Source organism: Pseudovibrio sp. Tun.PSC04-5.I4, from assembly GCF_900104145.1.
Classification (GTDB): domain Bacteria; phylum Pseudomonadota; class Alphaproteobacteria; order Rhizobiales; family Stappiaceae; genus Pseudovibrio.
In genome coordinates this window covers 173014-288356 of sequence record NZ_FNLB01000008.1, presented here as the reverse complement: position 1 = coordinate 288356, position 115343 = coordinate 173014, and the positions used below count along the sequence as shown (strand labels likewise).

Genomic DNA, 115343 nt, shown 5'->3' with positions numbered 1-115343 from the left:
CCGGTAAAAAACTGTGTGCTGGCATTCGCCCCAATGAAGTTTGTGAAGGTGAAGCAGGAAAATCTACGTTGCGCGGAACAGTGAGCGTGGTGGAGCAACTAGGTCGCGAAACACTTTCCCATATGGTGCTTCCCAACAAACAGTACATCTCCGTTTTGGAGAACGGCCAACACTTTCATGATGTAGGGAAGACATGGACCGTCTCGTTAAAACCTGAAGCTATCTATCTGTTTGATGAGAGTGAGCAAACCATATCGCTCACGAAGGAATTCGCATAATGACCAGAAGAAACGTGAATGATCCCCTGTTGCTACGTCAGGTCCACCTGGATTTTCATACAGGGCCACAAGTGCCTGATATCGGGCTTCATTTTGATGAAAATGAATTTGGGGATACGTTGGTTAAAGCCGGTGTTCAGTCCATCACTCTGTTCGCCAAGTGTCATCATGGGTACTCATATCATCCCACCGAAGTTGGTAAACCTCACCCTAATCTGAAGACCAACCTTCTTCGTCGTCAGATCGATGCATGTAAAGCGCGGGGCATTGCCACGCCGATTTACCTCAGCTGTGCATGGGATGAGCTGGCCTGTCATGATCATCCCGAATGGCGGGTGGTGGATGAGAACGGTAAATGGATTACTACTGGTGGAATCGATCATTTACAGGGACCCAGCTGGGGCATAATGGACTTCGGTACTGGATATCTGGATTATCTTTGCAACCAGATAGAAGAGGTGGTTCGCATGTTCCCGGAAGGGGATGGCATCTTCCTCGACATATGCCACCAGTACGTAAGCCTCAGCTCACAAAGTATGGATGCGCTGAAAGCCAAAGGCATGGATTGGCAGAACGGTGAACACCTTGTGCAACATGCATCCGATATGCGCGATGTATTCCTGCGCAGAACGACTGACGCTGCCCGTAGCGTTCATTCAGATTTACCGGTGGTTCACAACCACGGCCATGTGACACGTGGGGATCGCCGTATCCTTAACTTTAACAGTCATTTGGAAATTGAAAGCCTGCCAACGGGTGGTTGGGGTTATGAGCATTTCCCGGTTTCCGCTCGGTATGCGGAGACAATTGGTGCCAAGTATCTCGGTATGACTGGCAAGTTCCATACGTTTTGGGGTGAGTTCGGCACTTACAAACCCGGCTATGCTTTGGAGCAGGAAAGCGCCATGATGCTGGCATTTGGTGCAGGCAGTTCCGTTGGAGATCAGCTGCATCCCTCCGGTGTCATCGACCAGACGACATATGACCAGATCGGTCAAGCTTTCAAACTGATTGAGGCACGCGAGCCTTACCACACCGGAAGTGAAGGCGTTGCCGAGATTGGAGTTATGTCAGCTGAAGCGATCAATGATCCCTTCACCATCTGTACATGGCCCAAACATGCCCCGGGAGATGAAGGTGTTGTTCGTCTGCTTCTGGAATGCCAGATGCAGTTTGATGTGCTGGACCGGGATTGTGATCTCAGCCCGTATAAGCTTCTGATCTTGCCGGATGAAGTACAGGTGGATGCTGACCTCAAAGGCAAACTGGATACCTATTTGGAATGCGGCGGCAAACTCCTGCTTTCTGGCAAAAGTGGTGTTGACGAAAACGGATTCCAGTTTGATGTTGGTGCAGAATACTGCGGGACCAGTCCGTTTGACGTGGACTATGCATTGCTAAGCGCGTCTGAGTTTGGCGAAGCCCCCAAAACACCTGTTTGTCTCTATGAAGGATCGCAACGGATCAAAGTCACCAGTGGCACGTCCCTTGGGGATGTGTATGAGCCGTACTTTAAGCGCTCCGTTGAACACTTCTGCGGCCATCAACACACGCCAAACCGGCGTGAGAAATCAGGCTATGCAGTAGGCGTAAGCAATGGGTCAATCACATACTTCGCGCATTCCGTATTTTCTATCTACATGCATAAAGGGCCGGTGGTTCTGCTGGACGCTTTGCGAAATCTCATCAGCTCTCTCTTGGAAACGCCGTTGGTCAAAGTGACCGAAGATCCCATGCCGGGCTTGAGGGTTACTCTTCGCCACCAGCCGGAAAAAAAGCGGTATTTGCTGCACGCCTTGTTCTCAACTCCTCGGCTGCGCGGCCAGAATAAGGGCACCAATATTGAAGTCATTCAGGAGAAGGTTCGATTGCGCGATATCTCTCTGGATTTGAAGCTTCCGCAATCAATCAGAGAAGCAGGTAGTGTGAATGCAGGCGAAGTAATACTCAGCACTCACGATGGAATTCAACGCCTCCTGATTGGTGAACTTAACGGACACGCCGTCGTTCCATTGTCCTACGCTTAACGACTTCTTAGAATCCTCCAATTCAGACAAAGGGTGTTAATTGGAGGATTCTAGCTAACTACGAACCGAATTAATGGGTCACGCCATCAAATGCCAGTTATGCAGATGTCGGGCTCATAATCGGTGCAAGCGCATATAGGAACGATCAGCTCGCTACACAGAACAAGCTCATGGCTCGCTCAAACATTGAATTTGGACGAGGTAAGCTATTCATTGGCGTGCAGCACCTGAAACTGGTTGTGTCGCAAAGTTTACTCGCTTTCCAACTCTGGTCGTTTGTTTACAACCGGCACGCTCTGAGTTCACGGTTTATGGTTTGGTGAGTTGATCAGTTTTAAAGGCCTCGATTACCCTAAAGGCGTGATTTTGTATGCGGTATTTTCTAGTTTCGTTATTCTGTCTCCTACCGTGAACTTGAGGAGATTACCGGTTTATCAAACGACTGACCAAGCCAATGATAGGCTTCAAGGCCTTTCATTCAGCTGCCCCTACACTTGACGGTATTGAAACCGCTCACATGACCAGAAAAAGTCAACTAGGTCAGGAAGGCGTTCCAGCCTTCTGCCAGTTCAAGGTGCTCGCAGGATAATTGCGTCTATGCGGCAGTAGTGTTGCGTGTAAACAAAAAATGCGACACAACTTCATATCTTCACCTCATTTGCAGGGTGAACCCTACTCCAAACTGGAGGAGTTTATGGGGGACAGATCAAACACCATTATTCCAATCTCAGTTACACCTTCAGTTTGAATTTGGGGCTGAGCGATTTCGATTTAAACATAGAAATGCAACTTGAAACCTTTCGACTAAAATTTTGAAATTTCAACACTATGAGTCGATAAAGTGCTTTTTTGAATCTCCACCAGCCGGTTTCGCAAGTGAATTTCATAGTTTTATTAGAAATTTTCATCCTCAAATATTGTAGTTATTTCCCAGAAAACAGCCGTTTGTAATATTTCAGATAATCCTCATTGACTAAAACTACGTAAATTTTTGTAGACAGCCCCTCAAAATTGAATCTAAGTTGACAACGTTTCATATTGGGAGCTTGTTATGAAAATATTGAATACGGCATCTGCACTGGCAATTGCCGCAATGACATTTGCGGGGGGAAGCGCAAGCGCCGCTGATAAAGAGCTTGTTATTTTTAACTGGCTGGGCGGTTCTGAGCGTGATTTGATTGTTGCTCTCGAGGAAGGGTTCTCTGCAAAGTACCCGGACTACGAGATCAAAGACATTAACCCGGCAGCTGGTGGTGATGATGCGCGTTCGGGCATTCGTTCTGCCATGCTTGCTGGTGAAGAGTTCGATCTTCTGCTGAACACATGGCCGTCCTTTGAGAAAGAACTGGTTGATGCGGAACTGATCCGCCCTATCGATGGCGCATGGGAACAGTATGGTTGGTCGTCCGCGCTCAACGACAGCTGGCGCAATCTGGCAACTTATGACGGCAAAACTTACGGGGCATACTTCATTGCCGGCAACCGGTCGGGCGTTTGGTACCGTCCTGATACGCTTGCAAAAGCGGGTATCACCAGTGAGCCAACCAAGTGGGAAGATTTTATCAGCTCGTTTGGTGCGCTTAAAGAAAACGGCAAGCTACCTGTTTTCATTGGTGCAAGAAGCTGGGCGCAAACCGAATGGTTTGAAAACGCTCTTCTGCGTACCAAAGGGTCGGCCTACGCAAAGCAACTTGCTGAGCATGAGGTGCCTTGGACGGATGCAGGCGTGAAGGAAACTTTCGGCAATCTGCGTGATATGCTGGAAGCTGGCTGTTGTGCTGAATCTGGCAAAATGCTCAGCACTCACTGGACTGATGCTGCTGATGCAGTTCTGAAAGATGGCAAAGCAGGCTTTATGTTGATCGGGTCCTGGGCCAACCAGCGTGCGAAAAACGAGTATGCGCTGACGCCGATCAAAGATTATTCCTACATGCAATTCCCGGTCATCAAACCAGAATTCGGCAACACCATGAGTGTTGATGGAAAGAACTTCCTTGTTATGCAGCAAGCGAAGAACCCGGAAGGGGCTGAACTGTTCATTGACTTTGTCTTGAGCAAAGAGGGTGCTGCAATTATCTCAGCGCAGAACCTGGCAACCCCAAGTGCGAATGTGGATCCCTCGTCCTATGATCCTATCGTGCGTAAGTACGCTGAAATGCTTCCACTCGTAGACGTTTTCTTCGTGCTGGATGATCTGCTTCCTGCAGAACTGAGCGGTGAATTCCGTGTTAGTCTGCAAAAGTTCCTTCGCGACCCAAGCGAAACGAGCGTTGATGAGATCACCAAGACGCTCGAAGCGAAAGCGAGTGAGCTTTACAAATGAGTGTACAACATGGGTCTACTTTAACCTCCCAGACCCAGGCGAGGCCTTTTACAGGCCTCGCCAGCCGGTTCCTTGGAGGACATCTCCGCCGTGCTGACTGGATTGCATTTGCGCTGTTGGCACCCACCCTTATTTTCTTTGCCGTTGGTGTTCTCTACCCACTGGTTGAAACCATCCGGGTGAGTTTTCTGGATTGGACGGGTCTGAGCCAACCAAAGCCTGCCGGGTTTTCCAACTACATTAAACTCTTCAACGACCCTAATTTTTGGAATTCCCTGCGTGTCACGCTCACATGGACATTGGCATGTACCGGTATTTCTGTTGCGATTGGCTGGGCGGTCGCGTTAATTTCCGGTCTTGCTCCCAAGCAGACCGCACCGTTCCGCGTGGCTATCTTTGCAGCTTACGGCATCTCCGAAACCGCCAGTGGTTTGATGTGGCTTGGCATTCTACAGCCAGATTTTGGCTTGCTGAATGGCGTACTCCGAATTGTTGGATTGGATGGCTGGGCCACCCCTTGGCTTGGCGAACCTTCTATTGCAATCTGGGGCGTTATTGCAGCTTATGTCTGGACGCAGGCTGGCTTGCCGCTGCTCACCTGTTTTGCAGCTATTCAGGCGATCCCGAAAAGTCAGATGGAAGCAGCGCATGTGGATGGAGCTTCCCACTTCCAAATCCTACGTTACATCATGGTTCCTCTCAGCCTACCGGGTGTGCGGATTGCGCTCTTCATCAACCTCCTGAACAGCCTCAAAGCCTTTGACATGATCCACATATTAACCGCTGGCGGCCCTATTAGATCAACAGAAACAGTTGGTTACTTTATGTACCAGGAGTCCGTCGTTTACTTTAAACAAGGCTATGGTGCGGCAAGTACTGTTGTTCTCTTGCTGGCAGTTATTGTCTGCTCAATTCCACTCATTCTGGATAAGGCATCGGCAACCAAATGATCAATCAAACCCCAAGATGGCCTGTTTTTGTACTTGCTGCGGTTGCGCTGATCTGGATCATTCCACTGATCGGGATTATCGCAATGTCCATTCGACCGGAAGGAGAGATTCTATCGGGCTGGTGGAGCATAAAACCATTCACCTTCACGTTGGAAGCGTGGCGGGAAGTTTGGATCAACTACCCAATCGGCAAAGCTTTTCTGAACTCTCTGGCCGTCGCATCGCTCGCAACAATCATACCGGTTTTGTTTGCACCTGCTGCAGCCTATGCGTTCCACTATCTTAAGTTCCCATTCCGCCGGATCTTGCTGCTCATTCTGGTCAACGCGTTTGTCGTGCCCAACCAAGTGGTCATTATTCCGCTGTTCAAACTGTGGCGTGAGCTGGGTTTGATCGACACGTACTGGGCCGTGGTCATTCCGTTTGTGGGTTTGTCCTTTGCATGGTCCGTATTGTTGGTGAAGAACTTCCTCTCCAACTTCCCGCGCTCATTGATCGATGCGGCTCAGGTGGATGGATGTGGTCATTTGCGGACCTACTTCTACATCGTTCTGCCAAACAGCATCACCGCACTGGCTGCTGTCGGTATTTTACAGTTCATGTGGACATGGAACTCCCTGCTTCTGCCGATGCTGTTCCTACGCGACAAAGCAACACTGCCCGTCATGCTGTCCACCATCAGTGGCGCATATGAGCCCAACTGGGATCAGCGTGCGGTCGCCACCATCATCACCTCCATACTACCTCTGATTATCTTCCTGTTCTTCCAGAAGTATTTTTCCGCTGACGGCAAAAACAACAGCGGTTCTAAGGGCTGAAAATATGTGCCAACAAAAAGAAATAAAAGACTTTCGATACCGGCAAATTCACCTCGACTTTCACACTTCTGAGCATATCAGCGGTGTTGGTGCAAAGTTTGATGCAAACCAGTTTGTAGACACACTGAAGCACGGCGAAGTGGATTCCGTCACTCTGTTCGCACGCTGTCACCACGGTTGGAGCTACTACCCGACCAATGTAGGCACACCACACCCAAACCTGCAAAACGCAGATCTGCTAGGTGATATGGTCAAGGCCTGCGCCGATGCAGATATCGCGACCCCGATTTATCTGACTGTACAATGGGATGAGCTGACCGCTCGCGAACATCCGGAATGGCGGGTGATGCAGGCGCAAAATACAGCGGCCAATTATCCGGGCACCGAGCCGTCTGCCATGAACCAGCTGACCCCAACATGGCACACTCTCTGCCTCAATCATGAAGGGGCAATTCAGCGTCAAATCGATATCGGGCTGGAAGTGTGCGCGCGCTACAACCCACCAGCGCTGTTTATGGATATTCTGGCATCCTGGGAGTGCACTTGTAACGCATGCCTGTCTTCTATGAAGGCCGCTGGCATGGACCCAATGTCTGCAGACGATCGCAAGAGTCACGACAAACGGGTACTGATGACGTTCTTTGAGCGCTTCTCGAAAGCGATCAACGGCCAATACCCTGATGTGCGGATCTTCTTTAACTCTGGTCACATCTATAAGGGGCAGGATGAACGTTATCAATATTACGGCCATCTGGAACTTGAGAGTCTGCCAACCGGCGGCTGGGGTTACGACCACTTCCCGGTTTCTGCTCGATATGCAGATACGTTGAACCTGCCATTTTTGGGAATGACCGGGCGGTTCCACACGCATTGGGGTGAGTTTGGCGGCTTTAAACGCGCCGATGCACTGACCTACGAATGCTGTTTGATGGTGTCGTTAGGTGCGCGTTGTTCCATTGGAGACCAACTGCATCCGAACGGTCACATGGATTTTTCAACATACGACCTGATCCGCCCAGCCTATACTCGTGTAAAGGCGTTGGAGCCGTATGCGTACAACGCGACTTACCAGCGCGAGGTTGCAATCCTTTCCGTAGAAGCGCAGGTCTCTCAGCTTGGTAGCCACCTTGGTCACCGCAGTGAACCAAGTGACGCCGCATCTGCTCGTATGCTTTTGGAAATGCAGATTCCGTTTGATCTGATCGCCTCCAAAAGCAGCTTTGACGATTACAAACTGATTATTCTGCCGGACAGCATTCGCCTGGACGAAGATCTGGCAGCCCGCTTGAAAGCCTTCACCGAAGCAGGCGGAAGCATTTTAGCAACGGGTGAATCCGGCCTTGATGTTGAAGGAAAGCGATACCTCCTCGACATCGGAGCAGAACTTGCCCCAACCCCGATGGAGTTCGACCCGAGCTACCTCTCCTGCCATGAAAAGCTGGATGAGGACATGGTCGATGCTTCTGTTGTTATGTACGAGAAGGGGGCAGCTCTATATGCAACTGACGGGGATGTGCTGGCTGATGTTCGGCCTTCCTACTTCAACCGCACATGGGACAAGTTCTGCTCGCACCTCCACACACCTGAGGACCCGGATGCAGATCCACTCGGGCCTGCAATCTTGCAAAAGGGTCGTGTTGCGTACGTGGCGTATCCGCTGTTCCGCATGTACGGCACTACGGGCCAGCCGCTCTACAAGTACTTGATTCGAGGTCTCATCTCACGCCTGCTGCCGCAACAGATGATTGGTACAGAACTGCCATCTGCTGCACGTCTGTCGTTAATGGAGCAGAAAGCGGAGGAGCGACAAGTGCTTCATGTGCTGTACGCACCAACTCAGCTGCGTGGTAGTGGAATCGCTTACAATGATGGTCAAACCAGAGCCATTGAGATCATCGAGGATGCACCGGAGCTGAAAGATGCAAAGGCGTGGGTCCGTACGGAAACCGCCCCAGCAGATGTTACGTGTGCTTACACAGGTAAAACTCTGCCATGGAGCTATGATGGCCTCGACAAGAAGCTGCATATCGTTTTTCCTAGCCTCCATATTCATGGGGCCGCCGTCATCTCATATGCAGATGTAAAAGCGGTTGCAGCGTAAAGGGCAATGCAGTGAAAAAACCAACCATCCTCGATGTAGCAGATTCCGCAGGCGTCGCTGTAGGCACCGTTTCGCGTTATTTGAATGATCAACGCATCAGGAAGGACAACCGGGCCCGGATTGAGCAAGCCATTGCTGAACTGGGATACCGTGCCAACACACTTGCCCGCGCGATGAAAACCGAGCGAACGCAAACGGTTGGGTATCTTGTGCCGAAGTTTGACGAGTTCAACTCAGGTATATTGACCCAACTTGTGCGTTCGCTTCGGCCCCGCGGTTATTCCGTTGTTACTTTTCACCATTCCGATGAAGCTGATGCGATTAACGAGGCGCTGGAATCAGCATCTTCTCGGCGCATCGATGCCATCATCCTTTCCGGGACTCATGAGGTGACGGAAAAGGTGCAGGAGCTTTTGGCTGGCGATAGACCGGTCATCATTTTTAACAATGATGTTCCGGGTGTTGAAACAGACAAAGTGCTGGTGAATGACCTTGCGGCTGCGCAGGACGCAGTCAAACGCATGATCGATTTTGGTCATACGCGCATTGGCATTGTTACTGGCGATTTGAAGGGAAGTACCGGGCAAAACCGTTATCAGGGGTACAAAAACGCCTTTGAACACGTGGGCCTGAGTGTTGATGAGGAGTTGGTTTACGTTGGAAATTGGGGGCAGTTGGATGGCTACAGCGCCATGGACAGGTTTCTGGCCATGGAAAATCCACCAACTGCTGTCTTCTATTCCAATTACCTGATGACCATTGGAGGTCTGGATTGCCTCTCCAATAGTGGCAAGCAAGTGGGTGAAGACATCGATCTGGTCACGTTTGATGACCCGGACATGTTCCGCCTGATTCCGCCAGGTATCACAGCCATCGAGCAGCCAATCGAGCAGGTGGCCCGCCATCTGAGTGAGATGGCATTGAGCAGGCTCGATGGCACGGCACCGGACCATCCTCGCAATATTCGCGTCAATTGTGCGCTGAAACTGCGTGGCTCCTTGGGAGTTGCGCGAAAAGCCACCGGAAAACCCCATGAAAATAGTTAGCTACAACATCCGTTATGGAATTGGGATCGACGATAAGCTTGATCTGAACCGCATTGCAAAGGAGCTGGAAGGTGCTGATATTATCGGATTGCAGGAAGTTGATCGCTTCTGGAAACGTAATGGAAACGTAGATCAAGCGCAGGAACTGGCAGATCTTTTAGGCGAATACCGCTGGGTCTATGGACCGGGTCTTGATATGGATGCCTCGTTCCATGATGAGAACGGCAAATTTGTCAATCGTCGCCGTCAACATGGCGAGATGATCCTCTCCAAATACCCCATCATTTCAAGCCGGACATACCCCTTGCCGAAAATGGGGTCTATCAACCGCCATGCCGTTCAGGCAGCCTTGTTGGAGGCTGTGATTGATGCACCGACAGGCCCGTTGCGGGTTTACAACGCGCACCTGTTTTACTGGTCGCTAGATTTTGCGTTGGTGCAGGCAAAATTTGTACGTGACCGTATTAAAGCTGCACCATCTGAAGGCGGTGCATGGTGCGGTGGGCCGGGCATTGATGCGCATTGGCTGAATGATGAGCCGCAACCGCCAATGCCAACCGACTGCATTTTTCTCGGTGACATGAACAACGGTGCGGGGACACCGGTTTATGAGGTGTTTACAGGTCCGCCATCAGAGGAAGGTGGCCGCGTGCAGACGCTGGACGGTTTCATAGACCCTTGGGTCTGGCTGGGAAATGAAGAGCAGACAGGGAAGACTGCGCACTTTGATGACCGGCGCATCGATCATGTATTTGTGGGGGCCTCTCTGCGCCACCGCATTTCCAAAATGTGGGTTGATGAAGACGCCAAAGGCTCAGATCATTTACCGGTTTGGCTGGAATTGAAGGACGCTTAGGGGGAAGCATGGCACAAGTTATACTGAAAAATCTCAGGAAATCCTACGAGAATACCAAGGTCATTCATGGTCTGGATCTGGAGATCAAAGACAAGGAATTTGTTGTCTTTGTTGGTCCATCCGGCTGCGGAAAGTCCACCACATTGCGGATGATTGCTGGTCTTGAAACAATTTCAGGTGGCGAACTTTTCATTGGCGACAAGCTGGTGAACGATATGCCTCCCCGGCAACGCAACATCTCCATGGTGTTTCAGGATTATGCACTCTATCCGCATATGACAGTTGCGAAAAACCTCGGCTTCTCGCTCAAAATTGCAGGTATTCCTCAAGCGGAGATCGAACAACGTGTGGCAGACGCGGCAGGTATTCTCGGTCTTGAACCGTACCTGAAACGCAAACCCGGTCAGCTCTCCGGCGGTCAGCGCCAACGTGTTGCTATGGGCCGAGCTATCGTGCGCCATCCAGATGTTTATTTGTTTGATGAACCACTTTCCAATCTGGATGCTAAGTTGCGTACGCAGATGCGTATCGAGATTAAGAAGCTGCATCAACGAGTTGGCAATACCATTGTGTATGTAACGCATGATCAGGTGGAAGCGATGACGCTGGCAGACCGGATCGTCATCATGCGGGACGGCATAATTGAACAGGTCGGCTCTCCGCGTGAGGTCTTTGAAAAACCGAACAATACCTTCGTGGCGACCTTTATCGGTTCCCCGCCAATGAACTTGCTGGACGCGCGCGTGACCAGCAAAAATGGGGATCCACGCTTGATGTTGGCAGATGGGCGAGAAGTGCATGCCCCAGCTCCGATTCGCAACAAACTGGAAGCTGGAAAGGCTGTAAAGCTGGGCATCCGCCCGGAAGATATCTCGCCGGAAGGCAATGCGTTGCCTACGGGCGGACAAACCGAGCGGCTTGAACTGCCGGTCATGCTTTCTGAAGACTTGGGCTCGGAAGCGACTTTGTTTACTGAGCTCGCTGGGACACCAATTCAATCCATCATGTACAATCCACGCACAGTACATGCTGGAGAAACACTAAATTTCAACATGGCCCTGGATAAATGCCATGTGTTTGATGGAGATACCTTGAAAAACCTGGCGGCCTAACCACGCCAGAACGACCAGTAGACAAAGAAAAGCCCTGAACGGCGACGTTCAGGGCTTTTGATCGTTATATCGAAACAGCTTTACGCCTTTTCGTCCACTTCAAAACCGGAGATCAGCTCCAGTGGAATGTCCTGATAACTTACCGGAGGCAGGAAGCGGCAAATTGCCATGATGCCCACAAAGGTTGCGCCAAAGTTGGTAAAAACCGGGTACGGAACGCCATGAACCGCCGCATCACAAACTTCACCACCGGCTGGGAACCCATTGGTAAGCACGCGGCCTGCTTTACACTCCAGAAGCGGCATCAATTTACGAGCATCAGCATAATCGGCAGCATCCACATGAACGGAGCAAGTCAACTGACCATCGATCTGCTTGACGACATCGTGCATCTGATCAAGGTTTTCCTGCTTGACGACAATGCCGAGTGGCCCAAGGCTGTGTCGCAAGTTTCTCGTTTACACACAGCACTACTTCCGCGTGGATGCAATTATCCTGCGAGCACCTTGAACTGGTAAAAGGCTGGACCGCTCTCCTGTTTCAGCTGGCCTTTTCTGATCATGTGAGTGGTCTCAATACCATCGAGTGTGCTGTGGCGGAATGAAAGTTCTCTGAGAGCATGGGATCTACCGTATTGCCTTGTTTATCAAGGGAGCAGCAGAGATAGGCCCATTCGCTCTTGACCTTAATGTAGGTCTCGTCCATCCGCCACGAGGTGCCCACTTTGTACTTTTGTTTTCTGGCCTCTTCAGCAATTAGCGGTGAAAATTTGATGCCCAACGGTTGAGGGTAGCATGATCAACTTTGACACCGCGCTCCTGCATGATCACGGTGGGAGACAGAATAATGAAACTAGAAAATACCGCATACAAAGTCACGTCTTTAGGGTAATGGGTGCCTTAAACTGACCAACTCACCATACTTCAATCCACCAATTTAGGGTGCGCTGGTTGTAAACGAACGATCAGAGATAGAAACCGACTAAGCTTTACGACACAATCTCGCCGCTGCATTTGATTGGCAACCTCTTGTTAATGATATTCATTATCCCAACGCCCTTAAGCGTCGCATAGGCGACTCAGTTGTAATTTTTACCCTGAGACACACAAAGCCGGTTGACGAAGGGGCTGCTATCCCCTGCCCAAGGAATGAGGCTAGCCATCGAACTGTCACGCGTTTGTTTTCAAGCCCTGTTGGTTCTAATAGCCGCTGTTGTATTCCTCCACTGCTTCCTAATAAAAGCGATGAGAGTAATCATGTCTTCGGAAGTAGAAACAACACTGAGCATGTTGTCCGGCTGATCTCCTCAACAAAGGCGAGTTCCCCTGAAAATTTCAGGAGAACTCTATATCCAAGATACTAAAAGGCGCAGGCTATATTGGCTGCGGCTGTGCTTAGTAATATTACGCCACCAGCTATACCAGCTGCGATTTTTGTTGCCCCTGTTGGTTCTGGAGCGAAAAGCAAGGTGGCTCCCACCCCTGTCGCTTGAATAGTTGTCGCCTTTGCGACTAGGCAAATCTTCGAACCATTTCCAGCCCGAACACTTCCCACAATCGCCAGATTCTCAGCTCGTACTTCGAATGTTGCATCCTTGCCAGTCGTGATGGTTCCTAAGCTACCCTTCTCGATATCCGCGCAGACGGTCGCTCCCTTTTTAACTTTCGCCGCGTTGATATTGAGGTTCTCATATTCGTAGAAACCGGATCCAAACTCTCTTTCCTGACGGTATACATCCTGATCGACAACATAGAATCCTACATCAGAGTCTGGCACGACCAATTTCAAAAACTCATTGCGGGTGAGATAATCGTTACATGCATACCTATTGGAGGCGGCTTTTGTTGCAGCGGTATAGGCCGGTCCGGCGTCTAGCGGCGGAATGAGATTAAGCCTGGCGTTGAGGAAGTCTTTGTATTCAACGATCGTCGCACCATCACCGGCATCCGTGCCTAATTTTTTGTCGTCATTTCCCTCAAAATATTTCCGCATGTCGCCGACATCATACGTATCTACCAGATCCCCGGCACCAAAATGCCCATCATGATTTACATCGATGACGAAATTAAATGCCGTCCCATAGGTATCGCTAAATGAGTGCCCCGCATTACAAACTGCCTTGAGGGCCTTATCCTTACCTTTCCACGCAGTGAGGCACGGATCTTCCACTTTATCGTCAGCTTGGTCACGCTGCCATGAAGCTGGCGATGGTTTTGTATCCAGCGCTCGCATGTTGAAGTGAACAGCAGGTTTTTTCCAGATCGGCAGAAATGCATGCCCCAACGCGTCTGAAGTAAGCGAAATTTCCTTGTGTTTCGGTTTCAGTTCATCAAACAGAATAGGGCCATATCCTTGGTTGATAGGAATGGCATATTGCGCAAGGTTAGAAAGGCCAGCTTCTCTTGCGTCAGCCCACCCTTTCCAACCCGGTGTTTGAGCAAGTAATTTCCGAGAGACAATATACCCCTTGTAAGGGGTATCGGGACCTAAGCCCTTTGCAAGCCCATAAATATTCTGCGCTCTATTTTCTGAAAACTGCCCGCGCAACAAATGGTTATCGCCGAGCGTCACGATGTCTGAGTGGAAGTCTTTCGGGTATGACAACAAGTCAATGCCGCTATCTACATTAACAATATCGCCGCCCTTGATGTTTAGAATGCCATCCTTGTTGACATCAAGAACCAGTTTATATCCACCTGCAGGTGCGTTTAGCCATTCTACGTCGGTCCCAAAAGTTCCGTCAGTCGCTATAGTGATAGCTGTGGGACCGTTGCTACCGCGCGCATCTTTGAGCGATACATCCGCGACACCACCATATTCGACAGCTTCATCATATTTAACAATGTAGAAGTTCGCGGTCGCTCCAGCAGGGAGCCACGATGTGAGATTCTGCGCGTTGAAACTGTTCTTTGTTTTATAATTGGGTGCGAAAGCAGTTTCTGCATTGGGAAAAGAAAGACCAGAGGAATGCTTGCGCTTTTTGCCCGTTTTGCCTGAAGGCCCATTTCCGGTCCCGTTCATCCCGGCAAGGGATACCAGTACAGGTGTCTTCATAGGCTGCGCCTTTGGCTTCTTCTTTTTAATGCCTTCCAATAACAAACTAACCTTGTAGTGATCAGAGACTAGTACGCCACTGAGAGTTTGGTTTTTGATCAACCCAACCTCGATATCATATCCCTTTTTTTCCCCGTCATCAGAAACGGCAACATGCTTGGTAACAGCTGCGTTCGTTATAAAGCGATCATAAGCACAAGCGGCATCGGCCAACACATTGGTTCTTACGCCAAAATCTATCCACCAAGTCCAACCAGCCGCTCCTTCAAATTTTCCGGGCTTCTTTTGCTCCGAAAAATATGTGCAGTCAGCGTTTAGGTCTCCCAGGATCAAAGCGCCCTGATTGATGGCTTTGAGGTTCTTCTCCAGTGCGATCAACTCGTTTGCCACCGCGAAGTTGCGGAACTGCGTTGGGTCAACTCCCGGAACGCGCGGCCCCGCCCCATAGCGCGGCTTAAGATGGTTGTCGTAAACTTGGATTTCTAGCGCTTCGCCCTCTGGCATGGGAACACTGATGGTCGTGAGCAGTGGTGGGCGTGCCCAGATATTCGTTTTCAGAACGGAGGTCGATCCATTGACAGCTGTGTAGGGCCCAGCTTCATCCAGGTAATCCACCCTGCTTTTCACGGTAATTGGAGGGCCGTCCTTATAAGTGGATGATGGACTAACGCAATAGGAATACCGCTCGCCGTTTCCCCGCTTTGTAGAGCGCCGTGAGACCCAGTCGCACTTCCATCCTGCTGGCATAAAGTGTTGTAGGCCACGGGCAGGGCCCTTAATAGATCTGCCTGTTCCTTGCACTTCTTGAAAGAAAATTATGTGATCTTGCTGAGCCACGCGGGCTATTCGGCGCATCAGAGCGCTACGGTCCTTGTTGTTTTTAAACCCAGCCTTGCTCTCACCAAAGTTTTTTAGGTTCCAACTTCCTATTCTTGCGGCCCAAGGAATATCCTCAGCAAACGCGGGAAGATTTGCACCAGTTACAAAAAGAAATAGCACCAGCGCCCGAAAAACGGCGCGCCACAACACAAACGAAACTCTACCCTGAACTAGTAGTTTCATGATCAAATCCTTCCTCAACTACAATCTCGATAGTTTTTACAATCACCCAACATGGGATATGCTAGTTTCGAGCGAGGACGGTTTGGCGCAATGCATCAATTTCTTTTTGCTGGCGGATCGTATGAAGCGTCAATTCTTCAATTTTCTCCATCAAAAGAACGTTCATCTCACCCAGGTCCAGACCTTCAGTCACGACAGTTTTCTGTGAGGGAACTCCCGGTAGATAGCCTTGAAGCTTAATATGTTGCTCAACTTTTGAAAGCGGCATTAACGGATAGTCTGCATCAAAAACGTAATCAGGCCATTCTGCAATTGTGACCTCAATAGATTTAGCTGTAATTCTGCCATTAACAGCCAAGGCTGATCGAGGCGACGTGGTTCCAATCCCCAGCCGACCGTTTACGGTCAGTATATTTTTATCGAACTCACCATAGATCAAAGGTGTTTTAGAGCTCGAATTTTCAATATAAAGCTTGTTGGAACCGGCTTCATTATAACCCGCAGCACGACCTAAGAAAACATTTCCTGATCCAGTTAAACTTTTTTGCCCTGCCTGAGCCCCAATGAACGTATTTTCAGAGCCAGACTGATTTGAAAGACCAGCAGCCTGACCAAACATGGCATTAAGGCTTCCACTCGTATTCATAGCACCTGTTAGATCGCCAAAGCCGGAATTGAAGGACCCGCTGACATTATAATCGCCAGATTGGGAACCCACATAGGTGTTTTGCTTCCCGCTTACGTTCTTATATCCAGACTGTATTCCTACAAAAGTATTATTATACCCGGTGGTGTTTTCTGAGCCTGAAACTGAGCCCAAAAAGGTGTTGGCTTTACCACTGGTGTTTTTACCGCCGGCTCCATTACCTGAGAACGTGTTGCCAGAACCACTTTCGGCATAGGCGACCCCACAAAAAGCGAAAAAACTAAGGCATACCGCACCTACGATTAATGGGCTTCTATTTGCTGGTTTCTTACATGCACACGAATTCTGCCCACCAGAAATTGAATTCACTTTTTGACTAATCATCCGAGTCGCCCCCAAGGCTTCTTCATTTATAAAATTGAAATGATCCCCGTGAGTGCCGCCCGGTTGTCACGCAAGCCGCACTGTGTCATTTCACGAGATCAATTAAGTATAAATATACGTAATATTATTTATTAACCTAAAGTAACTCGAAATTTTGAATTATTTTTACAGATACAGATTGCATTTTCGCATGCGTATTTCTGCAAGCACTATGCATATATGAAATATTGCATCGCTATTCGAGGATAATTACTAGTATTTGGAAAGTGATCTGGGCGGAAATAGGAATAATTCCAACAAAAGCCATGGGCAAATATCCAATATTTGTTCATTTACACAAATGCTGGCATCAGGCCGCAGTTAAAACCGCCCTCCGCAGCGAACCGAAGAGACCGATCTGAAGTTGAGCACTCACTCACGCGGGATTACCGAGAATTCGCTCGAATGCCCGGTTTGGTTACGTCGAGACATACTGGGAATGGCCGTGAGAACGAGCCAACTGCGGACATCGGAGCACTACTATCTGTGATGGCTGTGTCGCAAAGTTTAGTCGGTTTCCAACTCTGATCGTTTAGTTTACAGCTGGCACGCTCTGAATTGGCGGTTTGAGGTTGGGTGAGTTGATCAGTTTTAAAGGCACCAACTACCCACAAAAAGACGTAATTTCGTATGCAGTATTTTTCTAGTTTCGTTATTCTGTCTCCTACAGTAATCTTGAGGAGGCCTGCAGGAGCGCGGTGTTGAAGCTGATCACGCGACCCTCAACCGATGGGTGATCAAGTTCTCACCTCTGATTGCTGAAGAGGCAAGAAAATGGAAGCGTAAAGCGAGCACCTCCTGGCGCATGGACGAGACCTACATTAAGGCCAAAGGCGAATGGGCCTATCTCTACCGCGCCCTTGATAAACAAGGCAATACGGTAGATTTCATGCTCTCAAAGACCCGTGATGAGGCCGCAGCTACAGCCTTTTTTGAGAAAGCCATTGGCAACAACATTCTGCCGAAGAAAGGTGTCATGGACAAGAGCGGAGCAAACCGGCGGGGCTGATAAATATCAACTTATATTTGCGCCTGACTGGCGGTTCTTTGTCGACATTCTTCAGGTAGAGCTGGCTCAGGGGTTTTTGACAGGTTGTATAAGTGGATTTTGCTCCTAAAACTGGCATGATGCCTAAAGCAGGAGACCTGTATAAGCAGACGTCCCCATTGGTCCCATAGCCCGGCTTTTAAAGCGAAAGTGGCGCTTGCTGGTATTCGCGGAGAGAAAACCTTGAGTGAATTAGCTCAGGACTTTGATGTGCACGCGAACCAGATCAAGCAATGGAAAGAGCAGGCCTTTGCGGCGATGCCAGATGTGTTTGGTGCTGATAAACAGGCTAAGCAGGAACCTGAAGTCGACATCAAACGGCTGGACGCCAAAATTGGGGAACTGGCTTTGGAAAATAATTTTTCCGGACTTCGAAGGGACTGCGGCCCCAGTGGGGCCGCGTAAGCTCGTAAGAAGGCGCTCACAAAAGCAGGCTTGCTGAGCGCCACAAGATGATCGACCATAAGCACAAACTCTCGATTAGCCGTCAGGCCAAAGCCCTGAGCTTATCCAGAAGCAGTGTTAACTACCGGCCCCGTCCGGCCTCACTGGAAACGCTTGCCCTCATGCACCGGCTGGATGAGTTGCATTTAGAGTATCCGTTCGCGGGTAGCCGCATGCTGCTGCGGCTGTTGAAGGCAGAAGGCTTTGATATAGGCCGGCGCAGGGTGCGATCTTTGATGAAGAGGATGGGTATTGAGGCAATCTATCGCCGACCAAACACTTCCAAACCCGCACCGGGTCACAAGATCTACCCGTTGTCAGTGCTGGATGTATTCTCCCCAAAAGCGCTGGTTGAAAATTCCCCACTTTTTCAGCTTTGACTTTTGTTTGAAGGGGCATGCCCCTTCAAACAAAAGTTGGCCAAACTCTCCTCTACGTTCCTGTTGGAAAGAAGGGGTGTGGAGGAGTGGTCAATCTAGGGAAGATCGTAATGATCCATAATTTGAAGCAGCAGGGACTGTCTGTAAGTGCCATAGCGCGCAAAGCCGGGCTGGATAGAAAGACGGTCAGCAAATACTTACACCAAGGCCTTGAAGCTCCTGTCTACGGCCCCCGCCAGCGTGACGGGCGTGTACTGGAGGAATACAAAGGCTATTTACTTGAGCGACTGGAGCGGTTTCCCGGTCTATCTGCCCGGCGCTTGCTTCGTGAGCTGAAGACACTGGGGTTTAAGGGCGGTTACTCCACTGTAACGGAATATCTTCGCCTGATCCGTCCAGCTCCTCCGCATGCATTTGAACGGCGCTTTGAGACAGCACCAGGCCAGCAGGCACAGGTAGATTTTGCTGAGTTTCAGGTGGAGTTCACCAGTGAACCAGATGTGGTGCGAAAAGTCTTTTTGTTTTCAATGGTGCTGAGTAATTCACGGTTTTTGTGGGGGCGCTATTGTGCCAATCAAAAACTAGAGACAGTCCTGCGTTGTCATATCGCGGCCTTTGAGGTCTTCGGCGGAGCGACACTGGAAGTCCTGTATGATCGCATGAAGACAGCCGTTCTGGGAGAGGAGCCAGATGGCACTGTTCTTTTTAATCCTGCTCTTGTCGCTCTTCTGGACCATTATGGCGCTCAGCCGGATGCCTGCCAGCCCTACCGGGCCAAAACCAAGGGCAAGGTGGAGCGGCCATTTCGTTACATCCGGCAGGATTTCTTCCTTGGTCGTACGTTCCGCGATCTGGACGATCTTAATGCCCAGTTCACACGCTGGTGCAAGGAAATTGCCAATGCCCGTGTTCATGCCACCACCAACCGTGTGGTGGGCGAGGTCTTTGGAGAGGAACAGCCCGCTCTGATCCCTTTGCCAGCGCACCCTTATGATGCTGTTTTACTGGTGGAGCGGCGGGTCACGCGTGATGGCATGGTCTCCGTTGGAGGTAATCTTTATTCAGTGCCGGACACCGTTAAGAAACGGATGGTCGAAGTCCAGCATCACCCGCAAGAGGTGCGCATCTATGAAAACGGTCAGCTCATCGCCACCCATCCGGTCATGGAGGGAAAGAACCAGCGCCGGGTTGATCCATGCCATCGCAAGGCTCCTCCACGGGCAACACAGCGCCGTCGTCTGGCTGCGGAGCCAACCAAACACAGCGGTGTAAACCAACGCCCACTGGAGTTCTATGAAGCGGTAGGCCAACGACTTGCCAGTACTGGAGGTAAGCCATGAGTTCGCTCAGTAAACGCATTCAGTCTTCACTGGTAGGCTTAAAAATGCCGCGGGCTTTAGAGGTGCTCGACCACACGCTGAGCCAATTGGAACAAGGGGAACTCACGGCACTGGAGGCCCTGGATTCTCTGCTCAATGAAGAATATTCAACACGCGAGGGCCGCCGTATCGGCGTCGCCCTGACGACAGCGCGGCTTACTCCGATAAAAACACTGGAAAGCTTCGACTTTACCTTCCAGCCCTCGCTGGACAGGGATCGCATCATGGCTCTAGCCGAACTGGAGTTCATCACTCGCAATGAAGTGGTACACTTTCTCGGTCCACCTGGTACAGGAAAGAGCCATCTGGCAACTGCTCTTGGGGTTGCAGCCGTTAAAGCGGGTAAACGGGTGTATCGCATTGCTTTAGCTCACCTCATCGAAGCCTTGGCAAAAGCTGAAAAAGAAGGGCGGTTGACTGAGAAACTACGCTTCTTTGCACGAACTTCACTGCTAATCGTCGATGAAATCGGTTATCTGCCAATTACCAATGGGGGAGCAAACTTGTTCTTCCAGCTCGTCAATGCCAAATATGAAAAGGGATCCATGATCCTCACCTCAAACCGTGGCTTTGCGGAATGGGGGGAGATCTTTGGTGATCGCGTTATTGCCACAGCCCTTCTCGATCGGCTTTTGCATCATGCCGTCGTCATCCAGATCGAAGGTGCTAGTTATCGGTTGCGCAGCCATGCGGACCTCATGCCAGAGCACGTACGGGCTAACGCTTCAATAGCTCCACCTCCACCACCAAAACGACGCGGCAGGCCACCCAAAAAGGAGAGTTAGACCCACAGAAAAGGCTGGTCACCAAATACTCAAACTGAGGACTTTCCGTCCAGCACATGTGGGGAAATTTGACTCAGCATTGACACCCGTATCTGCTGCGTGATGTGGCGGTCTCGAGACCCAATCAGGCCTGGACGGTCAACATTTCATATATTCCGATGGTGAAGGGATTTACCTATCCAGTTGCCATCATTGACTGGTACTCGCGCAAAGTTCTGAGTTGGCGACTGTCGATTGCCATGGAAGCAGGTTTTTGTATCGAGGCTCTGGAAGGCGCGCTCGCCAAACACGGCAAGCCAGAGATTTTCAACTCTGACCAGGGCTCCCAGTTTACCAGCATAGATTTCACCGATGTGCTCAAGCGCGAGAAGATCAAGATCTCAATGGATGGTAAGGGAGCCTAGCGCGACAATGTATTTATCGAACGCTTCTGGCGTACTGTCAAATACGAGGAAGTTTATCTCAATGCCTACGCCAGTGTACGAGAGGCAAGGCAATCCATCGCTAAGTTCATCGCCTTTTATAACCAGATACGCCCACATTCACCACTTGACTGGCACACGCCGGATCAGACTTTCTGCAACCACCCGCCGCACATAACGCAAGCAGCGGCGAAACCGGAGCGGATCCACTTATTAACGACGTTCACCTGTCCAAACAAACTGAACCACCTCTAACCACGGTGACACCTTGAACCGTTAATATAGCTCGGAAATATAGCTACCTCCTTCGGCCTTGGCGAACCATGTTCCACGGGCCTCGCCAAGGCCGCATTCAAACGAGGGGCCGGAAGTTACCACTTGAAAACGCATCAGATAAACGTTGCCATCTCGCTCGATGGTGGGCGGTTCTGCCAGAAGGCCTTCTAAACCAATTCAGAAAGCCTGGCCTTTTCTCCATGCTGCAGGCTAAGAGAATTGTCGTGATACGAACATTGCTGCAACCGCAAAGTGCCACTTTGTTATTGACCTGGCCCCCAATTTTCCTCCAGTGGTTAAGAGGATCCGTCGATAGTAATTATGCGTTATGCGGCCAGTTTCTCCAACCCATTGTTTGCTAAGAATGCCGCCGTGTTAGGTTTCCCAAGGATGAATGTGGTTTTTGGGAATTGTAGTCTGTTTGCCGGATGCTATGTAATGCCAGTTCAACTTCGTATCCTGACAGAATTCGAGAACCGCAGAACTTGTCATTTCTCTGCCGTTGTATGAAGGGATTGTACTTGGTTGCCCACGATGCTTGATTACTGCTTCTAATTCTCTCACTAATCTAGCTCCAGACAAAGATGTATCTGGGACAAAGACGAGGCATTCACGGCTAAAATCATCAATAATCGCTAGAAGTCTAAATCGTCTGCCGTCGGTAAAGGCATCACTGACAAAATCATGGCTCCAGCGTTCATTTGCAAGGCTGGGAACTGTCATAGGGCGGCTTGTGACGAGTGCCCGTTTTCGCACGCCACGTTTACGAACCTGTAGACCTTCCTTACGATATAACCCGCGCCGTTCAAAAAAGACTTTCTTCATGGCCACACGCAAGGGCCATCATCAGTGCTAACGCGTTTGTAACGCACGCTTGAACGATCAACATTCAAAACAGAACAGGCCCGCCGTTCACTCACGTCATGGGTTTTGCAATGAAAAGCAACTGCTTGACGTGCGCCGCCGGGCCCTACTGTTTTTTGCATCAATGTCGCGCAGTATGGCCTTATCCAGCATTGCTTCTGCCAATAAGCGTTTCAACGCGGAGTTCTCATCTTCAAAATCCCTTAGTTTACGGGCATCCGAAACGTCTAGGCCGCGATACTTAGCTTTATTTTACAAAAATAAGGCCGTACTGATCCCGTGCTTTCAGCAAACTTCTGCCGTGGGAACCCCGCTTTCCTGCTCCTTAATTATCCCAATGATTTGTTCTTCCGTAAAATGCGGATGCTTCATATCATCACCTCATCTGCAGTGTGAAGCCTACTACAAACTGGCGGAGTTTATGGCGGGTAGGGCACCTTTTACCCGTAACTTGTTGCCACGCCTAGGCTTTGTCGATGAGATTGCGTTGAAGCCTAACGTGGCCAAGACCGCTGGCTGATCTCCCAAAGGGGCAGATCTAATTGATTATGCATCCTTCGATCACTGGAAAACACAGTGCTTAATCGCCGCCTTACGTCATGATCGACTGGAGGTTCCCTGATTCATTGAAGGGGCGATGAACGGCAAGTTGTTTGATCTCAGCATTGAGACCCAAGTGGCACCGACGCTGCAAAGCAGGGAAGTGATTATCCTCCACAACTTGGCATCGCACTAGAACCTAACCGGTGCGGTGACAATGAAGGCTTCCGGTGGGTGGTTTTTATTTCTCCCACCTTATAACCTAACTTTGAACTCAATCGAGATGGCCCTTGCAAAACTAAAGGCACTGATCCGTAGAGCCGCCGCACGTACGATGAGCTGTGGCAGGGGTAGGCCATGTCTGTGATCTCTTTACCGCAGAGGAGTGCTACAATTTCTTCAAGGCAGCAGGATGTGAGCCCGATTAACGCGACATGCTCTAGGCTAATGGTTGCCAATAGGATAATAAGCTCAACTTATGCGAGAGAGGTATCCTGTACCTATGCCGAAGCTTGATCAATTTCCATTGTTTTCCGCACGTTTGCCTGAACTTGCGGTGCGGGCTTTGCCGTTGGTGCGCGAGGTTGGCTCTATCACCAAAACAGCACATCGGTTGGGCGTTAGTCAGTCTGCTGTGAGCCAGTCTATTGCTGAGCTGGAGAAGCGACTGGGCATAAAAGTGCTCATCCGCGGGGCGCAGCCCGTGCAACTGACTGAGGAAGGCGTTCTTCTATCTCAATACGCGCAAAGCGTTGTGATTGCGGAAGAAAAAGCGCTCGCTCAGATTGATGACTTGCGTCATAACAGAGGTGGCCGTGTTCGTATCGGTTCTTCAGGCCCATCTGCCTCTACGCGGTTGTTGCCAAGCCTGATGCAGCGATTTTCACAGCTCTACCCCGGCATTGCCCTTGAGTTGCGAGAGGCGCAGGACCACGATATTATAGCCGCGTTGAGACGCGGCGAAGTGGATGTCGCCGTTGTTCCCGGTGCAAAGGAAGAGAGCGAGTTTGAGACCATTCCGCTGGCCTATGACCGGTTGGTGGGCATTGTCTCCAGCGAGAAGGCTGAGCCCGGCAGCTTAAAGGCCGCGGATTTCCAGAACCAGCCTTTCATTATGACGAAGGGAGGCAGTGAGCCTCTGGTGCGTAAATGGTTCAACCAATCAGACATTGAACCAAGAGTGGACCATTCCATTCAGCAGATCACGTCAATTCTGGCATTGGTGAAAGCCGGACTGGCTCATTCCATCATTGCAGAACTTGCGTTGCCGAGAGGAATGGCGGGTGTCAGAGTGCTGCCCCTTGACCCGCCAGCGCCTCGCAGTTTGTATCTGACGCGCCTCCCAACAACTCCAGCCAATACAGCTTCATCGACATTCTGGACGTTTTCTGAATATGAAATTTACCGGGATACGTGAGTTCCGAAGCGTCCTACGCATGAGTTGCAAGGCTCTGTGATTACAGCGAACGCGGGCATTATCCGCGCATAAAAATACCCCGGCAAACTGGGTTCGCCGGGGTCGAATTCGCTGCCGTTCAGATATTCTAGTCGATTTTGCTCAGCAGGTTGTTCATAGAGGCTTTTGCATCACCGTAGTACATGCGTGAGTTCTCTTTGTAGAACAACGGGTTCTCGATACCGGAATACCCAGTGCCCTGACCGCGCTTGGAGATGAACACGTTTTTCGCTTTCCAAACTTCCAGTACTGGCATGCCAGCGATTGGGGAGTTTGGATCTTCCTGCGCAGCTGGGTTCACGATGTCATTCGCACCAATAATGATCACAACATCAGTGCTTGGAAAGTCATCGTTGATCTCGTCCATTTCCAGAACGATATCATAAGGCACCTTTGCCTCTGCAAGCAGCACGTTCATGTGGCCTGGTAAGCGACCTGCAACCGGATGGATTGCAAAGCGGACGTTTTTACCTTTGGCACGCAGACGCTTGGTCAGCTCTGAAACAGCTTGCTGAGCCTGAGCAACGGCCATGCCGTACCCCGGTACAATCACAACGCTATCTGCTTCATTCAGTGTTTCAGCCACGAAGTCGGTGTCTGTCGCCACCATCTCGCCTTCAATTTCCTGAGCAGGGCCAGTGGTGTTACCAAAGCCGCCCAAGATCACCGAGACAAAGTGACGGTTCATCGCCTTACACATGATGTAGGACAAGATTGCACCTGAAGAACCAACCAGTGCACCGGTAACGATCAGCAGATCGTTGCCAAGCAGGAAGCCTGTCGCTGCTGCTGCCCAACCGGAGTAGGAGTTCAGCATGGAAACCACAACCGGCATATCCGCGCCGCCGATGGCCATAACCATGTGCACGCCGATACCGAAGGCCAGCAAGGTCATCACATAAAGCGTCCACGAGCCTGCGTGGTTCATGTACATAATCATGAGCAGGATGGAGAACAGAACGAGTGCTGCGTTGAGAACATGGCGACCTGGCAGGATCAGTGCTTTACCGCCAATCTTACCCGCCAGCTTGCCATAAGCGATGATCGAACCGGTAAAGGTGATCGCCCCGATGAACACGCCGAGGAAGATTTCAGCTTCGTGAATGACCTGTTCAGCGCCCATCAAACCTGCAGGTGGATTGATACCTGAGTTGATGCCGATGAACACAGCGGCCAGACCGACGAAGGAATGCAGAGCCGCCACAAGCTGTGGCATGCCAGTCATTTCAACACGTTGCGCAACAATTACACCGGCAACGGAACCCACAACCATGGTGATCAGCAGCACAACAACAACAGTGCCACTGCCAAGGTCGACGAGAGGGCCAAGAACGGTTGCGACCACGGCGATAGCCATGCCGATGATGCCGAACCAGACAGCGCGCTTGGCGCTTTCTTGATTAGAAAGTCCACCCAGAGCAAGGATGAACAAAACAGCTGCCGCGATGTATGCGGCGGTTTGAAGTCCGATAGACATAATGCTTCCCTCCCCCGCTTAGGACTTGTTGAACATCTGGAGCATACGGCGCGTGACCATAAACCCGCCGACGATGTTGATCGAGGCAATGAGCACCGAGATGCCCGCAAGAATGATGACGATCCAGCTGCTTGACCCAACCTGCAACAGAGCGCCGAGAATGATGATGCCGGAAATTGCGTTGGTGATCGCCATCAGCGGTGTATGCAAGGAGTGTGCAACACCCCAGATCACCTGGAAGCCGATGAAGACGGCAAGCACAAACACAATGAAGTGCTGCATGAAGTTGACAGGCGCATAAGCACCAATCAGCGCCATAACTGCACCACCGAGAATCAACATGCCAATCTGCTTGCGACCTGCTGCTTTTGCTGCGGCTGCAGCGTCAACGGCTTTTTCTTCCGCTGTTTTTTCAGGCGCTTTTGGCTTCTGCGCTGCAATTGCTGCAATCTTTGGCTTTGGCGGCGGGAAGGTGATTTCACCATCCTTGGTCGCCGTTGCACCGCGGATAACATCATCCTCCATGTTGATGTTGGCCTGACCGTCCTTCTCAGGGGTCAAGTCTGTCATCATATGGCGGATGTTGGTGGAGTACAGTGTGGAAGACTGGGTTGCCATGCGAGACGGGAAGTCAGTGTAACCGATGACGATAACGCCATTATCCGTTACAATTTTCTCGTCCATCTTCGTCAGTTTACAGTTGCCGCCTTTTTCAGCTGCAAGGTCAACAATGACTGAACCCGGCTTCATGGAGGCAACCATGTCTTCGGTCCACAGCTCCGGTGCATCGCGGCCCGGGATCAGTGCTGTGGTGATAAGAATGTCGATATCAGGTGCCAGCTCACGGAACTTGGCAAGCTGTGCTTCGCGGAATTCAGGAGAAGAAACAGACGCATAACCGCCAGTTGCGGCGCCGTCCTGCTGTTCTTCCTTGAAATCCAGATAGACAAACTCAGCACCCATGGATTCAACTTGCTCAGCCACTTCCGGGCGAACGTCGAATGCCAGCGTGATAGCGCCGAGCGATGTGGAAGCACCAATGGCTGCAAGGCCAGCAACGCCGCCGCCGATAACCAGAACCTTGGCTGGTGGTACTTTACCAGCAGCGGTGATCTGACCGGTGAAGAAGCGGCCGAAATTGTTGCCTGCTTCCATAACAGCGCGGTAACCGGCGATGTTTGCCATGGATGACAAAGCATCCATCTTCTGCGCGCGTGAGATACGGGGAACCATATCCATCGCGATCACATTGACCTTTTTGTCCGCAAACTTTTGAAGCAGCTCACCATTTTGTGCTGGCCAGAAGAAGCTGATGACTGTTTGTCCCGCATGGGTCAGGTCAAGCTCAGAGACTTCTGGTGGACGTACTTTGATGATGATGTCCGATGTTTCCCAGAGCGTTTTTGCATCTGTGACAACTTTAACACCAGCTTCTGTGTAGTCCGCATCTGAGAAATTCGCAGCTGCGCCAGCACCAGTTTCAATAGCACACTCGTAACCCAGCTTTTGCAGCTGGAGGGCGCTAGCCGGTGTCAACGCGACCCGACGTTCCCCGCCAAGGACTTCCTTAGCAGCCCCTATGATCATGTTATAACCTCTTGTGTGTTAATAGGTTTCCAGCAGAAATCGCTCGTTACCAACTGTTCCAATCGTTTCTTATTCTCTTTCCCAGCGTAGTGGCTGGTACAGTTTTTGCGCAATGCGCCAAAGGCCCTAAAATCAGTTATGGTGACCAAAAGGAATCTTTTGGGCCAATTCTGCTCGATAGGCAGCGTAAGCTCCTTGGCGTAAACTGCAAGTCTCTCCTAAAAACGACGAAAGCCCCTCAACATTAAAAGAGACCCCGTTCAATTCCCAGTAGAGTAAAGCACTATCTGATCAACAGAAACTGACATTTACCCAAGTGTTAGTGATCAAACTAAAGAATGAGGGGCCTAAGTGAAAATGAGTCAATCTCAATAATCATCGTGTCGGACAGGTTTCCACGACAGATGCACTTATCCTCACGAGCATAGAGTAGCTGGTAAAATTTTATTAAAACAAGTATAAATGCTTATTATACTTTGAATGTTGATAAAATTATTCCACACGCTTCTGCGGAAGTTATATTTGAGGTGGTGCTTATGTCTGTTTCTCAGAACCCCTGTCTAGCCTGTAATATCGGGCAGGATTGTTGCAATCGGCTCACAGGATTAAAGGTTTCAGAGGCCGAATTCCAAACTCACTTCCAACACCACGCAGATCGTATCTCCGTCCTGAAGACGGGCAAGATTTACGAGATCAGCGCTCTGGATGAAAAGCCATGTCCAAATTGGGAAGAACAGTGCACGGTCTATGATACACGCCCGGTGGAATGTCGTTTGTTCCCCCATACAATTGGGCAGGTTGTCGAAAAAGAGCATGAGGTTCTTTTAACTGTTCACTCCAGAACCAGTTGCCCGTTGAAGGCCGACCTCAGGATGTCGGAGAGCGATGCGGTGGAGATGACAAGAGAATTCGGGGTGAACTCTTATGGCAGCAACACAGCAATTCGGGTCAAGCGCGAGACGGGAATTGCCTTTTTGCAAGCCCTTGCGCACCGGGCTGTCAAAAAACTGAGCAACTGAACCACGAAACAGTCGCGTTGTGTTGATAGTGGCGTGGTTTGCATTGTTTTGCGTTTTTCGGAGTTTTTTTGCGTTCCTATGCAAAAGGCGCTGCTTTTGCCGCAGCGCCTTCTATGACTCGGGTGAGAAGAAGTTATTCCCCTCTCAAATTGATATGCCAAGGTTGATTAAGCCGAAACTGCCGCTGTGATCAGAATTTCAACCTTCAGACCATCCATTGCCAGCTTACATTCACCGCAAGCACGGGCTGGTGGGTTCTCAGCATCAACCCATGCATCCCAAATGGAGTTCATTTCTGCAAAGTCAGCAACATCGTTCAACCAAATAGTAGCTTGAAGAATACGGGACTTGTTGGAACCAGCCTGCTCCAGAAGAGAGTCAATGTTTGCCAGAATAGCGCGGGTCTGTTCGGCGGCCGTTGTCCCTTTGGTATCGACCTGACCGGAAAGATGAACGATGCCATTGTAAATAACGACTTGGCTCATGCGGGTGCTTTTGTCGAGGCGGATAATATCAGACATGAAAATTCCTAGGACTTATGTAAATCGTTGAGGTGAAGGAACCGGACTGATCTGAACGCCATAAATGCCCTTCTTGCAGATAAGCTACGAAGCAAAACTACCGGGGATTCAATATTTAGGAATCTCCCTTGAGAGAGTGCCGCATTGGCAACACAGTAATCCGCACTGCCAATTGTCTATTTCCTCATGTTGCGAAGGCTCATGCGATAAATCACATCATGGCCATCCCAATAACGGTGCTTCAAAACCGCAGCAACGTGAACTGCAACCAGTCCCAATAAGGACCATGCCAACCATTTGTGTGCCAGAGCTGTTGCCTCTTCCAAATTCACGCCAGCAAACGTCTCCATCGTTGGGAACACTTTTGGCATAGCGATAGTAAACCACTTGACGCCATACCCACCAAAATCAACCTCAGCCCATGCAACAACCATTACTATGAGTGGCAGCAGATAAAGACCTAGGTGTCCGAGATGAGAGCCAACCTTTTCCCAAGAGCTTAGTCCCTCTGGTAAAGCTGGAGGACGGTTGACGAGACGAATAACAACGCGAACCAACAGCAATCCTAAAAGGGTGACGCCGATGGAAATATGGAGATCGAAGAGGCTTTCTTGCAATTCAGTTTCGTCAACTGATGGAAGGGTCATGACATACCCGATCAACCACATAGCCAAAAAGCCGAGGGCCATCAGCCAATGCAGTATTCGAGACGAGCGCACATATTGTTGATTGGTCATAATTTTCGCCACTTATTTTTTTGTTTAGCCGCAATCTGACAACCGCAAATGTCGTTTCAGGTAATCTGAAATCTACGTGTGAATGCTGCTTTTTGCCCAGGAACTGATATTCTCCCATTCTGAAGCCAACCTTAAATCTTCCAGTGTTCTGCTACTCAATTGAAAGCGATATCCGTGCTCCACACACCTCACTCGTGTCGCAAGCCTTGTCGGTTCTCACAGGGAGACTTCCGGTTAGACAGATTTATCTGCGAGTGCGATGAATTGGAGAGAGGGGGCCCATCTCAACAGCGTGATCAGCCGTGCGACGTTCAAACCCTACATTGTGTTAGGACAGGTCCTTCGCAGATGCCTTGCGGATTTCTCAAGGTCCCTTCAGAGGCTAAATTGAGCGCACGAATAACGGCATTGCCATAATTGCGACTGAAAATAGCGGCAGAGCGACCTGTAGAGTGGAAGCCAATGGTCGCCTCCATTTCAAGCAGTATTGTTTTGGCGTTTGGTGCCAGCTGAGATGCTGCGCCAATGCCAGCGATGCCTCCGCCAATGACCAAAAAATCGCACTTCTCTGCCATAGTTGTCCTCATCAGGACGAATTATTTAAACTGATATATCTAGCAGTTTTATGAGTGATTTGCGGTTAAAAAACGGCCTTTCGCGCGTCTATATTGTGCCCGTAACAATTAAGGGATCGGGTAGCTGCGGGCGACTTCAATTTCAGGCTCGTAAATTGGCTGGCCAAATAGGTTGACCAAAATGTCAATTTTGCACTTCGATTCTGAGGTAAAGTTAAGAAGCGGCATATTTTTGAGACAAATTATTTTGGTAGACCGATTTCTTGTTGAACTAAGAATTCCTGTTTTTGATTACTGATAAATCGACGTAAACCATGCCAATATGAAGAATGTATAGCGAATATTTTGAAATGTTACTATGAAATACTTTGATTACACGTCTTTGCAAAATTACTTTAAAGTATACTATCAACTCAGAATTAGAATACTTTATTGATGTACTCAACATATATCGATTATAATCTATAAAATTACTTAAGTGCTAAACTGAATATCGGATAGAATAACGACACTCTCTAAGTATTTACTGAATTTCGGGCAAGCGTCTTTCCCAGCAAAAACTGTTTATCTGCGGCAGATCATTAGTACCAACACCTAACCTTAATATTTTGGTTGACCTTTTAAGAAAATTGGTCAGAAATGGCTACAGAGAGATATCGCTGAAGGGAAGTCAGTCGGTATTTCGGGAACGACACACTATTTCGGGAAATTTGTACCAGATGGTTTTTGTCTGTGTACTTCAAGGGAGAACTTAGAAGAATGTTCCGTAAATCTCATTTTATCGGTGCTGTACTCACCTCCGCTTTGTTGGTTGGCGCAACTGTTGCAGACGCTAAAACCCTTAAGGTTAGCCACAACTTGCCGACAGACAACCCAGCGAACATCTCTCTGGAGTTCATGGCGAAACGCGTTGACGAGCTTTCTGGCGGCGATCTTAAAATGCGCATTTTCGCTAACGCGCAGCTCGGCACACAACGTGAATCTGTTGAACTGATGCAGAATGGCCTTTTGGACATGGCACGTTCTAATGCAGCTGAAATGGAAGCATTTGAAGAGTCATACTCCGCTCTGACCCTGCCTTACATTTTTGAAAGCGAAGATCACTTCTACAAAACTCTGACTTCTGATGTTGCTGAAGACATTTTCATGTCATCAAAAGACAAGGGCTTTATTGGTCTTGCATTCATGGTTGATGGGTCGCGTTCATTCTACGCGAACAAAGAAATCAACAGCCCGGCAGACCTGAAAGGCATGAAGATCCGCGTACAGCCTTCCCCATCCGCAATTCAGATGGTTGAGCTTCTCGGCGGCGCGCCTACTCCAATCTCCTTCGGTGAGCTGTACTCCGCTCTGCAGCAGGGTGTTGTTGACGGTGCAGAAAATAACCCACAGGCACTGGTGGACGTACGCCACGGTGAAGTTGCAAAAATATACTCCCGCGACGAACACACCATGATCCCAGGTGTTCTGATGATCTCCACCAAAGTGTGGGATGGTCTGGAAGCTGACGATCAGAAAACTCTGAAAACAGCTGCTCGCGAAATGATGGACTTCCACCGCGATCTTTACAACACGCAGACTCTTGAAGCGATTGAAGCTGCAAAGACCAAGCTTGAAGTGAAATTCGTTGAAGTTGAAAAAGCTCCATTCATCAAGGCAGTTCTGCCAATGCATGACGCGCTTTCCGAAAAATCCCCTAAAATGGCTGATCTGGTTGCACGCATCAAAGGTCTTGCTAAATAATATAAGAAGTTTCTAGCTAACAAACTTTATGCCCCGCCTCAATTGAGGCGGGGTTTTTTATGGTTTGGCCCTCCTGGGAAAATCATCATCCACGCAATGAACAGTGTTAGACGCCACTTAATCCGGATCAACTTTAATGCCTAAACCGTTCAGCAGCAGATGCTGTTGGCTGGCAGATATAATGAGACCCCGGTAGTCTTTTAGGGATCTCAATTGGAGCGCACCAACTTGCCCGCCTCTAAGGTCTGCATAGGAGAGATCCAGACGATCCGTTTCAGTGTCGCTAAGGCTCGAATTTTTGAGGTTTGCGCTGCGCAAGATAGTGTTTTCCAAATTGGCACCTGAAAGGTTGCAGTCAGTCAGGGTGCATTCCTCCAAATCCAGATCTGACAGGTTCGCATAGGTGAGCTGGCAGTCCAAAAACGAAGCGCGCGGTTTGAGCGCGCGCTTGCTCAACACCTTACCGAAGTCACATTTCTCAAAACCGGTCCCGCTCATCTTGCAACTCTGAAAGGAAACGCAAAACAGCTCGGCATTTGGAAAGTGCGTAAGTCGCAAATCGCAATTGGAAAATTCACAATTGGATAGGTCGCTGAAGCGGAAGTTAGCGCCAGCACGAGTTTCTGGATGGTAGAAATCGCAGTTCTCAAAGGTTGCCTGCCGCAGGTCGCAGTTTTTAAACGAACAGTCGAGAAACTGGCAGGCCTTCCAGTGGGTATCTCTCAGATCCACAGAGTCCAGCGTGCTTCCTTCTTCAATTTTACAATTGATGAAGTGTTGATCCGTGAGATCCTCTGTCTCAAGAGATTGAACAAGCAGGATTGCATTTTCAATTGGTTTACCAGAGGCAATGAGATTTGCGAATTTCGCTTGGGTGAGGACGCTATAAGTGTCTGAGGTAAGCATGTGAGCACCATAAAAAGAGGAAGGGCCACTTTGCCATGCGCAAAGCAGCCCTTCAACCGGTGTGGTACTTTTAAGAAAAAAAAGCCGGCGCCGCCTTTTGAAATACGGAAGGCTTAGCCGGTTAGGCAATGACTTATAAATATATCGGAAAACCCTACTCCCCAAGCAAGAGGGCCTTCCATTTGCAAACGGCAAGGACAAAATTCTGGAAAGAAGCGCGTCTTCTGTGCCAAGACTGCTTCCGTAAACATGTGCCCCAAATACCTCACGTTTGCAGATATGAATTTAGCGGGATTTTGTCGTGACGACTTGATGCAATTGCACTAGTTTACCGTAGAAATACATAAATTTTGAAAATACTACCTAATTAATTGAAACATATACATAAATACCATTTTTCACTCAGCATCGGCATATATGATGCATAAGATGAGGCATACACTATAGCGTAACCAAGGCAACTCCCCTAAACGGAGGGCTTATTTCCTCCAAGGATAGCGAGAGAGTGTGGTCATTACCAATCGCACAATCTCCGTCTGTGATCCTACATCCAACCGGCGGGATATATTGGCGATATGATTGCGGGCCGTATTGTAAGTTATGCCCAATTGATCCGCTGCTTCACGGGTTGAAGAACCACTGGTCAACGCTTTCACTACCTCAGTCTCTTTAGGTGTGAGGTTGAGCAAATGGCCAATTATCTTATCGGGCACCTCAACAAAGTCCGTTGGATCAAACACCATCAACAGACAGTAATTTGGTCTGGCCAAAAAGCGAGCGAGGTAGTCCGGGGCATCGTGTTTCTTATCAACGGGATTGATGAAAATCAGAGTATTGGGACCAAACTCATTCCTGATTACCACCGGACTTGGTGGCAGACCTGTGGAGATGGTTTGTTTGATAGCGCTGTCCAGTGCTACGGCTTCATCATTGCCTTTGGCGGAAAATCGTTTGTAGCGCCCGACCTGCAGGTTTGTGTGCGAAGACAATAGATCCTCCGCGCGCTTATTGAGCACCTGAACGCGACATTGCTCATCCACCACCAACGCTGAGAACGGCATTTGCTCCAACCAGAATTTACCTAAACCTTTCGCTGGAGCGACCGCTTCTCGCATCCGCCGTTGCAAGGATAAATGGAATGCATTGTGGAAAAAGGGCTGTAGATACCGGACCTCCTCATAGAGCTGGTCCTCGTCTTCATCCGAGACCGTTGAAGGTAGGCTAATATTAACGTAGGAACACAGCCCTTGCTGCCTGTCGATCAAAAGTGTTATTGCGCGATCGATGTTGCTGTTGGGTTCAATGAACAGGCCCATATAATCGCGATGAACCTCATCCTGATGAACATGGCGATGCGGACGACAGGGTTCATCCAGAGACGCATTTTTTAAGAGGCCGGGCAGAGGGTTTAACTCTGCGACTGGTGCAAACGTTTCATGAAACGACTTATCGACGTTGAGCACACTGCGGAAGTCGTATTGATTGTCCAATAGGTTTTGTACGTTGATAGCAAACGGAAATTCAGAATATTTGTCCTTAAGTTGTTTTACGGCATTTTCCAATGGCTCTTCATTCATGAAGGTCCGAAAGATATCTGTAATGCTCTGGTCCAATAGCGGTGTCATACGAACACTTTTGCAATCTGGCTCGCAGAGGGGACGTACAACGCGTGCGTATCTTCTGTTTGCTAATAAAGGGTTATCTCAAATATATGAGATTTCAGTGGGTTAAATCAAGTAACTTGACTATTTGATAAAGATTCCACATTCCGCAGAGGCATATAAGCCACAGTACGTGCGTCCGAAGCGGTGAAAAAATTGAAAGAACCCGAAATGGAAAACTTCATTTGATTGAATATTCTTATTCCATAACCTGTATTATCCGATATTTTGAAGGGTGAGTAGCATTATCGAGTCATACCGATTTTGATTTAAAGAGTTCTCGGAATTAGAAATCCTATCAAGCAGACTGCGTGGGAGCTCTTATCTAAGTGTTGCACTAGAGCTTGTTGCTAGCTATGCGATTCAGAGTTTCCATGAGCGTTGATCTGTAGAGCTGCCGCAGGCACATACGATGAGCTGTAGCAAGCGGTAGGCCATATCTGCGATCTCTTTACCGATGAGGTGTGCTACACCTTCTTCAAGGCAACAGCATAAGAACCCGATCAAACGCAGCAGGCACTAGAGTCGTATTTTTTTAGAAGTATAGACACATGTTCGACCCGATGGTGAGCGTTTGCCGATGGTCGTTGATATCAATGGAGTACACGCCCAGTATCCCAAATTCAGTCAGTAGAAAGCTGGTCCCTTTAACCGAGGATGACCGGTTAGTGCTGCGTGATTAACCTAATTTTATGCCACAAAAATATTCGGGCGAGCCCCCTCCTCTGTAGCATTCAGGAAATATCAGAGGTGCTGGCTTGTAGAAAAAGTTGCTTGCGGACGGGCCCTGCTTTAGCTGGGTCCGCCCCAATGTAAGGTCAATCTCAGAACTAGCTTTCAGCGTTTAACTTGCTTTCAGCGTTTGGAATAAGTCGAATGCTTGATCTGGCTTCAGGTTATCATGAACGACACCTGAGACCGCCTGAATCATTGCTGCTGGAGCTTCTGATTGGAAGACATTGCGGCCCATATCGACACCTGCAGCACCTTGATCAATTGCCCGGTAAGCCAGCTCTAAAGCTTCCAGTTCGGGAAGTTTTTTGCCACCAGCGATTACAATAGGGACTGGGCAGGAAGCCGTTACCTTTTCAAAGCCTTCGCAGTAGTATGTTTTTACCACGTTGGCTCCATTTTCCGCGCAAATACGGGATGCAAGGGAGAAGTACTTGGCGTCGCGGGCCATGTCTTTACCCACAGCTGTTACCCCCATGACAGGAATACCGAATTTTTGCCCTTCATCGACTGCCTTATATAAATTTGCAACTGTCTTGGCTTCCGTCGCGCTGTCGCCAATGGCCACCATTATCGCCAGAGCAGAAGCGTTGAGGCGAGCCGCATCGGTCACATCCAGAACGACGTTGTGATTAAGCTCTGTGAGAATGGACGAGCCAGCGTCGGAACGGAGGCATATGGGTTTTTGCAGAAGTGGCGGAATACTTGATCGGATTATGCCGCGTGCAGCCATCAAACAGTCTGCGTATTTGGCAATGGGCACGATGTTCAGGTCGATACGTTCCAGGCCCGATGTTGGCCCCATTATGAAGCCGTGATCAAAGGCCAGCATTACCGTACGACCGGTGTCTGGCCGGAAAATGCGGCTCAATCTGTCTTTGATGCCCCAATCCAGATGGTCGCAGCCTTTCAGGTAAAATCCGCTTGTTTCTAACGGTTTGTCCAGCCCGAAGTCTTTGCCTTCTCTGATATCATCGAGATCCGCCATGACTGTGTTCCTTGCTAATAATTTTCGGCTGTTTGGCCTGAGTGAAATTCTCAGGTTTTATGGTGCGTAGCTCACCCGCGTCAGAGCGCTGTGGCAAATCCTTCAAACAGGAAGCTGATGCTCGTAGCTCCCGGGTCTAGATGACCTATGGAACGTTCTCCCATCAGTCGGGCTCGGCCAAACTTGGCGACGTATGCCTTCGTTTTTTCAGCGCCTTCGGCAGCTTTCTCCGCAGCCAAACTAAAGGCCGTTTCAATTTCACCGGATTTGCGAAGTTCACCCACAAGAGCCTCAGTTGCCGGAGCAAAGGCGTCCATCATGGTTTTATTGCCAGGCTCAGCTTTGCTGGTGGCCTTAAAGCCGACGAGCCCTGCTTCGAACATGTTCGCGGTTTGCTCAGAAGTAAGCTCATCATCAGGTGCTTTGGTTGCCAGACCAAGGAAGTAAGAGCCCAGCAGAGGGCTGGTGGACCCGCCATCGCACATCATGATTTTCATCGCGATGCTCTTGATGAGCTCACTTAAGGGCTTCTCGCTGTTTTCACTAATGGCATGTGTAACAGCTCTCATTGTTCTGAGGATCGTGACACCGTGATCGCCATCACCAGTTGCTTCATCCAGTTTGGAAAGCATTGGATGGCGCTCTTCAATGATAGCTGCTGCTGCTTTCAGCATTTCTATGAATTGGGCCTTTGTTAATTTTTTTGACATGGCCACTTTACCTTTCTTCGGTGTAAAGCCGTCCACGGCGCATTCCTGTGCCGTGGAGTCTTTCACGTGTTCCGTATCACCACACTGCCAAATTGAGGGAGGTATGCCTCGGTCTGGCCCGTGACCGGCAGTCGGAACTTGTCTTTTTGCTGTAAATACTTAGCGAACCCGGTAGTAGGGCGTGTCGCAAGGTTCGGTCCAAAGTTGCTTCAGTTCATCATCAAGCTTGCAGGCGATCATCTGATAACCAGCTGCTTCCTGAACTGTCAGGTATTCACCTGCTTCACCCTGAACCACTTTAATTCCAGCCGCTTCAAAGTACTTCGTTGCGTCTTTGAAAGTGATCAGCAATTCCATCAGAGTGGACTTGCCTGACCCGTTAATGACCAAGAGAACTTCATCACCGGACTTAAGCTTCAGCTTTTTGACAATTCTTTCAGCAAGCAGATCAGCTGTATCCTTTGCGGATTTCATAGGCATGCGTATGCCGCCGCCTTCACCGTGCTGACCAGCGCAGATTTCCATTTCGTCTGCACCAATCTCGCCGCAGTCACCACCGGTTGATGGATGTGTTGCGATTTCAGATAGCACGGCAATGGTTGCTGTGTTTTCATTCACCTTGCTGGCAATGCGATAGACTTCATCAAGGTTTTTGCCCTGTTCAGCTGCAGCACCCGCCATTTTGTAAACGATAAAGCAACCACCAAGTCCGCGTCCTTCTTCATCCTCAGTTGGGCGGATCTCTTCGTTGGTGAGAACCTCCTTCACAAGGATGCCTTCAGCTGCGGCAATCTGCTTTGCCATTTCAGCGCTCATTACGTCGCCAGCATGGTTGAGAGTAACGAGGAGTATGCCAGCATCTCGTTTCAGAGCGCGCATCGCTTCAACGACGGTTGGAGGTCCCGGAGCCGCGAAAACATCACCGACTACGGAGATATCAAGCATGCCTTCGCCAACCCAACCCTGCAGAGCCGGTTCGTGACCTGAGCCACCAAGCGTTAAAACAGCAACTTTGTCTGAGCTTTTTTCCGTCTTACGGCAGAGCAATTTACCCGAAACGAGCTTGATTTTGTCGGGGAAAGCGCAAATCATTCCCTCCAACATTTCAGCGGTCAAAGTTTCAGGGTCGTTGATGAATTTTTTCATCGCCATGTCATCTTCCTTCCTTGTCCCAAGGGACATTCGAACGATAAGATTTTGAATTTTCAGGGGCTCAGACTTAGGAAATCGACAAGAACTCGACCGGCTGACCGTCTTCAATTATGAAGCCTACACGAACGCCAGGCGCTGAATCAAAAGGCTCAAGCAGGCGTTCCTTACCGGCCATAGCCTCTTCAACATTGTCAACTTTGTAGGCGATGTGAGCTTCCGTTTTGAGGAGTTCAGGCATCGGACTGCCTTCTTCAAAGCGTAACCATTCGATGTGGGCTTCACTGGTCGCAGGGTCAGTGACATACAACTTTGCGTCAGCCATGTAGTTTTCATTGGGACGTTTCACGGATGTCGGAATGCCAATGTGATGAAACTCTTTTCTCATTTGTCCTCCTTCTGAAACGTTCACGGCCTCTTCAAAATACCGGTTATGGTCTTGTTGAAGCTCCCAGCCAATTGACGTTCCAGCGCTGTTTAATTGGGTTATTCGCTACCCATAAGCAAACGGTAACAATTGTTCAGACAATAGTCAATATGAAATTATCATTTGACTGGACATATGTTATTGTTGAATTAACATCTTGAAAAGTAGGTTTAAATTGGGAACTGAGAACACTATTTCATTCAAGGAATAACATAGTGTTCCTTGTTTTAACGCCGAAACAAGACGGGAAATTTGCGTTAAAAATTATTGGGGAATTGTAAGGCCAGAATATCTGCTGAAAAGATGAGAGGAGGTCGAATTTTGCCACCCGTTTGCTTCGGAGCAAGTCACCAAGCAAACTTGAATGAAGGTAAGGTTCGTTTGGATGCTCTATATAATAATGCTCTGCCAAAATGTAATCCGGGCAGAGCTTACAGAGCAGTTGAATCTAATAGTATTGGATCAAAGATTATCTTCGTGGAACTTAAGTGTAGCCCGTGCGGTGAGCTCATCTACGATCAGGTCGGTGATCAATCCTGTCATCAAGGCGCCGCGTAATGCCTCGGCTTTTTCTGTGCCGCCGACAATCGCAATGACACGTTCTGTATTCCGGATTAAGTCCCGAGGGATGCGCACAACAAGATCGTCTTCACTTTCAATAAAGTTACCGTTCTTGTCGAAGAAATAGGTGTCTATTACGCCAACGGCCTTTCCAGTCTTCAACTTATCGCCAAATCTCACTGCAGTTGCTTGATCGGGTACAACCGGATACGTGTCGACGCTGAGGATGACCGTATCCAACTCTGACCAAAGCTTGTAGATGGTTTGAAACTCGAAGGTATCCTCAAACAATTCTTTATCAGCGCGCGCATTGGGAAATGCCGGGGCGTGTAAATATTGAGGTGTAAACCCGATTTTCTCGGAGAAAAGCCGGGCTAACTCATTTGCTTGCATCGATTTGATTGGAAATGGTGCGCTGCCGATTACCGGGCACACCTTATGGTCTGGGCTTGCTTGCGTTATGCTTGCCTGGAGTTTTTCGGTAAGCTCGCCAATTGTTTCGCCCCAACCAAGGCCTACATTTTTCATCTCTGGCAGAAGATTGTCGATATAGCCCGCAGCCTGAGACACCAGCAGTCTCTGAACAAGTTTCTCTTCTTTTGCACTCGTGGGAATGATGATGCCTGCTTGTACGTTAAAGTACTTGCAAAACTCAGCCATGAGATCTTCATCGCTGCCCATGGGGGAGACAACTTCAATGCGCACAATGCCTTGTTTGCGGGCATCAGAGAGGATTTTGCTTACAGCCGGACGGGAGATGCCCACAGACAGAGCAATTTCGGCCTGTGTCAGTTCCTTCTCGTAGTACATCCGACAGATCTCGACCATCCGCAGAGTCTCGCGGTTAATCCTCAAAGGGGTCGTCTCTGTCACTGTCATTCTTCTAGATTTCTCTGCAGCTGGAATTTGTTGCGCGTGAATTGGCCACCAACTTCGATTGCCCAGCTTCACTCTAAAATTTTCTGGTCAATAGATTACGTGTGCGGTCAATCAGGCTTATCTAACGTAAACATCTGAAACATAGCAAGGTAAAAAGCCAAGGAAAACTCCTACAATGCCATAGAGGAGTTGCAAGTAAAAACTGAAGTGTTCTCGTTTTTTCCACCAAATCCGACTGTATGTCTTAGCTATCTATTTTCAGTGCCTCAGATCCGTGGTGACGGTACTGAGGCACTGAAGCTTACGCTAGGTCAAGCAAGAAAGAATTTTCCATTCGGGTGGCTAAAACGAAGGCCCTCGTGATCATGGTGTGACGCATACTCTGTGACGATCGCGCCTTCTGGCCCTGCCCGCATCCAATGTCGCTCCCCCGGAGCAGAAAGTCTGGCCACATTCCCTTCTGTGACTTCTTCGCGATGCAAGGCAGTTGTGCAATCTTTGTGGGAAGAAGGAATGTCAGCGTTCACACCTTCTGTGGCTTCACCCTGTGCATAGGTAAAGATCTTCCCATGGCGCACATGCCAGGCTTCCAACTTCTCGCCGGTATCATCGGTTGCTACATGGTAATGCTCTGGAATAGCCTGATTGGGCAGCAAGAAGATCTCATGCCCGCTGATGTTGTAATCCGCATCTGTCATCCAGAAGATACCAGCCATGCCGGATTCGGAAAAATTGCCGATATTGAAATCTTTGACCCAGAAATCGTCCGTCTCAAACCGCTTTGGGATGGGGTAGTTATAAAACCGCATCATTTCCAGATAGGTTTCACGCGCAACTTCCATTTTGAACTTACCGTCATCGGCGTAGAAGTGCTCGTTTGGGTAGACCTTGAGTTTGTTTGTCATGGTGTTTTCCTCTAAGGATCTTGTGTTGTGTTCAATGAATTTTGGAGTGGCTTTGCAAGGTCGCTACGGCTTGGTGCAGCGACCTGCTGAGAATTTCAGCTGGACTTCAGGGTCAGCGTTTGTCGGAAAAGCGAAGCGAGGCCTGCAAGACTGCCGGATTTGGCGCGTTCGTTCAGGATCATCGCAGCAATCAGAACCACACCTTTGATAATGGTCTGCCAGAAGATCAGGACGTTCAGCATGCTCAGGCCATTGCCAATCACAACAATGATCATTGCGGCAATTAAAGTGCCCAACACCGAGCCCTTGCCGCCTGTCAAAGGTGTCCCGCCCAGCATCATAGCAACGATGATGTCCATGTAGAAAATCTCATAGACACGCGGATCTCCTGTCCCAAGGCGGGAGGCCGTCATAATTCCTGCGAGGGAGGCAAGCAGGGCCACGACCACAAACAGTGACATGGTGATGAAGTTGACGTTGATACCAGACAGCACTGCTGCGTTCTTATTGCTGCCAATGGCCATGGCGTATTTGCCAAGCAATGTCTTGTTTGCCAACACCCAGAAGAAGGTGCAGCCGACAATGGCCATCAGAATTGGCGTTGGAATGCCAAGGAAACGGCCGTTCATAAGGTCGCTGAAATTGTCAGGCAGGCCGCTGCGAACAGACTGACCTCCACACACAACCAGTGCCAGACCAGCGCCGATAAACATCATGCCTAGTGTGGCAATAAATGGCGGAATGTCCCATTTGGTGACGAGGACACCGTTGATGATCCCAAAACACGCACCGGCAAGCAATGTTAGCAAAACGGCAAGAGAGAGCGGAACACCCGCCGCCGCGAGCATGGCATACAACACGCCGCTGAAGGCTAGGTTTGCACCGGCAGACAGATCGAAATTTGCCGTCATCATAAGGAGTGTTGCTGCGGATGCTGCAATCAACAGGGCAGATGACTGCTTCAACATGTTGAAATAATTTTCAACATTGAGGAAGTATTCTGATTTGTAACCGAAGTAGGCGTTCAGTGCGATGAAGACCAGCAGGAGAACAAAGACCTGGGATCTCGCAAAAGAGGTGAGCTTATCTTGCAGGGTCATTGCTTAGCACCCTTTCCTGCGACAACTTCCATGATGTAATCGGTATCAATCGTGTCGCCGTTATCTATTACTTCCCGAATTTCGCCGTCGTACATAAGGACAATCCGGTCACAGAGCTGTAAAACTTCTTGCAGTTCCGAGGTGAAAACCACAATGCTCTTTCCCTCGTTGGCGAGCTCGCGGATGATGTCGTGAATTTCCTGCTTGGCACCGATATCAACGCCGCGGCTAGGTTCATCCATCAAGACGATTTCGCTATCCCGGTTCAGGCATTTGGCAATAACAACCTTTTGCTGGTTGCCACCGCTGAGCAGCCCCACATGGTGCTCCCGGTTACTGGCCGCGATAGACATCGCCTTCATGTAGAAATCGGCCAGCTTATTCTCTGAGGATCGCTGAATCAGCCCGTGTTTGAGAACCGTTTTCATTTTCATCAGCGGAATGTTCTGACGAATTCCCAACAGGGCGAAAATACCCTCCTCGCGCCGTTCTTCTGGTACAAGAGCCAGCCCGGCTTTCAGCGCTTTGCTTACGCTGTTCAGGTGGGTAAGTTTTCCTTTGACGCGAATTTCACCTTCGCAGTCATGTCCATAAAGGATCTCGGAGACTTCCGTTTTGCCAGCGCCTACAAGACCGTAAAACCCGAGGATTTCACCCTTGTGGAGGTCAAAGCTCACATTCTTCAGCTTGTGGGTACAAGCGCCTTTGACTTCAAGGATTTTCACATCACGCGTTGATTTGCTTGGCACATAATCGTTTACAACGACCTTCCCCAGCATCAGGCGCACAAGGTCCGTGCGGTCCATTCCCTTCAATGAGCGGCTCTCGACCATTCTGCCATCGCGGAATACGCTGACATAATCCCCGATCTCGAATATCTCACTCAACTTATGCGAGATGAAGACCATGGTCACGCCATTGGCTTTTAGGCGGGCAACCGTTTCAAAGAGTTTTCTGGTTTCACCAAGGCTTAGGGCTGCAGTTGGTTCATCCATCACCAGGACGGCACAGTCCGCACATAGCGCCTTGGTGATCTCGACGACCTGCTTTTGAGCGACGCTCAAACTGCCAACCAGTGCATCCAGTGAAATTTTGCTGTCAAACGTGGCAAGGATATCCCGAGCCTTGTCGAGCATCCGGTTCCTTTTCGGAAAACCAAAGCTGTGCTCTTCCTGACCAAGTGTCAGGTTGCCGGCAATGGTCAACTCATCAACCACGTTGAGTTCCTGATAGAGAACGCTGATACCAGCTTCCATCGCTTCCTTCACACGGGTCGGGGCAAAAGGTTTGCCATCCAATGTGATCTCGCCGGAACTTTTGGCAAGGACGCCGGTCAGAATTTTGATGAAGGTGGATTTCCCCGCACCGTTCTCCCCGACGATGCAATGGACGGAATTCCTTTTAATGTCGAAGCTTACGCCCTTGAGAGCCGTTACTCCCGGAAAGGTCTTGCCTACATTGCGGATTTCCAAAATATTGGTGTTATCCATGACTACGCCCTACTCGCAACAGAGAAACGATGGTTGAGCATCAAAGAGCCGATCAGAATGACGCCATAGGCAATGCTCTGGTAGTAGAATGGAATTCCAAGCAGATTCAGGCCATTTCCAAAGAAGCCGACGACCAGTGCACCCAGCAACATGCCGAAGGTTGTCCCCACACCGCCCATCATGCTGGTGCCACCCAGAATAATTGCTACGATAATGTCGAATTCCAAACCCTTCGCCACGTTTGGCGCGGCAAGGCCCACGCGGGATGTCTGTAAGATGCCGCTGAGACCTGCAAACAGCGCGACCACCACATAAAGAAACGCGATGATGCCAACGGCGTTGATGCCTGACAGTTTTGCTGCCTTGAAGTTGGTGCCAACCGCATAACTCAGGCGGCCCAAAGCGGTGCGTTTTTCAATGAAAACAAACAGCAGGAAGGTGACCACCATCATGACAATTGCAAGCGGGATCATTCCGAAAATCAGTTCGCGGCCTAAGTCCACAAACTCCATCGGCAGGCCGGTCATGATGTTTGCACCACCGTCCCAACGTGCCAGGAGAAAGGCAAACCCGCGAGCGATAAACATAACGCCCACTGTCGCGATGACCGGATTGATGCCCAGCACCGCCACCGTTACAGCATTGATGCCGCCCCAGCCCATTGCGACCACACAGGTCAGCAGGACGGAAAGCTCAATCGGCACACCATGCTTTGATAAATAAGCATGCAGAATACCTGAGAATGCCAGAACACTGCCCACAGAAAGGTCGAAGTGTCCCGTAATCATCAGTAGGTTAGCCGCCGACGCAATTATGACAATCACTGCGACTTTGAGAAAAACGTTTGTGAAATTGGTTACGGAAAGAAAGTTTGGAGAGGCGAATGACAACCCCACCACAATCACCAGGAGCGTGCCTATTAAGACGAGTTTCTGGGTTTCTATTCGCAGTAACTGCTGAATCCTGCCCACCTTTACCTCCAGGCCTCTTCGCATGAGTGAGAGGCTCTCATTTTTGCAGTTTGGCATGTGCGTTGAAGACGGATGCTAAGCAACGCGGGGATTGGTTACTTGCCCGAGAGGAGGTTCCCTCCCCCGGACAGTGCAGATTGTTGCATTTGTTAAAGTAACAAAGCTCAACGTTGCTTGGCGACCATAGCTTTTAGGTCTTTTTCAAAGCTAAAGTTTTCTTCGAGGAAGGTCTGAGCGTCTTCAACGGTGGAGTTCCAGTAGTCGAACTCTGGGCTGTCTGTATCGATTTTTGCCCATTCGTCTTTAGCGATTTTGCCTTCAATCATTCCCATAAGGGTGTCTACTTCGGCTAGGCCGTTGTCACGAACCTGACCATGGCTTAGTTTGAAGGAGCTTTTTGGATTAAAGATCTTAACCATTGCATTTTCGCCGGCATCCACGCCTGCAATGATTTCGGTCAATGGCTTGCCATCGTCCATGCGTCCGCGTCCAAGCTGTTCGGTTGCAGCAAGAGCACCCAGAGCCATGTCATCATTCGCACCGAAAATGATGTTAACTTCAGGATTTGCCTGCAGAATATCCAGCGTCACTTCCATGGACTTGATCGTGGAACCGAAGCCATTTTGCATCGCAACAAGCTCTGCTTCCGGTGCTACGGACTGAACGCCTTTGAAGAATGGTTCAGTTCTGAGCACTGCAATTTGCTCAAATCCGCCAAAATTCAGGATGGCAACTTTTGGCAACTTGCTTGGGAAAGCCTTAAGCCATTGTTCAGCTGCAACTTCACCCATCCGGAACGAGGAAACTTCCTCTTTTGGTTGGATATGTGGTGCGGATTTTGTTTTTGGGTAAATCAGAGTGGTGACAATTGGAATACCAGCTTTTTGTGCAGCTGCAACTGCCGTTGCAGTCATACCAATGTCTGGTGAGTGTAGAGCAATGCCATCTACTTTCTGTGCGATAAGATTTTCTACTGCACTGAGAGCAGATTCACTGCTTGCCTGCCCATCAACGATAATTGTTTTTGCACCGTACTTCTCTTCCGCATATTCAGAGAAGATCTTTACAATAGACTGGTGGTAGGAATGCTCAAGTGTGAAGGGAATTTTCCCTAAAACAACTTGCCCGTCCGCTGCGCTTACTGGTGATGCGACAATAGTAAGTGCTGCGGCCATAGATACGATAAATGTTTTCATGTTTCCTCCCCCACACTCCCTCCCAGGACGTGGGTCCCCTGATGCTCGAGGTCTCGTAGCGCCGGAAGCTTCCCGCTGACACGTGAGCTACAGGTGTTCCTGCAGAATTCTCAAGCGAGCCATTTTGTGTAGCCTGATCCATTGGTGGACCGTGTATTGATAGTCACTCAACATCTGGCATATGTCAACACATATGTCAGATAAATGGCATGACATTTGTCAGATTCTTCTGACGGCCAAATTTAACTTTAAAAACAAGCTGATGTTACGGGGAGAAAGTGTTGTTGGAGGGGGAGCGAATATATTTTTTTGGTTTGAAGCCACAAAAACAAAAGAGCCCGCGGGGTGGCGCGGGCTCTTTTTCTCAGCGTTGTTATTGTTGTTAACCGACCGCAATGCCGGGGAAGATAATCAGCAGAGCAACCGCCACGATCTGGATCATGATAAACGGAAGCAGCGCCATGAAAATCTCCCCTAGACTTATGTCAGGTGGGGCCACGCTTTTGAGATAGAAGGCCGCGGGTCCAAACGGAGGCGACAGGAAGCTCACTTGCATGTTCATAGCAAACACAACACCGAACCAGATTGGGTCGTAACCGAGCTGGGACACGATCGGCACGAAGATCGGCATGGTGAGAAGTGCGATACCTACCCAGTCAAGGAACATGCCGAGCACGAACAGGATCAGCATCATGAACAGGATCACAACGATTGGTTCGTCAGAGACACCGGTGATGAGGGCCTGAACGAAGCGGATACCGCCCATCAGGTTAAACACACCAACCAATGCGGATGCACCAACGCCGATCCAGACAATCATGCCCACAGTCGCAAGGGTCTGGCGTGCAGCCCCCATGATCAGTTTGGGCGTGAACTCGCGGCGAATGATGGTGGAGATGGTTACACCAAGCACACCAATGGCAGAAGCCTCGGTAACACTGGCGATGCCGCCGTAAATGGAGCCAAGGACGAACATCACAACCAGAATTGGCAGGAACAAGCCCTTGAGAAGGCGCAGCTTCTCGGAGAGCGCAATTTCCCCAACTTCTGGAATTGGAGCGACGTCAGGGTTGGAGTAGGCGCGGATCAGAATGTAGGCGGCGTACATGCCTGCCAGCATCAGACCGGGGAAGAAGGCAGCTGTAAACAGATCGCCAATGGAAACACTGGCAGTCAGGCCATAAATGATCAGCACGATGGAGGGTGGGATCATCGTCCCAAGCGCACCACCAGCACAGCACACGCCGATTGCCAGCTTGCGGTCATATCCAAGGCGCAACATTTGCGGCAGTGCGATTACGCCAAGCAGAACAACCTCACCGCCGATGATGCCGGACATAGCTGCCAGAACCACAGCCACCAAGAGCGTTTGGATGGCGATGCCGCCGCGCAACCGTCCACCGACAAGGCGCATGGCATCAAACAGATCCCGTGCAATGCCAGAGCGATCTAAAATCGCTGCCATGAGCACGAACATGGGAACCGAGACGAAAACAAAGGAATTCACAAAGCTGAAGATGCGACTGACAATCAGCGGCACTGCGCCGGGGCCAAACCAACCCAAAGCGAAGATGAGTGCAACCAGCAGAGTGACGAATGCCAGAGGCATCCCCGTCAACAACAGCAGAAGCAATGAGCCGAACATCAGAACTGTTGCCAGTTCAATGCCCAGAGCTTTGAAATCCGGGATCAGGACGAGTAAATCGGTCATTTTTTTCTTGCGTAGTTGACGGCCAGAATAAGGAATTGCAGGCACATGAGGATAAGGATGCCGAGCAGGAAGAGCTTCAGAAGACCCGGAGTTGGCGGGTTCCACGCTGAGCCTGATGTTTCCAGACGAAAGACACCAGCAGGTGTCCAGATCGCGCGTTTAACAACGAGCCATCCAGCCCAGGAGAACAATGCACTCGCAAGGGCACAGGCTACAGAAATGACAATGTTGAATATGCGACGCATTTTTGGTGAAAGAGCATCATAAATCAACACAACACGGATGTGCCGATTGGTTGACGCGCAATAAAGGCCACCAAACAGGAAAGTCGTTGCAGTTAGAAAAATAACTGTTTCATGAGCCCATGTGGTGGGTGAGTTAAGCAGATAACGCATCGCAACTTCTGTGATCAGAATTGCTGCTGATAAGATGATGGCAACTGCGAATATGTTGCCAAACAAAGCGATAATGCGCCCCAACAGACCAGATTCCGGTATGGCGTTATAACCACCGTCTTCATTCTTTTGATCTGACATTAACTTTACCTCCCAGGGTAGGTCCCGAACCGCCGGTGAAAGGGCGGTTCGGAGAGTTTCATGCGATAAAAATCGGCTTACTCACCAAGAAGACCTTGCTCGGTCAGGTAGGCAGTCAACACAGCGTAAACACGCTTTGCGTTTTCAGACCGTGCAGCAACGATTTCCCACTGAGTACGCGCAATAGCACGGAACTTAGCGCGTTCTTCTGCAGACCAGTTGTGAACGGTGATGTCTGGATCAGCAATAGCTTCTGCCACTGCAACTGCATCACGCATGGAAAGCTGAGCAGTCATGTCACGCGCATAATCGCGAACAGACATTTCAAGGATTGCCTGAACGTCGAGGGGCATACCGTCCCATGTTGCTTTGTTGATTGAAACTTCAATCAAAGGCATGGAGTGGAAACCGGGGTAGACGGGATGACCGGCTACATCGTGCATACCCTGCTGGTGGTTGGTGGAGAACACAGTGTAATCAGCTGCGTCGATCACGCCTTTGTCCAGTGCGGTGAACACTTCTGAGCCTGGCAGGTTAACCGGAGTTGCACCCGCAGCTGCGAATACGTTCTGAACAAGACCTTCAGGTGCACGCATTTTCAGGCCTTTAAGGTCTGCAACGCTATCAAGTGGCACTTTGGAGATGAAGGCTTCAAGACCTGGTGTTGTAGCACCAATGAACTGCAAACCGTATGGGTTCAGCAGTTCGTTCATCATCTGCTTGCCGCCGCCGTACTCCATGAAGTTGAGCATTTCAGACGGAGAACCGTAAGCGCCAACCGGGTTAGCAATCAGGCCGAATGCAGCATCTTTACCAGTGAAGTAAGATGTATCGGTGATATGGCCGTCAATAATACCTGCGGCAACAGCGTCCTGAGTTTCAGTATGCTGCACGATGGTGCCAACAGGCATCATTTCAACATTCACACGATCATTGGTGAGTGTTGCAACACGTTTTGCCCAAGCCTGCTGAAGCTCGAAGTTTGGGTTACCAGCCGGGTCCGAAGACTGGAAACGGAGTTCGTAATCTGCTGCAAGAACAGATGTAGCTGTGCTAGCTGCGATGAGTGTGGCAGCAACAAACTTTAAAATTTTCATACTCACAGTACCTCCCTGAAGAGTATTCAGTGTATTTGTGGCGTTAGGCCACAGCTTCCGGCATGATTTGGCGCAAAACTCGATTGATTATTTCTGTTTTGGTACCAGTCACGTCGATATTCATATGCAGCTCATCTTGTGTTGGTGGCTGCAGTGTTTCCATTTGGCTGTCGAGTAACTCAAGCGGCATAAAATGATCTTGCCTGTTTAGCATTCTTTCACGAATAAGCTCTTTTTCTCCTGATAGGAAAATAAAGCAGACATGAGGCACATAACTGCGAATAATATCGCGGTAAGCCCGTTTGAGTGCAGAACAGGCAACAACAACAGCCGGTGTGGCCTCTTGCTGGTTTAGATCAACAATCGCTTGTGAGAGATCGTTCAGCCATGGCCGACGCATTTCATCCGTTAACGGATGGCCTCGGCCCATCGCTTCAATATTGTCTTCAGGATGAAAATCATCGGCCTCGACATAAAATGCCGGGAGGCATGCAGCCAAGGCTCGTGCCACAGAAGTTTTACCAACCCCGCAAACACCCATGACGACAAATACTGATTTTTTATTATCTTCCACGGCCCTAGTTTTCCTCCTGAGAGAATTTCACCATAAATGATTGCGCAATCATTTTGCAAGCGGTAAGTGAAATATCTAAACAGGTGCTGAGAAACAGGAGATTTTTTTGATGCCCAAACCGACGCTCGTTGATGTTGGACAGGAAGCTGGAGTTAGCGCAATCACGGTTTCCCGCGCTCTTCGCTCACCTGAGAAGGTATCGGATGCGCTGCGCATCAAGGTTGAAACAGCTGTGAAAAAACTCGGCTACGTCCCAAATCAGTCCGCTTCAACACTCGCATCGAGCAAGACAAGCTCCATTGTTGTGATGGTTCCATCCATTTCCAACAACGTATTTACCGATGTGTTGGGTGGAATCAGCGAATCTTTGCAGGGATCCCGGTTCAACATGCAAATAGGTCATACCAATTATGATCCGCTGGAAGAGGAGCGGATTCTGCGTTCGTTTTTGAACCCTACGCCCTCAGGCGTCATTCTATCCGGCATCGAGCAGACTGCTGAAACCAAAAAGATGCTTGCAGATGTTGGTGTTCCCATTGTGCAGATTATGGATATCAACTCCGATCCGATTGATAGGATCGTTGGCTTTTCGCATGATCAAGCTGGTGAAGAGGCAACACAGCATCTCATTGACGCGGGTTACCAGAACATCGGGTTCATGGGCGCGCAGATGGATCCGCGGTCCCAAAAGCGTCTGGTTGGTTTCAAAAAAGCGATCAAGGCACATGGCGAGCTGCGTGTTGAAAGCATCGCCGTCACCAACAAACCATCCAGCGTCCAGTTGGGGGCCCTGTTGTTTGGTAAGCTGACCAGCACTTTCCCGGAATGTGATGCGGTCTTCTGCAACAATGATGATTTGGCAATTGGTGTTTTGTTCGAATGTCAGCGACGTGGAATTCGTGTTCCCGAAGATTTAGGCATCTGCGGTTTCAACGATCTAGGCATTACCTCGGAAACAGTTCCTAGCATTACGTCGATCTCCACCCCCCTGCGGGAAATAGGCAGAATTGCGGGGGCCATGGTGCAGAACGAGGAGAGCATGCCGACTGATCGGATTATCGATCTGAAGTACTCTGTCTCAGCACGCGAGAGCACAAAGAGAGGCTGAGGGCAAGAACCCCCTCCTCTGCCTTCAATGATAGTGCTTGCAGTGGGATGTTTTGCCAAGGCCCGGATTAAAACTGTTGGTCGGGTCTACCAATTTATAGAAGTCGACCAGATCCGGTTTGGCTTTGTAGATGTGGCCACCGTTGTGCTCCACTGGGTATTCTGCGCCGCGTTGATCTAGGATTTCCAACATCTCCTGCTTGAGCGCGTCGACGTCGACACCCTTTTTGACGATGTAATCCTGATGCAAAATATGACACATGAAATGCCCATAATAGAGACGGTGAACCAGCTTCTCTTCTATGTGATCGGGAAGTTTTTCAAACCAACTGCAATCATCTCTGCGTAACGCGATATCCAGCGCAAGGATGTCTTCAACTTCATCCTCATGAATGGCTTTATAACGGATTGCTGCGCCAGCCGCTGCAAAACGATGCAAGGCTGCGATTTTCGCCTCTTCGCCATCTCTCGCAAAATAGTCGCCTGTGCCTTCGTCAAAGAAGCGCTTCAAAAATTACTCGGCTTCATCAATACCAGCATCGCTCATTTTCAGGATCAGATGATGCTTGTAGCGTTGGCGAAACAGGGTCATTCATTTTTGGCAAAACACTGGCCATATACGAGCCAACCCCTGCATAAACCGATCCGTCACGTTCTTTGGCAAGAAACTGATTTTGCTCAGATATGCATCAACAGCGCCTTTGATAGCGAAGAACATGGGGAGTCGATCAGTCCCAAGGTGCTTGATCAAAACCACATCCCGCTCATACGTCCCCTTTGGCGTTGAGCCCTCCGTCAATCAGGTATTAGCGGCTTGCATGATGACGATTTTATCCGCTGCAACGCAGGCCTCCAGAACCTTCCATTGTTCCAGCAGGGTGCCGGGACGCACCAGAGCGGAACCCTTTGCGGAACCGCTCTGTTTTCTTGGGAACGCTGAGAACGTTACGACGTCCGACGATAGCTTGAAAAAGTCTGGATCAGCGCTGTGTTTGTCGTTGCGGCCTCCTAATACGCGACCGATGGGAGCCATGTGGCCAGCGCTGGCAGGTAGTACACCAACAGCAAGCCGACCAACTGCAGCAGTACGAACGGAATGATGCCGCGGTAGATATCTGTCAGCTTGATTTCTGGCGGGCAAACGCCCTTGAGATAGAACAAGGCAAAACCAACAGGCGGCGTCAGGAACGAGGTTTGCAACGTCACCGCAACAAGGATCACGAACCAGATCAAGGCAGGCTCATCAATCGCGCCGAAGCCATTAATATCCAGACCAAGTCCATTGATGATCGGGCGCATTAGTGGCAGAACGATCAAGGTAATCTCGATCCAATCCAACACGAAGCCCAGCAGGAACACGATGAACAGGATGAAGATCACTGTTCCGTTGGCCCCAAAGCCTGTTGAGGCAACCATATCTTCAATCAACGCATCGCCTCCCATTTCCCGCAGAACGTAGGAGAAGATCGTCGCGCCGAGGAATATGGCAAAGATGTAGGCGGTGGTGTTGAAGGTGGATTTTAAAACGCTCACCAGCTTGCGGAATGTAAGTTTGCGATAGCCAAGTGCCAGCAAGGTTGCACCGAGTGCGCCGACGCCAGAGGCTTCTGTTGGGGTGGCCAGACCCGCAAAGATGGACCCTAGAACCGCAAGGATCAGCAGCAGCGTTGGCAATGCAGCCAGAGCAACGTCTTTGATCGCATTCCAATCGGGAGCTTTTGCGCCTTCCGGTACTGGTGCCACGTCGCGTTTCACCAATGCGATGATGAAGATGTAGAGCAGGTACAGCATTCCGATGATGAGGCCGGGGAACACGGCTGCCATGAACAGGTCACCCACGGACAGAGCCATCTGGTCTGCCATGATAACGAGCATGATGGATGGCGGAATGAGAATGCCAAGCGTACCCGAGGCGGACACCACACCAGCTGCCAGAGATTTGGAGTATTTCTGCTGCATCATGGCTGGCAGGGACAAAATACCAAGCAAGACAACGGAGGCGCCAATGATGCCGGTGGACGCTGCAAGGATGATGCCGATGAGCGTAACGGTGATGGCGAGACCGCCGCGTACCGTGCCAAACAGTTTCTGCATGGCATTCATCAAGCGCTCAGCAACACCGCTCTCGTCCAGCATCAGGCCCATGAAGATGAACATCGGCAGGGCGACAAGAACAGCGTTGGACATTGTCGCGTAAACACGGTTCACGGTTGCGCCAAGTGTCAGGTAATCAAGGCCGGTGAATGTGCTTTCAAGGCCGGTCCAGACCATCAGGTCATTGTCAAACAAGTAGGCAAGGCCACAGAACGCAACACCAACGCCCGCCAGCACCCATGCAACTGGATAACCGGAGAACAGCAGGGCGATGAATGTCAGGAACATGGCGATGACGAGCTTTTCTTCTGTCGTTTCGACGAGGAAGGAGAGGCTGAAAGCGACAACGGCAAAACAAAGAAACGCAACAAAAATGAGGCGAATGCCTTTGCCTTGGCGTTCTGATTCGGTGTTAACCCAAATCGCGTGTACGTCATGAATGAGGCGAGCTATTGCAGCAATCGCAAGTAAAATAAAGCTGATCGGGATGACGGCTTTGAGTGCCCACCGCGCCGGTAGACCGGTTGGGCTGGCGGACCGCTCATTGACGCGGAAGCTCTCCTGAAAATAATCGAACCCCTGATCGATCATCAGATACAGGAACGGGGTGAGCAGGGCCAGAATGCCCACAATCTCAATAAACCGCTGAGTTCGTTTGTTTAACTGCATATGCAGCAAGTCTACTCGCACATGACTATCTGTCACCAGCGCGTACGAGATCCCAACCATGGTCACAAGACCGTAGAAGTGCCATTGGATCTCATCAATTTGGGGGAAGTTCTTGTTGAAGAGATAACGCATTGTTACCTGGAAAACAATTGCCACAATCAGGAGCAGATTGGCCCACATCACCACATGACCAACACCCTTCACAGCGCTCTCAAGGACGACTGCTATGGATTGTTTGTCTGAGTCTTTGTGCTCAAGAATCTCTTCAAAAAGCTCGATTGGATCTGAGGCATCTTGAGGGTCTTCAGTCATAGTATCCATTCTCGCAAGCCAACGCGGCAACATGGTCATCAGGTAAGTGTCGTATCACCTCGGAAAAATGAGAATGACCTCAAAGGAAGCCACTCCCAAAAATCATACTATTTGCGTGGCAAGAATGCGTTTTCTTTCCAGATTTTGTAGTCGTCGCGGAACTGGTTCATGTCAGTTAAAACCTTCGCGAAGAACTCGTCGTTGGCAGATTCTTCTTTTGCAACTTCGTCCCAAGTCGTGCGAAAAATGTCGAGCATTTCTGGGGACCACTGCATGATGTGAACACCGTGGTTGTTGACGTTATCGTTCATTGATATGTGCTGGATTGCTTCACCTTCGGCTAAGCTGTCAATCATAGAGGCCTTACAAGCATTCTCAATAATTGATTGATGCTGGTCGCTGGCTTTGTTCCAAACTTTTTTGTTGATCAGCAGTTCGAACACTGTTGCCTGCTGGTGCCAACCCGGGAAATAATTGTATTTCACCAGTTTTTGGAAGCCAAGGCGGCTATCAATCGCGGGCATGGAAAATTCTGCCGCATCAATCGCGCCTTTTTCCAGCGCCGGGAAGATCTCACCACCTGGCAGCAAGGAGGTTGAAACGCCCAGCTTCTCCAGAACTTTACCGCCAAGGCCAAAGAAGCGCATCTTGAGGCCCTTCAGATCTTCGGGGGAGTTGATTTCCTTAGCGAACCAGCCGGATGTTTTCGGAGCGGTGATAGCACATGGCAGAACTTTTACGTTGTAGCCGGCCTGATCATACATTTCCTGATAGAGGGTAAGGCCGTTGCCGTAGTAGAGCCAGGCGACGTATTCGCCAGCTTCCGGCCCAAATGGAACAGCAGAAAACAGCGGTGCAGCAGGAATTTTACCGGCCCAGTAGCCTGCTGTTGTGTAACCGGAATTTATTTTGCCAGAGGAAACAGCTTCGAGGATCTCAAAGGGCGCAATCAACTTGCCCGGCTCATACACCTTCATTTTGATGGTGCCGTTGGACATCAGTTTGAGCTGCTCGGCAATACGCGGAATTGGACTGCCGAGGCCCGGTAGAAATGTTGAGAAGGCCGTTGGTGTTTTGAGTAACAGCTTGTCCGCAGCATTTGCAGCGGGTGCTGCAAGTACTGTTGCGGCCAGAGCAAGGCTCAAAATTGAGTTGTTCATCGTTTCCTCCAGAAGGATATTCAACTGTTGCAAATAACGTTATCGTGCAGCCCTCTCAGGCAATCGATATCTGGTAAATAATATTGACCTCTGGATATTATTGGCTGATATATTTGATGAGATTCACCGCTTTTCTGCTTGGCTAATGAGGTATTACTTGGCGTCTAGTTACTTATGTTATGGCGAAATTCATAGCCAGATACTGGAAAAGGAACAACAAAACAACGCATTACTACGTAAATTTGCGTTGAAATTTCAAAAGCATGGGTTGGTTCTTCCTCCCTTCGGATTTGGAAATTATGCCTACCAATATTGAAATAAGGTTCGCTGGGAAGTGTGAGTAACGGGGTCTGTAAATTATCTTTTTGAACCGATCGACCATGATACGGTCGTAGATTCTGTAACCGATCAGATAGAAGGCCTCATCCTGGCAGGGGTCGTTCATCGCACCCTTGATCAGCGCGGCTATGAGCTCGGCGCTGATCAACCTCATCAGCCGTAACCAGACTGCGTTCTATGACTTTCTCGAGTACAGACGTGTGCAGGAAGGGTTCGCCGCGGGCTTGGCTGCCGAACGCGCCACAAAGCTGGATCTGGACTGGATAGAGGAATTGCTGGTTAACCTGCCAGAGGCGCAGGCTGCCGGGGATGATAGTGCCTCCAAGAAGAGCGACATCGCCTTTCACTCCTCTATCGTAGACGCCAGCCATAATGCGATGCTGGTTCATATGATGTCCTCCATCTATGAACTGACGAAAAAGGCGTGTTTTATAACCGCGAGTTTCTGCGTGCCATCGATGGGACTGGAGAACAGCTGTTGGATCGGCATGAGGAAATTGGGCGTGCGATCATGAACCGGAACAGCGCAAAGGCTGAAGACGCTGCGCACCGGCATATCGATTTTGTTGAAACGTCTTTCCGCCTTGGCCAGGACCAACAGCGGTGTGAGCTCATCTCCTCCAAACTCTTTGCAATTCAAAAAATTGAAGAGTGACCCTCGTGCTATTTGGTGATTGCGCCAGATATGGGCATCTGGCAAATCGCAACCACCAAGGGCATTGCAGATTAGCTTTCGATCCAGGCTTTGAGATCAGAGACAGTTGGTGGAATATGGACAGCCATACCGCCGGAAAATTCTTTGAACGCATCCTCATTGATGTCATTGGTTCCCACCAACACGGCTGCACCATTTTCGAGCGCTTGAGCGATCAGATCACGGAAACCGCCTCCGCTGGCTTCCTGCTCACCGAACTTATTGAGAATAAAGACATCGTAGGTGCCATTGACCCGCTGTGCGACTTCGCCTGCAGCTTCTGCGAGGGCGGATGTGTTGAGCCTGCAGCCGGATGCTTCCTTGCCGAGTGATTGGGTGATGGAGATATCAGGGCCATCCGGTAGGACGCGCACTTCCATGTCACAGCGGTGCCGATCTTTATTCACTGTATCTGCTTGAACAATACCGCAGGTTCGTATGCCCTGCTCCCGAAGCTTTTCGGAAAGCTCGGTCAGCACAAGTTGTCCTTTTGGCATCGTGTAAGCGATTTTCATGAGAATCCTTCCTCGGGGTCACGGGCGTTTTTATATCAGCTATGTGAAAACTCTCATATCAAACTGCAATAATTCTAGTTTGATCTACGCAGGGTTATTGCTGCGGCGAATGAGCACAATCATCGATTCATGCAGAGTTTTCGCGTATTTGCTGGAAAGTCGCCGTGCAGTTTTCTGTTAATATGAGTTTTATCCTCATATTATTGATATTAGTCAAATAGAAGACGTGGAGAACGTGATTTATAGAAAATGCAACTCATTCGCATTTGCGAATTATGAGATTACTTTCTCTGTTTCGATGGAAACAAACAATGATCACACGTCGTTCATTTTTAACGAATTCTGCCGGGTTTGCTGCTGCTTCTACACTTGGAAGCGCGGTGCCGTTTATGGCAAATGCTGCAAGTCCCAGCCTCTCTCTTTATGGTCCGCCTGTCGGCCCTTCAGTTGTTTTATCCTACATTGCCAACAAAGGCTTGCTTTCTAAATTCACTGATAAGGTTGATTTCTCCGTCTACAAATCACCTGATGTCTTGCGCGCTGGCTTTATTTCCGGCGACTGGAAACTGGCAGGTACGCCCTCCTATGTTGCTGCAAACCTCGCCAATAAAGGGCTGCCGGTGAAGATGCTCAATATCATGAGTTCGGGCATGCTTTACGTGCTCAGCTATGATGAAGCAGTCAAATCTCCCGCAGATCTCGCTGGTGAGAAGATCGGCATGTTCTTCCGCAATGATATGCCGGATCTGGTGTTTGGTCGCGTGATGGAACAAAACGGCCTGACAGAAGGCAAAGACTACACCCTCCATTATGTGAGCACACCGTTTGAAGCGCTGCAGCTTTTGTTGTCTGGCCGTATCAAACATTGCGTTTTGCCAGAACCTGCCGCAACAGCGGGCATGGTCAAGGGCAAGCAGATGGGTAAATCAATTCATAGGTCTATCGATCTGGCGAATGAATGGGCCTCCGTTACGGGCGGCGCAGGGCGTTTCCCTATGGCTGGAACGATGGTGCATGAAGACCTGCTCAACGCTCAACCCGAGTTGATTGATGGGTTCCACCAAGCCTGCATTACCGGAACGGAGTGGGTGAAGGCCAATCCGAAGGAAGCTGCTGCTGTGGCCGCAGAAAGCATCACGCTGCCGGCGCCGATCATCGCCAAGTCTATTCCGTATACGCATTTGGTTGCGGACCGCGCAAAAGAGGTCAAAGCGGAGCTGGAGCAGTTCTATTCCATTCTGGCGGAGAAAAATCCGGCCATCATCGGCGGGCGACTGCCTGACGCTGACTTCTATCTGTAATTAAGTCGGCTCGGCAGGTTGGGCTGTTGTTCCGGTCCCTTTCCTGTTGAGCTGCTTACGATAACAATGAGAGATCATCAGATGATCCATCAAGTCGCTACAAGACTTATCAGTAAGCTCTGGAGTGGTTGGGGCACTCTTGCTGGTGTGTTTCTCATTTTCGCACTTTGGCAAATTGGCTACGAGGCTTTCGGTCCGCTGGTCCTGCCCGAACCCTTGGAAGCTCTCACGCAGTTGGGACGTTTGCTAAATCAACCGTCCGGGTTGGAGAATATCCTGATCACAGCCAAACGCGCGTTTGCGGGGTTCTTTCTCGCAAGCGCTTTTGGCATTACTCTCGGTCTCATTGCCGGGTGGTCCAACACGCTCTCGCTGCTCTGTAAGCCCTTCATCACCGTCGCACTTGGTGTTCCGCCCATTGCATGGATCGTACTGGCGCTGTTGTGGTTTGGTGGCAATGATGGAACGCCGATCTTCACGGTGTTTATCTCCACCGTTCCGCTTGTGTTTGCTGGCGCCCTGCAAGGGGTTCGTATGCGCGAGGCGGAGCTGGATGAAATGGCAGGGAGTTTTCATATCTCCCTGTTTGATCGTTTCTGGCATGTGCAAGCCCCGCAGATTGTCTCCTACCTGTTTCCCGCATGGGCAACGGCTTTGGGCCTCAGCTGGAAGGTTGTGGTGATGGCGGAGTTGCTTGCCAGCACACGCGGCATCGGGGCTGGACTGGCGGAAGCCAGAGTGAACATCGACACCGCCTCCACCATGGCGTGGATTGTTGTCGTTGTTGGCCTTCTGCTTATTATTGAGGGCATGTTGCTTAACCCAATCAAAGATTATGTGGAGGGTTGGAAACATGCCGACTGATACCGCTCCCCTGCTCTCCGTTATCTCTCGTTCTGCTCCAGAGGCAACGCCGCCGATCTTGTCGGTGGAGGTGAAGGATCATCGTTATCATCCGCTGCAACAAACACTTGCACCGTGTTCTTTGACTTTGCCAAAGGGACAGATCACCAGTCTGATTGGTCCGTCCGGGTGCGGGAAATCGACGTTTTTAAAGATTGCAGCCGGGTTGATCACCCCAAGTCGTGGGAATGTCTCCAACCAAGCTGGTAAGACCGCTGTGTTGTTTCAGGAACACCGATTGTTGCCATGGAAAAGCTTGCTCAACAACATCAGCTTTGGCCTGAAAGGGCAGCACCTCACCAAGTTCCAACGTATGAAGCGAGCGAGAACTGTGGCCTATGCCATGGGTTTCACAGAGGATGATTGGATCAAATACCCCTCCGAGCTTTCTGGCGGTATGCGTCAGCGGGGCGCGCTTGCAAGAGCGCTGGCAGTCGAGCCGGATCTGTTGTTTTTGGATGAGCCGTTCAGCGCGCTGGATATTGGCCGGCGGCGCGAGCTTTACCGCCTTGTTCTACATCAAGTGGAGCAAGAGCAATGCTCCGTGCTCATGGTCACTCATGATGTAACCGAAGCATTGGCGCTGAGTGATCGGGTGTTAATTATGGCTCCTGATCCCGGACACTTTGTAAAAGAGTATGAAGTACCCATTCCACGGCAAGAGCGGACACGCCGCAATCTGATGGAGCTGGAAGCCAAATTGCTGGCAGACGATCGCATTGCAAGCCTGTTTAACATGAGCAACTGGGAGACGCTGATATGACAGACCTTTCTCGTCATCCAGACCAACACACATCCCTCTTTGACAGTGTTGTGTTCTCAGAGGGGTTCCGCGTCTTCTTTCCGCTTGCCGCTCTCTACGCTGTTCTTTCAATTCTCGTCTGGGGCTTGGTCCTCTCCGGTTCTGTGAGCTTGCCGTTTGAAGCGGACTCTTTATTTTTCCATCAATACGAGATGCTCTTCGGGTTTCTGACTGCCGGCATGGCAGGTTTCTTAACCACTGCGGTTCCCTCATGGACCAACACCCCACGTATTGCTGGAGCAGAGCTGGCCGGCCTTGCCGCGCTTTGGTTGATTGGGCGTCTTGCCTTTTGGTTTATGGGTGTTCTGCCGCAAAACGCCGTGTTTGGCGTGCAATTGCTGTTTCCTGCGGTTTTATTGGCGATGCTGATCCCACGGCTTTGGGGTGCAAAAGCGCAGCATCTCATCTGGCCTTTGCTGATGCTGGGTGCTGCTCAGGTCATTTGTGCATGGGAGTACGTGGAAACAGGCGTGCTTAGCCAAGGTCTTGCCCTTGCTGTAGGCGCGTTCGTCATCATGGTGTTGACGGCACTTGCTCCAATTACCATGGTTATCGTCAATGATGCGCTTTCTACACGAGAAGATGGGGCCACCTTTATTCCACGCCCACCCATGAGACGCGCAGCCATCTTCTGCATCTGTGCACTCACCCTTGCTCAGGTCATGGGAGTCTCGAATGCTTTGCAGGGCTGGCTTGCGTTGGCCTCTGCCTGTGCCGTGCTCAATATTTTACAGGATTGGCATTTATCAGGCGCCCTCAGAACGCACTTCGCCCGTGCGCTCTATCTGCTCTACTGGTTCATCGGGATTGGCTTCGCATTACAAGCTGGCGGCCTGCTCGGCCTTTTGTCCGCTGATGCATATGTTTCTGGCCAGCATATGATCTTTATCGGCGGCTTTGCCTTTGCAACATTGATGGTGCTGATCATCGCAGGACTGCGCCATTCCGGAAACGCGCTAAAGCTTACCCCCCTGCTCGGCGGTGCCATTCTATCGCTTATTGCAGCCTGTCTGGTGCGCTCGTTAGGTCCATTGCTGTTGCCGGATATGGATACAATGCCATTTGCGTGGGGCCTCTTTGCCCTCACCTTCACGCTCTACCTGATCCACTTCGTGCCGATCGTCTTTCGGGAAAATAATGCAGGTTAGAGGATAGCTGCCATGCCAGAACGAAGGCTTGGCTGACGACAAACAACCCGCCTTAGGTTTCCCATCGCTTTAGTTGGGTGATGATTGCTTCGGCGAGTTGTTCCTTACTGTAAGGTTTTGCAAGGCGGGTGATGCCCTCGATGAGGTCCGAGCTTGGTTCGTGTTCTTTCGGGAACCGGCCAGATGTCACCACCACCTTTTGGTCGGCACAGGCTTTTATGGCAGCTTCCGCCAATGTCCAGCCAACCTTGCCATCCTCCAGCTGAACATCCGTAAACAGCACATCAAACTTGGTGCCGTTCTCGATGAGCACTTTTGCAGCGCCGTACGTGCTGGCCTCGATGCAATCCAGACCAAGCTCATGAAGCATAGTCTTGGCGCGCAGCAGGGTTTGTAAATCATCTTCCACCAGCAAAATCCTATAGGCCTTCTCAAAGGTCCATATGGCGCTCTGTTGTTCCAGCTCAACGGGGGCTTGCGGAATGACCAGAGTCACCGTGGTGCCCTCACCTTTTTCGCTGGTGATACCCATTTCGCCGCCCGATTGCTTGATGAAGCCGAACACCATGCTGAGACCAAGGCCGGATCCGGCTGATGTTCTGCGTGTGGTGAAAAACGGCTCGTACACCCGCTCCAATGTATCCTGATCCATGCCGCAGCCATTGTCTTCCACGCTGATGGAAACCGTATCCGTGCCATTTGCAAGAACGCGAATGGCAATAGTACCTGCGCCGTGAATAGCATGACCGCTGTTGATGCAAAGGTTGATCAAAGCGCTTTCAAGCTGGCCGGGATCAATGCGGACAAAGGTCTGCTGCTCCGCCAAATCCGTAGTCAATATTATGTCTTCATCCAGACTGACGGAAATGATTTCAGACACGCTTTCGATGAGATGATTGATCTCAACCACTTCCGGTTCCAGATGCTGCTTACGGGCAAAGGCAAGCAAGCGCTGGGTCAGGTTGGTAGCAATCTCAACAGCGTTGTGAATGCGCTGGAGGTTTCCGTTAATCTCGCTCCGCTGTCCGGTCTTGCGTTCAATAATGCCAACGCTGCCAGAAATGCTGGTGAGGATGTTGTTGAAGTCATGCGCAACTTCCCCGGTCAGCTGCCCCAGGCTTTCCAGCTTCTGCTTTTGCTGGGCTTGCTCCCGCACAAAGCCACGGTCCGTTGCATCTGAGAAAGACCAAACTGCACCACCTTCTGGCAGAGGGCTCTTGCGCACCTCGATCAAGGCCCCATCATTGCCGATCAACTCTGCAAAGCGGAAGCGTGTTCCGTGTGGACGCACGTTTTCCTCTTTCCACCGGAAGCCAGAATGTTGAATGAGAACAAGGATATCCTTGGCCTTCTCAATCTCTGCCTCACTCATCCGTAGCACTTGAGACAGGCGCGGGTTCCACGCGTTTAAACCGTGCTGTTGATTGGTGATAACAAGACCGTCGGAGATGCAGTTGAAGGTGGTCTCGAACAGCTCCGTTTTGCGTTGCAGCTGCCCGTAAATTCGGCGCAAGCGGATGGAGTTGGCGCGGAAAATGCGGAATGAATGCAGCAAACGGGCAATCTCGTCATCCTGCCGTGAGGGGCGTGGCAATTCTGAGGAATGATCGCCCTTCGCCAGCTTGGACATGGCCAGCGAAATACGATTGATATTCTTGGTCACATAACCCGCAATGTAGTGGGCAGAGAACAGGGCAAGGACAATACTGGCAATGCCGGTGAAGAACACAACCAGTTGAGCACTGGATATATAGGAGGATGTTTCCTGCCGTTGCTTGGCGATTTCCTCACCCGACAAACGCACAAACTCGGAAACCAGCTGGTTGATCATTTCGGCGCTGGATTTGATTTTAAACAGCGCATTGCGGGCTTCCAACTGACCTGACATGGCAAGATGGCGGGTGGCATAGAGGCCGATGTCATCCTCGGCAATTTGCTTAAGTTTGGCGTGCGCTTGCTGCAATTGCGGGCCGGGGCTGTTTTCCAGCTCTGCCGTTAACACTTGATAACGGCGGCGCAATTCACCAATGCTCAGAAAGTCGGTTACATGGGCCGCAGAAATAAGCAGGTTGGCAGTTTGCTCCACCAGTTGCCACGCATCGCGCTCCGCCGCTGTTTGGTAAAAACTGGCCGATTTATTGATGGCATTGCGTTCAATCCGCGCCAGATCAACAAGGAGACCGCGCACACGATCTTCAGACTCGTTTATCTGCTGCGCAGCGTTGACCAGTACGGCCACCTGAGAACGCATGAGCGACAGGTTCTGCTGTACTTCAGGCAGAAATTTACCCAACCCGCCCTGCTCCTGTTGCGGAGGGAAGTTGTCGCGGTACTGCTCTTCGGCTTTGGTCAGCTCTACCAACAGGCGCGAGCCTTCATTATCAATCTGGTAAACCGATGTCAGGTTCAGCAAAAACGGAGCGGTGCTCACCAACCCTGCGGATTTGTTGGCCAATTGAAGAGAGCCAGCAATAGCCTCAATGGTGCGTTGGTACTGCCCAACAAGCTTCACATTGGCCTGATCCAGCCAATACCATGCAATGCCACCGGTAAACAGCGTCGCAAGGGTGAGCAACGTAATGGCGGCCAGCAAACGCGTCTTGATGGAAAGCAGCGCTCGTAATGGTTTGGGCAGCAAGATCATGCCGGGCTCCGCCTAAGTGGTTTCAAGCGCAAAGACATAGCCTTTGCCGCGTCGGGTTTGCAAAAATAATGGCTTGGACGGGTTTGGCTCTATCTTACGGCGCAACCGCAGGATCAACACATCAACCGTGCGGTCCATATAACGGGAGAGGTCGCCGCCAAGATGTTCCAGCAGTTCAACCCGGTTGATGGGGCGATTGGGGTTGTCGATGAGGAATTCAAGCAGGCGCAGTTCCGAGTTGGTCAGGTTGACTTCGCGGAGGTTGGCATCCAGCAAGCGGCGCTCCTCGCTCACAAAGGTCAAATCACCAAGCAAAGTGCTGGATGTGTTTACTGGAGCTGCAGCAGAGGCCTGAGGTGCCGGACTTGCCCGCTCAGCAGGGACAACACGTTTATACCGCCGCAACACCGCACGAATGCGGGCGATCAGTTCTCGTGGGTTAAACGGCTTCATGAGGAAGTCATCAGCGCCGGTTTCCAGCCCGACAATCTTGTCCACCTCATCTCCGGTGCCGGTCAGCAGTATAATAGGGAAGTTAAAGGAGGCGCGCAGGCGCTGTGCCAGCATCATGCCGCTTTCCCCGTCCAGCTTCAGGTCGATGATTGCAAGGTCAAGGCTCTCCAGTTCCTCAAGCTCCAGCAACTCCTCGCTGCCATGGCACGGCAACGCGAGAAACCCGTATTCATGCAGTAATTCGCGCAGGACCTCCCGTATAGCCGGGTCGTCATCTACGACAGCTACCTTTGAGGGTGACCTATCCCAACTCTCGGTCATTTATGTAACCTTCCTCGCAACCCGGCTTAAGCTCCCATATGTACTGTGGTGGTATAAGTACATTTTCAGCGGATTGGCGCGAGAATGCGCAGTTTCCACTCATGTCATCAATAGATCTAATATTTCATATGTAACCTAAGTTTGTAATATATGTAATATTAGGAAGATAAATCTCCATATTGGGAACATACTTAACGCTTAAGTGGGAGCAGTTCAGTCATATTTCATGTAAATTCAAGTCTAAATTGAGATGGAGGTTAGGTGTACTAATACGTTGTTATACCTAGATCTTGTTTAACTTGGGAGAAAAGAATGAAAAACGCTCTATTAGGTAGTCTGGCAGCCGTAGGTTTGCTCGCTGCACTTCCAGCAACAGCATCTGCTGGCGAACTGAATATGGTTTGTGGCGCTGAGCAGGACTGGTGCGAATTGATGGCACGCGGTTTTGAAGAAGAAACCGGCAACGAAGTTCTCATGGTCCGTAAGAGCACCGGCGAAACGCTGGCTCAGGTTCGCGCAGAAGCAAGCAACCCTAAGATTGATGTATGGTGGGGCGGCACCGGCGATCCACACCTGATCGCAGCGTTTGAAGGCCTGACACAGGATCCGGGCGTTGACACCAGCGACCTGTTGGGCTGGGCATCCAACATGCACAAAATCTCCAATGGTGGAACTGTTGGTATTTACGCTGGCGCACTGGGCATTGCGTACAACTCCGAAGTTCTGAAAGAACGCGGCCTTCCGGCTCCTGCGTGTTGGAAAGATCTCACCAACCCAGCTTACGCAGGCGAAATTCAGGTTGCGAACCCGAACAGCTCCGGCACAGCTTACACCGAGCTTGCAACATTCGTTCAGTTGTTTGGCGAAGAAGAAGCTTACCGTCTTCTGACCGAAATCGGCAAGAACGTGAACCAGTACACAAAATCCGGTTCCGCTCTAAGTAAAGCAGCTGCGCGCGGCGAAACAACAATCTCCATCGGCTTTATGCACGACATGGTGAAACTTGCTGGAAGTGGCTTCCCACTCAAGATTGTTGCTCCATGTGAAGGTACTGGCTACGAAGTTGGTGCTGTAAGTGTCATTAAAGGCGCAAGAAACCCGGAAATTGCAAAGCAATTTGTTGAATACGCTCTGCGTCCAGACGTACAGTCCCGTTCTGTGGAAGTAAAATCCTTCCAGGTTCCGTCCAACTCAAAAGCAACCGTTGCTCCAGAATCTCCAGATCTGGCTTCTATCAAGCTGATCGACTACGATTTTGCAACATACGGCGAACGTTCTACTCGTGAACATCTTTTGAGCCGTTGGACCAAAGAAGTTAAGAACGCGTCTCACTAAATACTAAAGAGCCGAGGGGCGGGTTTAAACTCCGCTCGTCCCTCCGCTTAATTGTTCTGCTTAGTAGTCGCGCCTGAGCGATTACACAAACTCTCGGATCAACATCATGAGAAAGACAATTGCGCTCTGGCTAATCGCCGGAATAGTGGGATTTTGCGTAGTTCCCTGGTACTCAGTCGAAAGCGGCTTTTGGTCTTTCAGCTGGTTGTTCAGTGAATTCATGAGTGAAGACACTGCCCCTGCTCTGGGTCAGGCTTTGCTTTATGGCCGCTGGTGGTTCCTGCCTCTCGCTCTGGCATTGGGCGGTATCGGTGTTGCCTTTACCGTGATCAAAGACGAGCGCATTCGGGCTAAGTCACTCGTGTTCCTGTCCATCACAGGTCTTGCGCTGTTGGTTGCGCAAGGGTTTGCAATTGGCAGAACAGGTCCTGAGTTCTTCATTGATGCGTTGAACTTCGGCTCCGCTGCCGCGGGTCAAACCGGGCTTGGGTCCGGTGCTATGATCACCGCTGGCGCGCTCCTGTTCATCCTCACCACCAGTATTTCCGGTCTGGGCAAAGGCCGCGGCGATGCGTTCATCGTTGGCAGCATTGGCCTTATCATTGCGTTGGTTATAACCTTCGTCTTCTACCCGGTTTCTCAAATCCTGATCCGTGCATTTCAAACAGGTGACGGCGGCATTGATGTTGTGCTGTTCTTCACCCGTTTCTTCTCTGCCGATATCTGGAACCTCTCCTGCCTTGCTGGCGGCAAAAGTTGTGGTCCGGCCTGGAACTCTGTCTTCCTTGCAATTCTTACCGGTGTGGGCACGACGCTTCTCGGTCTGGCCTTTGCGTTGGTCGCAACCAAAACAGCCTTCCCTGCAAAGAAACTGCTGCGCATTCTCACCATCATTCCAATCATCACGCCTCCGTTCGTGATTGGTCTTGCGCTGATTTTGATGTTTGGCCGCGCTGGCGTGATCACCGATGTGCTCTATGAGTTCTTCGACGTTTCAAAAAGCCGCTGGCTCTACGGCTTCTCCGGCATTTACCTTGCACAGTTGCTGTCCTTTACCCCAATCGCATTCCTCGTGCTTATTGGTGTGGTTGAAGGCGTCAGCCCGTCCATGGAAGAAGCGTCCCAAACCCTCAACGCAAGCCAGTGGCAAACGTTTAAAAACGTAACATGGCCTCTGATGCGTCCGGGTTTGGCAAATGCGTTCCTGCTTGGCTTTATTGAAAGTATCGCTGATTTTGGCAACCCGCTGGTGCTGGGTGGAAACTTCAACGTGCTCTCCACCGAGATCTACTTCGCCATTGTTGGCGCTGTGGCTGACCCATCCAAAGCAGCTGTTCTTGCCGTTGTCCTGCTCTCGCTCACCCTGTCTGCTTTCGTGGCACAGCGGATGTGGCTTGGCAAAAAATCTTACGCAACCGTCACCGGTAAGGCTGATTCCGGTCAGCATTCACCGCTTAACCCGGCGCTTAAGTGGGCGTGTTACGGGTTTGCGCTTCCTTGGGCCGCCTTCACCGCAATTGTGTACTCCATGATCGTGTTCGGCAGCTTCGTGAAGCTTTGGGGCTACGACAACACCTTTACGCTGGATCACTACATCCGCGCCTTCTCCATCAACTTCGACAATGGCATCCGCTGGACCGGTGTGGCTTGGGACAGCTACTTTACCACGCTGACCATCTCCACCATTGCAGCACCGCTGACCGCTGTTGTGGGTCTGTTGACCGCCTACTTGCTGGTGCGCCAGAAATTCGCTGGGAAGAACCTGTTCGAATTCAGCACAATGCTCAGTTTCGCAATTCCGGGCACTGTGATTGGTGTGGCTTACATTATGGCCTTCAACACACCGCCAATTGAACTGACAGGCACCAGCATCATTTTGGTCATCGTGTTTGTGTTCCGCAACATGCCGGTTGGTGTACGCGGCGGTATCGCGGCTATGTCTCAACTGGATAAGAGCCTTGATGAAGCCTCCATCACGCTTGGTGCAAACAGCTTCACCACTGTGCGCAAAGTCATCCTACCTCTCATGGGTCCTGCTATCCTTGCGGCACTGGCCTACAGCTTCGTTCGTGCCATCACATCTGTGAGTGCGGTGATCTTCCTGGTGAGTGCGCGTCATAACATGGCAACTTCGTTCATCGTGGGCCGTGTGGAACATGGCGAATACGGGATCGCAATTGCGTACTCCTCTGTTCTCATCATCACCATGCTCATTGCCATCCTGCTGCTGCAGGTCGTCATCGGGCAACGTAAGCTTCGCCGTCAGAACCGTCTGCAAACCTCAAACAAGAACAAAGAGCTGGCTTCAGCTTAATCAGTGAATTTCTGGAGAAAATCATGTCTATTATGCAAAAAGCAGGCTCCGTTCAGTTCCGCAATGTTGTTAAAAAATACGGTGACGTCACTGCTCTGAAGCCGCTTAATCTGGACATTCAGCAGGGTGAACTCGTCACTCTGCTTGGCCCAAGTGGTTGTGGCAAAACCACCACCCTGCGTTTGATCGCAGGGCTGGAGGCCGCAACCGAAGGCACCATCTTCATTGGTGGAAAAGACGTTACGCACCTGACCGCGACATACCGCAATGTGTCCATGGTGTTCCAATCCTATGCACTGTTCCCGCATATGAGCGTAGCGGACAACGTGTCCTACGGTCTGCGCGTCAACAAGGTGCCAGCCAAGGAAGCCAAAGCCAAGGCAGAAGAAGGTCTGGCCATGGTTGGTCTTGCTGGGTACGGCGAGCGCCTGCCAAGTGAGCTTTCCGGTGGCCAGCAGCAGCGTGTTGCTGTGGCCCGTGCTGTCGTGCTGGAGCCGGAAGTGTTGCTGCTTGATGAGCCGCTTTCCAACCTTGATGCAAAGCTGCGCCGCCATGTGCGTGAAGAGATCCGCGATATTCAGCAGAAGCTTGGCCTGACAGCGGTCTACGTGACCCATGATCAGGAAGAAGCGATGGCTGTGTCTGACCGCATCATCGTCATGAACAGAGCGGAGATCGCACAGACCGGAACCCCGCGTGAGCTGTACAGCCATCCAAACTCCGCGTTTATTGCGGACTTTATTGGCGATGCAAATGTGGTGGACTGTGAGATTGTTGGCTTCAACACCGGCACAATCACTCTGCGCGTTGCCGGGTCCTCCATTGTGTTGCCGTACTCCGGTCCAGAGTGCAAATCTGGCAAACTGGCTATTCGTCCAGAAGCCGTCACCGTTAGCAATAACGCTGTCAATGGTATCCCTGTGGGCGTGGTTTATGCAGCTTACCTTGGCAACCAGATTCAATACACTCTGGAAACTGAAATTGGTCGTCTGTTCGCCATTGACCATAACCTGAGCGCAACGGTTATGCCGACTGGTTCAGATGGTTTCATCCACCTTAAAGAAGAGGGATTGGCCTTTTTGCCTGAGGCATAAAGACCGGGACGGCTACCTCCCTCCTCCGCCCTCTTCTTATCTGAGAAACCCGGACATCCCCCGTGTCCGGGTTTTTTCACGTTTGCCTCAAAGGTGTTGCGGGGACTAGTACCCGCTCCGATTGTGATACCGTAAGGTAAGGAATCATCTTAGTGAGAGGTATTGTCAATTCTGGTGTATGAGCATTTTCTTAAGCAGCGTTTTGCACGGCTTCTGCTTGTTCGATACCGTCTTTGAAATTGATGCCTGTGATGACTTTGCCAAGATCGGCAAAACCGCGTAATTTTTGCCAGCTGCCTTGCGCGCATTGGCTGAGTTTGAACATCATGTGAAGCATGCCGTCCCGTTTCAGACATCCCTTTGAGCGTTTGGTTCGGTGCCTGATGGTCGCGAATGTAGATTCAATCGGGTTGGAGGTGCGGATTGACTGCCAGTGCATCTGCGGAAAGTCGTAGAACGAGAGCAGATCGTGCTGGTCTTTGAGAAGGCATTCCACTGCTTTGGGATACTTGCCCTCAAACTGTTCCACAAACAGGTCAAAAGCCACTTCTGCTTTTGCTTTTGTCGGCGCCATCCAGATATCCTTGAGGCATGCCCTTGCTTTGTCCTGTAGGGACTTGGGCAAGTAACCCACTATGTTGTTTGTCTTGTGCACCCAGCAGCGCTGATGGCGGGTTTGGCTGAATACCTCATCAAGCGCTGCCCAGAAGCCCATGGCCCCATCGCCGACTGCCAGTTTAGGCGTGTTCATACCACGGCTCTTCAACTTCACAAGCACCTCGCGCCAGCTCTGCGTGCTCTCCCGCACCCCGTCTTCAATGGCAAGAAACTTCTTCCGTCCCAGTGAGTTAACTCCTATTACAACAAGCGTGCACAGCTTCACGTCTTCTGCTCGTAAGCCGCTGTAAATGCCATCAGCCCAGATATACACCCACTCATCCGTGTCGAGGCGGAACTGACGCCAGCTATCATATTCGCCAGCCCATTCCTTCTTCAACCTCGAAACTGTGTTCGCAGAAAGCCCTGTTGCCTCAGGTCCCACCAAAACTTTCAAAGCGTCTTCCATCTCACCGCTCGACACGCCTTTCAGATAAAGCCAGGGCAAAGCTGCTTCTAAGCTTTTGGCCTTACGAACATAAGGAGGAACAAGCGCGGAGTGAAACGTGACTGGCTCACCTGAGCGCGCCCGCACTTTGGGCACTTTCACAGTCACAGGCCCGATGCCAGTCTGGATCTCGCGCTCCGGATGATAACCATTGCGCACCACACGCGCACGGCCAGCCTCATCAACCTCATCTTCATACAGCGAAAGTAAAGACTGAAGTTCTGATGTAACAGCCCGGTGCACCAGCTCCCTTGCCCCTTCTCTTATCAACTGTGTAAGCGGATCGCCCAAAAGGCCGTTTTGACGAGCAAGCTCCAGAACATTATCTTTTGCCATGGTGGCGTATCTCCAAGTGGTTGCAATGTTGAATTGGTCATCAATCAGTCAAACCGATACGCTGCTATCTTAAAAGCCCCATACACCAGATTCAGTAATAGCTCTCTTAGTGAGCCGCGCGAATACCGCATGCGGCCTGTTTCTGGGGGTCGATAATGTCGAAAAACATCGCCATATTTTCGGATGGAACCGGTCAAGAAGGCGGCAAGGGGCCAGATACGAACGTCTACAAACTTTTCAAAATCTGCGAAAACCGCACAGAAAACCAAATCACGTTCTACGATCGGGGCCTTGGCACATCGGCTCAGTCAAATTTTGCGGTTCGGGCCCTCGGGAATGCGACTGGCAGTGGCATCTCCCGCAATTTGCTGGACTGCTACCGGTTCATTTTTGATAATTACATGGCCGGTGACAAGATTTACCTGTTTGGGTTTAGTCGCGGCGCAGCAACAGTGCGCAGCCTTGCCGGGTTTGTTGAGATGTTTGGTATTATCCCAAAATCGCGACCGGACCTGATCGACGTTGGCTATGGAATTTACAGAATATCCGACATTGCCATGCGGAAGAAAGCGGCCACAGATTTCGTAAAGCAGCACCATAACATGTGGGCGCCAATCGAGTTTCTTGGAGTGTGGGATACGGTGGCAGCCTTGGGCCTACCTTGGGAAGGGGCCTCCAGATTGCTGAACAAGGTGCCATGGTTCAAGCACGAGTTTCATGATCTTGATTTAACACCGGCTGTCCGCAATGCCTACCACGCTCTTTCCATTGACGATGATCGCAGGGTGTTCCATCCGGTGCTTTGGAACCAGCGCACCGCACCCAACCAGATTATGCAGCAAACATGGTTTGCAGGGGTGCATACGGATGTTGGCGGCGGCTATGCCGAGGCGGGCCTCTCTGACATCACGATGGCGTGGATGCTTGGCCATGCAAAGCGGTGTGGGTTGCTCATCCATAAAAAGAGCGGCAAAGCACTTCAGAAGAGCTTGAAACCGGACTACAAAATTGACACCCACAACCCACGTGCAGGGGCCGCCGGGTGGTTTTACTCGGTGGAAAATCGCATGTGGCCTGACAAAGATGGAAACGGCGAGGACCGCGGACAACCGCAGGTGCATTCCAGCGTGTTGGAGCGCGCCAAAACCTCTCAGCTCTCCTACAAGCCATGGATTTTGGAGAGAAACCCCGTCGAAGAGCCGCCGATCAGCCGAACCGCGCATGAAAAAGAGTTGCAGCCGCAAACCGAGTGAGCAACAGGCACACACAAGCCGAAGCAGGGGATGCCTGCTCCGGCTTGTGTCATCGTTGCTAAGGTCAGGATTTGCGGCGGCCTGTGATCATTGGTGTCACCAGATCTTCGCGTTTCCAGAGCCGGTAAAACAGGATTGCGCTTACATGCAGGATGACCAATATCAGGGTCGCCCGTGCCAAAATGCCATGCCATGCCAATGCAGTTCGGGCTCCATCGATACCGACCCATGAGGCCAGAGGTCCGACATTGATGTAATCCTCTGGGTCCGCAAACAAACCAAGCGCCGCTTGTGCTGCTATAACACCCAGCAGCAGGAAGACGAACAGCCCGCCAAGTGGGTTGTGACCGTGCCAGTTGCTTGCGTTGCGTTTCGGTAGTTTGCTCATGTATGCCAGCAGGGCCTTGGGGCCAAAGATGAAGCTGGAAAAGCGAGCCGTTTTGGAGCCAAGAAAGCCCCAAACCAACCGAAATGCGATCAACGCGAGTACCGCATAGCCAAACCAGAAGTGCAGGGTCATAACGTCTGGCCCGAATTTGCCCAGACCCCATGCAGCAGTAACACCGCCCGCAAACAACCAGTGGAACAGGCGCAGTGGAAGATCCCAGACGCGGGCCCCTGTCTGCTCTTGCCGGTCCACACCATGATCAGCGCTCGCGACTGTCATGCTTAAAAGTCCTTGGCGCGGTAATGGCTGTGACACGCCTTACAGGTGCCGCCCAGTTTCATAACTGCTTTGCCCAGTGCAGGACGCCCGCCGCCAGCAGCTTCATTGAGGGCAACAAGAGCCTGATAGAAATCTTTGCCCTTGGCCTGCATGCCAGGCATATCTTCCCAGATCACCGGAAGGGCGCGGGTTTTGCCCGGCAGGTCGGCGTTGGATGTGCCCGGAACATACAAACCAGCGGCGTTATAGTTGGCAACAGTCATCATGTTGGCCGCAGCCGCTTTTGCGGTGTCTGCGTTGTAGTCGACATTGCCTTTTGCCATGGCTGCAAGTGTACCCATGTCATAGCCAAGCAAGGTGTAGTAAGCGCGGCGTGCGTCCACCACATCTTCTTTCTTGACGCCCTCAGCAAAGGCGGATGTTGCTGTCATCGCAACAAGTGCAGTGATCAATAGTTTACGCATGGATTTCTCCGTGTTTGGCGGCATTAAAGTAATCGATGGGGACGTTTCGTTTACTCTGCGATATCTGAAATATACATTTCTGGGTAATCGCGACTTGCAGGTGTTTTTACTTATTCGTGTGATGGCGGTTTGTTTTTCTCATCACATGTTCAAAGTCTATGTTTACTTGCTGCAAGAATAGATGAGATTCTTTCGTCTTCAATAGCCATGTTGTAATAGTTTGTCGCAAACTGTACCTGTAACTCCAATTTGGATACATGCGCTCCCGGCTCTCACACCATCTCACCTTCATACAGGTGTCCTTCGTCCATGGTTATGATGCGGTCTGCCATTTTCAAAATGCGGTTGTCGTGGGTGACCATGACTGTGGTGATGCCCCGCTCCCGCCCTAGTTGTTTCAGCAGGTTCACAACAGTCATACCGGTATCTTTATCCAGTGCTGCGGTTGGCTCATCTGCAAAAATCACATCTGGCGAGGAGACCAGCGCACGGGCAATGGCAACGCGCTGCTTTTGACCGCCGGAAAGATGGGCCGGCAGATAATCAAGCCGCTCCTCCAACCCCAGCACCTTGAGTATGTGACGGGCAGCTTTATCCTGCTGATCACGGTCAACTACCGCATTCACGCCGCTTTGGTGCACCTGTAGACCCATCAACACGTTTTGCGTGGCCGTCAGGCTTTCGTGCAGATTGTGGGCCTGAAAGATAAACCCAAGCCGCCGCCGCAGCATGATCTTCATGGTTTCATCGGCGCCATGCAGCTCATGACCCAGCAGCGAGAGCTGGCCCTTTTGCACATCGCGCAGGCATCCCATAAGAGTGAGCAGCGTGGTTTTGCCGGAGCCGGACGGCCCCATGAGGACCGTCAGGCTGCCCTTCTCAATCTGGAAGTTTACATCAAAAATGGCTTGTTTACGGGCTTCCCCCTCGCCAAACCAGTGGTTAAGGCCAGTGACGCGGATCGGGGCTGTTGGTGTGTATGTCATGTGTCTCGCCCTAAAACAGATCAGCCGGGTCGGCATGGGCCAACCGCCGTGTGGCAATGGTTCCTGAAAGCCCACAGGCCACCAGCGTGCCGAGGAAAACAATCAGCGCCCGCGCCAGTGTCAACCCGACAGGCAAGCCGGACTTGAGTACCAGCATTTTGTAAATGCCCATGGCCGCCAATACACCGGGGAAGAACCCGAGCACCGCCAGCACCATAGCCTCCTCAAAGATGATACTGAGGAAGAACCCCTGCCCGAAGCCCATGGCCTTGAAGGTGGCGTATTCCTTCAGATGGTCTGCAACATCGGTGCTCAGCACCTGATACACAATCACGATCCCTACCAGCACACCGATGATGGTGCCAAACCCGAAGATGATGCCGACTGGCTTCTCGGAGGTTTGGTAGGCCTGCTCATCGGAGGCTGCTTTGGTGAAACTGCGGATTTTGAGCGTTGCCGTCGGCAAAACTTGCTTTAACAGCTCCACAGTCCGCTCAATGGAGGCACCGGGTTTCACCTTCAGCAAAATATGGTCCGGCGCGCCGGAACTGCGTGTGGGCGACAACCGCAATACGCTTTGGTCAGACATCACCAAGTTACCATCCGCGCTGAAACCCGCCCCGATTTGCAAGGTGCCAATCAGTTTGACCTGACGGTTTTTCATCTCAAACACAGCCGGTGTTTCTGGAGAGAGGGAATTGAAAAACTCCTCTGTGCCACCCCGTGTTTTGCGGTCCACCAAGGCGGTATCGGGCAGTGCCAACTGAAGGAACTGAGGTCTCAGAACAGGCGCTATGAAGTCGATGGATTCAATCGGCAGGCCAACCAGCTGCAAGTTAGCGGTCTGGTCTTCCTGCACGCGCCAATCAACTTTGGCGATGTACACTGGTGCGGCGGAGGCCACCTCGGGCACCGTCAAGGCGCGCAGCATATGCACGCGGGCAACGTTGCCGCCTTCTGTCAACGATTTAGCATCTGATGCGGAGATCAGAATATCGGCCTCGAACAATTGGTAGGGCTGCAATGTGGACCCTGTGAGTGCGCCCATCATGCCAAGTTGCACAAACACCAGCACATTGGCGAAGGCAACACCGGAGAGCGCAGCGGCAAACCGGCCTTTGTTGTGGGTGAGCTGGAGCCAGCCAATCGGCAACCGGCCCAGCAACCATGTGAGGAACTGGGTCACTTGACGCCCTCCTCATCCACGGTGTGAAAGTAACCCAGAATTTCCAGATTTGTGAATTTTGCGGCCAGTTCCGAGGAGGTCTCATCCAACGTCACCACAACGGTCACCACGCGCGCATCCGTATTGGCTGCCGGGTCTACGCTGATGATGTTCTGACGCCCCACAAGCAGGCCGATTTCCGTCAGCTTGCCGCGCAGCTCGTGGGTAAGGGCCCCGGCGCGCAGTGTCACCATCTCGCCCAGCTCCAACCGGCCAATCTGGTTCTGGTAGATTTCCAGCTCAGCCGTCATCTCACGGGTATTACCAAATTCAATGGTCCCGGAGGACGATGGCCGTTCGCCGGGCTGCACAAGAACGTCCAATACAGTGCCATCAAACGGGGCACGGACAACGGATTTTTCCAGGTTTACTTCAGCAGTGCGCAGGGCAACCTTGGCGGAATGGAGCTTGCGCATAGCCAGCTCAACATCGGCTTGAGAAACGCCCGTAACATTGCTGTAGCGGTTGAGGGTCGCCTGTTTGCGGGCCACATCCAGCACCGCGCTTTGCGCTTCCGCCTTAACGCGGTCCAGTTGCGCCTGTGTTGTAACTTTGCGGGTGAACAGAGATTGCGTGCGGCTCAATTCCGCCTGCGCTAACACCGCATTTGTTTTGGAACGATTGAGCTCTGCCTCATTCTCCACCCGGCTGGCCTGAATGGAAAGCTGAACTTGCCTCAGCGAGGCTTCCGATACTGCGATCTCCGCTTTGGTTGCTTCCACGCTGGCTTCCAGCGACGGACGATTGTCCAGCGTTGCCAGAATGGTGCCCTTTTTCACCCAATCGCCAACGGAGACAGGCAATTCTGCAATGCGAGCATCACTGGCTCCAAATGGCAGGGCAATAGTGGAGACGCCATTGCGCGGCACCAACTTGCCAAGGGCAACAACGGCTCCGGCTTTCAGCGCCTTGATGTCGCTTTCCGTCACTGTGGTGTTGAGGGGAACGGCGATCTTCTGATCACTGCCGCCACCCGGTACCAGACCCGTCATCTGATAAAAAATGCGCAGACCCGCAGGTTGGAAATACATGCCCATAACGCCGCCCGTGAACATGATGGCAAAGAACAGCGGGATAAACAGGATGATCCGCTTAAACGGCAAACCCTTTTTGACAGTGCCGGATGTGGAGGCAATACCCGTATCTTCCAGCGGTAGATTTGTGTTTGGCAAATTAGGAGAGTTCACAGGACCACCTCAGCAGTAATTTTATATATCACTACTTTCTAATATTCTAATATGAGACACAATCAATTTATAAATTGTACCTATTTGTATCAGCGGTGGATTTGGGCAAAACTTACGACAGACCAGCGAGTTTGTGCAGGCAATCCGCGTTGCGGATTGCCAAAGAACAGGAGCATATGCGGGAATACAAATCACCACGGGAATGGTGATTTGTATTCTTCGTAACTGTTATTATTTCGTTCCCATTGATACAAAGCGGAATTGTACTGGGACGTAGATTCCAGCTCTGCCTTGGGATTGTTTTTTTGTTCTTCAAACAACTCTTCGTAGGCTTGCGTTAGAAGTGTGACGACTGGATCGTCAGAATTGAACTCAGACGCCTTACCGCCGCTAAGTCGTTTATAGTTGGCCTGTGCCTCTGCTTTATGTTCAGCCCACACAAAAGATTTTTTCTCCTCAGCAGAGCTTTTCTCATCGAGAAACTGCAACAGATTGAGGTAGTTTTCTGCAATTGGCACAGCGTCCGGATTGTCGCCTTTCAAAACAGAATCAAGTTGCTCCTCCATAACAAGTTTGGCGGCTTTGATTTCTTCCTTTGAGAAGTATCCAGTTTCATTGCTGGAAATAGCGTGGAGAGTTTGCCGGTCGAAATTCAGATCATCAAAAATATCGTTGCGGAAGCCTTCAATGTCATCATGATATTTGCTGGAGCTGGTATCAAGGTCACCATAGCGGCTCGTCAGTTCAGCACGCGCATCAATTGCAGTGCCTGAAATCGGCTTTAAAGTGGATCCTTCGGATTCTTTTTTTGAAGTTCCATCAGGATCTGTTAAATTATGTTTTGATTGAACCCCAGAGGAAAACCCAGCGTTACCAACATATTTTGCGACGCTATAGTTGGATAAGCTGTATGCAGCTCCATTTCCTGAATGAATGCTCATTAATCGTTTTCCTTTTGAAAAAGTACTGCTCCAACACTTACGCCTCTGAGCCTTCGTAGAGCTGGACTGTATAGCGAATTTGATGGGGACCCTACGGCAGGCAAGCGGGCAAGCAAGACCCCTGCAACTCGGTTGCGGCAGCTTTTAACGACACAGCTATCCTATCGTTCCCCATCCCAACGGGAATAAGTATTACTCGGAGATTGCGAAGACTTCGCTGGTGCTGAGGTCTTTGATCATGTCGATGGCCGACCCGTTCCAGTGGTAGCTGAAATGCCGGGCTTGTGCAGGCGCTACAACGACATCAGGGTAGAATGTTGCGATACACAGGCCGCCCTCATCGCGGGCGCTGGGGTAGATAATCCCCTCACCGCTCAGCTCTTTGAGCCTCCGCGCGAAGTTTTGCGAGGCCCTGTAGTCATCTGGTGCGTGTAGCGCCTCAAAGCGTTTGTCCCTCACGTCTGCCAGCTTGGCATCTACACTGCCAATCAGCTCTCGCATCTGCGCAATCCAGCCGGGTGCTTCATCTGTTGCAGCATAAAACAAACCGGTGTGATGAACTGTCTCGAACAACGCCGTCTCAAAGGTTTTGGCAGCATAAAACGCGCCAAATGTTCCATCATGAAACCGGCCTGGACGATCCTGCGAGGCATGAGTAAACGGGGCCATGAGGTAAGACGCCCCTGCTCCATTGACGCGGCGCTCAACGGGAACCTTATCCAGATTACCAATTGTAGCGGCAAGGCGCGGGTTTGTTCTGCTTTCAGCGGCAGCAAGCAATTCCCAGTCTGCGGGGTTTGCGATATCCTCAAACAGGTCAATGGGTGGATAGGCGGAATTTACCAACCGGTAATATCGAGGCCAGCGAAGAGGAACAGTTGGTGCGTCAAGTCCGTTCTCAACCAAAGTCAATGTGGTCACCAGCCGCCCCGCTGCGCATTAAGGTATCGCCTTACCCGCATCAGGTCCGTCAACTGGCCGTGGAGCATAATCTCCAAGGCGGATACATTGCCGAAATCTTTGTTGGGGCGTTTGATCCAGCCATAACCGCGGTTCGCATCCGCAAACAACACGCGCAGCGCTTTGTGTATGCCAAGCAGATTGGAAAGGCGGGCCGCAAGGTCCACTCCCACACGCCCATAGTGCTGTGTCTTCCAGCGTTGATAGGTGCGCTTTGCAACGTCACCCAGCAATTTGCTGGCCTGCTCATCTGTCAGTTGCCACCGGTCAAACAAGCTTAGTACCGCTCGCAGCATGGCCTGTACCTCAGCCTCGGTAAACGTGGGGCCACTGGGTGCGTTGGTCTGCTCAATTTTACGAAGAACGGGCATGACATCTCCTGCGGAATCTGACGCGGATGCTCTGTGACATATGGCGTAATATGGCGGATTTAGCGCCAAAAGTCAAGATTTGTATGTTTGAGAGCGGATCACCGCATCTCAACGCACGTTTTGACATGTTCCACGCAAACCAACGCACATAGCAACGCAAATTATTTTACGCGCCGTACCGTGTGTGAGGGTATCCTGCCACTGGCTGCTCAGAATTGCATGTTGGACGGGAACCAAAAAACTCAGAGGACGCACGCCTTGAAAATTCCATTTTGGCACGACGTCAATTTGGAAGCATGTGTCGTGGTCACGAACCATCACAATTGGCGTGAGATTAAAGCTATCTGGCTCGTGCAGGAGGAAAAGGCAATTTCAACGAGCCTCGAGAAATTCAGTTTAATGATTGGTGACAACTGCAAGATTGGCCCGAACTCCGTTATTGATTAGAACTGCTTGCGCTGCCGGCGTTGTCTCTCTTAACACCTCCAACAAGCTGAAGGTCTTGGGCATCCTTTCGGAACCAACTGATCAGCGCTCGCGGGAGTTTATTCGCCAGTCCTTTGCCCCATTCATGCTCGGCAAACATACACCCCAAATGAACAGTATTGATTGCACAACCTGCCAAAACCAAAAGTGAGTCAGGCCTGAGCCATCGACATCTCCTAAACTCAATGGCCAAAGGATTTACATGGATGGCAACGACGCGTGGTGGCAGAATGTCGTTATTGAGCAGCTCTGTCACGCCAACAAATACGAGGAGGACTTTCTCAAAGCACATTCAAGCGTTAAAGGCGTACGCTATTACCCAGAAAGTACATATCTTTTCATAACCCGATCAGACCTTATTCAGCACTTGACTGGCAAACACCAGATCGGGCTTATGACAACCAGCTGGGCAATAAGCGGCATAACAAAAGCATACCGCTAATATACGACACTCAATTATCTAACCAAACTTCTTCATCTATTGAAATTGTGCGCTTTTTTAAGCGCCGAGAAATCTGGAATTTGCACTGATGAGATTAAAAGAAATAACCGGTGTTATGTCTTTGATTGCGGCACTGATGGTTATTGCTGAACCAGCACTAGCTGCTGGCTTTTCCGGCGCACAAGCTAAGGCGGATTTTCTCAACGGCCTCTGGCATCCGCTTGGCGGGCTGGACCATATCCTCACCATGGTTGGTGTTGGTATCTGGGCGGCGCTGGTGCTTACCCGTAAACGATTGGTGTGGCCGCTGGTGTTTATGCTGGTTATGTTTATGGCATTTTGGGCGCGTTTCATCGGCGTTGTCATTCCGTATATTGAGCCGGGCATTCTAATCTCGATCATCGTCATCGGCCTGTTGATCGCATTTGCACTCAAGCTTCCAGTTGTCGTTGGCGCGTTGATTGTAGGGGTGTTTGCGGTGTTCCACGGCGCCGCACATGCCAATGAGGCCAATGCTGGCAGCTTGCTGATCTACGCGGCAGGCTTCTCCGTTTCCACCTTTGCACTCAGTCTTTCCGGTCTTGGTTTGGGCTCGTTAACAGAGTGGAGCAGTGGCCGCCTGATCTTGCGTGCATTCGGCGCAGCTTCAGCACTGTTTGGCATCTATTTGCTTTACATGAATTACTGATTGGTCTTGCGTTTACAAGGCTCTCCCAGTAGGCGGAGGGCCTTGTGCTCTTGGTTTCTCAACCGGAGCAGATTCTAAGGAGTAGCATCTTCTGTGCGTACCCCTATCGCTTTTGTCTGATGGGAGACAGGGGTGATGTTTAGTTGACCACTTTGATCGCTCAGAAAGCCCGTTTTTGCAAGCGTTTACACGACCGCACCGAGGCTACACTTCTTTCAGAATTTCCAAAAATATATCATGCCAATTTGCCACGTTTGACGCGCAATCGCTTCACATTAACTTCAGGTGGTTATTGACTGGCTTCTGGCTTAAACAAAAAGGGATCGGCGCCAGATCCCTTGGAGGTCTGGCGCCGATCCCAGCAATGCTTCATAAACCAGCGTTAGACAGACTTAACTTTGTGAAGGAAGTCATTAATTTGCTGGCGAAGGCCGATGACCTCCTGACGGACTGAAACCGCGGTCTTCGAAACCAGATCAGATGAATGATTGGTTTTCTCCGCAGCCTGAGCAACTTGCACCATATTTTCCGATACGTTCTGCGTTCCCGCTGCTGCCTGATGGACGTTCTCCGTAATCTCAGCGGTTGCTGCTCCCTGCTGCTCAACAGAGGACGCGATGTTCGCGGCAAACTCGTTCACTTCTCGGATGCTGGAGGTGATTTCCTGAATTGCTTCAACTGCATCCTTGGAAGAGGTTTGGATTGCTGAGATCTGTTGGGAGATTTCCTCAGTTGCCTTGGAGGTCTGGCTGGCCAGTTCTTTCACCTCACTTGCCACGACGGCAAAGCCTTTGCCCATTTCACCAGCACGAGCTGCTTCAATGGTTGCATTGAGCGCCAGAAGGTTAGTCTGTTCAGCAATATCCCGAATCAGATTGACCACTTCTCCAATTTTCTGCGCAGTCCCATCCAGGTCCATGACCTTGGTGTTGGTTGCTTCTGCAGCCTCATTGGTCTGGGTGATGACTTTGTTTGTCCGTGCAATCTGCTGAGCGATCTCTTCGATAGACGCTGAAAGCTCTTCTGAAGCTGACGCAACCGTTTGCACGTTGGCTGTCGCTTCTTCGGAGGCTGCAGAGGTTGCTGTTGATTGAACAGTAGTTGTCTCCGCAATTTTGGCGAGTTCTCTGGATGTCTGTTCCAGTTCTTCAAATTGACTAAGAATCTGGTTCAGAGTGGTTTCTGCAGTCCCAGAGAACGCCTCAACAAGCGCCGCGGCCTCTTGCTGGCGAGCTAATTCCCGTTCATGTTCTTTTTCAGCTTCCGCCTGCAAGGTGTGACGTTCGGAGATGGCTGTCACAAACACCTTCAGAGCGTTGGCCATCTGGCCAATCTCATCATTACGATGGGTGTATTGAACTTCTTCTTTCACATTGCCGTTCGCAAGTCCCTGCATCCTGTCTGTTAGGTTTACGACAGGCCGAGCAATGGAGTTGGCTATGAACCACAGAATGCCACAACCGAGAATGCCGGCGATGACAGCTACGATCAATGCGATATTCCGCGTAGAGCGATAGCTGGCGGTGAGTTCATCTGATGTTACGGACATGGCGGAGAACCAATATTGTCCAGTATTCCCTAGAGGGAACCGCTCCATGATGAACATCCGGTCACCAAGTTTTTGTATGTTCGGTTGGTCAGTTACACCCCTCATAACCGTTTTAATTACTGGGCGAACCTGTTCGCCAAGTCTGGATTGATCACTATGATTAACCCAGAGGCCACCTTCACTAACAACAGCAAGAAGGCCAGTTTTATAATGATTGGCTGATGCCAGTTCCCCCTGTGTCAGGGATGTTGTCCGCTGTTCTATTTTTCTCTATTTTAAGGTGGGCGGGATAGGAAGATGACGTGGGATATTCACCGGAACGAAAAGCGGCAGTGCTTAAGCGGATGCTGCCACCGGGCAACATAGCCATTCGGCAGTTGTCGCGCGAGGAAGGGATTTGCGAGGCGACGCTCCATAAATGGCGGGCTGAGGCGCGCGGCAAAGGCCAGCTTTTGCCCTGCGCTGACACGAGCCCTGAGGGATGGTCCTCGCGTGATAAGTTTGCCGCTGTGTTGGAAACGGCGGCGTTGAATGAGGCTGATTTGGGCGAATACTGCCGCAAGCGCGGGCTCTATCCGGCGCAGATCGCTGCATGGCGGGTCGCTTGTGAGCAGGCAAATGACTGGGACCGCGCCAGCACTGCGCGTCTTGGTCAAGCGACGAAAGAAGAGAAAAAGAGGGTTAAGGATCTGGAACGGGAACTGGCCCGAAAGGAGAAAGCTCTGGCTGAGGCTGCTGCGTTGCTTATTCTCAGAAAAAAGGTCTCAGCGATCTGGGGGGGCGCAGAGGACGCATGATCAGCACCCCAGATCGCACAACCGCAGTCGCTCTGATCAACGAGGCTGTCACCGCTGGCGCACGACGCCTCATGGCCTGCGCAGAGCTGGAGATCAGTGAGCGGACATTCAGGAGATGGACGAAAGACGGCCAAATTCAGCCCGATCAGCGGCCTATTGTGCCGCGCCTGGAGCCAGCTAATAAGCTCAGCGAGTATGAGCGTGCCGCAGTGCTGGAGGTCTGTAATTCAGAGGAATTCGCCAGCTTGCCACCCAGCCAGATTGTACCAAAACTGGCCGATCAAGGCCGATATCTGGCGTCTGAATCCAGCTTTTACCGCATCCTGCGCACAGATGGTCAGCAGCATCACCGTGGCCGTGCCAAGCCTCCTGTACGGCGCAAACCACCCACCAGTTATCAGGCCAGAGGGCCCTGCCAGGTGTGGACATGGGACATAACCTGGATGCCCGGACCGATTGCGGGCATGTTCTTCTACCTTTACCTGATCGTGGACATTTTCAGCCGGAAAATCGTCGGCTGGGAAGTGCATGAGCGAGAGAGCGCAGAACGAGCTGCTGAGCTCATCGAAAAGGCGGTGCTGGCCCAGGGCTGTGTTCTGAAACCTCTGGTCCTCCACGCAGATAACGGCAGCCCAATGAAGGGGGCTACCATGAAAACAACGATGGAAAGGCTGGGCATTACAGCGTCCTACAGCCGACCACGTGTCAGCAACGACAATCCCTTTTCAGAAGCGTTATTCCGAACCTGCAAATACCGCCCTGACTGGCCCTACAGGGGATTTGCCACAAAGGCCGATGCGCAGGCCTGGGTGAAATCCTTCGTCATCTGGTATAACAGCGAGCACTTGCACAGCGCGATCCGCTTCGTTACGCCAGACGCGCGCCATGCAGGGCAGGACCGAGCAACGCTCGATAACCGTGCCAGGATTTATGCAAATGCACGTGCGCAAAAGCCAGAACGCTGGTCAGGAAAAACACGCAACTGGCTACCTGAAGGACCCGTCTGGCTAAACCCGGAACGCGAAATCAGCGGCACCGAAATCAGAGACGCTGCATGAAATTGGCGGACAACTTGTTTGACAAACACCGAGTTTCTGTTTCAACTTATCGAAGTCAATATCAACCACCACACCGCCAATGCTGTTGCCTTTTGCATCAAAGAAAGGGGTTGTAATGGAAGCTGAAACAGTGTTTTTGCCACCAACATCAAAGGTGTAAGGTTCCGTGATGTGTTGACTTTTTTTCCTGAGCGCTTTGTAATACCAATCTTGGGCAGATGCTTTGTTGATGCCTGCTGTCCGGAAACCGATGGACCCGTTTTTCTTGTAGAAGTAAGGCGCGAAGCGACCCGCGTCTGTTGAGTATTCATTTCCGACAAAAGTTGTATCTTTACCGAGAACATCAGGCTCCAGCACAACAGTTACACCAAGAACATCAGAAGTTCCTTGCAGTGCTGCACGGGTCATGTCTGCCAACGAGTTCCGGTTAGAATCGCCGCCCTGAATTTCTGCGGCAAAAGCGGCGGCGAGTGTTGTAGAGAGGACCTGTGCTTCCTTCGTAATATCCTGCGCTGTAACAGCCAGACCTGAGGCTACGGATGTAAACAACGCCCGGCTATCAGCCTCCGAATTCTTCATATTGAGATAGGTGGTGGTTGAAATTACGAGTGCTGAAGCGACGATGAGGACCGCGGCGGATGCACTAACAATGCGATGACTTAGTTTCATTTTTAATTCGCCATAAAGAATAACTTCGGATTAAATCCCGATGTTTTATTCACTTATGTGTTTTGGGAGGCCTGAGCGTAGGCAGGCAGCAATTAGATTAACAACAGGTAAATATTATTGGGAGTAATACCACATATTTGTCAATATTTACTGATGTCTCTTCCAAAACTACATGAGCATTCAAGCTTAATTGGATTTTCAGCCAACTAAATCGTATTTATTCGATGTTACTAAAATAGATTAAGGTTAACTATTAGGATTTTCCCCTACAAGCGTTTTGCGCTTTCAGGTAACACTCATTTTGAGGCGGATATATCTCTCCATCCTAACAAAGAGACCAAAAACTAGGTCAACCGAGTAAGCAAAGCTGTCACAGAAGTGATCTTGACGCGCTGTAATGTATCAAGCTGTTGTTACAACGGTGTTGCAAGCAAGGCGGATTTCAGAGAAATTATTATGTATTTTAGAGTTTAAATTTGGCACTAAATCTGATTAAGACTTACACGTATATCTCATAAACTTAAGTGTATTTGAGTTCTTAAGTAATTATATATGTAATTGAAAATATTTCTCTTTGTAACATTTCGTAACACCTTGTAACACTAGTATTTCTGCGCATTGCTGCGCGTCCCTTCCGCACTGATCTTCGCAGAGAATAGCCCCTTGCCTCTTCATGACTTAGCCGAAGCTTAAGGAGGTGCGCATTCACCTAGTATAATCGGGAGATAAAACGGTGAAGGATCAAAAACATGAATTTTCCATCCAATTGCCATTAAAGGGCATTGTTCAAGCCGTCACAGAACTGCCCGATCCCGTGTTTGCTGAAAAAATGATGGGCGATGGCATTGCGATTGATCCAATCGATAACGTGCTTCACGCCCCGTTTGCCGGAAAAATTACGCAGATTCATAGCTCCCATCACGCTGTTACATTGCAGCAAGGCGACGTTGAGCTTTTAATGCACATCGGCCTTGATAGTGTTGCGCTGAAAGGCCGTGGGTTTGAGCTGCACGTTGCTGAAGGGGATCAGGTTCAAGCAGGTCAGCCGCTCATCACATTTGATGCAGACCTTATCGCCCGCGAATGTGTTTCCGTACAATCCGCGTTTATCATCACCAGTGGGCAGGAAATTAAGCCGACTGTCTCCTTTGATGGTGTTCAGAGTGATTTAGCACAGACCGTCTTCACAGTTCCGAGCAGCAACGACCCAAGCGCAGCTCCTGCCCCGTTTGAAAGCACCGCAAACGTAGATGCCGAACCTGCCCAGTATGAGGTGACCGGCTCCGTTCAGATTCCTAACGTGACTGGTTTGCACGCCCGTCCTGCGGCTCGCCTTGCTGTTGTGGTGCGTCAGGCAGATGCAAAGGTTCGCTTTAAAGCCAATGGCAACACCTGCGATGGCTCATCTGTGACCGGCATTATGTCTCTCAAGACAAAGCTCGGTGATCTGCTAGAGATTGAAGCTGCGGGAGACGACGCTCAACAAGTCACCGCAGATATCATTGCCGCTATTAAGGCGGGCCTTGGCGAAGAAGTCACCGCTGTTACCAGTTTTCCAGAAGTGGAGCTGGTGAAAGAAACGCCACTTTTGCAAGTGAAGTCCGGCGACGATGGCGTGTTGCTTGGTTTCACAGCCTCTCCGGGCCGTGTCATTGGTAAGCTGGTTCAGCATAACAAAACTCTGCCAGAAGTAACCCGTAAAAGCATCGGCCTAGCAGAAGAGCGGGCAGCTTTCAAAGCTTCCGTCAAAGCAAGTGTGCAGGACCTGCAGAGCATTATTGAGCGAATGACCGAACAAGGTCAGGAAGAACTAGCCGACGTTTTCAACGCCCATGTGCAGTTGTTGCAAGATCCGGAACTCTCCGAAAAGCCGCTTGCAGACATCGCAGGCGGACAAAGCGCGGCGTGGAGCTGGAAGCTGGCGTACGAAGCGCAAGCAGAAACCCTCGCGAAGATGGATGATCCTCTGCTTGCTGCGCGTGCTGCTGACGTCCGTGATGTTGGTCTGCGCGTCCTGAAAAAACTGCTCGGCGTCGATGATGGCACCGAAGTTTTGCAGGAAGGCACCATCCTCCTGCAGGAAGACGTCACCCCATCCGAAGTCGTAGCACTGGACCTGAGCAAGATCGTTGGCCTGTGCACCACACATGGCGGCGCATCCTCTCATGCAGCAATCATCGCTCGCAGCAACAACCTGCCGTACCTAGTGAACGTTGAAGAAGCCATCAAGGATTTGGAAGACGGCACACCGCTGCTTCTGGATGCCAAACACGGTAAAATCAAAGTCTCTCCTTCTGCAGAAGAACAAACTGCTTTCGCCCTGAAGATAGAGAACGCATCTAAGCAGGCGGAAGAGTACCGCCGTGATGCGCATAAGCCGGCTATCACCACAGATGGTGTGCGTGTTGAGATTGCTGCGAACATCGGCAGTCTGGAAGATGCGGAAAAAGCCGTTGCAGCTGGCGCTGAAGCCGTTGGCCTGTTGCGCTCAGAATTCCTCTACATGGAACGCTTGAACGAGCCAACTGAAGAAGAGCAAGCTGACATAATCGGCAATATTCTTGAGGTGATGGGCAAGGATCGTCCCGTCATCATTCGCACGCTGGATGTGGGCGGCGATAAACCTTTGCCATACATGCCAATGCCAGCGGAAGAAAACCCGTTCCTCGGTGTCCGCGGTGTGCGCATCGGTATCGAGCGCCCAAGCATTTTGCGCCGTCAGGTGCGTGCAATTATCTCTCAGGCCCACAAAGGTCATGCGCGGATCATGTACCCCATGATCAGTGCGCTTGATGAGCTACGCGCAGTGAATGCGCTGGTCCGCGAAGAGCAGAAAAACCTTGGTGTGGAACACGTTGAAGTGGGCATCATGATTGAAGTGCCGTCTGCCGCATTGATGGCTGACAAACTGGCGGAAGAAGTCGACTTCTTCTCCATCGGCACCAACGATCTGACCCAATATGTGATGGCGATTGACCGGGGTCATCCAGCTCTTGCCTCCCGTGCTGATGCGCTGCACCCAGCTGTGCTGCGGATGATTGATATGACCGTAAAAGCTGCGGAAAAGGCTGGCAAATGGGTCGGCGTTTGCGGCGGTCTCGCCAGTCAACCAGAGGCTGTTCCAATTCTTATTGGCCTCGGTGTCAAAGAACTCTCGGTCAGTGTTCCGGCACTTCCTGAGATCAAACACAAAGTTCGCACTGTATCCATGGCAGATTCCATCAGTATAGCGAAAGCAGCGCTGGAATGTGCCGACACAAGTGACGTTAAGAATCTCCTCAGATCACAATAGTGGTTCGGGAGTATTATGTGGGAGTAAGTGTTCCGATCTGGAATACTTAGTAAAATTCAGGGGGCATGGCGTGTTCGCACACCATGTAACTCTGGGGGAAAAACAATGAGTAAATTCTCAAACGCATTCGGATCTTTGCAGAAAGTCGGCAAATCCCTGATGCTTCCAGTGTCCGTTCTTCCGGCTGCTGGTATTCTTCTGGGGGTTGGCGCTGCTGACTTCTCATTCATTCCTGATATCATCAACCAGTTGATGGCGCAGGCAGGCGGGTCGATTTTCGGTAACCTGCCAATCATTTTTGCTGTTGCTGTGGCGCTTGGCTTTGCAAACAACGATGGTGTTGCTGGTCTTGCAGCCGTTGTTGGCTACGGCGTTCTCCTCGCTACTATGGGTGTAATCGCTGGTTCAATCGGGGTAGAAACAAAACCCATATTGGGCATTGAATCTATTGATACCGGTGTGTTTGGCGGTATCATGGTCGGCTTTGTAGCCGCGACCATGTTCAACCGCTTCTTCCGAATAAGGCTACCGGACTATCTGGGCTTCTTTGCGGGTAAGCGTTTCGTTCCGATCATCACCGCTTTTGCATGTATTGCACTGGGCGTTGGCATGGCGTACGTGTGGCCTCCTATCGGCGGTGCGATCAGTTCTCTCTCCCGTTGGGCAGCAGAAGAAAACCCAGAGCTCGCGTTCTTCATCTACGGTATTGTTGAGCGTGCATTGATCCCATTCGGCCTGCACCACATCTGGAACGTGCCGTTCTTCTTCGAAGTTGGCTCCTACATCGATCCTGAAACCGGTAAAGCTGTTACAGGTGAAATTCAGCGTTACCTCTCTGGTGATCCAACTGCAGGCAACATGGCTGGTGGTTACCTCTTCAAAATGTTTGGTCTGCCTGCTGCTGCATTGGCAATCTGGCATTGCGCGAAGCCTGAAAACCGCACCATGATAGGCGGCATCATGATCTCCGCCGCGCTGACTTCTTTCCTGACTGGTATCACCGAACCGATTGAATTTGCATTCATCTTCGTTGCTCCGCTGTTGTACCTTGTACACGCTTTGCTCGCAGGTATCGGTTATTCTCTGATGATCATGCTCGGCATCAAGCACGGTATGACCTTCTCACACGGCGCGATCGACTACATTCTGCTTTACCCACTCTCCACCAACGGCTGGATGCTGCTGGTCTTCGGTCTGGGTTATGCAGCTCTGTACTATGTTGTCTTCCGCGTCCTCATCACCACCTTCAACCTCAAAACTCCGGGCCGCGAAGCAACAATTGAAACCAGTGCAGTTCTTACAAGCAGTGATGAAGATGCAATGTCAATCGCTCTTATAAAAGCATTCGGCGGTGCAGATAACATCACCAACTTGGATGCGTGTATCACTCGCCTGCGTGTCAGCACCGCTGACCTCTCTAAGGTGGATGACAAAGCGCTGAAAGCACTCGGCGCACGTGGCGTCGTTCGTGTGGGCAATGGCGTTCAAGCAATTTTCGGAACAGCTTCAGAAAACCTCAAGACCGATATGGAAATCTTCCTTCGGTCTGGTGGAGCAGCGGCTCCAGCTCCAGCACAGGGTCTTGATGCAGAAGCTATCTTCAACCAGCTCGGCGGCAAGGCTAACCTTGTAGCAGCGGAAGCTGTGGCGAACACCCGTGTTCGTGTCGAAGTGCGCGACATTGCCAGTGTCTCAATGACAGATCTGTCTCAGGCAGGCATTCAAGTCATGAAAGCTGGAGACAAAGCACTGCACCTCATCGTTGGCAATAAGTACACCATACTTGCCAAGGATCTCTCTGCCCTCATTTAATCAGGTAGAGACAAAAGGCGCCTTTGGAGGTTTACCCTCCTCCCAAACCTTCAAGGGCGCTTTCAAAGCAAAAAGCAGCACTCGCCGCCCGGCCTGAGTGCTGCTTTTTTTGTTGGGTTCACCGGATATCAAGTCAGATGAGTTCTTTGCTGTCTCGATCAAACAGGCAGATACGGGACATATCGACAGAGAACAGCATGCTTTCTCCGGGTTGGCATGCAAACATAGGTGCTACACGCGCCTTTGCCGCCCGGCCTGCAAGACGGATGACACACAGCGTATCTGCCCCCGTTGGCTCTACCAGTTCCACATCGCATTCGATCTCTGGATTGCCCACAGCGCCAAATGCATTATGGGTGATCATCTCTGGACGCAGCCCTAGAATAACCTTGCCGTTTTCACGGTTGGCCAGCCGCTCTGCATCTGGGAGCGGTAGAAAATGTTCCTTCGCTTCACCGCCTAATACCACTGGCAGCAGAACGCCCAGTTGCTGGTTTTGCTTGACGACATCAACTTCCAGAAAGTTCATCGGCGGGGCACCCACAAAACCAGCCACATACATGTTGGCAGGAGCGCTGTAGATTTGTGCTGGCGTACCGACTTGTTGCACCTTCCCATCCTTCATGATGGCGATCCTGTCTGCCAGCGTCATGGCTTCGATCTGGTCATGCGTCACATAAACCATGGTGGCTTTAAGCATCTGATGGAGCTTCTTGATCTCCGTTCGCATTTCGCCGCGCAGCTTAGCATCCAGATTGGAGAGCGGCTCATCAAACAGAAAGATCTTGGGCCGGCGAACCAACGCCCGTCCCATCGCCACACGTTGCCGCTGACCACCCGATAATTGCGAAGGTTTGCGGGAAAGCAGGTGTTCGATCTGCAACATGCTTGCAACCTCATGCACCGCAGCTTTACGCTCTGCCTTGCTGATCTTGCGCATCTCCAGTCCGAAGCCGATGTTCCGCTCTACCGTCATGCTCGGGTAAAGCGCATAGCTTTGGAACACCATGGCGATATCGCGGTTCTTAGGGTGGACGTGGTTGACCACCTCCCCGTCCAGCCGGATGAGCCCCTGTGAGATGGGTTCCAAACCTGCGATGATATTCAGCAGTGTAGATTTTCCGCAGCCGGATGCACCGAGGAGAACGAGGAACTCACCCTCGTTCACATCCAGCGAGATGTCGTCTAAAACTTGTGTTGATCCAAAAGACTTGGACGCATTTTCAATGGATATCGTCGCCATTATTGAAGTGAGCCTCTAGCCTTTGACCGCGCCGGCTGTGAGGCCGCGCACGAAGAAACGTCCAGCGATTATGTACACAACAAGGGTTGGCGCAGCTGCAATAAGCGCCGCTGCCATGTCCACATTGTACTGCTTCACGCTTGTGGTTGAGTTGATGAGATTGTTGAGTGCAACGGTGACGGGTTGAGACCCACCAGAGGTGAAACTGGCGCCGAAAAGGAACTCATTCCACACCTGAGTAAATTGCCAGATGACCGAGACAACAATGATCGGCAGAGAAAGCGGAAGGATGATGTGCCAAAAGATCCGGAAGAAACCGGCCCCATCCATGGTCGCCGCTCGCACGAGTTCTCTCGGAATAGAAATGTAATAGTTGCGGAAAAACAACGTGGTGAAGCTGATCCCGTAAATCGTATGCACCACGATCAACCCACTGATGGAATTGGCAACTCCGAGAAATCCAAGGGTTTGTGCCATAGGCAGAATAACAATCTGGAACGGAATAAAACACCCAAACAGCATCAATGCGAAAATGATATTTGCGCCGCGAAACCGAAACAGTGACAACGCATATCCACACAACGCGCCGATCAAGGTGGAGATCGCAACAGAAGGCACGGACATGATGATGGAGTTGATGAAATAGGGTCGCAACCCTTCACACCGCACACCGATGCATGCTTGCGACCATGCTTCTCTCCATGCCGCAAAGTTCATCTCGTGTGGCAAATCAAGCAGTGCGCCTGCGCGAATTTCTGCCAGGTCCTTCAATGATGTTGAGAGCACCACGTATATCGGCCCCAGATACAGCACCGCGGCAACCAGCAACAATGACCAGATAAAAATGCGACCAAGCACATACCGTTTGCCAGTGGCACCGGGGAGTATTTTGGATTCAGCCATGACGCTTCGTCCTCAACTCGGAATAAAGAAAAGGCACAATTATCGCCGCAACCGTTGCCAACATCATCATGGCAGAGGCCGCCCCCACTCCGATCTGGTTCCGCCGAAAGGCCATCTCGTACATAAAGTTAGCAGGCAGCGTTGAGGAATAGCCCGGCCCTCCATTTGTCAGCGCAACAACAAGGTCAAAGCTCTTAATGGACAGATGCGCGAGAATAACAAAGGCCGACAAAAACACCGGCCTGAGCGAAGGCAGGATGATGCCTAGATAAATCCGTGTAGTGCTGGCACCATCCAGTTGCGCGGCGCGGATGATGTCCTCATCAACGGACCGCAAAGCTGACAGGAACAACGCCATCACAAAGCCGGACGCCTGCCAGACCGCAGCAATCACAACCACATAGATGGCCATATCCCGGTTTACGATCCAGTCAAACCGGAAGCTCTCCCAGCCCAGTTTTTGCATGTAGCTCTCAATCCCGAGGGAAGGGTTCAATATCCACTTCCATGCTGTTCCCGTTACAATAAAACTGATCGCCATGGGATAGAGATAGATGGTGCGCAATGCGCCCTCAGCCCGAATACGTTGGTCCAGCAAAACAGCGATCAAACAGCCAATAATGATCGAAAACAGAATGTACAGGCTTCCGAAGATCAGTAGATTGTCAAAGGCAACATTCCAGCGGTCCATAGCAAACAAGCGAACATATTGCTGGAACCCTTCAAGGTCGTAGGACGGCAGCATGCGGGAGCCTGTGAGGGAAATGAAACCCGTCCACGCAATGAAGCCATAAACAAAGAAAACCAGAAGCAAAAACGGAGGTCCGACGACCAGCTGCGGCAAGTACTTCTGCAATCTGTCGAGGAAAGACATTTGCTGCTTGCGCTGCTGGGGGTGGGACATAAACTCTCTCTTTGTATCATGTGCTGTCGTGTGCCAGCCAGAACCTACGCTTTACCCTGACTGACCAAGGAAAATCAATCTGCTAGGACTACTGTCTCCGCAAGCTTATTGACAGCGTCTTGCGAAGACATCTCCGTATTGAAGTGTTCCGTAATCACATCCAGAAACGCACCACGTACAGCACCCGATTGCACCAACTCATGCGCGATTGATCCAACCACCGTATTTCTCGCTGAATTGAGAATGAGATCCTCATTGGACCTCAAAGCGCACTCGTCAAAACCGTCCAAACTCACACCTTTTCGCGCGGGTATTGAGCCTTTCAACAAATTGAATTCCTTCTGCACCGTCTCATCAAGCAGCATTGAGGCCATCAAGGCCTGCCTTGCTTTTTGCTCAGGATCTGACACCTTAAACATTGCAAAGCTATCTGAATTGATGATGTACCCGCCATTGGAAGGCGCTGGCACGCAGATGAAATCCTTACCCAGCTTCAGGCCGGCAGCTAGAAACTCTGCTTTTGCCCAATCGCCCATTATCTGCATGGCCGCTTCACCGCGCATCACCATAGCGGTTGCAAGGTTCCACTCACGCCCCGGTGAGCCGGGGTCCACATAGGTGCTGAGCTTGCGCATCTGGTCAAACACCTTGATCATGGTGTCAGAGCGCAAGGCGTCTGGATCCAGATCCAGATAAACCTTTTTGTAAAAATCCGCTCCGCCAAGCCCTAGCAATACAACTTCAAAAAGGGTGACTTCCTGCCAAGGCTGTCCTCCATGGGCGAGCGGAATAATGCCAGCTGCGAGTAATTTATCGGCAGTTTCGTTGAACTCCTCCCATGTTTGGGGAGGTGTTACGCCAACCTTCTCAAGCACTTTCGGGTTTGCCCAGATCCAGTCCACCCGATGGATGTTCAAAGGAACGGCGACGTACTGACCTTGATACTGAACGGTTTCTTTGAGGAGATCCGGCAGCAGAGCATCCCAATTTTGCTGTTCGGCAATTGCTTCCAAACTCTCAAGAGCACCAACTTCAGCCCAATCCTGAATGTTCTGCCCTTTGATCTGCACCACAGAGGGCGGAACTCCCGCCAGCGCCCGTGCACGCAATACTGCAGCCATAGCGTCACCACCACCGCCAGCAACAGGTGCGTCATCCCAAACGCCGCCTCGCGCTTCAAATTCAGTTTTGAGCAGCTGAGTTGCACGCGCTTCCCCGCCTGATGTCCAGAAGTGCAGAACCTCAGCAGTGGGTTTGGCGTGTGCCGTCAAACTACCGAATAGAACAGCTAGTGCGACGATGCTTAAACGCGGGCAGCCCATTACAATCTCCCGATGGGTATCCAGAGGACCCTTTTAGCAAACTCTATCTTCATTTTATCGCGCATAATCCCACAATCCAATGAACTTGAGCGTGCAAGACAACCTGACGCATACACATTCCTCTCGCTACGTCCAAATGATTTGTTATACAGCATTGAGTTAGAGCTTTCTGGCTGCGATTGAAATGGGTACACCGAGGTATGATGATCTCGAACAAAACACTACTGATTGTTGATGATGACCAAGAGATCGCCAGCCTGACGGCGGATTTTCTGAAGGACCGTGGCTACTCCGTGCTCACAGCAAATTCTGCAGAAGAAGCTAAGCAACTTCTGGACACCAAAAACATCGACTTGATGGTGCTGGATATTATGTTGCCGGGCGAAAACGGGCTGACCTTATGCCAGCGGGTGCGCCAAACTTCCAAAATGCCGATCATAATCATCTCCGCAATCACAGGAGATACTGAGCGCATTGTGGGATTAGAGCTGGGCGCTGACGATTACTTGGAAAAGCCGTTTAATCCGAGAGAGTTACAAGCACGTATCTTCGCAATTTTCCGCCGCACAGAACACGTTGAAACCGCAGCAGCACCCAAAGCGCAGCGTTTCGAATTCAGCGGTTGGGTATTGGAAGAAGCAACACGCCATTTGAAAGCACCAGACGGCGTGCTAGTGCATTTGAGTTCCTCAGAATTTGATGCTCTGCTGACTTTTCTAAAGTCACCGCAAAAACCAATTTCACGCGATACGTTAGGTCGTGTATTGCGCGGAGCGAAGGTGGATTCCCACGACCGAAGCATTGATATTCTGATCAGCCGTCTGCGCAAGAAACTGGCGCAAACTGACCCGAATAAAGACTTCATCACGACAGTGCGCCATCAGGGCTATCTGTTTTCTCAAAGTGTAACGCGAGTGTAATTCTATGGCACCGGAAAGAGCGTGGCTTTGTCAGGACTGATCCTGAGCATCCTGCCCAGATCACTCGAAAACCGCATGCTTGTGGTTCTCATCACTGCGGTTCTCGCGGTTTTTGTGATTTTGGGGCTAACGCTCAACGCATACAACAGTCGCGAGTTGGCACTGGCCAACTCCTATGAAGCAGGCGTAGAGCTGAGCCACTACCTCAGCATGTCCGGTCAGGAAAAGTCTCTATCTACTCCTTATGCTGGCAAGTATATTCAAGTTGTTACGCCTCCATCATCGTATTCCCCAAACGGGTCCGGCAACCTGCCTGTTCAGATCCAATTCAGTGGAACCACGCTTCCCGCCTTGCTGGTGGTTGAGGGAACGTTAGTTCGTCCAGATTTGATCACCAATGGAGCCCCTAACGTCACTTATCCAATTGAAAATTTGAGTGTATTTGTTGAGGCGGTGACCCGTCAGGACGTGTCTGCTCAGCTTTATTTGCCGTCCTCAGGCCGTATAAATGCGCGCTTAATCAGCTTCCCCAAACTTTGGCAAGGCCGGATGACAGAACCCGTTCTGTTGATCATTGCCCTGGCTTGCAGCATTGCTGTGCTCATTCTGGCCCGCAGTTTGGTTCACCACACATCTGCTCCATTTAGGTCCTTGGCGAAGTATGATCGCGCGGAGCTGAAGCCGTGGGATACGGAGGAAGCAGTAGCGCTGCAGGATACGTTGGTGAGAGAGCAAGAAGCCCGCGCCCAATTGCTTGAAGAGCAAAAACGCATGCTGGCATCCATCAGCCATGACTTGCGGACACCGGCAACCAGATTGCGGTTGAGGCTGGAGCAGATCGAGTCTACATCCCTGCGCAACCGCATGCTGCATGATGTGGAGGAGATGACACGGCTCATCACAGCTTCTCTCGATTTCCTGCGGTTCAATGCGCTTTTGGAAGAACCGCAGCAGCTTTCTCTGGCCGCTCTGCTGCAATCCTTGTGCGATGACTACAAGGATACCGGCAATGACGTTGTCTTTGTGCCTCAACGCCACAAACTCGCCGATCAGAGCCGCAATATATTCGGTGGTGGCGGTGAAGTGGAGCTGGAGGTGGAAGGTCGCGCTGTCATGAACGGCCAACCAACCGCACTGCGGCGTGCTTTTGGCAATCTCATCGACAACGCACTCAAATATGGTGGTGCAGCCACTGTACAAATGCAAAGTCTGGAACATGATCAACTGCTTATCTCAATCAGTGATCCGGGCCCCGGTATTCCGCAGCACTTGCATGAGAAAGTATTTGAACCATTTTTCCGCAATGACAGCTCAGAACGGACGAAATCCTCCAGTGTTGGGCTCGGACTTTCCATCGTCAAGCAGATCGTCAATGCTCATGGCGGTGATATCAGTCTGGGCGAGACCTCAGAAGGTAAGTTCTGCATATTCGTCACGTTGCCACGAGAGCTGTAAGACGCTCCTTACAATGCACGTAATTCCCCCTAGTGCGCTCGCTCATTTTGGGGAAAGACCAGTGAAAACAACCTCCAATGTAACAAACTGAAACATCAGATTTGCGAGTGTCCGCAATTCGTGATTTCCATGGTAAAGCACTTTGCTAAAGTCACCCTCCGATAACCGGGTGATTGCTTATCAGCCACTCCTTCATGGAGTGGCTCGGATTTGAATGGAGTATAGGATGAAAGCGCTTTTCATTGGCCAGTCCTACATTGACGTGACCTTTTTGTCAGAGACCATGCCAGCGGGTGATGAAAAGGCGATTGCACAGGACTATGCAGTCAGCTTTGGCGGCAACGCTGTAACGGCTGCCTTTGTGTGCGCCCGCCTTGGCGTTGCGCCTGATTTGCTGTGCTCCATGGCAGATGACTGGCTGTCTCGCATGTTCCGCGATATGGCTGCGAAATACTCTATTCCAATTCACAGCTGTAAGGTGAAGGAAAGCTCGCTCTCCTTCATCATGCCAAAAGACGGCAAACGCGCCATCGTGCGTTGTCGTGACAATGATTTCCTGCATCCGTTCCCAGATCTCAACCTTGCTGGTTGCCGCATGCTGCATGTGGATGGTCACATTCCAGAAGCGGCGCTGCATTACGCCAAAGCCTGCCGTAAACATGGCATCATGACGTCCTTGGATGGCGGAGCTGTGCGCTCCAACACCGAAGAACTGCTTGATTACATTGATGTTGCGATCGTCTCCGAGTTGTTCTGTGAGCAGCTGGAGAAATCACCTGAAGACACGCTGGAATATCTGCGGGCTAAGGGTGTGAAGGTTGGCGGCGTCACTCAGGGCGAAAAAGGCCTGTTGTGGTATGAAGACAACTGCCCGGTTAAACGGTTGCCAGCGCTTAAAGTGCCAAAAGAGCGCGTGCTGGACACCAATGGGGCGGGTGATACGTTCCACGGCGCTTATGTTTACGGTTACCTTGCAGACCCTCAGGGCACCTGGGAAGACCACTTCAAACTGGCACGGGCAGCCTCCGCACATGCCATTCAGTTCCTGGGCAACGAGGCGTCCTTGCCAACTGTTCAAGACCTTGAAAACGTACAGACAAACTTTCCTGCGGGCGAATAACAATAAGGGGCGATAAGCCTATGAAGTCAGTCATTACTGCCCTTGTTGGGTTTGGTGTTTCCGGGCAAAACTTTCACGCGCCGTTGCTGACTGCGGTTGATGGCATTCAGCTATCTGCCGTTGTTTCCAGCAAGCCGGAGTTGGTAAGCAGCAAGCTCCCTGATTGCACGCCATATACTTCTTTTGACGAACTGTTAAAGCAACCGGAAATCGAGCTGGTTGTTCTCAGCCTGCCCAATACGCTGCACTATGACTATGCGAAGAAAGCTCTGCTTGCTGGTAAACATGTTGTCGTCGAAAAGCCTTTCACAATCACCAGTGCGGAAGCTAAAGAACTGATTTTGCTCGCTGAACAACAGGATCGCAAACTCTCCGTCTACCATAACCGCCGGTTTGATTGTGATTTCCTGACGGTTCAGGACCTCATCAAAACCGATCGCCTCGGCAAAGTTCACTCCTACCTGTGCAATTATAACCGGTACCGCCCGGATATTAAGGGCCTTTGGCGAGAGCAGGACGCGCCCGGCTCAGGCATCCTTTACGACCTTGGTGCACATGGCATTGATCAGGCTCTTTGCCTGTTTGGAACCCCTTTGTCGGTTCAGGCTAAACTACGCGTACAACGTAAAGATGCCAAAGCCGTTGATCATTTCCACCTCGTTCTGGGCTATGACAATTGCGATGTCGTCCTGCATGGCAATTGCCTAAGTACCGAACAAGGCCCACGTTTTCAGGTTTCCGGCGATAAAGGTACCTACATCACCTACGGAATGGACCCGCAGGAAGATGTGCTGAAAGCCTCTGGTGGGCCTGAAGATTTGACGTGGGGCGTTGAGGCAGAAGACGATTGGGGCACACTGTACGGCACAACACCTGAAGGCACGAAGGTTCCAAGCTTGATCGGTGGGTATGAACGGTTTTACGAGGCCATGCGGGATGCAATCCGTGAGGGTGCTCCGGTTCCTGTTTCACCACGGGATGCCATGCAAACCATCCGCATTATTGAAGCAGCATACCTAAGCGATAAAGAAACCAGAACCGTATTCCTGAAGGATTGAGCTCTTCTGCCTCCCTTATCACGAAGGGGCATAAGTCAGCCACCGGCACGGGAATAAGGGCTTGCGTTGGTTTGCGTTGTTATGTGTGCAGGCTTTTCTCAACCAGATAGAACAAGGGCGAGACCCCATGGTCTCGCCCTTGTTATTATGAGACTATTTCCGCATTACGCCACTTCAGAGGCCTTATCATCCGTTGCGTTGCTTTGTGCTTTGTTGAGCGCTGTTATGCGTCGCTTGCGCAAGTTCAGCGCTTTGGTGGCATTGTCTGCCCGCACGTGCCCGTACCCGCGCACTTTCACCGGCCAACTCAGCAGGTCATGCGCTATTGTTTCCCCTGTTGCACTTAACGTCTCACAGATGAGATCCATGTCTTCCTCATAGGAGGATCGGAGTTCATCTGCCAGACGGCGTTCTTCAGAGTTGCGGAATGGATCAAGGAAAGTTCCGCGCAGGCCTTTCAAACCAGCCAGCACGCCAAACAGCTTCAGCATCCAAGGGCCGAACTCGGATTTCACCGGATTGCCCGTGACCTTATCCGTTTTCACAAATGGTCCGCCGCCGATGTGGAACCGTACATTCAGATCGCCCTCAAAATTATCAGTGAGCATCTTTTTAAACGCCGGTTGGCTGAACAGGCGAGCGACTTCATATTCATCCTTATGCGCCAGCAGACGGAAGTATTGGGAGGCAGCTGTGCGCAGGCTGTCTGCTCCAGCTCCTGCCTTTTTCAACGCAATCAGGCGTTGCCGGTAGATTTTGGCAAGGCCGTTGCCCTGATACTCCTTAAGCCGATTGGCGCGATCTTCAATCAACTCTTCCAATGGCAGGGGGCGGTCCAGCTTTGTGATAGTTGCCAGCGGTGCCCGCGCTTTGGCGACCCGGTCCGGGTCCTGCACCATCAGGCGGCCCCAATTGAAGGCCTCGAAGTTTTTATCGCGCGCCACTCCGTTCAGTTCGATGGCATGACGGATCGCTCCAAGGGAGACTGGTACCAGACCGCGTTGCCACGCAATGCCCAGCAACATCATGTTGGCCATCACCGCATCGCCGCACAGATCCTTGGCCGCCTGTGTGGTGTCAAAGAAGGCAAGCCGATCGCCAGCAACCTCTTCCAACCGCGCCTTAAGGTTTGGCGCGTTGATCTGCCAATCCGGGTTCTTGGAAAATTCTGCGGTTGGCACCTCTTCCGAGTTCACCACCACTTGAGCAGAGCCAGAACGCAGCGTGGTCAGAGTTTCATCACCGGCTGTCACCACCAGATCACACCCGATCACCACATCCGCCTCACCCACGGCAAGGCGCGCGCTTTGCAACCCATCCGCTGTTTTAGCGATACGCATGTGGGTTGTGATAGCGCCATACTTCTGCGCCAGACCCGTCAGATCCAGCGTGGAAACGCGGCTGCCATCCAGATGCGCGGCCATGGATAGAATCGCGCCGATGGTAACAACACCCGTGCCGCCAATCCCTGTTACCAGCAGACCGGTAGAGCCGTTGATCGCAGGCAGCTCAGGTTCCGCCAGAACCTCATGGGCCACGCTTTCCAATTGCCGCTCAGCCGGAGATGTTGCCTTTTTCGGTTCAGCGCCTTGAATGGTGACGAAGCTTGGGCAGAACCCCTCAACACACGAAAAATCTTTGTTACAACTGGATTGATTGATCTGGCGTTTGCGGCCCAACGGCGTTTCCAGTGGCTCGATAGAAAGACAGCCGGATTTCTCGCCGCAATCTCCACAGCCCTCACAAATCTCGGGGTGAATGAAGGTGCGGACCTTCGGGTCTTCCCACTTGCCGCGTTTGCGCAAGCGGCGGCGTTCTGTGGCGCAGGCTTGATCGTAGATCAGCATGCTCACGCCTTTCACCTCGCGCAGGTCGCGTTGCACCGCTTCCAGCTCGCGGCGGTCATGCACTTCAATACCTGTCGGAATGTCTTGCGCTTTCACGCGGTCTACATCCTCAGTGACAATCACCACCTTGGACGCGCCCTCGTTGAGCACAGCAATGACCAGCTGCGGAACGGATTGCTCGCCATCCACCGGTTGTCCGCCAGTCATAGAAACAAATCCGTTGACCAACAATTTGTAGGTCATGGTTGTTTTGGCGGCGACGGCCTGACGAATGGCAAGGAAACCGGAGTGGAAATAAGTGCCGTCACCCATATTGGCGAAGACGTGCGGCTCATCGGTAAACGGAGCCTGTCCAACCCAATGCATCCCCTCCCCGCCCATTTGTGAGGGCGCTTTGGTCTTCACCGGATCATTGAAATACGCAATTGTGTGACACCCAATGCCTGCCAATGCGCGGCTGCCATCTGGCACCTTGGTGGAGGTGTTGTGCGGACAACCGGAACAGAAGGACGGACGGCGGACCGGACCGGGCTTGAGTTTGATCGGCACCGGCACTTTTTGTTGCAGCGCCTCGTCACCCAAAAACTCCGCAAGCGCGGCGGCCACCTGATCGGCAGAGAGAACGCCAGATTTTGGCAGTAGGCTTTTGCCGATCACCTTTGGCCTCATGCCAGCATCAAACAGAATGGATTTCAGCTGCTCTTCCACCAGCGGGCGCTTTTCCTCAACCACGAGGATCTTATCAACGCCCTTGGAAAATTCCTCGATGATCTTAGGATCCAGCGGCCAGACCATACCCACTTTAAGAATACGGATGCGGCGCTTTTCAGCTTCCAGTGAGGTCAGGCCCAACTCGTTCATGGCTTGACGCAGATCAGAATAGGCCTTGCCAACCCCAATAATACCAATCTCAGCTTCATGGGCATCATGTGTGATTGTGTTGATGTTGTTGACTTGCGCAAACGCCAGCGCCCGCGGAATTTTCTCTTCCAGCAACCGCTTTTCCTGCATCACCGGCATATCAATTTCACGAATCCAGACCCCGCCCGGAGGCGCTTTCATGTCCGGTTCCACTATGGTGATGCGGTCCAAGTCTACCTCAACGCTGGACGCGCTTTCCACCACATCCGTGACCAACTTCAAACCAACCCAGCACCCGCTGAACCGGCTCATCTCCACTGCCAGCACACCGTAATCCAGAATATCCTGCGGATTGGCCGGGTAAAGCACCGGAATGCCAGAGGCGATCAACGCATGGTCAGACTGGCCTGCAACAGTGGAGGATTTGGCCGCATGGTCATCGCCGCACAACGCAACCACGCCGCCTTTGGGGTGTGTGCCTGCAAAGTTGGCGTGACGGAAGGCATCACCAGAGCGGTCCACACCCGGCGTTTTGCCGTACCAGAAGCCAACAACGCCATCCTTGTTGCGCATCTTCATGTTGCCAACATGCTGAGACCCCCAGATGGCGGTGGCCGCGAGATCCTCGTTTACCCCCGGTTGGAAAACGATGCTGTGTTTGTCCAGATGCAGTTGCGCCCGCCACAACTCCATATCGTAACGCCCCAGCGGCGACCCCCGATAACCAGAGATAAATACGCCGGTGTTCAGCCCCGCCAGCTCGTCGCGCATCCGCTGCTGCAACGGCAACCGCACAAGAGCCTGATTGCCCGTTAGAAAAACAACACCACTGGTTTGGGTGTATTTGTCATCTAAAGACGGCGCGTTATGGCTTTTGGAAGCGACACTTCCAACGCTATTATCTTTTGAAACCATCAGGTTACTCTCACAAATTATCTAGCGTGCCGTATTTCCGGCTGGAATTATTTGCAATGGCAATGCCGATGACCCTCGGCTTTTGAAAAATGGCCCGCAAGCCGCACGCAATATTACTAGGAGCGCATACTGCCTGAAATATCTCTGAGTGTACAATAATCCCTTTGAATACAACGCATAACCAAAACTCTGTGCCGCAAACGGCAAGTTTCCGATTGCCCCAAGGAAGGATTGACGCGTTTCCTTATCAAAGGCACCTATTTATTAGAATAAGGAGACCATCATATGCAGTCGACTCGTATTCGTGACTATTGTAAAATACTAGGATCATCCCCGATCCATGCAATTTCAAGAGGGAATCACGAACTATTCCATTCAGATTTTCTAGCTTGGCTTTTGCAAAATTATCCAAATAGCCTCACTATTTTGAAAATTCCAGCGAACGTTAAACACATTGAAAGAGAAAAAATAATATTGATCTTAGTATCGAAGATGACAACGGTCGTAAGCATATTTGTGAATTAAAATTCAAATCTTTACCTGCTTTATCTCAACTTCAACGTTACGAAAATGCGGATAAATGTTGCCGCGAAAAACACCTAATGTCTCTGTTTCCTCCTTCATTTGATTTAGTAAATTGGAATTTCTTGAGCTTTGACGATCTTCATGTTGGTATGAGCACTTGGCTCACTGAAAATCGTCAAAAAATTAAAGAGCCTCATGTTCACTTTATTCAAGATTATTTGGATTCATTGGGAGCTTTATTAGAAATTCGTAAGCTCGTAATGGCCCCCGCAAACGTACAAAAACTCTTTCACGGTGATTTACCCAATGAGCAGTCCACCCTGCTGAATAAAGTCGGAATCTATGACGTATTGAGGAAACAAGTAGCCAATGAGTTGCTTAAACAATACTCTGTGAATCCTGCCTTCAAGGGAAAGGTAGGATTTTCAAATAAAACACCGCTGATCGAGTTTTTCCTAGATAAGCCCTTCAAATTCCAAAATCGAGAACTCCGCTTGCACTTATGTATTCAGATACAACATCGACAATACAGAAAAGCGATTGTAACAGAAATTAGAATTAATTCTGGTTGGGGTAAGGTATCGTTGAAAGATATAAAAGATTTTATTGACCGAACAGATGGTTATAATTGGCTTTACGCAAAGAAAAATGATGGCAAATAATTTTCCGGTTATCGAACATCTATTCGAAATAGAAAAGAAGGCCACGCGCTCTGCAATTATACTAATAATTTTATCTATCAACATATAAGTATAAAGGCTGGGCAGCTGCAACCCAATAACAATTCCTTGGATTCGAAAATAGAAAATCAACTCCAAACTGACTTTGATCTGGCAGAAACTTTGTTATCCAAAGATGAGTACCTATCTAAATTCAAGAAATACCTATCAGAGCCAGATAATTTCGAAAATTAGATGGCAGCCGAGCATTTTTCACTTTTCGACAAATGCTCAGCTCCGCCGTCACAGCTATTTCCAATAATTATTGGCAGCGGCAACCGTGTTGAAGTTTTGGGCGATGGTTTGTGAACTTGCAATCAATGCGCTTGCATCGTGCTCATAAACAGTACGCAAAGCCGCCCGCACATCTGCATCAGGCTGTATAGCTTTGATGGACATGCGAGATAGTTTTACCGCCAGATCGTAGCCTGCTTGCGGGTTGTCAGTCATTAATGTTGGGAGCCAGCTCTCTTCCATAGTCATCATCCTTCTGTTTTGGCGATTTTGGGAAGAGTCAGCCACCAGCCAAAGAAGCGCAAGCTATCCAATTTCTTAGTGGGATTTGTAAGCGGTTGAATTGGAGGGTACTCCCAAACAGTGGGACCGCTTTGGGATCGTAAAACAATAAAATCCAGCTGTTGGACGATCCAGATTGCCGGAAAACCACGGGGACGGAACGAGCAAGGGCACGCCGTTGTGCCCCTGCTGCTTAATCAATGGCCTGCTCAGTTGCCGACTGTTTGGTACACGACAGGCTCACCACCCATCACAGTTGACAAGGCAAACACAGTATAACTTGTGTTTTCATCCGGCTCACCCATTCCAAGGGAGCCCATTGGCATACCGGGAACGGAAAGACCACGGATCTCGGGTCTCTCGGAAAGCATGCGGTTGACTGCATCCAGCGGCACATGTCCTTCCAGCACATAGCCATCCACGATTGCCGTATGGCAGGCTTCCATATTCTCAGGCACGCCAACCTGTTGCTTAACGCGGTACAGATCATCCGCCTTTTTCACAGTGACGTTGAAACCAGCCTTTTCAAGCTCAGCGCCCCAAGCAGTACAACAACCGCAGTTTGGAGACTTATAAAGAGTTACGTCTTTGTCGCCCTCAGCATAGGCAGGTAGAGAGAAAGTACCAGCGCCAAGAAACACAGCGAAAACACTTGCAAGCAGATTACGTTTGGAGATCATGAGCCCATCCAAATAAATTTCTTATTTAATTCAGTAAGTTAGAATTTTAAAATCTAAGCAGCCGATTGGATTGGAGGCCTGTCTATGCCGCTGACATGCGCAGAATAGACTGGAAGCATGGCCGGGACTGATATGTTGGTGCTGCGGTACACCGGAGAAACAGTGCTACTGCTCTCTAAAAGCCCAAGTGTTGTGATGCAGGCATTCATGCTGTTTTGCATGACGCTATCAGCCTGACAGCAACAGCAGGATGATTGGTCGGAGGCCATTTGCTCCATGGCAGAGGTGGTATTTTGTGCCAGAGCGAGCTTGTGTGCTGCGTTTATAGACGCCATCTCACCTTGCATGCTCATAGCATAAGGCGTGGTCACAAACAGCGTCAGGAAAAGGATCAACACACGGTACATGCCGGCACCCTAGGGGCGGAATTTGGGAAGATCAAGTTAAACTGCTGTCATGTTCGATCAATTTTGATTTGAAATCTGCATTGTGCATATTTTATCGATTTTTGATAAAATGCCGCTTGACCTCAACTTAACCTGAGGAATTATACCGTGTTTTGCGAGCACAAAACGGCGGACCAACCCACAAAACCATACTGGCGGGGGACCTGTGTTTTGGCTTGCAAGTGGTCTCCTGTATTAAGCAAGATTTGTTCATCAGTCATGCCTTATCGAGAGGTAATCCCGCGGGGTCTCTAAACCGCAATGACACCTCGTGACGAGGGATTACGGCGCTGCACTTCCCCCAACGCGGTGCAGCGCCTTTTTCCCCCGGCATTGACAATTTCACCGCAGCACATATGTTGGGCGCAGTTTTTCAATCAGGAGATATGCAGCCAATGGATTTCGCAGGAACAGCCTCTTCACTTTGCCCTGTTCATTTGGAAGTTCATCAGTATGCCTGCATCAATCTCCCTTACCCACCTGTCATGGGCGCTTCCTGACGGAACAGCCCTTTTCAAAGACCTTTCACTTCAATTTGCTGCACACCGCACTGGCCTGATAGGCAGAAACGGAACGGGTAAATCCACGCTGCTGAACCTTATCAGCGGTGCGTTGGTGCCTGCTTCTGGCGCGGTTTCTGTGAGTGGCACCGTTGGAATGCTCAGCCAGCAGCTGCAACATGCACAAAATGAGACCATTGCCGATTTGTTTGGCATTGCCGACGACCTGCGCATTCTGCTCAGAGCCGAAGATGGCACCGCCACGATGGACGAGCTCAATGATGCGGACTGGACGTTGGAAAGCCGGCTGGAAGCCGCCCTTGCGCAGATGGGCTTGCAGTACCTCACAGATCACCCGCTCTCACCCCTTTCCGGCGGGCAGATCACACGGTGCAGGCTTGCAGCTCTCCTCTTTCACGATGCAGATTTTTTATTGCTGGATGAGCCCACCAACAATCTGGATGCAGAGGGCCGCAAAGCCCTGCACGCCTTTCTCGCCGGATGGAAGAAAGGGGCCCTTGTCATCAGTCATGATCGTGACTTGCTGGAGCAGATGGACAGCATTGTGGAACTGACCACGCTTGGCACAAACACTTATGGCGGCAACTGGAGTTTCTACAAGCAGCAAAAAGAACAGCAGCTGACGACGGCGGAGCAAGACCTGGCAAGCGCTGAAAAGCGTATCAGCGGCCTCAATCGCAAAATCCAGAGTGTGACAGAGCGCAAAGCCCGCAAAGACGGCGCAGGCCACCGCAGCCGAGCCAAACGTGATCAGCCTAAGGTTCTGCTCAACGCCAAACGCAACAGAGCGGAGAGCACCTCCGGCGACAACGCCAACCTTGCCAGCCGATTGCGTGAGGATGCTGAGCAACAAGCCAAGGCGGCACGGCAAAAGATTGAGGTGCTTCAACCGCTCAGCATGATCATTGCATCATCAGGTATCGCCAACGGGCAAGTTGTTCTGCGCACTGATAGTCTCAGCGCAGGCTATAGTGGCGGCGAGCCTCTGTTACGGGATTTCTCCCTCACACTCACCGGCCCTGAACGGGTGGCAGTGAAAGGCCCGAATGGGTCCGGCAAAACAACGCTGCTAAAGACCCTCATTGGCCAGTTACCACCGCTTTCCGGTTCCTGTCAGGTGCACGATAGTTTTCGAGTGCTCGACCAGCAGGCCAGTTTACTCGATCCGGGAAAGACGGTTCTGGAGAACTTCCGGCACCTGAACCCGGAGCAGGATGAAAACAGTTGCCGTGCGGTGCTGGCACGCTTTTTGTTTCGCGGCGAAGCCTCGGGGCAAACCGTTGCAACACTGAGCGGTGGGATGATGTTACGAGCTGGATTGGCCTGTGTATTGGGAGCTGCCCACCCACCCAAACTGCTGATACTTGATGAGCCAACCAACCATCTGGATATCGAAGCCGTCGAGGCCATTGAAGCAGGCCTCAACGCTTATGACGGCGCCCTGTTGGTGGTCAGCCACGACACAACTTTCCTGCAAGACATCGGGATTACGCGGGTGGTGAATTTGGAGACCTGCAAAATGGTTGACGCGGATGGTTAAGGGAAACCACAGGTCAAAACGCGGTGATTGCCTGTCACCGCGTCTCTGACATTAGAATTTGTAACTCACCGAGCTTTTGAAGTTGACGCCTTTTTCTGGGGCAGCACCATCAGCAAAGTATGGCCGGTAATTGCGGTTGAACATATTCTCAATGGAGGCGCGCGCTTCCACTCCTGCAAATCGGCCTTCCTGCGGTGTCCATGTCAGGAAAACATCATGCACGGCATAGCCTTTGCTGGCGCTATAAAGGCTTGTGTAGTTATCTGGCACACGGTCTTGCGCATCCACAAAACGCCCCTTCCACCCAAACGTAATATCAGCTTCAGGAACCTTGTAACCAAGGCTCACCACCAGCTTGGTTGGTGCTACCTCTGATACATATTGATCCGTGTCAGACGCCACATTCTTCAATGTGCCATCATGCTTCCCTTGCACTCTGGAGTAGGCAATGCTGCCGAAGAACCGCTCGCTGTCATAGTAAAGTTCAGCTTCAAACCCTTGCGTATAATAGCCGGCAAGGTTGCCATAGGTTGGCTTCGGCGCATCGTATCCGTTTAAGTTTTCGCTCAGCAATCGGTAGATATTGCTGGATACATCATTCCGATAAATCGCCACTCGGCCCGTAACGCTATCGCTTTGCGTAATCACATCCTCAAAGGTAGCGGCAATGCCGATACGCTTGGCAGACACACGTTCGTTTTGCAATTGTGTTGCTGTCGCCCGGGCGCTGCCAACATCCTAAAATTCATCAATCAATGGCGCACGCAGCTTGTAGGCATAATCACCAAAGAGCTTGATGTTTGATGTCAACGAATAGACAGCACTTAGGCTTGGGGACAGGCCAAAGCGATTAACAGTCCCGTAGTCGTGCTTCATATCTGGGTTATTATATTTGGGTGCCAGATTGGCTACCCCTTTGGAGTGGATGAAGTCGTAACGAAGACCCGGTGTCAGCTCCAATCCCGCAAAGCCAAGCGTGTACTCAGTCCATGCCGACCAGATCGTCTGCGTGCCACTTGGGATGTTGTAGGGCTGCAAATGGCCGTTGTTATAGTCTGGATTACCTACATAACTTTTCTTGAAGGCCATGCTGTCGCGAATTTCATGACGCACCTGAACGCCATATTTCAGGGTGTTTTCAAAATCACCCAAATTGAATGAGGATGTATTCTGCAGGTCCATCTTGTAGATGGCGTAATCCAGCGTGCTGTCATCCCCGCCAACATACAAGCCAGCACTGTAGTCTGGATCGTTTATTGGAACACGGCGTGTGTCATGTTGCGTGGTTTTGGAATAAGACGCCTTGAAAGCCAGATCAATCAGATCACTTTCCGGGTTATATTCATATGTCCCGCTTAAGGACGTATCCGTCATTTCCCGGTCAACAGCCTGCGTTTTCAGGTACTCTTCAAAAGAGCCATGCTTATTCAAAGACCAATCGGAAATGGTTATGAGGCCCCGCTTTGCGGCCCAGGGCTTATAGTCATCACTGTATGAATGCTGCCCGCTGACCTCGAAGAAGTGGTCTTCTCGTTCAAGACTAGCCTTGAAATGACCGCTGATCATGCTGCCGCCGGAAAGCGTAAGGTCCTGCTTGTTACCACCAACAGAGTAGTCATCGTTCTGGCGATGTGTACCCGCAATCAGCACTTCAAACCCCAGCTCCTCAGAGCGCGCATACGAGGCTGCTGACTTAATGAGCTCCATACCATTGGAGGCAAAGCCAACTTTCGCGAAAGCCCCATAGGACTGGCCATCGCGCAGCATGTCTGAGGCCCCTTTGGTCGTCATTGTAACTGACCCGCCAAAAGCTCCATACTTCTCCGGTGAGAACGTGCCTTTGGTCACGTCGATCACCTTCAACAATTCAGGATCAATAAAGATGGAGCCCTGCTGATACTTTTCGAAGGATTTCTGGGAACCATCGATAGTGATTTCTATGTCCTCTGAATCACCAAAGGCCATCATGTTGATGGATTGTCCCAAAATGCGGCTGTTACCGATAAGCTCAATACCCGGCAGACTGGAGAGTAACCCGGGAATGGTCGCGGACTGGGTACGGTCGATGAGATCGCTGCTGACTTCTGATTGGGCAATGGTGTCTTTGTTTTCGAAAGATCCTGTAACAACAATAGGATCGAGCTCAGTTTCCGCATTGACGATTTTAGATTTATTTGATGCAGCATAAGCAAATTGCACAGATAGAGAAAGGGCGCAGGCCACAAGCACAAAAGTGCTGCAAGCCTGCTCCAGATTAGGAGAGAACTTCATGTATTTACCGATGTTTATAGTTGGATGAGTTGGCTTGTGGCTGCATCCTAACTATAAAACATGAGTATAATAATCAAGTTTAAAATTACTGAATTTACATAATGCAAATTCACCTAACGTAGACGCTTGAATCGCAGGTCAAAATTGCCCACAGGCGCTTGGCAAAGTGGGGCAGGTTGTCACCGATCAGCTGCCGTCTTCTACAGATGTTTTACCTTCAGCACTCCGCCCCAGCGGCTGTTGAGGTAGTCTGCGACCAGAGAGCGGTGGCATTCGTGGGGGAGGTTTTCAGAGCAGAGCAGACAGGCCTCTTCAAACATATCCGCATTGAACTTGCTCTCGATCTTGCGTTCAGACATCAAGCCCATGAACTGATCCTTGAAGATGGTCCAGTCGCCTTTTTCCTTTTTGAACGCCTTGAACATATCTGGATCCGGTGCAAGCAACGGCTGGTGTACATACCCCATGCCGCCAATGGCCTCTAAAAAGAACGCCAGATCATTAGACTTGGCAAACCCAGCCAGCTGAGAGGTGTTGTTAAGACGTACATCAATCACCTTCTTCACACCTGCACTCTGCAAGCGACCAAAGAAATTTTCGGCAGTGGTCTTCGTAAATCCAATGGTGGAGAGGGGCATAGTGTTCACAATCATCTCGGCTAGCTGGTTCAGCGTTCAGGATCAATTTTAGTCCATGAGCCAAACTGGGGCCATGCGAGCGATCAAAACAACGCTTGAGCCTGTGATATCACCAAATCGCGGAACCATTTGTGGGCGGCAGAGGTGCGGTTGCGCACGTGCCAGATGACGCTAATGTCCGCCGTCACAACAGATACCGGACTTTTGCAGGACGCCAGGCCTCCCTTTAAACCACCGCAAATAAGCTTGGATGGAATGGTTGCGATAAGGTCTGTTCCCAGCAACACAGCAGCCAAGGCATTGAAACTAGGTGCGGAATAGACTGTTTTGCGCGTATGCCCCAGCTCTGCCAAAGCACGGTCTACAAAGGTATTTTCATTGTCCGTGATCAGCACATTGGCATGAGGTGCAATAATGTACTTTTCCAACGTATCCGGCGCTTCTCGGACCGTTGGGTCGTAAAACACCACAAACTCATCCTCAAACAGGGCTTGTGCGACGAATTCATAGGAATCTGGCGGTGGCAACGGTGTAAACAGCAGATCTGCCTCGCCCCTCACCAAAGACATCACATTCTGACGTGTTGAGTGCCGGCAACGTAGGGACACGTTCGGCGCTTCTACCCGTAATCGTTTGATTAAGGATGGGACTAGAAGGTTATGCTCATCATCCTGACAATCGATAACAAATCGGTTGGTCGCAGTGGTTGGATGAAACTCTTCGGGTTCGCTGATAAGCGCAAGGCTTCGCAGCACGTCTTCCACCGATGGCATAAGCGCGATCATCCGCTCTGTGGGTACAACGTTTCGACCTGCCTTAACAAACAACGGATCTCCCAGCAGCCCGCGCACCCGTTCCAGCCCGTGACTTACGGTGGACTGGTTTACGTTCATCTGCTGTGCGGCTTTTGTGACCGACCCACTCTCGAAGATCAGTTTCAACATCATAAGAGCGCGGCCATCAAGGCCTAAGTAATTCATTTTCTGCATGATTATTATTGAAATAATGCATTTGTATTCATTAGGCCAGCCCCTCATGTTCCCAATGAATTTCACACTCTCTAATTCAAAGGAAAAAAAATGCAAAATAAGAGTGTTTCAATTGCTGTTGCGTACCACTCGGGGTTTGGTCATACAGAAACTCTGGCAAAGTCTGTCGTCACTGGCATTAATGCTGTTGAAGGTGCGACCGGTGTTCTGGTTGATGTCACGCAGCTGAATGGCGATTTCACTGTGCTCAACGCTGCAGATGCGATCATCCTAGGCTCTCCAACCTACCTTGGGTCTGTCAGCGGGCCGTTCAAAATGTTCATGGATGAAACCTCCAAGATCTTTTTTGGTCGTGGCTGGCAGAACAAACTCGCGGCTGGTTTCACCGTTTCCGCCTCACGGTCCGGCGATAAGATGACTACGATTGTGCAGATGACTGTTTTTGCAGCTCAACATGGTATGATCTGGGTTGGTGCCAATGATATGGCGGGCAACAATTCCAGTGCTGGCTCCGAGAACGATATCAACCGCCTCGGCTCCTACCTCGGCATGATGGCACAGGCCAACGTGGATGAAGGACCGGAGGTTGCTCCTCCAGCGGCTGACCATCAAACCGCTGAATCCTTTGGCAAACGCATTGCAGACGCATCCCTGCGGTGGGGTAATGCTCCCGCCACCCAGCCTCGGGAGCTGGAATTAACTGCCTGATCCTGTCTTCAATTAAACCAGCGATACGCGGCCTCTCCATATTGGAGGGGCCATTACCCTATGTGCTATGGAAATCGTGCAGAATGACGTTGAAGGCTTCATCTACTGTGGGAGATTCAAAGTATTTGGTGAACTGGTCAAACTGCGCTTCGCTTACTGTGAACTGATGTTCTCCCGCCTCATTACGCACCCATAACCGTTCCTTACAAACCTCATCAGGCACGGAAAGGTAATGCAGCTCATGCGCAACGCCGGCTGCCTCATAGAGACTCTTCAGCCACTTGCGATCACGCACGGTGTTGGCCGGAAAATCCAGCGCAACAGAAACGCCATGCTGCAACAGGCTAACAATATGGGGGCCAAGAGCTTGCCGCACGCGGGCAGAATACTTCACGTAATCTTCCAGCGTTTTCAACTTACCTGGAAAGAGCGTAGCGTTCCAATGATCCTCGCTGAGCACGACAGCGCTATGGTCTTTCACCAGATGCGCCAGCAAGGTGGATTTACCGGAGGCAATTTTCCCGCATACCAGAAGCAGTTTTATTTCCTGAGCTGTCATGAGTGCTTCCTAAAAAAATAAATGAATCAATAGCTTATTATTGAAGCAGGTCCTCAGTGTTTACGCAATGCGGCATTGCTGCTTTGTGTGCTTACACGAGTTGTCCTCGGGTTTAGTCCCCGCTGTCGAAAGAAGCTGTGCCCGGCCACTCCACAGCAGTTTAGTGCAGCTATAGGTACAACCTGTAATTCTGCATGGGCAGACCCCTCAGGTATGTCTAAAGAGAGTAAGGGGCATTCTGATGCCGGAACACGAACTGAGATAAAACGCTGTGTTGGAATTATTACTGATTATTTTTATTGGCCTCCTCGGAGGCGTTGCTGTTGGTTTGCAGGCTCCCATGGGCGGGATTATGGGGCAACGTCTTGGCGGAGCTGCGGCCAGTGTTATCATTCACGCTGGCGGCTTTATTGCTTCTCTCGCCCTGCTTATTATGAGAGGTGGAGAGCAAATCAACCAGTGGCGCAGCATCCCTTGGTACATGTTGGCAAGTGGTGTTTTTGGGCTAATTTTGTACCTCACCATTACCCAAACCCTACCTAAACTGGGCGCGACCTCGGCGGTTCTCTTGATTATCGTGGGCCAGCTCATGGCAGGTATGGTGATTGACCATTTCGGCTTGTTCGAGCTGCCGGTTCGTTCAATCGACCTTAGCCGCGCCATGGCAGCATTGCTCCTAATTTCTGGCGCTTATTTGATGGTGAGATAGACGGCCACTCAAGCTACATCATCACTATTCTCTTTGTGGTAGACTGAAAAACCACGAGTAACCATTAGTTTGATTTTGAATAAAAATTGAGGTAGCAACAACCAATATGTTCTTCTGCCCTCGCTTTGGGTGGCAATTAAAAAAATAAACGGACTATAAAAAAATGGCAGGAGAGACAACTCCTCTTGAGAAATCCTTAAGCGCGATTGAGGTCACTGTTGCTGCTATTGGCGGTAAGTGGAAACCAGTTCTTTTGTTTCACCTCCTTACCGGCACCAAACGATTTTCAGAGCTGAAAAAGCTGTCGCCCCAAGCCTCTGACAGAATGTTGACACGGTCACTTCGGGAGTTGGAGCAAGATTTTCTGGTTCGCCGTGAGGTGTTTGCAGAAGTGCCGGTTCGCGTGGAATATTCTTTAACGCGAGATGGCGAGTCTCTTATCCCGCTGCTCAATACCATGAGCAATTGGGGTATTTCTCGCGGAGGAAGCAAGCCAGCAACCAAGATTGAGGCAACCTCAATTCTAGACAGTCTGCTCCCAACATTTACAGGTTAGCTTTCCAATGAACTTCTGACGGCCATAGCGCAATTTTCGGGGCGAAAAAAAAGGCAGCCTGCCTATCATCTCGTTGATTGCGGAAGCCTGTTTTGACGGCCCTTGTTACGCTCTCAAAATAGACGATGGAAACATGGAAATGAAGACGAGCCCTTAAAGATAAGCAATAGTTTGATGAAATACCGGCATAGCAAAACTCAAAACCTTGAGGTGTCGTAAGCTGAGATCAGAAGGGTTTGACATGCGAAAGCGCAATTGAACAACCCGGTCGCATGCTGAAGAAAGCAGAAACGGCTTCTTATTTCGGACTTAGAGTTTCCTCAATAGTTGCTCTATTCAGACCGTTGTATTTTCATCGAACAAAAAGCGTGATTTCGTGCAAAAAAATTCTGCGCTAGTTGTAGATTCTGATCAGGTTGTTCCGTAGAGAGCTTGAGTTGGGGTGAGGCTATTGATGCAGATGTGGGGTCGCTGGGTATTGTACGAGTGTAGCCATCTTGGCAGGTCAACCTTGCCATTTGCTTTTGGTGTGGAAGGGTGTGTGCGGATGTGCTTAATGTTCAATAGAGGCAAGACTTTCGTGAACAGTTAGCTGTGTAGCTGGGCCCGTTGTCTGTCATTACTCTCTCCACAGTTACGCCTTGCTGTTTGAACCAACGAAGAGCACTTATGAGTAACGCTGTAGTAGAGCGGCGGGTTTCGTCGACAGCACCCCTCCACATAAGTAAGGCGGGTGGCATCATCAATGGCGACATGCAGATAGTCCCAGCCTTGGCGAGCTGATCGTTTGCGCTGATTACCTGTGATGCGATGGCCATACCCTTCGTATTGACGTAATTTCCTAATGTAGCAGTTCGCCAAGATTGTCGCGCTGATAGCGGCGAATCGATGACTTGGGATCCAGTTGGGAGAACTTGTCAATCCCAGCTTGTTGTAACCAGTCAGCAACGGTGGAGCGGGCGAGAGTGAGCTTGTCGGCGATCTCCTGCGCCGTCAAGGAGGCCGCGCTCATTCCATGTTCACGGCAAAGCTGCGCAACCGGAATGCCGCTTTCTCCCTATTTCAAAATCGCAATGATCGCGCATCGTTAAAACCAGATTTCTTCATAAAATCAGTCCTCGATATGAGGCAACACTATCTCTACTTTTAAACTCGATCAAATGCAGGGGGATTACCCGTGGGGTGCGGCCATTCTCTTAGTTTCCGGTGGGAGAATAATCCTCTCACCGGAATGAGGTCAAATGTAATGCTGCAATTATGGCATGCAGAGAGCTGGGAGGCGTTCAATATGTGCCTTGATAATCTGCTCTGCCATGGCACCGTCTCCGGTACTCACTGCCGTCATTAATTGTTGGTGATCTTCCTGAATGCTTTCTGGTACAAAACCAGTACGGCGTTTGGTTGCTCTATAACGCGTGCACTGGTCATAAAGCATGTTCAGGAATCGCATAGCCCAACTGGATTCAGCACCATCAATCAACGCCACGTGGAAAACGCGGTTTGCTTCCTCCCATTCCGTCCAGAAATCACGACGGGAGGTCTGCCAAGTGCGTTCAATGTCCTGTAATGCATGATAAGCATCACCAACGTTTTCACGCCATTGAGCGTTACCACGCTCTACAGCGCTGCGAACCGTAGCACTTTCCAACAACTTGCGTTGGCTTACGACATCCTGAAATTCACGCTGAGTTAATTCTGGGATGTAAAAGCCCTTATGCGATTGTGTTGCAACAAGTCCTTGAGAGACGAGCCGGGAAAGTGCCTCGCGTACCGGTGTCGGTCCCACATCAAATGTGCTGCACATTTCACGGATGCGCAATTTACTACCTGGTTCCAATTGACCAGACAAAATGGCAGCTCGCAAATGAGCGTATGCCCTATCAATTAGGGAGGAGGATGATGGGACGTTATGTGCGGTGACCGATGTTACGGTTCGTTCTAAGGTATCCTCTATTTTCAAAGTTATCTGCCTTACAATTATTATCTATTCAATTTGGCGGTTCTTATGATGGGTACTGGAAACTTAAGTCTTCAGCCGAGTTATATGACCGACTTTATACTGCAAATAGTATTGGCCAGTTTTATATGGTTCAATTGTAAAACAAGATATCAACTATAAAAGCAATGAAATTGCGTGGGGCTCCCATAAAATTTCAATAAAACGAGTTAGATCCTCTGAAAAACTAGGTGAATTATCGATAATTTGTAGTTCCAAAGGCATGGTGACTCTGGTTCTCCAAAATTTTGAAACGTACTTACTTAGAGTTTATCTTCACCTAAATTAAATTCACTCGCAATTTTAATTAAATCAGCGCGATAATACTCCGTTTAGTTGTAAATATCCCGACATGTATGCCTGCTTGTCCATTCCTGCCCAAAATTG

93 protein-coding genes and 7 pseudogenes (1 of these 100 running past the window's edge) are annotated in these 115343 nt (G+C 50.7%); 43 read left to right on the top strand and 57 right to left on the bottom strand.

The genetic code is table 11. The features are described from left to right. From ugpC (BLS62_RS28875) to ugpC (BLS62_RS28830), 10 genes and pseudogenes are all read left to right on the top strand, one after another. Positions 1-278: the end of an ABC transporter ATP-binding protein gene (ugpC, locus tag BLS62_RS28875; RefSeq protein WP_093190613.1), read on the top strand. Its footprint begins 832 nt before the window's first position; 278 of the gene's 1110 nt are visible here — the last part of the coding sequence; its start codon lies off the left edge, out of view; its stop codon occupies positions 276-278. Next, entirely contained in the window at positions 278-2305 is a 2028-nt protein-coding gene (locus BLS62_RS28870) for an alpha-amylase family protein (protein WP_093190609.1), read from the top strand. Before ugpC (BLS62_RS28875) ends, BLS62_RS28870 begins: the two co-directional genes overlap by 1 nt. Before the next feature lie 421 nt (positions 2306-2726). Then, a pseudogene (locus BLS62_RS28865) lies at positions 2727-2894 on the top strand (IS6 family transposase); the annotation flags it as partial. 462 nt (positions 2895-3356) lie between these two features. Continuing rightward, positions 3357-4628: an ABC transporter substrate-binding protein gene (locus BLS62_RS28860; RefSeq protein ID WP_093190605.1), complete on the top strand. Its 1272-nt coding sequence runs from the start codon at positions 3357-3359 to the stop codon at positions 4626-4628. Continuing rightward, the gene (locus tag BLS62_RS28855) at positions 4625-5578 is read left to right on the top strand and encodes a carbohydrate ABC transporter permease (RefSeq protein ID WP_093190600.1); all 954 of its coding nucleotides are present in this window, start codon (positions 4625-4627) and stop codon (positions 5576-5578) included. Before BLS62_RS28860 ends, BLS62_RS28855 begins: the two co-directional genes overlap by 4 nt. Next, the gene (locus BLS62_RS28850; RefSeq protein WP_093190594.1) at positions 5575-6396 is read left to right on the top strand and encodes a carbohydrate ABC transporter permease; all 822 of its coding nucleotides are present in this window, start codon (positions 5575-5577) and stop codon (positions 6394-6396) included. The genes BLS62_RS28855 and BLS62_RS28850 overlap by 4 nt, the downstream gene beginning before the upstream one ends. Positions 6397-6400: 4 nt before the next feature. Continuing rightward, complete coding sequence (locus BLS62_RS28845; RefSeq protein WP_093190590.1) at positions 6401-8497, top strand: alpha-amylase family protein; 2097 nt, start codon at positions 6401-6403, stop codon at positions 8495-8497. Between the two features lie 11 nt (positions 8498-8508). Next, positions 8509-9543, top strand: a complete 1035-nt coding sequence (locus BLS62_RS28840; RefSeq protein WP_093190585.1) for a LacI family DNA-binding transcriptional regulator — start codon at positions 8509-8511, stop codon at positions 9541-9543. Beyond that, positions 9530-10399 (top strand): endonuclease/exonuclease/phosphatase family protein, encoded by an 870-nt coding sequence (locus BLS62_RS28835; protein ID WP_093190580.1) that lies wholly within the window; start codon positions 9530-9532, stop codon positions 10397-10399. Before BLS62_RS28840 ends, BLS62_RS28835 begins: the two co-directional genes overlap by 14 nt. An 8-nt stretch (positions 10400-10407) precedes the next feature. Then, on the top strand, positions 10408-11511 hold the full coding sequence (gene ugpC / locus BLS62_RS28830; RefSeq protein ID WP_093190575.1) for an ABC transporter ATP-binding protein: 1104 nt from the start codon (positions 10408-10410) through the stop codon (positions 11509-11511). 80 nt (positions 11512-11591) lie between these two features. On the opposite strand, the gene BLS62_RS28825 is transcribed toward ugpC (BLS62_RS28830), so the two are convergent. The 3 genes from BLS62_RS28825 to BLS62_RS28810 form a co-directional block, all read right to left on the bottom strand. Next, positions 11592-11960, bottom strand: a complete 369-nt coding sequence (locus BLS62_RS28825) for an aldehyde dehydrogenase family protein (protein ID WP_208991292.1) — start codon at positions 11958-11960, stop codon at positions 11592-11594. A 910-nt stretch (positions 11961-12870) separates the two neighbouring features. Beyond that, positions 12871-15627, bottom strand: coding sequence for an exonuclease/endonuclease/phosphatase family protein (locus tag BLS62_RS28815; RefSeq protein WP_093190570.1), 2757 nt, complete (start codon positions 15625-15627; stop codon positions 12871-12873). A gap of 61 nt (positions 15628-15688) precedes the next feature. Then, positions 15689-16657 carry a hypothetical protein gene (locus BLS62_RS28810; RefSeq protein WP_093190565.1) on the bottom strand — a complete coding sequence of 323 codons (969 nt, stop codon included), beginning with the start codon at positions 16655-16657 and terminating at the stop codon, positions 15689-15691. 620 nt (positions 16658-17277) lie between these two features. On the opposite strand from BLS62_RS28810, the pseudogene BLS62_RS30585 reads away from it, so the two are divergent. From BLS62_RS30585 to BLS62_RS32405, 5 genes and pseudogenes are all read left to right on the top strand, one after another. Further along, positions 17278-17814, top strand: a pseudogene (locus BLS62_RS30585) (IS6 family transposase). 32 nt (positions 17815-17846) lie between these two features. After that, positions 17847-18502, top strand: a pseudogene (locus tag BLS62_RS32410) (IS3 family transposase); the annotation flags it as partial. Between the two features lie 152 nt (positions 18503-18654). Continuing rightward, complete coding sequence (gene istA, locus BLS62_RS28790) at positions 18655-19908, top strand: IS21 family transposase (protein WP_093176930.1); 1254 nt, start codon at positions 18655-18657, stop codon at positions 19906-19908. After that, complete coding sequence (gene istB / locus BLS62_RS28785) at positions 19905-20732, top strand: IS21-like element helper ATPase IstB (protein ID WP_093175407.1); 828 nt, start codon at positions 19905-19907, stop codon at positions 20730-20732. Before istA ends, istB begins: the two co-directional genes overlap by 4 nt. A gap of 83 nt (positions 20733-20815) precedes the next feature. Continuing rightward, a pseudogene (locus tag BLS62_RS32405) lies at positions 20816-21409 on the top strand (IS3 family transposase); the annotation flags it as partial. A gap of 379 nt (positions 21410-21788) precedes the next feature. On the opposite strand, the pseudogene BLS62_RS28770 reads toward BLS62_RS32405, so the two are convergent. Beyond that, positions 21789-22666: pseudogene (locus tag BLS62_RS28770) on the bottom strand (DDE-type integrase/transposase/recombinase). 670 nt (positions 22667-23336) lie between these two features. On the opposite strand from BLS62_RS28770, the gene BLS62_RS28765 reads away from it, so the two are divergent. Further along, positions 23337-24251: a LysR family transcriptional regulator gene (locus tag BLS62_RS28765; protein WP_093190540.1), complete on the top strand. Its 915-nt coding sequence runs from the start codon at positions 23337-23339 to the stop codon at positions 24249-24251. Between the two features lie 127 nt (positions 24252-24378). On the opposite strand, the gene BLS62_RS28760 is transcribed toward BLS62_RS28765, so the two are convergent. Both BLS62_RS28760 and BLS62_RS28755 read right to left on the bottom strand, forming a co-directional pair. Further along, complete coding sequence (locus BLS62_RS28760; RefSeq protein WP_093190536.1) at positions 24379-25767, bottom strand: NAD(P)(+) transhydrogenase (Re/Si-specific) subunit beta; 1389 nt, start codon at positions 25765-25767, stop codon at positions 24379-24381. An 18-nt stretch (positions 25768-25785) separates the two neighbouring features. Continuing rightward, entirely contained in the window at positions 25786-27354 is a 1569-nt protein-coding gene (locus BLS62_RS28755) for a Re/Si-specific NAD(P)(+) transhydrogenase subunit alpha (RefSeq protein WP_093190531.1), read from the bottom strand. Between the two features lie 536 nt (positions 27355-27890). On the opposite strand from BLS62_RS28755, the gene BLS62_RS28750 reads away from it, so the two are divergent. Continuing rightward, positions 27891-28373: a YkgJ family cysteine cluster protein gene (locus BLS62_RS28750; protein WP_093190526.1), complete on the top strand. Its 483-nt coding sequence runs from the start codon at positions 27891-27893 to the stop codon at positions 28371-28373. Positions 28374-28540: 167 nt separating this feature from the next. Here BLS62_RS28750 and BLS62_RS28745 read toward each other — a convergent pair whose 3' ends face one another. The 3 genes from BLS62_RS28745 to BLS62_RS28735 all read right to left on the bottom strand — a co-directional run bounded on the left by BLS62_RS28745 (position 28541) and on the right by BLS62_RS28735 (position 30206). Continuing rightward, positions 28541-28894 (bottom strand): RidA family protein, encoded by a 354-nt coding sequence (locus tag BLS62_RS28745; protein ID WP_093190521.1) that lies wholly within the window; start codon positions 28892-28894, stop codon positions 28541-28543. 176 nt (positions 28895-29070) lie between these two features. Further along, positions 29071-29631 carry a cytochrome b gene (locus tag BLS62_RS28740; protein WP_093190517.1) on the bottom strand — a complete coding sequence of 187 codons (561 nt, stop codon included), beginning with the start codon at positions 29629-29631 and terminating at the stop codon, positions 29071-29073. A 311-nt stretch (positions 29632-29942) separates the two neighbouring features. Further along, a complete protein-coding gene (locus tag BLS62_RS28735; protein WP_208991290.1) occupies positions 29943-30206 on the bottom strand; it encodes an FAD-dependent oxidoreductase in 264 nt (87 codons plus the stop codon). Positions 30207-30965: 759 nt separating this feature from the next. Here BLS62_RS28735 and BLS62_RS28730 point away from each other — a divergent pair. Further along, on the top strand, positions 30966-31949 hold the full coding sequence (locus BLS62_RS28730; protein WP_093190513.1) for a TRAP transporter substrate-binding protein: 984 nt from the start codon (positions 30966-30968) through the stop codon (positions 31947-31949). A gap of 117 nt (positions 31950-32066) precedes the next feature. On the opposite strand, the gene BLS62_RS28725 is transcribed toward BLS62_RS28730, so the two are convergent. The 16 genes from BLS62_RS28725 to BLS62_RS28650 form a co-directional block, all read right to left on the bottom strand. Then, complete coding sequence (locus BLS62_RS28725) at positions 32067-32855, bottom strand: pentapeptide repeat-containing protein (protein WP_093191729.1); 789 nt, start codon at positions 32853-32855, stop codon at positions 32067-32069. A gap of 479 nt (positions 32856-33334) precedes the next feature. After that, positions 33335-34480: a helix-turn-helix transcriptional regulator gene (locus tag BLS62_RS28720; RefSeq protein ID WP_093190509.1), complete on the bottom strand. Its 1146-nt coding sequence runs from the start codon at positions 34478-34480 to the stop codon at positions 33335-33337. Positions 34481-35360: 880 nt separating this feature from the next. Beyond that, a complete protein-coding gene (lsrF, locus tag BLS62_RS28715) occupies positions 35361-36236 on the bottom strand; it encodes a 3-hydroxy-5-phosphonooxypentane-2,4-dione thiolase (protein ID WP_093190504.1) in 876 nt (291 codons plus the stop codon). Positions 36237-36316: 80 nt separating this feature from the next. Beyond that, entirely contained in the window at positions 36317-36946 is a 630-nt protein-coding gene (dhaL, locus tag BLS62_RS28710) for a dihydroxyacetone kinase subunit DhaL (protein WP_143521632.1), read from the bottom strand. A gap of 159 nt (positions 36947-37105) precedes the next feature. Then, complete coding sequence (locus tag BLS62_RS28705; RefSeq protein ID WP_093191726.1) at positions 37106-38098, bottom strand: dihydroxyacetone kinase subunit DhaK; 993 nt, start codon at positions 38096-38098, stop codon at positions 37106-37108. 67 nt (positions 38099-38165) lie between these two features. Continuing rightward, positions 38166-38483, bottom strand: coding sequence for a hypothetical protein (locus BLS62_RS28700; protein ID WP_093190495.1), 318 nt, complete (start codon positions 38481-38483; stop codon positions 38166-38168). Between the two features lie 501 nt (positions 38484-38984). Then, positions 38985-39956: a sugar-binding transcriptional regulator gene (locus BLS62_RS28695; RefSeq protein WP_159436602.1), complete on the bottom strand. Its 972-nt coding sequence runs from the start codon at positions 39954-39956 to the stop codon at positions 38985-38987. A gap of 317 nt (positions 39957-40273) precedes the next feature. Beyond that, entirely contained in the window at positions 40274-40867 is a 594-nt protein-coding gene (locus BLS62_RS28690; protein ID WP_093190486.1) for a cupin domain-containing protein, read from the bottom strand. Between the two features lie 95 nt (positions 40868-40962). Further along, positions 40963-41967, bottom strand: coding sequence for an ABC transporter permease (locus BLS62_RS28685; protein WP_093190483.1), 1005 nt, complete (start codon positions 41965-41967; stop codon positions 40963-40965). Further along, positions 41964-43457 carry a sugar ABC transporter ATP-binding protein gene (locus tag BLS62_RS28680; protein ID WP_093190480.1) on the bottom strand — a complete coding sequence of 498 codons (1494 nt, stop codon included), beginning with the start codon at positions 43455-43457 and terminating at the stop codon, positions 41964-41966. The genes BLS62_RS28685 and BLS62_RS28680 overlap by 4 nt, the downstream gene beginning before the upstream one ends. Positions 43458-43459: 2 nt before the next feature. Continuing rightward, positions 43460-44452, bottom strand: coding sequence for an ABC transporter permease (locus tag BLS62_RS28675; protein ID WP_280141893.1), 993 nt, complete (start codon positions 44450-44452; stop codon positions 43460-43462). Between the two features lie 140 nt (positions 44453-44592). Beyond that, positions 44593-45624, bottom strand: coding sequence for a sugar ABC transporter substrate-binding protein (locus BLS62_RS28670; RefSeq protein WP_093190475.1), 1032 nt, complete (start codon positions 45622-45624; stop codon positions 44593-44595). A gap of 382 nt (positions 45625-46006) precedes the next feature. Continuing rightward, the gene (locus BLS62_RS28665) at positions 46007-47335 is read right to left on the bottom strand and encodes a TRAP transporter large permease (RefSeq protein WP_093190472.1); all 1329 of its coding nucleotides are present in this window, start codon (positions 47333-47335) and stop codon (positions 46007-46009) included. Next, entirely contained in the window at positions 47332-47871 is a 540-nt protein-coding gene (locus BLS62_RS28660) for a TRAP transporter small permease subunit (RefSeq protein ID WP_093190470.1), read from the bottom strand. The genes BLS62_RS28665 and BLS62_RS28660 overlap by 4 nt, the downstream gene beginning before the upstream one ends. Positions 47872-47948: 77 nt before the next feature. Continuing rightward, positions 47949-48968, bottom strand: coding sequence for a TRAP transporter substrate-binding protein (locus BLS62_RS28655; RefSeq protein ID WP_093190467.1), 1020 nt, complete (start codon positions 48966-48968; stop codon positions 47949-47951). Positions 48969-49011: 43 nt separating this feature from the next. Beyond that, complete coding sequence (locus tag BLS62_RS28650; protein ID WP_093190465.1) at positions 49012-49542, bottom strand: gluconokinase; 531 nt, start codon at positions 49540-49542, stop codon at positions 49012-49014. A gap of 109 nt (positions 49543-49651) precedes the next feature. Here BLS62_RS28650 and BLS62_RS28645 point away from each other — a divergent pair, with 109 nt between their 5' ends. Continuing rightward, on the top strand, positions 49652-50650 hold the full coding sequence (locus BLS62_RS28645; RefSeq protein ID WP_093190462.1) for an HTH-type transcriptional regulator GntR: 999 nt from the start codon (positions 49652-49654) through the stop codon (positions 50648-50650). Positions 50651-50674: 24 nt separating this feature from the next. On the opposite strand, the pseudogene BLS62_RS31865 reads toward BLS62_RS28645, so the two are convergent. From BLS62_RS31865 to BLS62_RS28630, 4 genes and pseudogenes are all read right to left on the bottom strand, one after another. Further along, positions 50675-51367 (bottom strand): annotated as a pseudogene (locus BLS62_RS31865) (hypothetical protein). An 81-nt stretch (positions 51368-51448) separates the two neighbouring features. Then, positions 51449-51682, bottom strand: a complete 234-nt coding sequence (locus BLS62_RS31855) for a hypothetical protein (protein ID WP_208991287.1) — start codon at positions 51680-51682, stop codon at positions 51449-51451. Further along, the gene (locus BLS62_RS28635) at positions 51658-53733 is read right to left on the bottom strand and encodes a TRAP transporter large permease subunit (protein WP_208991286.1); all 2076 of its coding nucleotides are present in this window, start codon (positions 53731-53733) and stop codon (positions 51658-51660) included. Before BLS62_RS28635 ends, BLS62_RS31855 begins: the two co-directional genes overlap by 25 nt. A 98-nt stretch (positions 53734-53831) precedes the next feature. After that, on the bottom strand, positions 53832-54884 hold the full coding sequence (locus tag BLS62_RS28630; RefSeq protein ID WP_093190457.1) for a TRAP transporter substrate-binding protein: 1053 nt from the start codon (positions 54882-54884) through the stop codon (positions 53832-53834). A 467-nt stretch (positions 54885-55351) separates the two neighbouring features. On the opposite strand from BLS62_RS28630, the gene BLS62_RS31850 reads away from it, so the two are divergent. Then, positions 55352-55738, top strand: coding sequence for a FadR/GntR family transcriptional regulator (locus BLS62_RS31850; RefSeq protein WP_208991285.1), 387 nt, complete (start codon positions 55352-55354; stop codon positions 55736-55738). Then, positions 55648-55878 carry a hypothetical protein gene (locus BLS62_RS31845; protein ID WP_208991318.1) on the top strand — a complete coding sequence of 77 codons (231 nt, stop codon included), beginning with the start codon at positions 55648-55650 and terminating at the stop codon, positions 55876-55878. The genes BLS62_RS31850 and BLS62_RS31845 overlap by 91 nt, the downstream gene beginning before the upstream one ends. Before the next feature lie 71 nt (positions 55879-55949). On the opposite strand, the gene BLS62_RS28620 is transcribed toward BLS62_RS31845, so the two are convergent. Beyond that, positions 55950-56432 (bottom strand): DUF2478 domain-containing protein, encoded by a 483-nt coding sequence (locus tag BLS62_RS28620; RefSeq protein ID WP_093190455.1) that lies wholly within the window; start codon positions 56430-56432, stop codon positions 55950-55952. Between the two features lie 311 nt (positions 56433-56743). Between BLS62_RS28620 and BLS62_RS28615 the strand changes: the two genes are divergently transcribed. From BLS62_RS28615 to BLS62_RS28600, 4 genes are all read left to right on the top strand, one after another. Then, complete coding sequence (locus tag BLS62_RS28615; RefSeq protein ID WP_093190452.1) at positions 56744-57733, top strand: ABC transporter substrate-binding protein; 990 nt, start codon at positions 56744-56746, stop codon at positions 57731-57733. A gap of 81 nt (positions 57734-57814) precedes the next feature. Continuing rightward, positions 57815-58597 (top strand): ABC transporter permease, encoded by a 783-nt coding sequence (locus BLS62_RS28610; protein ID WP_093190449.1) that lies wholly within the window; start codon positions 57815-57817, stop codon positions 58595-58597. Then, complete coding sequence (locus BLS62_RS28605) at positions 58587-59399, top strand: ABC transporter ATP-binding protein (RefSeq protein WP_093190446.1); 813 nt, start codon at positions 58587-58589, stop codon at positions 59397-59399. The genes BLS62_RS28610 and BLS62_RS28605 overlap by 11 nt, the downstream gene beginning before the upstream one ends. Continuing rightward, complete coding sequence (locus BLS62_RS28600) at positions 59396-60586, top strand: NnrS family protein (RefSeq protein WP_093190443.1); 1191 nt, start codon at positions 59396-59398, stop codon at positions 60584-60586. Before BLS62_RS28605 ends, BLS62_RS28600 begins: the two co-directional genes overlap by 4 nt. Positions 60587-60638: 52 nt before the next feature. On the opposite strand, the gene BLS62_RS28595 is transcribed toward BLS62_RS28600, so the two are convergent. Then, positions 60639-63230: an ATP-binding protein gene (locus BLS62_RS28595; protein WP_093190440.1), complete on the bottom strand. Its 2592-nt coding sequence runs from the start codon at positions 63228-63230 to the stop codon at positions 60639-60641. A 12-nt stretch (positions 63231-63242) separates the two neighbouring features. Further along, positions 63243-64004, bottom strand: a complete 762-nt coding sequence (locus tag BLS62_RS28590; protein WP_093190437.1) for a response regulator — start codon at positions 64002-64004, stop codon at positions 63243-63245. Between the two features lie 312 nt (positions 64005-64316). Here BLS62_RS28590 and BLS62_RS28585 point away from each other — a divergent pair, with 312 nt between their 5' ends. The 3 genes from BLS62_RS28585 (at position 64317) to BLS62_RS28575 (ending at position 68747) form a co-directional block, all read left to right on the top strand. Continuing rightward, on the top strand, positions 64317-65339 hold the full coding sequence (locus tag BLS62_RS28585) for an ABC transporter substrate-binding protein (RefSeq protein ID WP_093190435.1): 1023 nt from the start codon (positions 64317-64319) through the stop codon (positions 65337-65339). 106 nt (positions 65340-65445) lie between these two features. After that, positions 65446-67653: an ABC transporter permease gene (locus BLS62_RS28580; RefSeq protein WP_200798643.1), complete on the top strand. Its 2208-nt coding sequence runs from the start codon at positions 65446-65448 to the stop codon at positions 67651-67653. A gap of 23 nt (positions 67654-67676) precedes the next feature. Next, complete coding sequence (locus BLS62_RS28575; protein WP_093190432.1) at positions 67677-68747, top strand: ABC transporter ATP-binding protein; 1071 nt, start codon at positions 67677-67679, stop codon at positions 68745-68747. Positions 68748-68937: 190 nt separating this feature from the next. On the opposite strand, the gene BLS62_RS28570 is transcribed toward BLS62_RS28575, so the two are convergent. Beyond that, positions 68938-70188: an IS256 family transposase gene (locus BLS62_RS28570; RefSeq protein ID WP_093175092.1), complete on the bottom strand. Its 1251-nt coding sequence runs from the start codon at positions 70186-70188 to the stop codon at positions 68938-68940. A 155-nt stretch (positions 70189-70343) separates the two neighbouring features. On the opposite strand from BLS62_RS28570, the gene BLS62_RS28565 reads away from it, so the two are divergent. Further along, the gene (locus BLS62_RS28565) at positions 70344-71441 is read left to right on the top strand and encodes a DUF2235 domain-containing protein (protein ID WP_093190429.1); all 1098 of its coding nucleotides are present in this window, start codon (positions 70344-70346) and stop codon (positions 71439-71441) included. A gap of 64 nt (positions 71442-71505) precedes the next feature. Here the strand turns inward: BLS62_RS28565 and BLS62_RS28560 are convergent, their stop codons facing one another. From BLS62_RS28560 to BLS62_RS28520, 8 genes are all read right to left on the bottom strand, one after another. Further along, positions 71506-72108: a cytochrome b/b6 domain-containing protein gene (locus BLS62_RS28560; RefSeq protein ID WP_093190427.1), complete on the bottom strand. Its 603-nt coding sequence runs from the start codon at positions 72106-72108 to the stop codon at positions 71506-71508. 2 nt (positions 72109-72110) lie between these two features. Beyond that, positions 72111-72572, bottom strand: coding sequence for a c-type cytochrome (locus tag BLS62_RS28555; protein WP_093190424.1), 462 nt, complete (start codon positions 72570-72572; stop codon positions 72111-72113). 272 nt (positions 72573-72844) lie between these two features. Then, positions 72845-73558 (bottom strand): ATP-binding cassette domain-containing protein, encoded by a 714-nt coding sequence (locus tag BLS62_RS28545; RefSeq protein WP_093190419.1) that lies wholly within the window; start codon positions 73556-73558, stop codon positions 72845-72847. A 10-nt stretch (positions 73559-73568) separates the two neighbouring features. Next, positions 73569-74744 (bottom strand): FtsX-like permease family protein, encoded by a 1176-nt coding sequence (locus BLS62_RS28540; RefSeq protein ID WP_093190416.1) that lies wholly within the window; start codon positions 74742-74744, stop codon positions 73569-73571. Further along, positions 74741-75970 carry an HlyD family efflux transporter periplasmic adaptor subunit gene (locus tag BLS62_RS28535; protein WP_093190414.1) on the bottom strand — a complete coding sequence of 410 codons (1230 nt, stop codon included), beginning with the start codon at positions 75968-75970 and terminating at the stop codon, positions 74741-74743. The genes BLS62_RS28540 and BLS62_RS28535 overlap by 4 nt, the downstream gene beginning before the upstream one ends. A 191-nt stretch (positions 75971-76161) precedes the next feature. After that, positions 76162-76911: a hypothetical protein gene (locus tag BLS62_RS28530; RefSeq protein ID WP_093190411.1), complete on the bottom strand. Its 750-nt coding sequence runs from the start codon at positions 76909-76911 to the stop codon at positions 76162-76164. Positions 76912-77103: 192 nt separating this feature from the next. Further along, positions 77104-77832: an RES family NAD+ phosphorylase gene (locus BLS62_RS28525; protein ID WP_093190408.1), complete on the bottom strand. Its 729-nt coding sequence runs from the start codon at positions 77830-77832 to the stop codon at positions 77104-77106. Then, positions 77829-78167: an MbcA/ParS/Xre antitoxin family protein gene (locus BLS62_RS28520; RefSeq protein ID WP_093191720.1), complete on the bottom strand. Its 339-nt coding sequence runs from the start codon at positions 78165-78167 to the stop codon at positions 77829-77831. Before BLS62_RS28520 ends, BLS62_RS28525 begins: the two co-directional genes overlap by 4 nt. Before the next feature lie 333 nt (positions 78168-78500). Here BLS62_RS28520 and BLS62_RS28515 point away from each other — a divergent pair, with 333 nt between their 5' ends. Beyond that, positions 78501-78689 (top strand): LbetaH domain-containing protein, encoded by a 189-nt coding sequence (locus BLS62_RS28515; protein WP_159436600.1) that lies wholly within the window; start codon positions 78501-78503, stop codon positions 78687-78689. A gap of 569 nt (positions 78690-79258) precedes the next feature. Further along, positions 79259-79858: a HupE/UreJ family protein gene (locus BLS62_RS28505; RefSeq protein WP_093190400.1), complete on the top strand. Its 600-nt coding sequence runs from the start codon at positions 79259-79261 to the stop codon at positions 79856-79858. A 382-nt stretch (positions 79859-80240) separates the two neighbouring features. Here the strand turns inward: BLS62_RS28505 and BLS62_RS28500 are convergent, their stop codons facing one another. After that, the gene (locus BLS62_RS28500; RefSeq protein ID WP_208991284.1) at positions 80241-81407 is read right to left on the bottom strand and encodes a methyl-accepting chemotaxis protein; all 1167 of its coding nucleotides are present in this window, start codon (positions 81405-81407) and stop codon (positions 80241-80243) included. Between the two features lie 344 nt (positions 81408-81751). Here BLS62_RS28500 and BLS62_RS28495 point away from each other — a divergent pair. Beyond that, a protein-coding gene (locus BLS62_RS28495; protein ID WP_208991311.1) for an IS3 family transposase occupies positions 81752-83262 on the top strand; the annotation gives its coding sequence in 2 pieces (ribosomal slippage) (positions 81752-82172 and positions 82172-83262; 1512 coding nt in all). Here the strand turns inward: BLS62_RS28495 and BLS62_RS28490 are convergent. Then, positions 83212-83931, bottom strand: coding sequence for a cache domain-containing protein (locus BLS62_RS28490; protein ID WP_093190398.1), 720 nt, complete (start codon positions 83929-83931; stop codon positions 83212-83214). The genes BLS62_RS28495 and BLS62_RS28490 overlap by 51 nt on opposite strands. 733 nt (positions 83932-84664) lie before the next feature. Between BLS62_RS28490 and ptsP the strand changes: the two genes are divergently transcribed. Beyond that, complete coding sequence (gene ptsP, locus BLS62_RS28485; protein WP_093190397.1) at positions 84665-87223, top strand: phosphoenolpyruvate--protein phosphotransferase; 2559 nt, start codon at positions 84665-84667, stop codon at positions 87221-87223. Positions 87224-87328: 105 nt separating this feature from the next. Continuing rightward, on the top strand, positions 87329-89035 hold the full coding sequence (ptsG, locus tag BLS62_RS28480) for a PTS glucose transporter subunit IIBC (protein WP_093190396.1): 1707 nt from the start codon (positions 87329-87331) through the stop codon (positions 89033-89035). Positions 89036-89168: 133 nt separating this feature from the next. On the opposite strand, the gene BLS62_RS28475 is transcribed toward ptsG, so the two are convergent. The 4 genes from BLS62_RS28475 to BLS62_RS28460 all read right to left on the bottom strand — a co-directional run bounded on the left by BLS62_RS28475 (position 89169) and on the right by BLS62_RS28460 (position 93407). After that, positions 89169-90278, bottom strand: coding sequence for an ABC transporter ATP-binding protein (locus tag BLS62_RS28475; protein ID WP_093190395.1), 1110 nt, complete (start codon positions 90276-90278; stop codon positions 89169-89171). Between the two features lie 15 nt (positions 90279-90293). Beyond that, positions 90294-91181, bottom strand: coding sequence for a carbohydrate ABC transporter permease (locus tag BLS62_RS28470; RefSeq protein WP_093190394.1), 888 nt, complete (start codon positions 91179-91181; stop codon positions 90294-90296). Beyond that, entirely contained in the window at positions 91174-92085 is a 912-nt protein-coding gene (locus BLS62_RS28465; RefSeq protein ID WP_093190393.1) for a carbohydrate ABC transporter permease, read from the bottom strand. The genes BLS62_RS28470 and BLS62_RS28465 overlap by 8 nt, the downstream gene beginning before the upstream one ends. 74 nt (positions 92086-92159) lie before the next feature. Then, on the bottom strand, positions 92160-93407 hold the full coding sequence (locus BLS62_RS28460; RefSeq protein WP_093190392.1) for an ABC transporter substrate-binding protein: 1248 nt from the start codon (positions 93405-93407) through the stop codon (positions 92160-92162). Between the two features lie 200 nt (positions 93408-93607). Between BLS62_RS28460 and BLS62_RS28455 the strand changes: the two genes are divergently transcribed. The 4 genes from BLS62_RS28455 to BLS62_RS28440 all read left to right on the top strand — a co-directional run bounded on the left by BLS62_RS28455 (position 93608) and on the right by BLS62_RS28440 (position 97960). Next, positions 93608-94327, top strand: a complete 720-nt coding sequence (locus BLS62_RS28455; RefSeq protein WP_093190391.1) for a response regulator — start codon at positions 93608-93610, stop codon at positions 94325-94327. Positions 94328-94348: 21 nt separating this feature from the next. After that, positions 94349-95782: a sensor histidine kinase gene (locus BLS62_RS28450; RefSeq protein ID WP_208991283.1), complete on the top strand. Its 1434-nt coding sequence runs from the start codon at positions 94349-94351 to the stop codon at positions 95780-95782. Between the two features lie 226 nt (positions 95783-96008). Continuing rightward, positions 96009-96902, top strand: a complete 894-nt coding sequence (locus BLS62_RS28445; RefSeq protein ID WP_093190390.1) for a sugar kinase — start codon at positions 96009-96011, stop codon at positions 96900-96902. A 20-nt stretch (positions 96903-96922) separates the two neighbouring features. Further along, positions 96923-97960, top strand: coding sequence for a Gfo/Idh/MocA family oxidoreductase (locus BLS62_RS28440; RefSeq protein ID WP_208991282.1), 1038 nt, complete (start codon positions 96923-96925; stop codon positions 97958-97960). 164 nt (positions 97961-98124) lie between these two features. Here the strand turns inward: BLS62_RS28440 and BLS62_RS28435 are convergent, their stop codons facing one another. Next, on the bottom strand, positions 98125-101583 hold the full coding sequence (locus BLS62_RS28435) for an indolepyruvate ferredoxin oxidoreductase family protein (protein WP_093190388.1): 3459 nt from the start codon (positions 101581-101583) through the stop codon (positions 98125-98127). A 602-nt stretch (positions 101584-102185) separates the two neighbouring features. Here BLS62_RS28435 and BLS62_RS28430 point away from each other — a divergent pair. Beyond that, positions 102186-102770, top strand: a complete 585-nt coding sequence (locus BLS62_RS28430) for a hypothetical protein (protein WP_143521631.1) — start codon at positions 102186-102188, stop codon at positions 102768-102770. A 306-nt stretch (positions 102771-103076) separates the two neighbouring features. Here BLS62_RS28430 and BLS62_RS28425 read toward each other — a convergent pair whose 3' ends face one another. From BLS62_RS28425 to BLS62_RS28415, 3 genes are all read right to left on the bottom strand, one after another. Beyond that, positions 103077-103304 (bottom strand): hexameric tyrosine-coordinated heme protein, encoded by a 228-nt coding sequence (locus BLS62_RS28425; RefSeq protein WP_093190386.1) that lies wholly within the window; start codon positions 103302-103304, stop codon positions 103077-103079. A 248-nt stretch (positions 103305-103552) separates the two neighbouring features. Next, on the bottom strand, positions 103553-104023 hold the full coding sequence (locus BLS62_RS28420; RefSeq protein ID WP_093191708.1) for a DUF411 domain-containing protein: 471 nt from the start codon (positions 104021-104023) through the stop codon (positions 103553-103555). Positions 104024-104076: 53 nt separating this feature from the next. Beyond that, positions 104077-104430: a hypothetical protein gene (locus tag BLS62_RS28415; protein ID WP_093190385.1), complete on the bottom strand. Its 354-nt coding sequence runs from the start codon at positions 104428-104430 to the stop codon at positions 104077-104079. Positions 104431-104922: 492 nt separating this feature from the next. Here BLS62_RS28415 and BLS62_RS28410 point away from each other — a divergent pair, with 492 nt between their 5' ends. Then, positions 104923-106530: an ABC-F family ATP-binding cassette domain-containing protein gene (locus BLS62_RS28410; protein WP_093190382.1), complete on the top strand. Its 1608-nt coding sequence runs from the start codon at positions 104923-104925 to the stop codon at positions 106528-106530. Positions 106531-106581: 51 nt separating this feature from the next. On the opposite strand, the pseudogene BLS62_RS28400 reads toward BLS62_RS28410, so the two are convergent. From BLS62_RS28400 to BLS62_RS28390, 3 genes and pseudogenes are all read right to left on the bottom strand, one after another. Next, a pseudogene (locus tag BLS62_RS28400) lies at positions 106582-108801 on the bottom strand (TonB-dependent receptor). A 200-nt stretch (positions 108802-109001) separates the two neighbouring features. After that, positions 109002-109439 carry a DUF488 domain-containing protein gene (locus BLS62_RS28395; protein ID WP_093191705.1) on the bottom strand — a complete coding sequence of 146 codons (438 nt, stop codon included), beginning with the start codon at positions 109437-109439 and terminating at the stop codon, positions 109002-109004. Between the two features lie 83 nt (positions 109440-109522). Beyond that, positions 109523-110419, bottom strand: a complete 897-nt coding sequence (locus tag BLS62_RS28390) for a LysR family transcriptional regulator (protein ID WP_208991281.1) — start codon at positions 110417-110419, stop codon at positions 109523-109525. 99 nt (positions 110420-110518) lie between these two features. Here BLS62_RS28390 and BLS62_RS28385 point away from each other — a divergent pair, with 99 nt between their 5' ends. Next, entirely contained in the window at positions 110519-111136 is a 618-nt protein-coding gene (locus BLS62_RS28385) for a flavodoxin family protein (protein ID WP_093190370.1), read from the top strand. Between the two features lie 58 nt (positions 111137-111194). On the opposite strand, the gene BLS62_RS28380 is transcribed toward BLS62_RS28385, so the two are convergent. Then, positions 111195-111695: a P-loop nucleotide/nucleoside kinase family protein gene (locus tag BLS62_RS28380; protein ID WP_093190367.1), complete on the bottom strand. Its 501-nt coding sequence runs from the start codon at positions 111693-111695 to the stop codon at positions 111195-111197. A 271-nt stretch (positions 111696-111966) separates the two neighbouring features. On the opposite strand from BLS62_RS28380, the gene BLS62_RS28375 reads away from it, so the two are divergent. Then, positions 111967-112404, top strand: a complete 438-nt coding sequence (locus BLS62_RS28375; RefSeq protein ID WP_093190364.1) for a DMT family transporter — start codon at positions 111967-111969, stop codon at positions 112402-112404. A 163-nt stretch (positions 112405-112567) separates the two neighbouring features. After that, the gene (locus BLS62_RS28370; protein WP_093190361.1) at positions 112568-112960 is read left to right on the top strand and encodes a winged helix-turn-helix transcriptional regulator; all 393 of its coding nucleotides are present in this window, start codon (positions 112568-112570) and stop codon (positions 112958-112960) included. Positions 112961-113801: 841 nt separating this feature from the next. Here the strand turns inward: BLS62_RS28370 and BLS62_RS31140 are convergent. Together BLS62_RS31140 and BLS62_RS28365 are read right to left on the bottom strand one after the other, a co-directional pair. Beyond that, positions 113802-113972, bottom strand: coding sequence for a hypothetical protein (locus BLS62_RS31140; protein WP_159436599.1), 171 nt, complete (start codon positions 113970-113972; stop codon positions 113802-113804). Between the two features lie 243 nt (positions 113973-114215). Next, positions 114216-114920: a GntR family transcriptional regulator gene (locus tag BLS62_RS28365; protein WP_280141892.1), complete on the bottom strand. Its 705-nt coding sequence runs from the start codon at positions 114918-114920 to the stop codon at positions 114216-114218. Positions 114921-115343: the final 423 nt, after the last annotated feature.

What these genes read in the sequence shown, in the direction of transcription:
- BLS62_RS28460 (WP_093190392.1), bottom strand. Translation starts at nt 93,407, where the DNA reads ATGGGCTGCCCGCGTTTAAGCATCGTCGCACTAGCTGTTCTATTCGGT.
- BLS62_RS28620 (WP_093190455.1), bottom strand. Translation starts at nt 56,432, where the DNA reads ATGAAAATCGCTTACACGATGCCAAAAGGACAACTTGTGCTGACCGAG.
- BLS62_RS28760 (WP_093190536.1), bottom strand. Translation starts at nt 25,767, where the DNA reads ATGTCTATCGGACTTCAAACCGCCGCATACATCGCGGCAGCTGTTTTG.
- BLS62_RS28815 (WP_093190570.1), bottom strand. Translation starts at nt 15,627, where the DNA reads ATGAAACTACTAGTTCAGGGTAGAGTTTCGTTTGTGTTGTGGCGCGCC.
- ptsG (WP_093190396.1), top strand. Translation starts at nt 87,329, where the DNA reads ATGAGTAAATTCTCAAACGCATTCGGATCTTTGCAGAAAGTCGGCAAA.
- BLS62_RS28415 (WP_093190385.1), bottom strand. Translation starts at nt 104,430, where the DNA reads ATGTACCGTGTGTTGATCCTTTTCCTGACGCTGTTTGTGACCACGCCT.
- BLS62_RS28735 (WP_208991290.1), bottom strand. Translation starts at nt 30,206, where the DNA reads ATGGCAGAGAAGTGCGATTTTTTGGTCATTGGCGGAGGCATCGCTGGC.
- dhaL (WP_143521632.1), bottom strand. Translation starts at nt 36,946, where the DNA reads ATGTCAAAAAAATTAACAAAGGCCCAATTCATAGAAATGCTGAAAGCA.
- BLS62_RS28425 (WP_093190386.1), bottom strand. Translation starts at nt 103,304, where the DNA reads ATGGAAGAGAGCTGGCTCCCAACATTAATGACTGACAACCCGCAAGCA.
- BLS62_RS28635 (WP_208991286.1), bottom strand. Translation starts at nt 53,733, where the DNA reads ATGGATACTATGACTGAAGACCCTCAAGATGCCTCAGATCCAATCGAG.
- BLS62_RS28645 (WP_093190462.1), top strand. Translation starts at nt 49,652, where the DNA reads ATGCCCAAACCGACGCTCGTTGATGTTGGACAGGAAGCTGGAGTTAGC.
- BLS62_RS28740 (WP_093190517.1), bottom strand. Translation starts at nt 29,631, where the DNA reads ATGACCAATCAACAATATGTGCGCTCGTCTCGAATACTGCATTGGCTG.
- BLS62_RS28665 (WP_093190472.1), bottom strand. Translation starts at nt 47,335, where the DNA reads ATGACCGATTTACTCGTCCTGATCCCGGATTTCAAAGCTCTGGGCATT.
- BLS62_RS28755 (WP_093190531.1), bottom strand. Translation starts at nt 27,354, where the DNA reads ATGATCATAGGGGCTGCTAAGGAAGTCCTTGGCGGGGAACGTCGGGTC.
- BLS62_RS28385 (WP_093190370.1), top strand. Translation starts at nt 110,519, where the DNA reads ATGCAAAATAAGAGTGTTTCAATTGCTGTTGCGTACCACTCGGGGTTT.
- ugpC (WP_093190575.1), top strand. Translation starts at nt 10,408, where the DNA reads ATGGCACAAGTTATACTGAAAAATCTCAGGAAATCCTACGAGAATACC.
- BLS62_RS28655 (WP_093190467.1), bottom strand. Translation starts at nt 48,968, where the DNA reads ATGAAAATTTTAAAGTTTGTTGCTGCCACACTCATCGCAGCTAGCACA.
- BLS62_RS31850 (WP_208991285.1), top strand. Translation starts at nt 55,352, where the DNA reads ATGAGCTCGGCGCTGATCAACCTCATCAGCCGTAACCAGACTGCGTTC.
- BLS62_RS28855 (WP_093190600.1), top strand. Translation starts at nt 4,625, where the DNA reads ATGAGTGTACAACATGGGTCTACTTTAACCTCCCAGACCCAGGCGAGG.
- BLS62_RS28605 (WP_093190446.1), top strand. Translation starts at nt 58,587, where the DNA reads ATGCCGACTGATACCGCTCCCCTGCTCTCCGTTATCTCTCGTTCTGCT.
- BLS62_RS28565 (WP_093190429.1), top strand. Translation starts at nt 70,344, where the DNA reads ATGTCGAAAAACATCGCCATATTTTCGGATGGAACCGGTCAAGAAGGC.
- BLS62_RS28490 (WP_093190398.1), bottom strand. Translation starts at nt 83,931, where the DNA reads ATGAAACTAAGTCATCGCATTGTTAGTGCATCCGCCGCGGTCCTCATC.
- BLS62_RS28680 (WP_093190480.1), bottom strand. Translation starts at nt 43,457, where the DNA reads ATGGATAACACCAATATTTTGGAAATCCGCAATGTAGGCAAGACCTTT.
- BLS62_RS28440 (WP_208991282.1), top strand. Translation starts at nt 96,923, where the DNA reads ATGAAGTCAGTCATTACTGCCCTTGTTGGGTTTGGTGTTTCCGGGCAA.
- BLS62_RS28835 (WP_093190580.1), top strand. Translation starts at nt 9,530, where the DNA reads ATGAAAATAGTTAGCTACAACATCCGTTATGGAATTGGGATCGACGAT.
- BLS62_RS28810 (WP_093190565.1), bottom strand. Translation starts at nt 16,657, where the DNA reads ATGATTAGTCAAAAAGTGAATTCAATTTCTGGTGGGCAGAATTCGTGT.
- BLS62_RS28530 (WP_093190411.1), bottom strand. Translation starts at nt 76,911, where the DNA reads ATGAGCATTCATTCAGGAAATGGAGCTGCATACAGCTTATCCAACTAT.
- BLS62_RS28730 (WP_093190513.1), top strand. Translation starts at nt 30,966, where the DNA reads ATGTTCCGTAAATCTCATTTTATCGGTGCTGTACTCACCTCCGCTTTG.
- BLS62_RS28465 (WP_093190393.1), bottom strand. Translation starts at nt 92,085, where the DNA reads ATGTCCCACCCCCAGCAGCGCAAGCAGCAAATGTCTTTCCTCGACAGA.
- istB (WP_093175407.1), top strand. Translation starts at nt 19,905, where the DNA reads ATGAGTTCGCTCAGTAAACGCATTCAGTCTTCACTGGTAGGCTTAAAA.
- BLS62_RS28435 (WP_093190388.1), bottom strand. Translation starts at nt 101,583, where the DNA reads ATGGTTTCAAAAGATAATAGCGTTGGAAGTGTCGCTTCCAAAAGCCAT.
- BLS62_RS28420 (WP_093191708.1), bottom strand. Translation starts at nt 104,023, where the DNA reads ATGATCTCCAAACGTAATCTGCTTGCAAGTGTTTTCGCTGTGTTTCTT.
- BLS62_RS28615 (WP_093190452.1), top strand. Translation starts at nt 56,744, where the DNA reads ATGATCACACGTCGTTCATTTTTAACGAATTCTGCCGGGTTTGCTGCT.
- BLS62_RS28370 (WP_093190361.1), top strand. Translation starts at nt 112,568, where the DNA reads ATGGCAGGAGAGACAACTCCTCTTGAGAAATCCTTAAGCGCGATTGAG.
- BLS62_RS28545 (WP_093190419.1), bottom strand. Translation starts at nt 73,558, where the DNA reads ATGACATACACACCAACAGCCCCGATCCGCGTCACTGGCCTTAACCAC.
- BLS62_RS28380 (WP_093190367.1), bottom strand. Translation starts at nt 111,695, where the DNA reads ATGACAGCTCAGGAAATAAAACTGCTTCTGGTATGCGGGAAAATTGCC.
- BLS62_RS28575 (WP_093190432.1), top strand. Translation starts at nt 67,677, where the DNA reads ATGTCTATTATGCAAAAAGCAGGCTCCGTTCAGTTCCGCAATGTTGTT.
- BLS62_RS28690 (WP_093190486.1), bottom strand. Translation starts at nt 40,867, where the DNA reads ATGACAAACAAACTCAAGGTCTACCCAAACGAGCACTTCTACGCCGAT.
- BLS62_RS28470 (WP_093190394.1), bottom strand. Translation starts at nt 91,181, where the DNA reads ATGGCTGAATCCAAAATACTCCCCGGTGCCACTGGCAAACGGTATGTG.
- BLS62_RS28685 (WP_093190483.1), bottom strand. Translation starts at nt 41,967, where the DNA reads ATGACCCTGCAAGATAAGCTCACCTCTTTTGCGAGATCCCAGGTCTTT.
- BLS62_RS28750 (WP_093190526.1), top strand. Translation starts at nt 27,891, where the DNA reads ATGTCTGTTTCTCAGAACCCCTGTCTAGCCTGTAATATCGGGCAGGAT.
- BLS62_RS28580 (WP_200798643.1), top strand. Translation starts at nt 65,446, where the DNA reads ATGAGAAAGACAATTGCGCTCTGGCTAATCGCCGGAATAGTGGGATTT.
- BLS62_RS31140 (WP_159436599.1), bottom strand. Translation starts at nt 113,972, where the DNA reads ATGAGCGCGGCCTCCTTGACGGCGCAGGAGATCGCCGACAAGCTCACT.
- BLS62_RS28675 (WP_280141893.1), bottom strand. Translation starts at nt 44,452, where the DNA reads ATGCGAAGAGGCCTGGAGGTAAAGGTGGGCAGGATTCAGCAGTTACTG.
- BLS62_RS28670 (WP_093190475.1), bottom strand. Translation starts at nt 45,624, where the DNA reads ATGAAAACATTTATCGTATCTATGGCCGCAGCACTTACTATTGTCGCA.
- BLS62_RS28610 (WP_093190449.1), top strand. Translation starts at nt 57,815, where the DNA reads ATGATCCATCAAGTCGCTACAAGACTTATCAGTAAGCTCTGGAGTGGT.
- BLS62_RS28590 (WP_093190437.1), bottom strand. Translation starts at nt 64,004, where the DNA reads ATGACCGAGAGTTGGGATAGGTCACCCTCAAAGGTAGCTGTCGTAGAT.
- BLS62_RS28850 (WP_093190594.1), top strand. Translation starts at nt 5,575, where the DNA reads ATGATCAATCAAACCCCAAGATGGCCTGTTTTTGTACTTGCTGCGGTT.
- BLS62_RS28585 (WP_093190435.1), top strand. Translation starts at nt 64,317, where the DNA reads ATGAAAAACGCTCTATTAGGTAGTCTGGCAGCCGTAGGTTTGCTCGCT.
- BLS62_RS28595 (WP_093190440.1), bottom strand. Translation starts at nt 63,230, where the DNA reads ATGATCTTGCTGCCCAAACCATTACGAGCGCTGCTTTCCATCAAGACG.
- BLS62_RS28555 (WP_093190424.1), bottom strand. Translation starts at nt 72,572, where the DNA reads ATGCGTAAACTATTGATCACTGCACTTGTTGCGATGACAGCAACATCC.
- BLS62_RS28705 (WP_093191726.1), bottom strand. Translation starts at nt 38,098, where the DNA reads ATGGCGATGAAAAAATTCATCAACGACCCTGAAACTTTGACCGCTGAA.
- BLS62_RS28455 (WP_093190391.1), top strand. Translation starts at nt 93,608, where the DNA reads ATGATGATCTCGAACAAAACACTACTGATTGTTGATGATGACCAAGAG.
- BLS62_RS28505 (WP_093190400.1), top strand. Translation starts at nt 79,259, where the DNA reads ATGAGATTAAAAGAAATAACCGGTGTTATGTCTTTGATTGCGGCACTG.
- BLS62_RS28520 (WP_093191720.1), bottom strand. Translation starts at nt 78,167, where the DNA reads ATGCTGCGAGCGGTACTAAGCTTGTTTGACCGGTGGCAACTGACAGAT.
- BLS62_RS28630 (WP_093190457.1), bottom strand. Translation starts at nt 54,884, where the DNA reads ATGAACAACTCAATTTTGAGCCTTGCTCTGGCCGCAACAGTACTTGCA.
- BLS62_RS28700 (WP_093190495.1), bottom strand. Translation starts at nt 38,483, where the DNA reads ATGAGAAAAGAGTTTCATCACATTGGCATTCCGACATCCGTGAAACGT.
- BLS62_RS28475 (WP_093190395.1), bottom strand. Translation starts at nt 90,278, where the DNA reads ATGGCGACGATATCCATTGAAAATGCGTCCAAGTCTTTTGGATCAACA.
- BLS62_RS28390 (WP_208991281.1), bottom strand. Translation starts at nt 110,419, where the DNA reads ATGAATTACTTAGGCCTTGATGGCCGCGCTCTTATGATGTTGAAACTG.
- BLS62_RS28570 (WP_093175092.1), bottom strand. Translation starts at nt 70,188, where the DNA reads ATGGCAAAAGATAATGTTCTGGAGCTTGCTCGTCAAAACGGCCTTTTG.
- BLS62_RS28445 (WP_093190390.1), top strand. Translation starts at nt 96,009, where the DNA reads ATGAAAGCGCTTTTCATTGGCCAGTCCTACATTGACGTGACCTTTTTG.
- BLS62_RS28395 (WP_093191705.1), bottom strand. Translation starts at nt 109,439, where the DNA reads ATGCCCCTCTCCACCATTGGATTTACGAAGACCACTGCCGAAAATTTC.
- BLS62_RS28600 (WP_093190443.1), top strand. Translation starts at nt 59,396, where the DNA reads ATGACAGACCTTTCTCGTCATCCAGACCAACACACATCCCTCTTTGAC.
- BLS62_RS28725 (WP_093191729.1), bottom strand. Translation starts at nt 32,855, where the DNA reads ATGCTTACCTCAGACACTTATAGCGTCCTCACCCAAGCGAAATTCGCA.
- BLS62_RS28660 (WP_093190470.1), bottom strand. Translation starts at nt 47,871, where the DNA reads ATGTCAGATCAAAAGAATGAAGACGGTGGTTATAACGCCATACCGGAA.
- BLS62_RS28745 (WP_093190521.1), bottom strand. Translation starts at nt 28,894, where the DNA reads ATGTCTGATATTATCCGCCTCGACAAAAGCACCCGCATGAGCCAAGTC.
- BLS62_RS28765 (WP_093190540.1), top strand. Translation starts at nt 23,337, where the DNA reads ATGCCGAAGCTTGATCAATTTCCATTGTTTTCCGCACGTTTGCCTGAA.
- BLS62_RS28720 (WP_093190509.1), bottom strand. Translation starts at nt 34,480, where the DNA reads ATGACACCGCTATTGGACCAGAGCATTACAGATATCTTTCGGACCTTC.
- BLS62_RS28860 (WP_093190605.1), top strand. Translation starts at nt 3,357, where the DNA reads ATGAAAATATTGAATACGGCATCTGCACTGGCAATTGCCGCAATGACA.
- BLS62_RS28560 (WP_093190427.1), bottom strand. Translation starts at nt 72,108, where the DNA reads ATGACAGTCGCGAGCGCTGATCATGGTGTGGACCGGCAAGAGCAGACA.
- BLS62_RS28845 (WP_093190590.1), top strand. Translation starts at nt 6,401, where the DNA reads ATGTGCCAACAAAAAGAAATAAAAGACTTTCGATACCGGCAAATTCAC.
- BLS62_RS28410 (WP_093190382.1), top strand. Translation starts at nt 104,923, where the DNA reads ATGCCTGCATCAATCTCCCTTACCCACCTGTCATGGGCGCTTCCTGAC.
- lsrF (WP_093190504.1), bottom strand. Translation starts at nt 36,236, where the DNA reads ATGGCGGATCTCGATGATATCAGAGAAGGCAAAGACTTCGGGCTGGAC.
- BLS62_RS28500 (WP_208991284.1), bottom strand. Translation starts at nt 81,407, where the DNA reads ATGTCCGTAACATCAGATGAACTCACCGCCAGCTATCGCTCTACGCGG.
- BLS62_RS31855 (WP_208991287.1), bottom strand. Translation starts at nt 51,682, where the DNA reads ATGGCTCCCATCGGTCGCGTATTAGGAGGCCGCAACGACAAACACAGC.
- BLS62_RS28870 (WP_093190609.1), top strand. Translation starts at nt 278, where the DNA reads ATGACCAGAAGAAACGTGAATGATCCCCTGTTGCTACGTCAGGTCCAC.
- BLS62_RS28430 (WP_143521631.1), top strand. Translation starts at nt 102,186, where the DNA reads ATGTCTCTGTTTCCTCCTTCATTTGATTTAGTAAATTGGAATTTCTTG.